The organism is Rufibacter aurantiacus (assembly GCF_017916345.1).
GTDB lineage: Bacteria > Bacteroidota > Bacteroidia > Cytophagales > Hymenobacteraceae > Nibribacter > Nibribacter roseolus.
On record NZ_JAFMSV010000001.1, the window covers coordinates 634,385 to 749,727 of the forward strand.

A 115,343-nucleotide genomic window follows, 5' to 3' on the forward strand; every position below is an offset into this window, starting at 1 on the left:
GCCCAAAAAAATAAAATCCAATTTTTTCCTTAAAATTGCGGATGGGACAATAGATAAGGGCCGAAAAATAAAAACTATTGAAAAGACTACCGTCGGTATGATCAATTCCATATTCCCATAAAACAATGCTAAAGGATATGCTAGAATCAGCATGATAAAGAATATAGAAACACCTATCATGAAGCTTAAATTCCTTAATGCTTTATAATAAGTTTCACCATAATCTCCGCGTATTATAGCTGCTCCAAAACCTGCATTCGCAAAAATTGAAACAAAACCTGTAAACACAGTAATTAATGCAAAAAAACCATAATCTTTAGGCAATAAAAGACGTGAAATAATTGTAGAGGATAAGAAATTAATCACCTGTACTGAATAACTGTACCCTCCTACAGTTAGCAAATTTTTAAAAAAACCTTTTTTAAAACTCAATTTCAATCAGTTATAATAAATATCGGCCGTATTAGAATTTAGACAAAAGTAATCAATACTCTAAGTACTAACTGTCAATTTGTTAAATTTTTAAATACATCTTTAACAACTTTTTCACCAAACAAGAAAATGATTAAAAGAATAAATATCCTCCATTTGGCACCATCATATTTTCTAAACTACTAACCGCGCTAAGTAAAAGAGAATCAAGTATATCCTCATAATAATATACTTGATTCTCTAAAAAGCATGCAGTTTATTTTAGATACCTTTATAATTGTTGGTTTTCTTCCCAATTATAGATAACTTTTTCATCCACTTTGCTAGCGAAGCGGCCACGATAATAATCACGGTTAAGAAGTTCTGCCTGAGATAGAGGCCGAGTAGCTTTTCCCAAGGTCATTTCCCAATTAGGCAGTTCTCTTTTGATAATTTCCATCATCTCAAAACGGCTTAAGTCAGCAAATTCTCGCAATTCTTTTACCATGGAAGGAGTGATCGAGACTACTCCATCTCTTGTCTGATCTGGAGGCAATACAGTATAGTGACGCTCAATGCAGCTTGCGCCAAGAGCCAAGGCAATTTTTGTTGCCCACAAGCCGGTGGTAGATGGTTTTGAATGGTCTGAATAACCTACTTGGTGCGTCAGTTTACGCAAGAAACTCATTCTTCTTAAGTGTACATCTTCCAATGGAGTTGGATAAATAGTTACGCAGTGCAATAAATGGAAATTTGTACCTCTTAAAACCTCCGCTGCCTTAATAATTTCATCATCATACGTAGCTCCGGTAGAGACAAATATGGTGGAGAAGTATTTCTTCAGGTCTTCTAGTAAAGGATATGAAGCACAATCATAAGAGGCTACCTTTATTGCCTCATAGCCTAAATCTTTGATATCCTTTACTACTGATCTGGTAAAAGCAGTTGTCATTGGTGCAACACCAGCTCTCCAGCATTCCTCTACAAACCATGATTCCTGCTCTAGCGTCAAGTCTAGCTTCTGCAAGCGCTCGTACTCTGCCTGATAAGGTCGTTTAATGGTCTTTTGAGTACCATCAGCATTTACTTCACCTTCATCAAATCTTTCACGATGCGTAAGATCACTTGATCTGATAGATTGAATTTTTACATAATCAGCGCCATTAGCCGCTGCCTCATGTATCATTTCTTTTAATATCTCTTTGTCACCATTGTGGTTTTGGCAACATTCAGCAATAATGATAGGCTTCATTTCCAATTATATTGTAATTCAAAAATTATTCTTGTTCTGTTCTTTTTGGGGCAATATACTCTTGGTACAGCCATTCAGCGTACCGAAAATCATGGATACTGTCAATGTTAGCAGACAACTCTTGCGGCATCTCTAATGCTCTACAATCATTACCTTTAAACGAATTTTTCAACATGGTTTCTCTACGAGTTAAGTAGATTGCGCCATTTTTAATGTAAATCTTTCGTAATTCCTGTCTGGGCTGATTTTCATAATCTTCGCAGAAAGGTGGATCCACAATTTTTCCCTCCTCAATATACTTCATACGGGCAGGATGGTGTCCTTCCACATCTACTACACTGATCACACTATCAGAGGCAGTTTCCTCCAGAATCTGAATAGCTTTATTTATATCTTCTGTCCTCCTGAAAGGAGTAGTAGGTTGCAACATCATGATGGCATCATACTGTTGCCCTTCTAATTCCTCCACAGTTTTGAGAGCATGCTGCATTACTCCTACTGCATTAGCCAAATCTGTGGCGTGTTCTGAAGGACGTATAAATGGAACATCTCCTCCCCATTGACGGGCTATTTCTGCAATCTCCTCATCATCTGTACTTACTACAGTTCTGGTAAGGTTTGAACCTGCTGCAGCTTCAATAGTCCAAGCTAAAAGGGGTTTATCTCCAATTGGCTTGATGTTCTTTCTAGGAACACCTTTTGAACCTCCTCTGGCTGGTATAATCCCTAAAATTCTCATCTATTAATTATTTTCAATGGAAGAATGAGTGAAGCTAATACCCATGTAGGTACTTGGTGCCGCATGCAGTATTTCCTGATAGCGAAACAAATGCCAACCATCATAGATGATAGGCTTCTCATTCATAGAACGCACCATCTCATAAATATCTAATCTTGCATAAGAGCGATGATTGTTCAGGAATAAGATAGCATCTTTGCCTGCAAACCCTTCCGGAATTGTTACTGGTTCTATATTGAACTCTTTGATTTCTTCTGCAGATGCTACAGGATCATGTCCTGCTATAGACTTTACTTTGTCTCTCAACAACTCAAGAATCTCAATAGAAGTTGAGTTTCTGATGTCACCAGTCTCTGGATACCCTTTGAAAGCTAGACCACATACCAAGATGTTAGCCTCTTTTGGATTTTTGCCATTCAATCTTAATTGCTCTAGCACAGAGTTAGCTACAAAGTCATGCATGGACTCGTTAATCTTTCTACCCTGCTCAAATAATGTGGTGTCAAAATCCAGCTTATCAGCTACTGTGGCAAAAATGTATGGATCTTTGGTTAAGCATGGTCCACCTACGCCTGGGCTTGGCAGAGGCACTCTGTCTCTTGGATATCCTTTATTGGCAGCATTGATGGTACTAACCACGTCAATATTGAAATGCGAGGCGATTTGAGCAATATGGTTAGCATAGGAAAACACCACATCTCTGAAGGTATTATTCACTAACTTGGCCATCTCAGCAGCTTCTAAAGAATCTACTCTAACTATAGTTGGCGTTAGCTCCCTGAAAAGAGCCACCGTTGCTTCTACAGATTCAGGATTGATACCACCTACCATCTGAGGTAGTTCACGTAACTCTTGTATAGCTTTTCCCTCAGCAGTTCTCTCTGGGGCGAAAGACAGGTGAAAATCACGGCCCGCTACTAATCCAGATTCGCTTTCAATTATAGGAGCTACAAACTCACGGCTAGTCCCAATAGGAACAGTAGAACGCAAAATCACCAAATTACCAGGCTTTATATGCCGACCAATCAACTCAGATGCATCTTTCAAATAATCATTAATGAGTATTGTTTTACCAAATGCATCTTTCTTAACGGGTGTACCAACGGAGATGATGTACACATCACCATCTTCAGGCATCTGAGTTGAAGCTCTAAAATTCTTTTGGCTCTGCTCCCGCAACATTTCCGGCAAACCTACTTCATGTACATAAGATTCACCTCTATTCAGAGCTTCAACTCGCTTCTGGTCAATATCAACTCCTGTTACTAAGAATCCCTCATCAGCTAATACTAGGGCAAGAGTTAACCCCACATAACCTAAACCAATTACCACCACATGACGGTGCGTTGCTACCCGCTGTTCCCATAGTTGATGGTAATTCAATACTTTAACAGGTGTTTTGTTCTCATCTACCAAAATAATCTTGCTCAAGAATTTATTACCTCCGCGTTTTCTCTGAGAAAGTGCTTGGGGTAACTTGTCTAAAATATCTTGGTAAGAAGAGTTTTCCTGAAAAGCAATTGGATTTTCGCGCATGACTTCACGCGCTTTTAAATCAAATGATTTATGCTCTATATAGGCTCTACGAATGTCGCCGTCTGTGATAGTACCTACCAAAACCCCATTATTGTCCAGCACAAGACAAATACCGCCAGGGATACTACCCTGTGCAGGAATATTCAGTTTGTCCAGTACCTCAGTGAGAGGACTTTCAAGATTAGCGCAAATAGGCTTTAGTCTATTATCCATTATTAAACGAGTTGTTTCAAATGATTTACAAGCCAGTTAACGGAGGCATTCACCCCGTCCTTAGGTCTTGTCAGTATCTTTTCTTTTGATTGTTTGTATGCAGCGGAGGCCAAAAAGTTTACAATTTTATCTTTACTTTCACCTAGGGCACTTGGTGTGCCTAAATTGATTCCAATTTGCAATTGTTCCACCATTTGTCCGTTATGAGTCATCTCGATGTTTCCAGCTTCATGTATAGAGGCAATAGGTACGCCATAACAAACTCCATCTGTAAGAGTTCCCACCCCTGGTCTGCAGACAATCAGATCCAAAGAAGCAAAACTTGAAGCAGCATGATCAAATATCTTTATGTTTTCTCCTCCAAATTTAGCCCAAAGCTCCTTAGGTAGAAATATTTCAATATCTTTTGAGTGCGATAGTTCAACAGCCAAATGTTCTAATTCATTTGTAATAGAGTCTGTTGCACCACCAAGTAATGCTATTTTGTATCTTTCCTCACTTTCTCCTCTTTTTCTTATATGCGTATTGCCTTCACAAAACCAAGGTAACGGAACTGCCTTAGCCTGCGAAGTTACTCCAGGCATTACTATATCCCTAACACAAAGCATAAAAGGAGTGTGCTTAGTTAACAAAGCACGCTCCTCTTCTACAAATGCTTGGATAAAGGGATTATTGGGATACGCATCTTCAAGAATATCAGACCATAGGAAAGATCCTAAAAGCACAGCATCTCTACGATAATGTAGTACTTGCGTTAAGTTATCACTTAGCACTACATCAGCACTGTATAGTTCTTTAACATTTTCTAAGCGTTTGTGCCATTGCAACAATCTTCTGTCTTGATAGTTCTCTGGATTCTTGTCCCAGTACACACCAGGGAACACAAGTCCAGGTAATACACGAACCTTCTCCTCCTTGAAGAAAGCAACTGCTACATCCCAGTCCTGCATCCTATCAATTTGCCACTGTTCACATGCTACTGTTATTTGTCCGTGAGGAAACTGCTTTTGCAACTCACTTAGGACAGCAATGCTACGCTTATAATGGCCAAGGCCGTTATGGCAAATAACAGAGAATATTTTCATCTTTCTAAGAATGTCTCTCAGCACCTCTGTATCTGCAGAGGCTTATAGTGTAAGGAAAGCGTTTAAAAAGTGCGGTGCTCTGCTTCTGAAGTTTCAATATGTTCTTTAAAGTACTCTAAAGTTCTTCTTAGTCCCTCTGTCCTAGACACCTTTGGCTCCCAACCCAAAATTTCTTTCGCTTTGGTAATATCTGGACGGCGCTTCTGCGGATCATTCAGTGGCAACGGCTGGTATCCTAACTTGAAAGGTGAACCGGTCAACTTACAGATCTCCTCTGCAAATTCTTTAATAGTGATCTCATTAGGATTTCCAACATTCACTGGAAATGGATAATTACTTAGAAGCAATTTATAAATACCCTCAATTAGATCATCTACATAACAGAAAGACCGAGTTTGGGAACCGTCCCCAAAAATGGACAATTCCTCTCCACGCAGCGCTTGGCTTAGAAAAGCTGGAAGCACCCGTCCATCATTTAGGCGCATACGAGGACCATAAGTATTAAAAATACGTACTATCCTAGTCTCTACTCCATGATGTGTATGATAGGCCATGGTTATGGCCTCTTGAAAACGTTTAGCTTCATCATAGCACCCCCGCGGACCTACAGGATTTACATTCCCCCAGTACTCTTCTACCTGTGGGTGTACTTCAGGATCGCCATAAACTTCAGAGGTTGAGGCTATGAGCATTCTTGCCTTTTTGGCTCTGGCAAGACCTAATAAGTTGTGCGTTCCCAATGAGCCAACTTTCAAGGTCTGAATTGGTATTTTGAGATAATCAATAGGTGAAGCTGGAGAAGCAAAATGCAGGATATAATCTAGATGCCCCGGTACATGCACATACTTGGAAACATCATGATGATAGAACTCAAAATTTTCCAGTTGAAACAGATGCTCAATATTCCTAAGATCTCCGGTAATCAGGTTATCCATGGCAATGACATGGTACCCTTCTTTCACAAATCTATCGCAAAGATGGGAGCCTAAGAATCCTGCCCCCCCGGTGATTAAAACTCTTTTTCTAGGTTCAGACATCTTAGTTTGTCATCTCTGTTACGGGTTGTACCTCTTGCACGCCAATACCATAGTAAGCAAAGCCTAGGCTTTGCATTTCTTTTGCCTCGTAGATGTTACGGCCATCAATGATAACTTTGTTTTTCAGCAGCTTACCAATCACTTGGAAGTTGGGAGAACGGAACTCTGGCCACTCTGTCACAACTAATAATGCATCAGCGTCAATCAGAGCCTCATACTCGTCTTTCGCGTAAGTCACTTGCTCATTCTCACCAATCATATGTTGGGCCTCTTTTATGGCTACTGGATCATAGGCTACAACGCTGGCACCTTCTGACAAAAGCTTTTCAATGATTACCAATGAAGGAGCTTCACGCATATCATCTGTCTTAGGTTTGAAAGAAAGTCCCCACAAAGCAAAAGTTTTTCCAGTTAACTGCCCCCTAAAGTGTTTCATTACTTTGTTGAACAGTACTTCTTTCTGGTTCTCATTAACAGACTCTACTGCCTGTAGGATCTGCATTTGGTAGCCGTTCTCGTGGGCCGTCTTGATCAGGGCCTTCACGTCCTTGGGGAAGCAGGAGCCGCCGTAGCCGATGCCCGGGTAGATAAACTTGTTACCAATACGGCTATCACTACCAATACCCCGGCGAACCATGTTTACATCTGCTCCCATGATTTCACAGAGGTTGGCGATGTCATTCATGAAGCTGATCTTGGTGGCCAACATGGAGTTGGCCGCGTACTTGGTCATCTCGGCACTAGGCACGTCCATGAAGATGATCGGGTGCCCGTTCAACAGGAACGGCTTGTATAATTTGCGCATCACCTCCTCAGCCTGGTCAGAGTCTACACCAATCACAATCCGATCTGGTTTTAAGAAGTCATCAATGGCAGCTCCTTCTTTCAGAAATTCTGGATTAGAGGCTACATCAAATTTCAAATCTGATTGGCGTCTCTCCAACTCCTCTGTAACAGCCTGCGTTACTTTTTTAGCAGTTCCTACGGGTACTGTGCTTTTGGTTACCACTACCAAGTAATCATTCATGTGCTGCCCAATTTCACGGGCTACTCCTAGCACATACTTCAAGTCAGCGCTACCATCTTCTCCCGGAGGTGTTCCTACTGCAATGAAAGCAGCGTCACAACCCTGAATGGCTTTAGCCAGATCTGTAGAGAAATGCAGCCGATCTTTTGCCACATTACGTAACACCATTTCTTCCAAGCCAGGCTCATAAATAGGCAGAATTCCTTGTTTTAAATCTTCAATCTTCTTGACGTTTACGTCAATACAAGTCACATCAATACCTACTTCGGCAAAGCAAGTACCAGTTACCAGGCCTACATATCCTGTTCCTACCACAGCAATCTTCATGAACGACGAAAATTTATATTAAAATGAAAAAGTATTGTTAATACACTTTTGAGTAATTAGTTAAAAGCTCTAGAATTATTTATAAGTAGCTTTCTCCAAAGGCTTCGTTTACTTCTTGTGATATTTTTTTAATATCCTGCTCTTTATCTTTAGGATAAATCAGTAATACAGAGCCATCATCTACCACAATGTAGTTATTTAGCCCTCTGATAACAGCCAATTTATCCTCTGGAAGTTGAATGACACAATCATGGGTATCTTGCAGATGCATTTTTTTACCTGAAAGCACATTTTTGGTTTCATCTTTATCCGCCACATCATAAAGAGAAGCCCAAGTTCCTAAATCTGACCACCCCATCTCAGCAGGAATAGTATAAATATTATCAGCTTTCTCCATTACGGCATAATCAATAGAGGTATTAGGTGCTTGTGGGTAAATCCTATTGATAAAAACCTCTTCATGGTTAGTGTTATAGATATCATATCCTTTAGCAAATAAAGTATATAATTCAGGGCAGTGTTTTTCTAATTCATTTAAGAAAGTAGATACTCTCCAAATAAATACACCTGCATTCCATAAGTAACTTCCGCTTGATAGGAACTCTTCAGCTTTTTCTAAGGCCGGTTTTTCTGTAAATCGAACCACTTTATGCAAACCTTGCATACTGTTTTTACTATAGTTAATATATCCATAGCCAGTATCAGGTCTGGTGGGTTTGACACCTAAGGTAATGAGCACCTTATTAGATGCACTGAATATTAAAGCTTGCCTTAATTTATTTATAAATACATCTTCATAAAGGATTAGGTGATCTGAAGGAGCTATCACAATATTTGCCTTTGGATTAAGTTTGCTTACCTTAAAAGAGGCATAAGCAATACAAGGAGCAGTATTGTTACGAGAAGGCTCATTTATGATGTTACTATGCCTTACTTCTGGCAATTGACCTTTGATGATGTCTACATACTGGTTATTTGTAACAATAAAAATGTTATCCGCTGGACATAACTTAAGGAAACGTTGGTAAGTTAACTGAAGAAGAGACTTGCCTATTCCTAGAATATCAATAAATTGTTTAGGAAAATGATTCCGACTTTTGGGCCAGAATCTACTTCCTACACCTCCAGCCATTATCAATACATAATTATCACTAGCCATTTATGTCTCTTTTAAAAAAATTAGCTATGTTTTTAAATTTTAAGAGGTGTAACAAGTACTAAGCCATCCACTTCTTCCACCAGTGCTGGAATACCACCAAGGCCCAAATACGGGCATGAATATCTCCTGGATTCTTGGAGAACAGCTGGGCTTTTAGACGCTGGATTTCTTTCAGGTTGAAGATTCCCTGGGCTTCAATGAAGGCATCTGACAGAAGGTCATCCATGATCATGGGCCGGAGTTCGTTTTGGAACCATTTTAGCAAAGGAACCTCAAAACCGTGTTTGGGGCGTTTGTACAGTTCAGCCGGCAGCATCTCGCGGAAGGCATCCTGCACAATCTTCTTTTTCATGTTGCCGTCAATTTTGGAGGACTGTGGCAAGGAGAAAGCGAAGTTCACCACTTTATAATCCAGGAAGGGCGTACGCACCTCTAAACTATTGGCCATTGACATGAGGTCCACTTTGGTGAGCATGTCATTGGGGAGCACGAGCTGCATATCAGTTAAGAGCACCTCGTTTATATCCCCTTTTTGGGAAAGGTGGCTTAAAATCTTTTGGCGGCGCTTCTTGTAAACATCCTTGGAAAGTATCTTTTTGGATCTACCGCTGAGCAAAGATTTAGCATCTTCTTCGGTGGCGAAGGAGGCCCAGCGCCAGTAACGGTCTTTGGCGGAGAGGTTCATGCCCTCGCCAAACCGCTGGAACTGCCGGATACGGTTACCGAAGGTAGAATTCCTGGACTTGGGCATCATTTCCCATACCGGTAGCAAAGCGGCCACTGCTTCGGCGGCAAATCCGCCTTGGCGCACTTTATACTCGGCCATGTGCTTGTTATAGCCGGCGAAGAGCTCATCGGCACCGTCACCTGACAACGCAACGGTCACTTTCTGGCGGGTATAGTGGCTGAGAATATTCACGGCCAAAGCCGATGAATCTGCAAAAGGCTCATCTATGTAATCGAGCGCCCGGAACAGGTGATCGTATAGGTCATTGTTCGTAAGCGAAAAGACCGTGTGGTTGGTCTTATATTTATCAGCCACCAATTTGGCGTACTTGGTCTCGTCAAAGAATGGTTCGTCTTTGTACCCGATGGAGAAGGTATTCAGGTGCTGTGTATGGCGCGAGGCCAGAGCTACAATCGCGGATGAATCGATCCCACCGCTTAGGAATGCGCCTAAAGGAACATCAGAGATCATGCGGCGCTGCACCGCACCGTCCATTAGGTCCACCAGCTTTTTCTGCTGCGCCTCATAGGAGAGCGTATTGTGCTTTACCTTTTTCTCGTCGTACGGAATCTTGTACCAACGCTTTATCTCCACTTTGCCTTTCTTCCCCACCATAAAGTAATGGCCAGGCATCAGTTTCTTGACACCTTTGAAGATAGAAGCTGGTCCGGGAATGTAGTTCAACTGCAGGTACTCGTACAATGAGGCATAATCCAGCTTGCGCGGGATACCGAACGCCAGCAGAGACTTCATCTCAGACGCAAACACCAGTCTGTCCTCATCCTGGAACATCAGCAGGGGTTTTACGCCAAACCGGTCACGTGCTACAAACAGGGTTTCCTCCTCTTTGTCATAGATGGCGAAGGCAAAGAAACCGTTCAGTTTCTTGAGGAAAGAAGGCCCTTCCTCTATGTAGTATTTCAGCAATACCTCAGTATCAGAATGCGAGAAGAAGGTGTAGCCTTTTTCTACAAGCTGTTTTTTAAGCTCCTGATAGTTGAAGATCTCGCCGTTGAAGACGATAGTGTAGCGCTCATTTTCTGTATGCATGGGCTGACATGCCACATCACTCACATCAATGATGGATAGTCGCCGATGGCCCAACCCTACGTTTCCATGGGTAAAATGACCTCCCGAATCTGGGCCGCGCAGTTGGAGCGCGTCAGTGGAGGCTGGTAAACGATCAACGGCCAAACGGCCTTCCTGAGTAAAAGCGTAGATTCCTGATATACCGCACATATTGCCGCAAAGGTACGACATATCCTTGAGATGGTTTTACTATATCGGATAGATTATACTTCACCATTCAAATGCACTTCCAGATGAAGCCTCCAAACAAAGCTAACTATCTAGTAAGCAAATGCTTATTCAACAAAAAACAAATTGTTAAGAATTTACTCTTACTTTTAACTTTTTAAATCACCATTTGTGTTTTTTGACAATTTTATAAATAATCCAAGCAAAACGGCTTCAGATGATTTCACCCAGGACCCTCTTCTGCTTTGAACTTTGTCACAGCAGGACAGTTAGGATTTGCTTTTAAAGGTCAACAATTAACAAAAGCCCACATAAAACAGCTATCTATAGATACATCCATCCTGAACTATATAGCTGCTGGCTCCCTCTTCTTTCAACATGATATAAATGGTCACTAATAAAAAAGGGATTGCTACCAATCGGCAGCAATCCCTTTTTGACCTGTTTTTATAATAGGAGCTCTAAAACGCCCGATGCTCGACCTCTTCGGCGTGGACGTTCTCGCGGAAGTACTCCAGGGTCCTTCTCAATCCTTCTTCCCTGGACACCTTGGGTTCCCAGCCCAGCAGGGCCTTGGCCTTGGAGATGTCGGGGCGGCGCTTCTGCGGGTCGTTCTCGGGCAGGGGCTGGTAGCCCAGCTTGAGCTCTACCCCGGTCAGCTTGCAGATCTCCTCGGCGAACTCCTTTATCGTCACCTCGCTGGGGTTGCCGATGTTCACGGGCAGGGCGTAGTCGCTCAGCAGCAGCCGGTAGATTCCCTCCACCAGGTCGTCCACGTAGCAGAAGGAGCGCGTCTGGGAGCCGTCCCCGAAGATGGAGAGCTCCTCGCCCCTCAGGGCCTGGCCCATGAAGGCGGGCAGCACGCGGCCGTCGTTGAGGCGCATGCGGGGGCCGTAGGTGTTGAAGATCCTGACGATGCGCGTCTCCAGGCCGTGGTGCATGTGGTAGGCCATGGTGATGGCCTCTTGGAAGCGCTTGGCCTCGTCGTAGCAGCCGCGGGGGCCCACAGGGTTCACGTTCCCCCAGTACTCCTCCACCTGCGGGTGCACCTCCGGGTCGCCGTACACCTCCGAGGTGGAGGCGATCAGCATCCGCGCGCCCTTCGCCCTTGCGAGCCCCAGCAGGTTGTGCGTGCCCAGGGACCCTACCTTCAGGGTCTGGATCGGGATCTTGAGGTAGTCGATGGGCGAGGCGGGGGAGGCGAAGTGCAGGATGTAGTCCAGGTGCCCCGGCACGTGCACGTACTTGGATACGTCGTGGTTGTAGAACTCGAACTGCTCCAGTTTGAACAGGTGCTCTATGTTTTTGAGGTCCCCGGTGATCAGGTTGTCCATCCCGATCACGTGGTAGCCCTCGTCTATGAAGCGGTCGCACAGGTGAGAGCCTAAAAACCCTGCGGCGCCGGTGATCAATACGCGTTTTCTGTCCGTTTTTGCCATTATAGCCCTAAAGTAGCGTCTGTATGGTTTCTTCTCTGTCTTTTAGTTGGTGGTCTCCACGATGGGCAGCACTTCCTTCACCCCGATGCCGTAGTAGCAGAAGCCCAGTTCCTGCAGCTCCTTGGCCTCGTAGATGTTGCGCCCGTCGATGATGACCTTGCTTCTGAGCAGCTTGCCGATGACCTGGAAGTTGGGCGAGCGGAACTCGGGCCACTCGGTCACAATCAGTAAAGCATCAGCGTCAATCAGGGCCTCGTACTCGTCCTTGGCGTAGCTCACCCGCTCGTTCTCCCCGATCATGTGCCTGGCCTCCTTGATGGCCACCGGGTCGTAGGCCACCACAGAGGCGCCCTCGGCCAGGAGCTTGTCTATAATCACAAGGGACGGGGCCTCGCGCATGTCGTCGGTTTTCGGCTTGAAAGACAGGCCCCACAGCGCGAAGGTCTTCCCGCTGATGTCGCCCGAGAAGTGCCTCATCACCTTGTTGAAGAGCACCTCCTTCTGGTTCTCGTTCACGCTCTCCACCGCCTGCAGGATCTGCATCCGGTAGCCGTTCTCCTGGGCCGTCTTGATCAGGGCCTTCACGTCCTTGGGGAAGCAGGAGCCGCCGTAGCCGATTCCCGGGTAGATGAACTTGTTGCCGATGCGGGAGTCCGAGCCGATGCCGCGGCGCACCATGTTCACGTCCGCCCCCATCAGCTCGCACAGGTTGGCGATGTCGTTCATGAAGCTGATCTTGGTGGCCAGCATGGAGTTGGCCGCGTACTTGGTCATCTCCGCGCTAGGCACGTCCATGAAGATGATCGGGTGCCCGTTCAAGAGGAACGGCTTGTAGAGCTTGCGCATCACCTCCTCGGCCTTTTCGCTTTCAACACCAATAACAATTCTGTCAGGTTTGAGGAAATCATCAATAGCTGCTCCTTCTTTCAGGAACTCGGGGTTGGAGGCCACGTCAAAAGAAAGATTAGAACCTCTTTTCTCTAACTCCTCGGCCACGGCCTGCTTTACTTTCTTGGCTGTCCCTACCGGTACGGTGCTTTTGGTCACCACGACAAGGTAGTCGTCCATGTGCTGGCCGATCTCCCTCGCCACGCCCAGCACATATTTAAGATCCGCCGAGCCGTCCTCGCCCGGAGGGGTGCCCACCGCGATGAAGGCCGCATCGCAGCCCTGGATCGCCGAGCCCAGGTCCGTGGAAAACTGCAACCGCCCCTTCTCCACGTTGCGCAGCACCATCTCCTCCAGGCCCGGCTCGTAGATGGGCAGGATGCCCTGCTTGAGGTCCTCGATCTTCTTGACGTTCACGTCTATGCACGTCACATCGATGCCCACCTCGGCGAAACACGTGCCCGTCACCAGGCCCACGTAACCAGTGCCTACTACTGCAATTCTCATAATAGATATATTAGAATTATACTTTATTTGAACAAAAAACAGGTTACCCTTACGATTTCTTCATACAAACATACCCGTATTCTAATCAAAAGCAAAAAAAGTTACAACCCTTCTATAATTCAGACAAATTAACTACTCCATTTATGGTACATTTCTTGAAAATCACATAATAAAAGCTATTAGCGGCTCACAAATTTGTAATTATATACTTCTTTCCAACGTTTGCATTATATATTTTAATAAATTAAATATTTTTTTGCATATTACCTACACAACTGTAACTTTGTTTCACTTCATAAAGCGTCAGTAGCTCAATATTTTCACTCAAGTTTAAGGTTATGAAAGGTTTATCTGAGAACACATTTGTAGTTGTGATGGCTGGCGGAGTTGGCAGCAGGTTCTGGCCTTTCAGCAGAAATAACTACCCAAAACAGTTCCACGATGTTCTAGGCATAGGGGAAAGCATGATTCAAACCACTGTAAAACGCTTTTCCTCGGTTTGCCCTAAAGAAAACATCTACATAGTAACAAACAGAGAGTACAGGGACTTAGTAAAGAGTCATTTCCCAGACCTAAGTGACGCCCAGATTTTACAGGAACCGATTGGCAGGAACACTGCTCCCTGCATTGCCTATGCCTGTTACAAGATAGCTCAGAAGAATCCGCTGGCCAATATCATAGTAGCCCCTGCAGACCATGTTATTTTACGGGAGCAAGCCTTTTTAGACTGTATACAGCAAGCTTTGGAAGTAGCCTCTAAAGAGGACATCCTGGTGACCTTAGGCATAAAACCCACTCGGCCAGACACGGGCTATGGATACATCCAATATATAAAGGATACCTCCCAATGTTCCATGAAAGTGAAAACCTTTGCGGAGAAGCCCACCTTAGAAAATGCTTTGAAATTTATTGAAAGCGGGGATTTTGTCTGGAATGCAGGTATTTTCATCTGGAATGTTCAGTCTATTCTTAAGGCATTCAGAACCCATCTGACAGATGTAGCGGATCTTTTTGAGGCAGGCACAGCCAGCTACTACACGCCAGAAGAAGAGACATTCATTGACGACACCTACACCAACTGCCGCAACGTCTCTATTGACTATGGAATTATGGAGAAGGCAGATAATGTGCATGTGATTTTAGGTGATCTGGGCTGGTCTGATGTGGGCACCTGGAATTCACTGTACAGCATTGCAGACAAAACCCCTGAGGGGAACGTGGTAGACGGCGATACCATGCTTTACGATACCCAAAACTGCATCATCAAAACCCCTCAGGATAAACTTGTAGTCATTCAGGGTCTGCAGGATTACATTGTAGCGGAACACAACAATGTTCTAATGATCTGCCAACGCAAAAATGAGCAGCAGGTCAAGGACTTTGTCTCCCATGTGAAGGAAAGTAAGGGAATGGAATACGTCTAACCTAATCAAAAGAACTTACCAATACTACTTCTTAAATTTCCAATCTCTACAACCATCCTTTTACAATTCTATTAGGTGTTGAGGGGTTTAAGGAAAACGCATTGCCATTCTGGAGCATGTTTCAACCGCAACTCTAGGCAAGCTGCTTTGCTTCTGGATTATACATAGCTTTAAAGCCTACGAGACATTGCATACACCTGCTTTAATTAGCCGCTTTCCTTGCTGAATTTGGCTCGGAATTCTGAGTGCGACTGTTATAGCCTTTTTCTGATTGCTTCACCCATAGCAAACTATCTCTTTTCTGAATTATCCTAAGCCTTATTCCAATATGAGAGGAATGGAGGCACAAATGCAAACTGCCAAATCTATCAATTAGATTTCTCCAATGTTTACAGTTAGCGCAAACTTGGGCCCTTAGTTTATTCCATTGGGTACAAAGGCTTGATTTTAGGTGCATCTCCATTGAAACAGCCAAAATCAAAAAAACTTAAGAAATCCTGCGTCTTTTCAGGCAACTCTCCGTCATCAGGGCAAAACTAAGAAACCCTAAAAAATTAAGCCATGAAAAGATTACATGTAAACATCAGTGTAAAAGACTTGCAGGAATCTGTTGAGTTCTACACCGCGCTTTTCGCTGCCCAGCCTACCGTACTGAAAACCGATTACGCCAAATGGATGCTGGAGGACCCGCGCGTGAATTTTGCCATCTCCAGTCACCAGGGAAGCATTGGCATTGAGCACTTGGGCATCCAGGCGGAAACACCAGAGGAGTTACAGGAAGTATACGGCCGATTAACACAGGCCAAAGGCACTATCCGCAATGAAGGTGCCACCACCTGCTGCTATGCGCAGTCAGAAAAGTCCTGGATACGGGATCCGCAGGGAGTAGAATGGGAAACGTTTTATACCTTTGGAGAGTCCACCACCTACGGCGGTGAGGCCAAGGCAAACGCCTGCTGCGCCCCTACTTGCTGCACACCCACTACCCAGGAAATCGCCACTGTTTAACCCGTAAACCTCTGATGTAATGGAAACGCTCACCCAAATTACCCTACAGCCCCTGCTGGCCGAGCATTACCCGCAGGTTAAAGCCATTTATGAGCAGGGCATCGCCACCGGGAACGCCACCTTCCAGACTTCTGCCCCCACCTGGGAAACCTGGGACGCAGTCCATCTGCCGCATAGCAGGTTGGTGGCGATCACCGACTCCGGGAAAGTAGCTGGTTGGGCTGCCCTTAGCCCAGTCTCGGGACGGTGCGTGTATGGCGGCGTGGCCGAGGTGAGCGTGTACCTGCACGAGGATTTCCGGGGGCAGGGGTTGGGTGCAAGGCTGTTGAGCCAGTTGATACAGGAATCGGAAGCCAACGGCATGTGGACCCTGCAGGCGGGAATCTTCCGGGAGAACGAGGCCAGTATTGGGTTACACCAGAAATGCGGTTTCAGGACGGTGGGAATGCGGGAGCGTATAGGGCAACTGGATGGCCAGTGGCGCGATACCGTATTACTGGAACGCCGCAGTAGCACGGTAGGCCTATAGTTGAAGAATCCTTGCTCTGTTTTGGACTGGTTTTTCAGAAAACAGGCCCAAAACAGAGCAAGTACCATTTAAAAGAATACTAGGTTCCTAATTGAAAACCGCTGTTCATCCTGCTTCTTCTTGCGCTTGCTTTTTTCGTTGCTTATGGAAAATAAAACCAATTGTAGTTCTGCCTCCGTTTGCGTTTCGCAAGACCCATGCGCGGCTGTGGCGCCCGTGTTTCTCACTTACCAGGAAGCCCTGCAGGGTTTCATCCGCAAGCGGGTTCCCAGCCGTGCAGATGCCGAGGACCTCTCCCAACAGGTGCTATTGAAAGTGCATAGGAATTGCGAGAAACTGCCAGAGGTCCGCAACGTACGGGCCTGGCTCTATGAGATCACCCGCCACGTCGTACATGACTTCTACCGTGAACGCCAGCGCGAGACAGCCTTACCGGAAGGCGCCGATGTAGCGGATTCTACTGAACAGAACCCGCTCCGCGACCTGGAGAGTTGCGTACTCCCACTCCTGCAATTACTTCCGCCAGAATACGCTGAGCCTCTACGTCTGAGTGACCTGGAAGGGGTTCCCCAACAGGAAATCGCCAATAGACTAGGGCTTTCCTTATCCGGAGCCAAATCAAGGATCCAGCGCGGGCGCGAGAAACTGAAAGCGGTTTTCCTGGAGTGCTGCCACCTGGAACTGGACAGACAGGGCCACCTTATCAGTGCCGAGATCAAGCCAGGCTGCCAGATTTTACAAGATTGCCGGCCTTAACTTAACCACGCCTTTTTTGCGTTCAGAGCCTATTTTCTAAAAACAGGCTCTGAATGTTTACACTTTAATTAGCTTTCTAAGCGGACAACCACCCTCTGCCCTACTCTTATCGCTTTAAGTTTCCTCAAAGAATCTATCTTAGATTTCTTGCGGCCCCCTCTCTCTGTTTCCCAAACACCAGAATGTTGCTTTTCCTTCTCCCCACTTATATATTCGTTTTAGGTAGCCTCCAAAAGGTATAGGCAAAAAAACAGCTTGTTGTGTACTTCGGCAAGCGAGCAGCTGCCAGTGTATAACTTTGGCAGAACCCTTTTTGCCTGTTATCTTTGGAAAGCTTATCCTGCTTTTATGTCGACTCCCTCTACAGCTCTTATTATTGGAGCTGGACCTGCCGGTTTAACGGCTGCCTATGAATTCTTGAAGCATTCCAAGGTGCATCCTTACGTAGTAGAAGCCACGGACCGTATTGGCGGCATCTCGGCTACCATCAATTACAAGGGTAACCGGATGGACATAGGAGGTCACCGGTTTTTTTCCAAATCTGATCGGGTTATGAACTGGTGGTTGTCAATTTTGCCCCTGCAATTAGAGGCCGGACAAACCATTGGCGCACTTAATTACCGGGGTAAAAGTCGGGCAATTCCAATTGTTTCTGCTACTGATACATCGGCCGGCGATAATGTGATGCTGTTGCGCCAACGTAAATCCCGCATTTTCTTTCGCCGTAAGTTCTTTGACTACCCACTTTCTTTCTCGCTGAACACCCTTGCACAGTTAGGGATAGGTTGGTCCACGAAGGCCGTGTTCAGCTACCTGAAGCAGGTGCTAAGCCCTATCAAAGAAGAGAAAAATTTGGAGGAGTTCTTCATCAATCGCTTCGGCAAACACCTGTATGAGACTTTTTTCAAAGCCTACACCGAAAAAGTGTGGGGTGTTCCCTGTCAGCAGATCAGTGCCGAGTGGGGTGCCCAGCGTATCAAAGCGCTTTCTATCACTGAGGCCTTGAAGCACTTTCTCCGGCAGCAATTCTCATCCCCCTCAGAGGACTTCACTCAGAAAGAGACGGAGACGTCCTTGATTGAGCAGTTCTTGTACCCTAAACTGGGACCGGGGCACCTATGGGAAGTTGTCACCCGCCAGGTACAGGAGTTGGGAGGGGAAGTGCACATGCAGCAAAAAGTGGTAGCGTTGCAATTAGAAGGCAACCGAATTGTCTCCGCCACTATCCAGGAAACCGCCACTGGGGCTACCTATCAGATGAATCCCGAGTACGTGATTTCCACCATGCCCATCCGAAGCCTGATTCGCGCCCTTGGCGAAGTAGTACCTGCCGAGGTACGGGAGATTGCGGAAAACCTGCCCTACCGGAATTTCATTTCCGTGGGCCTGCTTTTGCATAGACTGGCCCTTAAACAGGAAAACAGCGACCTCATCCAGGATAACTGGATCTACATCCAGGAACCGGATGTCCAGGCCGGCCGACTGCAATTGTTCAACAACTGGAGCCCCTACCTGGTCACCGATCCAGATAAAGTCTGGCTGGGCGTAGAGTATTTCTGCCAGGAAGAAGACGAGCTTTGGCAAATGTCTGAGAATGATCTGCAACAATTGGCCATTGATGAGCTGCATAAACTGGGCATCATCTCCGCTGACCAGGTCATTGACGGCACGGTGGTGAAAATGCCGAAGGCTTATCCGGCTTATTTTGGTTCTTACAACGAGTTCCCCAAGGTGCAGGCCTATTTAGACGGTATTGAGAACCTGTTTCTGGTGGGCCGCAACGGCATGCACAAGTACAACAACCAGGACCATTCCATGCTTACTGCCATTCTGGCCGTGGAAAACATCACTGCCGGCCGCACCGACAAAGCCAACCTGTGGGCAGTGAACACAGAACAGGAGTACCATGAACAAGCTGATTCGCTCTAAGATCCTATGATTCGCTCCTTTCTCCGGGACAACTACTTTGCCATTGGATTTACATTGCTTTATGCTTTGTTGCTGGCCTGGCTCATGCAATACCATGAAATGTGGTTTGACGAGACGGAACCCTGGCTACTGGCCCTGTACAGTGACACTTATGGTGAACTTCTGGACAACAAGCGCTTTGAGGGCCACCCAAACCTGTGGTATAGCTTATTGTTTGTAATCACAAAATTCACTTCCAATCTAAAGGTTTTACAGGTTACCCAGGCTCTTTTCGCGATCAGTTTCGTATTTGTCTTCCTCCGCTTTTCCCCGTATCCTAAAGTAATCAGGTTAATGGTTTGCTTTGGATACTATGGTCTATTTGAATACGGGATTATCAGTCGGCTTTATGCCATTGAATTGTTTTTTCTGTTTTTGGCTTGCACCTTTTACCCAAAGCGTTTTTCTCATTGGTATTGGTATCTCACGCTACTTGTCCTGCTGGCCCAAACCAACCTCTTTGCCTTTTTCATGGCTGGTGTCTTAGGGTTACTATTGTTTTCAGAAGCTGTAAAGTTTTGGAAAAGTTCACCTCATTGGATGCCCCTTTCCTCCCTAAAGTTAATTGCAGGGGCTATCATTTTGGCAGCAGGCTATCTGCTCTCTCTCTGGAGCATGGTGCGCCCCAATGAGTCGAACGAATCTACCTTCACCCTTTTTCATCCCTACTATCTTTACCAGGCTGCTGCACGGGTTTGGCAGGCCTTTGCACCTGTACCTGAATTTACCACCACCTTTTGGAACACCTCCTATCTTCCAACCAGGTTTGAAATACTTTTATCCGCTATCATCATAGGCATACTGTTCGCGGCATTCTTCCGAACAAAGCGCCTTTTATTCTCTCTCTTCTTACTGTTTTTTGCTTCTTTTTGCCTTTTTGTGCTCAAAATGGAAGGGAGTATGAGGCACCATGCCCACTTCTTCTTTTTCACAATTGCCTTTCTTTGGATTAAGACACACTATACCCAAACCTATTCCTCTCCTTCCCCACCTATTCCTTTTCAACAAAAGTTAGCTCCCGTGCTTCGGACGCTTTTGATAATAGCGGCATTTTTTCAGGTGATTGCCGGAATATATGCTTTGGTAATAGATTGGCAACACCCGTTTTTTGAGGGTAAAAAGGTAGCCGCCTTCCTAAGATCCTTGCCTAGAAACTACAGCATTGCTACCGATGATGGGGTTGTTTCATCAAATATTACTGCCTACTTAGGAAAGCCTATCTATAACTTGCCCACAGGAAATCTCAAAAGCTTCTACACCCTTAACCCAAATGAAGTAAATGACCTAAAACAAAATGTATTATTAGAATGGGCCATGGCTTTGGCACAACAGAAAAGCACCCCGGTAATTCTGGTTTGTCGATATGAATTACCATTTCAATGGGCTTCAATTCCAATAAGACCCATAGCCATCTTCCGGGGGAACTCCATTACTCCCTATGCATTCTTCATTTACAAGATCAATCCACTCGCAATTGCTCCTAAGCAGATGGTAGCTGAATACCCCGCCGTTAAAGCGTATTAATTTGTGTATACCCTCTAGGAGAAAATCATGTAAAGTCACACAAATGCGCCTGCTCTCCCGCAACTGGTCTTTTGCTACTTTCTTCACCCTGCTTTACGCCTTGTTGCTGGCTTGGTTTATGCAGCACCATGAGCTTTGGTTTGACGAGACAGAACCATGGCTCTTGGCCCTTTACAGCAATTCTTATACTGAGCTTTTACAGAACAAAGTGTATGAAGGGCACCCGAATCTGTGGTACAGCCTGCTGTTTATAGTAACCAGGTTCACCCATGATCTACTGGCTTTACAGGCAACGCAGTTCATATTTGCCATGGGGTTTGTGCTCGTTTTCCTGCGGTACGCCCCGTTTCATTGGCTGTTGCGGCTGCTGTTCTGTTTTGGGTACTACGGGTTATTTGAGTACGGCACCATCAGCAGGCTTTACGCACTGGAACTGTTCACCACTTTCCTCATCTGTGCCCTCTACCCCAAACGGTTCTCCCACTGGTATCTCTTTTTGCTTGTGTTGGTGCTTAATTCGCAGACACACCTCTTCGGGTTGTTTTTTAGCTGCGCCTTAGGTCTTTTGCTGTTCTCAGAGGCATTTAGTTTCTGGAAAGAGGCGCCGGACCAACCAATCATTTCTCCTTTGAAAAAATGGCTAGGTTTAGGCATATGGGTTGCGGGTTGTCTTTATTCCCTGTACAGTATGATCAGGCCGTCTGAGGGAGAGTTGGTGATGCTGAACCTCAGATCGGTGACTAGGCCGTGGCAGGCATTCTTTCCCATCCCCCACTTCTTTGTTGATTTCTGGAATTCATACATTTTAACGCCCACCTTGCTGGGATACGCCTGCGAAGCTATTCTTTCGGTGACTATTGTCACTTTCGTGCTTCGGTGCTTTTTGCCGGTGAAACGCCTGTTCCTGCCTCTGATAGGGCTATTTGTTCTTCTTACCCTGTTCTTTGCGTTCAAATACATGGGCAGTATCCGGCACTACGGGCATTATTTTGTCTTTACTTTGACATTTGGCTGGCTACTAAGCTACTATCAAGACACTTCCGCACTAGCCCAGATTTCCTTTAAACGGCTGCAAAAGCTTTTATTGCTGGCTACTTTCATTCAGTTTGGAGTTGGCATTTACGCGGTAGCTACGGACATCAGGCATCCTTTCCACCCGGCTAAGCGAACGGCGGCTTACCTGAAGGCGAAAGTACCGTCAACCGACCTGATTGTTCTGGAAAATGACATCATTCTGTCTTCTATTGTGGCTTACTACGGCAAGCCGATTCTTTACTTGCCGACGTTGACTCCCAGCACTTTCTTCCAACCTGACAGTCCTGAAGAAAATGAGCTAACCCTCTACCAACTGCTGAACTGGGCCAAAGCCCTGGCGCAAAAGGAAAACAAGCGCGTTGTTCTAGTTTCATCGCAGAATATTGACTTGAATTGGTACCCTTACCCAGTCAAGTTGTTGTCCAGGTTTGAAGAGCCTAACATCACCCACCACTTCTTCTACCTGTACCAGGTTGACCCCAATCCTTTTCCAAAGGCGGACTTTGTGGCGGGTACACCACAAAGTGACTTGCGCGCCAACCCTATTAAATAGCAAACCCTTTTTACTCCCGATTTTTAAAATAGCCTAAAAACGGTAGCGGACTTGAAGCCTGACATCGGTGCGTTTAGGTCCTTGGATCTGCTCCAAGCCGGAGCCGATAGTGCTTTGCCCGCGGTAATTCGTGTGGCTGAGCTTGAACCAGGCATCCAGGTGGCGGGTGAGGCGTTGTTGGGCCAGCAAATAGATACGGGTGCCTTGACCAGCAAAAGCTGTAATGGAGAACCCGTACAGCACATCCTGCTCCGGAGCATAGAGACGCGTATCGTAATCATCGGTGTCAAAGAGGGCGTAGCGGGCGCTCAGGCGGGTATTGCTACGCTCCCAACTCACATCCTGCGCCACGAAATAGCCGGTGCGGGCGGGACCATTTTGCCTGAACCTACTGGCTTGCACTCTGGAACGCAGCCGCAAGGAAGGCAGGGGGCTAACATCCAGGAGCAGCAAAAAGCGGTGAGCATACGTATCGGTGACTTGCCGCAAGGGCTCACCTTCCACAGATTCATTACGGGCTTTGCGCTCGTACTGGTATTGCCCGTAGAGTAGGGTGGTTTTGGAAGGCATGAACTGCAGACGCAGGAGGTATTCTTCGCCATCAGAGGGGGCATCTACCCGGAAACGGAGCCACGGAAAAGAAAAGCGGTCATAGTAACCAGTGAGTTGCCACCTATCGCTCAGCTTGACTTTCAGGCCGGTGTACAAACCGCTCTCGTTTTGGTTCCGACTCCCCTCCCCGAAAGCCGAGCCATATAAAGTGTGGAAGCTCCGGGCATAATAGCGGTACAACAAAGACACCTCCACCTTCTCCGAAAGGCTGGCCAAAACTCCGTTTACGGTACCCAGGCCTCCGTTATCGGAGCGGGCCGTCTCTCCGAAGAAGTTGAGATTCTGCCAGAGGTAGCTGTAATGCAACCCAACTGCCGTATTCCGGTTTCCGCGGAAGGTAAACAAATTGTAAGGCTCCGGGCGGGGTTGCAATGCGATGTTAAACCAGGTGTGCACGCCGGTGATTCCCAAGCTGAGCGTCTGCTGTGGATTCCGATAGGTGATGTCTCCGCCCAGGACTTGTTCCCGTGCCCGTTGCCGGTTCGCCAATTCGGTAGGCGTGCGGTGCAGTCCCGAGGTTTGCAATCCGCTCAATGTCACCAAAGTAGAGTCATCCGGCAGGGCGTCACCCACCGAGGCATCTACCCGCCGATTCGAATAGAACAAGGTGGTCTCTAGCCTTTGCCAGCGGTGGGTAGCAGCGGCGCCTCTGAAAAAATTGGCTTCCAGGGTGGAAGTGTGGGGTCTGATGCCCAGCTGGCTGCGCCGGATGGTAGTGATGGTCTCGCCCCCTTTGCCCACGCTGAAACCACTGGAGAGCAACAAACCCTGCCCAAATTGCAGTTGGTAATCGCCTAAGGCGATGGTCTTGAAAGCGCCCCGGTCATACAGTTGGGCGTGCGCCGAAAGGAAATCAAAACCATAGATCCGCTGCCCGGGGTTCCACGTGAACGACTCGCCTGCATCCTTTTCAGCGGTGACGCCAAAGCTGAAATCCCGCGGATGGCTTAGCCGGTAACGCAGCAAAAACTTATCCGGAGACCCGAGATAGCGGATAACTGAACGGCCTTCGGGAGGCGTATAACCACGGCGTTCCTGCAAGGTGCGGTCATACCGAAGTAAGAGGGAATGGTTGTCGGCATTTTTGAGGCGCTCCAGCCAGGATCTTTGGCCTACCTGCCTTAAAGCCTGGACCGTTACAAAGGGCAGCAATCTTTGGATAGAGATCAGGTCGAAGCCGGGCACTGACTGCAGTTCGTACAAACTGAGCAACCGGCCATTGTCCTCAATGTGCTGCAACAGCGCAGAGATCTGCCCTTCAGAAAGCAACCAAAGTCCCCGGAGCTCCTCGCGGGAAGCGCGGTTTAAATCCAGAGGCTGGCGGTAGTACTGGAGCAGCGTTTCATAGAGGTCTTCATAGGCCACGGAGTTTTCATCATCTTGCTGCGCGAAGAGTTCCTGCACCAGCAGTTCCACATCTACGGGCGGGCGCGGCGCCTCCTGCCCTGTAGCTACCTGTTTTAGGCCTATTATCAGGAAAACAAGCCAAAAACCATATTTCATGGCCTCTTCTCCTTTTCCAACTTGTAGCTAATTGAGAGGTAGTTACTCATGCCTAACTGGTGCTGCGCCCCAAAAGCGTACGCCACCTGAAACTGCTTGAACCTGACATCCACGCCAGCGGTGCCTGATCTGGTGCCGGTGTTGAATCCGGTGCGTAACCCCAGCGCCGGCATCACCCGGTACTCAATCCCACCTTTCACCGCCACCGGAAACACCAGCTCTTTCTCAGCCTCCAGCACCAGCAACACCTTGGTGGCGGCCTCGTAGCTCAGCCCGATCTTCATGACCGTAGGCACGCGTTCGTCTTCAAACTGGGCCAGTTTGGCCTGGTTAAGGTTGTAGATGTGCGCCCCAAAGGTGAGTTTCGGTAGCAGGTCTGACTGAATTCCCATGCTCAGGGCCACAGCTTTGCGGCTGCCCCATTCTTTCACCCGTACCTGCAACAGATCGGCCTTCAGGCCCAACCGCACCACGCCTAATTGATATCCCATCCCAATCCCCAGCCGCTGCTCATTGTACAACTCTCCGCCGAACCGCTGCACATCCACCCCAATGGTTCCATACCTGACTGTTGGATAGACCGCCAGCAATCCTACCGTGGTAAGTTCTTTGAGGGAGAAGCGGTTGTGGGCGTAGGCACCCAGTTCAAGGCTTTTCAAGGCGGCGATGCCCGCCGGGTTATTGCTTAGGGCCCAGACATCGGGTAAGGTGACAGCCGCCCCGCCCAGGCTTACTCCTCTGGCTCCCACGGTTGAATTGGCCATTTGCCCCTTCGCGGAGAAGGGATTATAAAGCAAGAAGAGAAACAAGTACAAGCGTAGAAGTCGCGGCATAGACAAAGGCTTGGTGGGCTTCTACTTTACGAATCTCTCCTCAAAATGGTAGTACTTAAATATTTAGTTTTACTATATTTATACGCGTATTTACTTGCCTCTTTATTACACCATCGGAACTATGAAAAGAATCTTTACCACTATCTCTTCAGCGGCCACTTTAGGATTCCTGCTGTCCTTTTCAGCGCCTTCTCAACCCTCTGCAAACGCTGCTTCCGTCTACAACCCGCAATGCACTGCTATTGCCAAATCAACCGGCAAACAGTGCAAGAACAGACAGTGGGGTAAATGCGAGCTGGTTCTTTGCTATGTACACTGCAAATAAGGTTTCTGGTCTAATTGCCATCAACACTCCTCATAGGTTTTCAGCATTATTGACTTGTTGGTAAGCAGCAAGGCTTATTATCCCTCTTTGTCATCCTGAAAGGATCTTGGTGGTGAACGGAAAGGGCGATTTCCCTTTGCTTTTCTAGCTTGCCCAAAAGATCCTTTCAGGATGACAGAGGGATGGTTCAAAGCAGAAAGGGTTGGTTCAATTCAGGAGAGATTGTTGAATACAAAATAGCGGGATAGAGAATACCCCTACTTACCTATCCAGTTAAAAAACAAAACGCCCGGAGAAGCTCTCCGGGCGTTTTGTGTCTATTTTCAGAAAAGAGGCTCTAAACGGCTTAGCTCTTCTGCTTCTTCGTTTCCTTTTTGATTTTGGTCTCGTTCTTTTTCTTCTTGATTTTGATCTGGCCCTCGGGGGTCTCAATCTCCATCTTGCCGTCCATCTTCACGTCGTTGATGGCGGGGTTGAAAGTTGTATTGGGGTTGCCTTTGTCCAACAGCGTCATCTCGTTTACCAGGTGACCGGCGCCGCCCAGTTTATCAATCACGAAGAGAACGTACTTGATGTCAACGTTGATGCAGCGCTTGTACTCAGGGTCAAACACCAGGTCACCAGTCATGGCTTCCCAGTTCCCGTCGAAGGCCAGGCCCATCAGCTCGCCGCGACCGTTGATGACCGGAGAACCGGAGTTACCGCCGGTAATATCATTGTTGGTGATGAAGGCCACGCGCAGTTCACCATTCTCGCCGTAGCGGCCGTAATCCTTCTTGTTGTACAGCTCCATCAATTTGGCTGGCACGATGAACTCGGGGTTGGTGGGGTCTTCTTTCTCGGCAATACCTTGCAGCGTGGTGTAATACTTGTACTGCACGCCATCGCGCGGCTCGTAGTCTTTCACGGTCCCGTAGCTCAGGCGCAAAGTGGAGTTGGCGTCTGGATAGAACACTTTGTCTGGGTGCATTTCACGCAGACCGGCTACGTACAGGCGGTTGGCCCGACCCAGGGCAGCGTTGTACTCATTCAACTTCGGTAGGATGTTGTCCTGGTAGTTCGTCTGTACGGCGCGCATGAACTTGAACACTGGGTCCGTTTCCAGGGCTTTTAGCGTAGGATTAGCTAAAAACGCGTTGGCTTTCGCCTCAGAGGAGAGCAGGGATTTGCTGTACACATCGGCGGCCCACTTCTTGAAATCACCTTTGTAGGTAGCCGTCAGGTCTTTGAAGATATCGGCGTGCTGCGCTTTGGGAACATCGTTGTAGTACATCTGCATCAGTTCGGCGAAGATTTTCTGGTCAGAGGACTTCACGTAGTTGGCGTAGAACTCTTTGTTCATGTCTTGGTAGGCCGATGCCAGCTCCTGCAGTTTGGCTTTGTCTACGTTGCCGGCCTTCAGCATATTGTAGAGCGGCGTATACTGGTAGGCGTGCGCGATCAGCTGCGGGGCCAGAGCGGCCTCGGTGCGGTAGATGGCCGACAGGTTATAACCACGCTGTCCGGCGTAAGAGGCGTTAATGTCAGCTAAGGCAGTGCCGTAAAGGGCTTTGCGGCTGGCATTGCCATTGGCCCACTCCTGGAAGGCTTTCTCCTCGGCGGCTTTCTTGTCCAGCGTTTTCATGCGCTTGATGCCTTCGTTCTGCCCGATGTAGTATTTGTAGTAGTTGCTGATGCTGGCATAATTAGAGGCCAGTTTCAGACGATCAGCGGGCGAGGCATCCATGGCTTCCTTCATCAATGCCAAGCGGCGCTCCCGCAGTTTGATACGGGCGGGGTTGGACTGATCCACGGCCATGCTCAGACCAGAACCGGCCATGAAACGGGTAGTTTTGCCCGGAAATCCGAAAACCATGGCGAAATCGCCTTCTTTCACGTTGCTCATGGACACGGGCAGGTGGTGCTTAGGACGATAAGGCACGTTCTTCTCAGAGTACTCGGCTGGCTTTCCGTCTGGGCTCATGTACACCCGGAACATGGAGAAGTCACCAGTATGGCGCGGCCACATCCAGTTATCGGTATCACCTCCAAATTTTCCGATGCTTTCCGGCGGGGTTCCCACCAGGCGCACATCAGAGAAGCGCTCGTACACGAACATGTAGTATTCGTTGCCATTGAAGAAATCGCGCACGTAGGCCACGTACTGGCCGTTGTTCTTGGCGGCATCAGCGAGGGATTTAGTGCGCTCAGCTACCAGGCGGGTACGCTCCTGCTCAGCGGTCTGCGGCGTTATGCCCTGCAACACCTGGCCGGTCACGTCTTCCATGCGCACCAGGATGTCTACGAACAGGCCTTCGTTTTTCTTTTCCTGCTCGCGGGTCATAGCCCAGAAACCGTTTTTCAGGATGTCATCCTGCGGGGTGGAGTTAGAGGCAATGGCATCGTAACCGCAATGGTGGTTCGTAAGCAAAAGGCCTTCTTTAGACACGAACTCGCCGGTACAAAAGCCCCCGAACTGCACGATGGCGTCTTTGAGGCTGGCGTTGTTCACGTTGTAGATTTCCTCGGCGGTTAGTTGCAGGCCTTGCTTCTGCATGTCCACGTGGTTGAGGCGCTTTACCAGCAGCGGCAACCACATGCCCTCATCGGCGCGGGCGTTCATAGACAAGCCCAGGCAGCCAACAAGAAGTAAACTATAGATCTTTTTTAGCATTACGATTGTTAGTTAGAAAGCACAAAGGTAAGGATTTGTGACTTTTTTTCCCGAAACTAGCAGCATATGCAGGCAATCAACTGGCTTTTCAGGCAACTCTTTCTGGGCATTGTGTGGGTGTACCGCTACATGATTTCGCCGCTAACGCCCGGCAGTTGCCGCTTCACGCCCACCTGCTCAGCCTACGCGCACCAGGCCATTGTGAAGTACGGCCCGTTCAAAGGCGGCTGGCTGGCTTTGAAGCGCATCGGCCGGTGTCAACCCTGGGGCGGGCACGGCTATGACCCGGTGCCGTAGCTAAACCCAATTCTCCCCGAATACTTCTTCAAACTACTTCAAGCTAAAGTACTTGACTCATGAAACGCCTTTCCTTCTGCCGCTCCACAGCGTTAAACAAGTTGCTACATGGCTGAAGTGAAAGAAATAACAAACCTCAGCAGACTTTATCTGCTGTGGCCGTACTTGTGGTTGGCAGTGATCACGCTGGTCATTTTCCCCCACCTGACGGGCTTGGTTGTAACCCTCTTAAACAAACCCTATGCGTTTGCCGGAAAACCAACTTTTGATTTCACCTATTATGAAATAGTACGGGGCACCACGTTGTTTTACGGTACCTGGAGCTTTCTTCTTTTCGTGCTGGTTCCTTACAGTTTCTGTTGTAAAACCCGACCGTTCAAGAGGAAAAGCATCTTGGTGAAGTTCGCGTTGTTTTATGCACTCCTGGTTTTGATGGGCTTACTGGTACCCGATGGTTCCGTCATTGATTTCTTTGTGGACGATAAGTACCTCAAAGCCTGGCTCTTGCACTTTGCCCTTGCAATTGTTCTTTGCCCGCTGGTAAATTTTGCCTTGGCTGGAATAGCAAAGAATTCGGCCCCTTTTCAAAAAGATTAACAGTTCACCAGCCACGTATCAATTTGGGCCACCTACACGTTAAGAAGACTTAAGCTTCACGCGCATGCCCTTCACCTTCTCTCATCCGGCCATTGTCTTACCGTTCATAGGGTTAAAGTACCGGTGGCGATCCGCAACGGGGCTTATTGTGGGCAGCATGGCCCCAGACTTTGAGAAATTCATCCGGATGAGTTTGCATGACCCGCACAGCCACACCTGGCAGGGCATCTTCTACTTCAACCTGCCCATGGGGCTGCTGCTTTGCTTTGTCTTCCATCTTATTGTGCGCGATGCCCTTATTGACCACCTGCCTTATTTCCTGCGGCAGCGCTTTAACCGGTACAAGCGGTTTAACTGGAAAACATATTTCAAAAGCCATTACCTAATTGTGTTGCTGTCATTGCTGGTGGGCATTGTCTCGCACCTGGCCTGGGATTCTTTTACCCACAGCACCGGGTTGGGCGTAAGGCTGTTTCCCTTTCTGTTGAGCGAGGTATTGCCCGAGCCTTTCACCAGGTCCTGGTACGCGTTCCTGCAGCAGACCTTGTCGGTGATAGGGGGCTTTATCATGGTCATCTTCATCTACCTTCTACCCAAAGAGAACCGGCCCCTGGAGAAGAAACCGCTGCTGGGCTTCTGGTTTATGTCTGGGGTGATTGTGTGCGTGGTGGTGGCGCTCTGGATCATGGCCGGCGGAAAACTGAACCGGTACTACATTATGGTGGCGGCGCTCTCGGCGGGTTTGCTAAGCTTGATTATTCTGCCTTTCTTGATCAGAATAAGAGAACACCTACTTTCTAAATCATGAACGAATTTTTGCAGGCTGCCTTAGACGAGGCGAAAAAAGGATACGCGGAGGGTGGCATTCCCATCGGATCAGTACTCGTACACAACGGCAAGATCATCGGGCGGGGCCATAACAAACGGGTGCAGGACGGCAGCGCCATTCTGCACGGCGAGATGGATGCCCTGGAGAACGCCGGCCGTCAGCCCGCCTCAGTGTACAGCAAGTGCACCATCTACACCACTTTGTCGCCGTGTTCCATGTGCTCGGGTACTATTCTGCTGTATGGCATTCCCAAAGTAGTGGTGGGTGAGAACAAAAGCTTTATGGGCGAGGAGGAACTACTGCGCTCGCGCGGCGTGGAGGTAACCGTGGAAGACAACCCCGAGTGCTACGAGCTCATGCAACGGTTCATCCAAGAGAAACCTACGGTCTGGAACGAAGACATAGGGGTATAACCCGCCTGGTTCATTTCAGGCCTGTTTTTCATATTTCCGGCCTAAAACAACTTTTCAACTTATTAATTGGGCAGCCCGTTTCCGGTGGGCTGCCTTTTCTCTAAAAGTTAATTACCCACATGGCTTCCGCCTTTGCCCATGCCTTGATGGCTTTCACCCTGGGAAGACGATCCCAGAAAGAAAACCAGCGCAAACTGCTACTTTTAGGCATCTTCTGCACCATCCTCCCCGATGCCGATGTGGTGATGTTCAAGTTCGGGGTTCCGTATGAGCACTTTCTGGGCCATCGGGGATTTTCTCATTCGCTGGTATTTGCGCTGCTGCTGGGCATGCTGGTGACGCTTGGTTTATACCGCAACGTGCCCCTAACCAGCCGCCGGGGCCTGAAACTGACTGCGTTCTTCTTTCTGTGCACGGCCTCCCATATCTTGCTGGATGCTTTGACCAACGGCGGCCTGGGTGTGGGCGTCTTCTCCCCTTTTGATAACGGGCGCTATTTTCTGCCTTGGCGGCCTATTCAGGTGTCACCCATCGGGGCGGGGCGGTTCTTCAGCGAGAAAGGTTTGGCCGTGATCAAGAGCGAACTGGTGTGGGTGGGTTTGCCGTGCTTGGTTTACTTTTTGGTTTCGGGCCTTTGCAGGAAAATAGGGCGGAAAACGACTTCGGCTTAGTTTACCGATGGTGGAAAAAAGATGCTTTACGCTATTTGAAAAAACCATTTTCAAAGGAATACGGTCCAGAAGAACAGAAGTGAAATTCTTCTGGCTTCACATGCGTTATGGAGAAAACTGCCTTAAAACAGAGAATCCACCGCTTGGGCGTTTGCCGTACATACAGACGCCAGATGAATCAGGCTTAGTTTATCAGAAAGAGTCTCTTCTTCCTATTTTATCCTTATGAAACGCATCGTATTGCTATATTCCGTTTTGCTTCTGGCGCTGCTCAGTTGCCAGCGGGCCGCTCCTAAAGTAAGCCAGGAAAGCCAAGCTCCGCCCATGGTAACCACCCAGCAAAAGGCTGGCGGCCCGCAGCACGCCAAGAACCCCTACTATTCCCGCACCGACACCACCAAACTGCACGTCTCAGACGCCGATTGGAAAAAGGTGCTCCCCAATGAGGTATACCACGTCTCCCGGAAGAAAGGCACGGAGATGGCCTTCAGCGGGAAGCTCTGGAATTTCACGGGCCGCGGCACTTACTACTGCGCGGCCTGCGGAAACAAACTCTTTAAGTCAGATGCCAAGTTTGCGAGCGATTGCGGCTGGCCCAGCTTCTTTGAGACCATAAGAAAGAACGCCGTTATTTACCAGGAAGACCATACCTACGGCATGGAGCGCATTGAGGTGCTCTGCGGCCGCTGCGACGGGCACCTGGGCCACCTTTTCGATGATGGCCCCGCCCCTACCGGCAAGCGCTACTGCATGAACTCCATCGCGCTGGACTTTGAACCGGCCGCCGGTTTGCAGGTAAACTAACCCTTCTAAATCCTTCTGGAAACTCCGCAGTCTGCCCGGCTGCGGAGTTTCTGTTTTCAGCCTGTTTTGGGAAAATCGGCTTGTAAACAGATAGCCTAATTCGGGTTTTCATAAACCCCCTTGGCTTGTGCTCCGTTAAATAAATTTCCGGCCGGTCCGGAAAAACACATGCACCAACCCTACAACACGACCACATGAAACGAAACCCCCATCTTTATCTGTGGCCAATTTTGGCACTACCCATCGCCTTTGTTTTCAGCAGTTACTACCCTGCCAAGGCCCCGGAGAATACGTCTGTGAAGGTCACAGGAACCAGCACCCTCACGCATCTGGCCAAGCTGCCCGGCGCCGTGGTGGAAAGCTCCGGCCTGGAACTCGCCGATAAGCCCAATACCTACTGGACCCACAATGATGCCGGCAACGCGCCCATTCTCTACAAGATCAATGAGCAAGGCAAACTGCTGCAGGAAGTGACCATCCAGGGCGCCACCAACACCGATTGGGAAGACCTGGCCGAGGATAACCAGGGCAACCTCTACATAGGTGACATGGGCAACAACAGCAACAAACGCAAAGACCTGTGCATCTACAAAGTATCGTTGAAAAATGGGTTTAAGGCGCAGCAGATCAAGTTCACCTATGAAGACCTACCGGCCGGGAAAATAGCCAAGGAAAACCGCAACTTTGACTGTGAGGCCTTCTTCTGGCAAAACGGCAAACTGTACCTCATCTCCAAAGACCGCGGCGCGGAGCGCACCGCCAAACTGTATGTCCTCCCAGATGACGCAGGCACCCACACCGCCCGCCTGCTGAGCAAAAAAGAACTGAATGGCCTGGTCACCTCCGCTGACCTCAGCCCCGATGGCCGTCATCTGGCAGTGCTGACTTATGGAAAATTGTACCTGTACCCGGTAGCCAAAGGCTCTACCCAGTTCTTCTCTCAGACACCCAGAATTCTGGATCTGCCCGCCATTGGCCAGGCCGAGGCCGTTCTTTTCAAAGATAACCAGCACCTGGTCATCACCAACGAGGAAGGAAACCTCTACAGATACGCCTTGTAACGGATTGCCCACTCAAGGAAAGCACACCCATAAAAACGCCGGGGCCTCGCAAGTGTACTTGCGAGGCCCCGGCGTTTAAAGGCTATTATAAAGAAAAGAAACTTAAAACCGCTAAACTTTCACCGGTCGGCTGGGTTGACGCGGTTGTTTCATGGCGTAGAACAGCACCACAATGCCCACCAGCACCAGCGGGATACTCAGCCACTGGCCCATGTTCAATGGCAGGGCGTTCTCAAACTCTTCCTGGTTTTCTTTCAGGAACTCCACCAGGAAACGGAATGAGAACAGCAAGGTCACAAACAACCCGAATAAAAGTCCGCGTACCTGGCCCGCTCCTCTTTTCCATAGCGTATATAGCAGTATAAACAGGAAAATACAGAAAAGGCTCTCGTAGAGCTGCGTAGGATGGCGCGGATCTACGTAGGCCGGCACTCCGTTGAACAGCTCATTGTTGCGCACAAACTTGAAGGCCCAGGCCACATCGCTGGGCCGCCCGATGATCTCAGAATTCATGAGGTTCCCCAACCTGATGCAGGCGCCGCCCAGCGCGGTCACAATCACAATGCGGTCCAGAACCCACAGGTAATCGAACTTATATTTGCGGCAGAATAGATACAGTGACAGCAGAATACCAATGGTACCGCCGTGGCTGGCCAGGCCGCCTTCCCAAATTTTAAAAATCTCCAATGGATTAGAAAGGTAGTACACCGGGTCATAGAAAAGGCAATGCCCCAGGCGCGCGCCAATCACGGTCCCAATGATCATGTACATGGTCAGGATGTCCACGTCTTCATCTGAACGGCCGTCTTTGCGGTAAATGTATTTCTCAATGGGCTGCGTGAGCACAAAAGCCATCGCGAAGAGCAAACCATACCAGCGTACCGTCACCGGCCCAAGGGAAAAAATATCGGGGGAAACGTCCCAGGTGATAAAATTCAGCATGTAAAACAGGTTAGAGGGGCTAAAATTACAATTTAATCTAGGAGTGGCAAGAATCACTTCTGCTTCTGAGGAAACACTTTACCCGAAAATGATGTTACTTTGTGGGCGCAAACCATAAAGTGTAACGTTTGCGCACCACCTATATTGGCGGAAAAGCAGAAGCCAGACTGCCTGTGTGAATTACTATACCATTTATGTCAACTGTAACTACTGATATCTGTATTATTGGCGCCGGGCCGGTTGGGCTTTTTGCCGTGTTTGAAGCAGGTCTTCTTAAAATGAAATGCCACGTGGTAGACGCCTTGCCTCAGGTGGGCGGCCAGCTTTCAGAGATCTACCCCAAGAAACCCATCTATGACATCCCGGGCTTCCCGTCTATCCTGGCCGGCGACCTGATCAAGAACCAGATGGAGCAGATCGCTCCTTTCCACCCTACCTTCACCCTGGGCGAGCGCGTAGAGGACCTGGAGAAACTGGAAGATGGTTCTTTCAGACTGGTGACAAACGAAGGAACTGAGATCCATTGCAAGGTGGTGGTGATTGCCGGCGGCCTGGGTTCTTTTGAGCCCCGCAAACCAGCCATTGACAACCTGGCCAACTTTGAAGGCGGCAAAGGCGTGAACTACATGATCCTGGACCCAGAACACTACCGTGACAAGCGCGTGGTACTGGCCGGCGGCGGTGACTCTGCCCTGGACTGGGCCATTTACCTGGCCGATGTTGCCAAAGAACTTACCCTGGTACACCGCGGCACCACCTTCAGAGGCGCCCCGGAATCTGCCGAGAAAGTGGCCAGCCTGGCCGAGGAAGGCCATATGCGCCTGCTCCTGAAATCTAACGTAACCGAGGTACACGGCAACGGCCAACTCAAAGCAGTTACCCTGGCCCCCGATGGATCCGAGCCGTACCAGATTGAAACGGATTACTTTATCCCGCTCTTTGGGTTGGTGCCTAAGTTGGGCCCGCTGGAGAACTGGGGTCTGGAACTGGAGAAATCAGCCATTGTGGTGAACACCGTGGATTACAGCACCAACATCCCTGGCATCTATGCCATCGGGGACATCAACACGTACCCGGGCAAGCTGAAGCTGATTCTGTGCGGTTACCATGAGGCCGCCCTTATGGCCCAGAGCGCTTACTCCCACATTTACCCAGACAAGAAATTCGTTTTGAAATACACTACCGTAAACGGAGTGCCAACCCTGTAACAACATGCAAGAAGACATCACCGTTTACGTTGAAAACCAAGCCGGCGAGCGCGTGGCCGTTCCCGTACCCACAGACATGGGCCTGAGCCTGATGGAAGCTTTGAAAGCGAACGAGTTCGATATACTGGCTACCTGCGGCGGCATGGCTCTATGCGCTACCTGCCACGTGGAACTGCTGGAGGCTCCGGCCCTGCCTGAGCCCTCAGACGATGAACTCTACATGCTGGAGAACCTGCCCAACCTGCGCGACGGCAGCCGCCTCTCCTGCCAGATAAGGGTTACCCCTGAGTTAGACGGAATGGTCCTGCGGGTGATGTCTGATCACTAAAAAGTACACTCCTTTTACAGAAGCCCCGGCCGATGCATCTCTTGCATTTGCCGGGGCTTCTCTGTGTTAGGGCTATTCTGCGAAAACTGGATCAAAACCAAACGATTACTAATAACTTACTTGTCTCTGAATAGGAATTTTCTTTTTCAATGCTTAGCTTTTTATGGCCTCAGCACAAATTTTTAATTATTTCCTCTAACCTACTTTGCATAATATTTCAACCAAAGTTGTACCTTGGGAAAAATTAAGAAAAATAGATATATAAAATATTTTATACTAAAAAACTTCACAATGCCACTTACTGCTTTTGAAGAAGCGCAAAGAATCTGGAAACAAATCTCAAAAGAAGCTACCGTTCCTGAGCTAAGATTTGACCTAAAAGTGCGTAGAAAGCTCCTGAACATCTTCCAAGTAGGAGACTATTATCACTACATTTTCAACTGCCACGAAGCCAAGGTAGACTTTGTGCATGAAAATGTATTGTCTGTTTTGGGCTATGCCCCAGAGGAGGTTACGGTCCCATTCATCCTTGACAAAATTCACCCCGATGACTTGGTCTGGTTCCTGAATTATGAAGAGGCGGCCAAGGATTTCTTACTGAGTTTACCGCCAGACAGAAGCCTCAAGTACAAGATACGCTACGATTACCGGCTCAAGAAGTCCAACGGCGAGTACCTCCGCATTCTTCAGCAGGCCCTTCCTATCCAGGTAGATGCTTCTGGAGGGGTGTTGCGGACCTTGGGGGTGCACACAGACATTTCGCACCTGAAGAAAGAAGGCATGCCCGTACTTTCCTACATCGGGTTGCAGGGGGAGCCCTCTTACATCAACGTCCACGCCAAGAACATTTTCTCCCCAGACCGCGACCTGCTAAGCAAAAGGGAAAAAGAGATTCTGTCTCTGCTCATTGCCGGGTTCCCCAGTTCCCAGATCAGTGAGAAGCTGTACATTAGTCAGCACACCGTAAACACGCACCGCAAGAACATGCTGGCCAAAACTGGGGCTGCCAGTACCTCAGAACTAATTGCAAGGGCAGTGCGGGAAGGTTGGTTATAGGCTGGCACTGGCCTTCAGTTAAATCTTGTTTTTCATCCCTTTTCCAGAAATCAGCCCAGAAACAAGGCCAGATGGTTTACCTTTGGAATTAATCTATTCGCATCCTTTTCTTCTAGCCTACACCTTACACAGCAAACACCTCACTTACTGATACTTACTACTCAAAGGCCATTGTTGCAAATGTTAAGGTTCTGTTAAAAACCTTCTTTTTGTTTTTGGGGCTGTAATAATCACCGGGGCGGGCATACTAATGCTTCAACTGAATAAATACTGATGCGCTGCGAACTGCCTTCAACCTTTATCTCTGGCACCGCAAATCATTAAGTACCTTTGTCAGCCGCAAAAGCAATTACCTTCTCTAAACTCTGTATGAAAAAACTTCTGCTCTTAACCTTGTTAAGCTGCGCCTCGTCTGCCCCGCTCTGGGCGCAGAACCCAGTCAATTCCCCCCGTCCACAGGCAGCGCCCGCTGGGGCTGCTGGAGCCATTACCCAAGTTGCCCAGGGAACCGGTAAAATCACCGGAACCATTGTAGATTCCATCTCCGGCAAGCCCGTAGAGTTTGCCACCATCGCGTTGATCAATGCGGCCAACGGCAAAACAGTAGACGGTACCGTCACCAATGAGAAAGGCCATTTCTCGCTGAACCGGGTAGCCAATGGCACCTATACCCTTAACATCAGCTTCATTGGCTATGAAACCAAAGAACTGAAGAACATCACCATCTCCGCTAATGACCAGGAAGCGAACCTGAACCGCGTACAACTAAGCGGCTCGCAGACCAGGCTGCAGGAGGTGACTGTAGTAGGCGAAAAGCCTTTGATTGAAGACAAAGTTGACCGCATGGTCTACAACGCCGAGAAAGACATCACCAATGCCGGGGGTACCGCCGCCGATGTGATGCAGAAGGTACCTTCCGTGTCTCTGGACCAGGACGGCAATATTCAGATGCGTGGTTCCTCTAACGTGCGGGTGCTTATCAACGGCAAACCTTCTACGGTAATGGCCGGCAGCGTAGCCGATGCCTTGAAGCAGATCCCCGCGGATGTGATCAAGACCGTGGAAATCATCACCAGCCCCTCAGCGAAGTATGACGCCGAAGGAACCGCTGGTATTGTGAACATCGTCACGAAGAAAAACAGCCTGCAGGGCGTAACCGGCTCGGTGACATTGACCGGCGGTACCCGCGCCAGCAACGGCAACGGGAACATAGGCATCAAGCAAGGCAAACTGGGCATCAACGTGAATGCGGGCGTGAACCGGTTCTACAGCAAAGGCGCCATGAACATCAACCAGATGAACCAAAGCCGGGATCAGAATACCGGCCAGGTATTTGAGAACAATGTGGCTCAGGTAGGTACCAGTACCGTAGACGGCATGTTCGGGTTTGGTCAGTTAGGCCTGGAGTACGACCTGGACGAGAAGAACAGTCTGGCAGCGGGCATCAGGGTGAATACAGGTTCCTTCAAGATGCGTTCCCATCAATCGGCTACAAACACCATGGCGGGGCAAAATGATGCCGGCACTGGTTTTGGAGAACCCACGCTGGTGGATGAATACAACCTGTCCATGAAGAACAACAACCAACGGTTGAGCATGGACCTGAACCTGGACTATACGCACCTCTTCAAAAAGCCGCAGCAGGAACTAACCTTATTGGCACTCTACAGCCAAACCGACCAGGACAACAGCGTAAACCAGACCCGGTACGAGGTGGAAGGTCCTTTGCGCTCTACCCTGCTCAATGAAAACGAAGGCCTGAACAAGGAACTTACCTTCCAGGCCGACTACGCCCACCCCATGCCTAAGAATACCCTGCTGGAAGTCGGGGCCAAAGGCATTCTGCGCGATGTTTCCAGTGAGTCTTTGTATAACGGCTCTGGCCAGAACAGCGGCTTCTCCTATGACCAGAACGTGATCGCTTCTTACCTGTCTTACGGCTTCAACCTGAACAAGAAAACCCAGGTGAAGTTTGGCGGACGCTATGAGTATACCGACGTGGCCGGGAATTTTGCGAACCCAGAGCAGGACTTCACCACAAACTACGACAACTTCATCCCGAACATCACCCTGGCCTACGACCTGAAGCCTAACATGAAGCTCCGGACCTCGTTCACCCAGCGAATCCAGCGGCCGCAGTTGTTCTTCCTGAACCCGTACCGCCAGCAACAGGGACCAAACGTGATCGTGTACGGTAACCCAAGACTGGACGCTGAGTTAACCGATTCTTATGAAGTAAACTACAGCACCTTTTTTAAAACCACTTCCATCAACATATCAGCGTACATGCGCGTCACTGACAACGCCATTGAGTCTGTTTCTGATGTAGTGGATGAGATCACCTATGTGACCTTCAACAACATTGCCAAGAACAAGACCTACGGCACCAGTATCTCTGGCTCTACCAAGCCTATCCCGGCCTGGAACATCAACGGAAACCTGAACCTGTATTTTGTTGACTTGAACGCGCCTTTCGCCTCTAACTCCGGCTGGATGTACAACATCAACGTAAGTTCTGGCTATACCTTCGGGAAAGGAATCAGCGCGCAGTTCTCCGGTGGGTTCAACTCAGACAGAGTCCAACTGCAAGGTATCGCTTCCTCTTTCTCTTACCACAACCTGGCTATCCGGAAAGAGCTGTTTGAGAAAAAAGGTGCGCTGAGCTTAGGCATGGACAACCCGTTCAGGGAAGCATTAAGATTTGAGAATGAATTGTCTGGCAGAAGCATCACCTCTGGCCTGCCCTTCAGAACCGAGTCTCTGGTAACCCAGTACAACCGCGGCTTCAGGTTAACCTTTGAATACCGCTTCGGGAAAATGCAGCAGCAAGGACCGCCTAAGCGCAAGAAGTCCATCCGCAACGATGACGCCAAACAAGGCGATGGCGGCGGCGTGCAGAATTAAACTTTAACCTCTGTGATAAAGGTAAAAAGGGCGATGGCTTCAAGGTTATCGCCCTTCTTTTTTGCCGTTCGTTTTAAGCCTGTTTCTGGAAAAACAAACCCTAACCAGAAAAAGCCACTTACTATTTTTTCAATATATACTTCTTGTATATACAATTTGTATTATATACTTCACGTTGAATAATCATACTGCCTTAAAGCTCTAAGAATGCCTAAAATTTTAACCTTTATAAAATATCACAATCAAATATTCAATTCAATATTTAATCAACAATCCTGAATAAGAGGCCTTCTTATTCAGGATTCCCCCGACATGAAACGACCCTCCATAACCTTGTCCTTTTTTAGTGTATTTCTTTTTCTATGCTCTTTTACTTTCCCTGCGTGGGAACCAGACGTTCTGGTAAAAAGAGAGAAAACAATCCTTTCGGGCACTGTCATCACTAGTGGAACAGATCAGCCTATTGCTTATGCCAGCATAGGGGTTTTGAACGGTTCAGAGGGCACAATCTCAGACGAGAAAGGGAATTTCAGTTTCTCCATTCCCACGGAAAAGCTGGGAGAAATGGTCAGGATTTCCGCCATCGGGTATGAGGCCAAAGAGGTGAAAATTGCCAGCCTGTTGCGTGCCCGCACCCCGGATAACAAGCTGACCATTAGCCTAAATGCAAAACCCGTACAGCTTGCGGAGGTAGACGTTCATCTTAAGAAATGGAAGACGAAGAAGCTGGGCGGAGACGCTGGCCCAGTCACCATGGTGCATCACAACTTTGCCATTGCGCAGCGCCCGCTGCATGAAAACCTGGGGCATGAAATGGGCATCCTGATCAAAAACGGGCAGAAAACCGCCTTCCTGAACAAGCTTAACTTCTGCCTCACCATGAACAAATATGACCTGGTCAAATTCAGGGTGAATGTTTATTCCATAAAAGGCAACCTGCCCTTCCAGAACCTGGCCCCCAAAGACATTTACGTGACCGTTGAAAACCAGAAAAGAGGCTGGATGACGGTTGACCTGGAACCTTATGGAATTTATGCAGAAGATGACTTTGTGGTTTCTTTAGAATGGATAGACTGCCTGCCTAAAAAAGAAGCGTTAACCTTGACTATTTCGGGCGCCTTACCCGGTTTTCATACCACTTATCATAAAGATGCCAGCCAGGCGAAATGGGAGAAATTAACCCCTTTAGGAATGGGCATGAATGTGGAAGTGCAGCGTCAAAACTAATAACATTCTTGCGTCTGTTTTAGCCTTCATTTAATAAAATCAGCCCTAAAACAAAGGCGCTGTAAATAGCCAAATGCAACCATGTTTTTATTTGCTTGTCTTTGGAAAGTAATTTAAACCCTTGCCTGTAAAATAAGTCTAACCCACAGTTATCTCTACAGGCAACTTCTTTACCATATCAGATTTTTATTTTACCGTTTTCAAATACCAGATTACCGAATTATCTATTATTTATTTTATCTATTAATCTATCGTTCAACCCTTTATCTATCTTTCCACTCTCCCTTCATGCGTCACCCTTTACTAATTGCCTGCCTTAGTCTGGCAACTGTGGCCTCCTTGCGGGCACAAACTTCCTCCCTTGTTCCCACCCCTTCCACAGCCGCCGCAGCAGGCGGAGGCGTGCAGCGGGTAGCCGGGAAGATAAGCGGCGTAGTCACTGATTCCACCACCACCAAGCCCGTGGAGTTTGCCACGGTATCATTGGTGAGCACCGCCACCGGCAAACCCGTTGACGGCACCGTAACCGATGACCGGGGCCGCTTCACATTGTCCCGCGTGGCGTATGGCACCTACTCGGTTGGCGTGAGTTTTATTGGCTATGAAAGCTTTACCCGCGCCGGGATTATCGTTTCAGACAAAGACCCCGAGGTAGTAATAGGCCGCATTGTTTTGAAACCCATCCAAAACAAGCTGAAGGAAGTAACGGTGGTGGGTGAGAAACCGTTGGTGGAAGACAAAGTGGACCGCATGGTCTACAACGCCGACCAGGACATCACCAACATTGGCGGCAATGCCTCAGACGTGCTCAAGAAAGTGCCTTCGCTCACTGTGGATTTGGACGGCAACGTGCAGCTGCGCGGCTCTTCTAACGTGCGGGTGCTCATCAACAACAAGCCCTCCAGCATCATGGCAAACAGCGTGGCCGATGCCTTGAAGCAAATCCCTTCGGACATGATTAAAACCGTGGAGGTCATTACCAGCCCCTCGGCCAAGTATGATGCGGAAGGTACGGCCGGTATCATCAACATCATCACTAAGAAGAACACGCTGTATGGCGTGAACGGCAGCGTGAGCACCTCGGTAGGCAACCGAAACTCCAGCGGAAACGGCAATGTGAACGTGCGGCGCGGCAAAGTGGGTTTCAATGCCAGTTTGGGCACCCACCAGCAGTACAACAACCAAAACGACAGCGAACTGCACCGTTCCACCAAAAGCAAAGCCAATCTGGAGAAATTTGATACTTTCCTGGACCAGATGGGCGAATCCAAAAGGCGCGGCGGCGGGGTGTTTGGGCAAATTGGTTTTGACGCCGACCTAGACTCTTCCAACAGCATCAACGCAGGCGTTAATATTTACCGGGGTAATTTCCACAATCAAGGCTACCAGAACTCTCTGACCAGAGACCCCGCTGGCCTGCAGCAGATTGAGAATGACCTGAGGGGTGCCAGCAAGAATGCATCAATAGATGCCAATATCGGTTACACCCACATCTTCAAGCCGCAGCAGGAATTATCAGTTTTGGCGCAATGGAACAAGGGGAAGAACAACAGCTCTTCAGACCAGGACATTTTCCTAGACCAGAACTACACCCTGGACACGCTTCTGCGCAACACCAACGACGGTACCAACCGCGAGGTGACTTTCCAGGTAGACTACGTGCATCCGTTTCAGAACAAAACCCAACTGGAAGTTGGTACCAAAGGCATCCTGCGGCACGCCGAGAGCGACGCGATGTACCGCAGACTTAGGCTTTCTACCGGCGCGGAGGAACTGCGGCCCAACGAGTTCTCCTATGACCAGGATGTGTACTCTACCTACGCTTCTTACGGGTTTAAACTGCTTAAAAACTACAACGTGAAATCAGGTGCTCGCTTTGAGTACACGGCCATTGACGGTAAGTACATACAGCCCTATCAGGACCCATTTACCGACAACTACTACAATTTCATCCCCAACATCCTCATTTCCCGCAACTTCAAAAGCCAGACCGTGCGGGTGGGGTATACCCAGCGCATCCAGCGGCCGCAAATCTGGTATTTAAACCCGTACGTGAATATCATAGACGCCAAGAACGTGTCGTTCGGGAACCCTGAGTTGGAGCCGGAATTGTCGCATGCCTATGAGTTGGGTTATAGCAACTACTTCAAGACCAGCTCGGTGAACGTGTCTTTATACCTGCGCCAGACCAATAACGCCATTGAATCTATCCGGAGGATTGTGGGCGACGAAGGTGCTTTGCCCGTGCTGGATGGTACCTGGCAACAGCCCGGTGTCTCTTACAACACCTTCCAGAACATCGGGAAGAACGCTACCTATGGCCTGAGTTTTTCGGGGAACACCAAACCCATGCCTAAGTGGACCATCGGGGGCTCTTTCAACCTGAACTACATTACCCTCAAGAGTACGCTCCAAAGCAACTCGGCCATGCAGTACAGCACCAGCCTCAACTCCAGCTATGATTTCGGGAAAGACCTGGCGGTGCAGTTCTTCGGGAATTACAGCTCGCCAAGGCCTACGATACAGGGCAAATTCTCGGGCTACTACTACTCCAGCTTCAGCATCCGGAAACAGCTTTGGGACAAGAAGGGCAGCCTGAGCCTGGGCGTGGACAATCCGTTTTCCAAGACCATCCGGTTCACTTCTGACTTAAGGAGCACCACCTTTGAGCAGCACAGCCTTAACCAGAATTACAGCCGCAACGTGCGGGTGAGTTTCTCGTACCGTTTCGGGAAAATGGAGATGAATCAGAAGCCGCGCCGCAGCAAGTCCATCCGCAACGATGACGCCAAAGGCGGAGAGGGCAATTAAAGGACCTTTATTCAGCTTAGCAGAAGCATCCTTTAAGGGGTGCTTCTTTTTTTTGCCCGTTTTTAAACTGAAGCCTGCTTGCCAAGCTTCCCTCAGAAACAAAACAGGCGTTTTTAACCTGTTTCCCAAGAAATAGTACGAAATCGAAAAAAGTTTGCAACCTCAGGCAACCGCTTGGGCCGGTCTCACATCTAATAGACAGTTGCGCGCATCAACTGCTTACCCAATTCCACTACAGATGCCATATTCCTCACGGCGCGGCTACCAGGCGGTAGCGGCGGATGGAAGAAGTGCGTCCCTGTGAACCTGATGTAATACACCCTAAACCTGCAAAAGAAATCCCGATGCGTCTCTCTCTCCTTGCTTCTCTGTTCTTCCTTTTTCTAACCATAGCCTCTCCCTTGCGGGCCCAGGTCCAAACCGGTAAAATCTCAGGCCAGGTGCTGGACTCCGTTTCCACCAAGCCCGTAGCGTTTGCCACCGTTACGCTTACCAGCACCTCCACCGGCAAACCCGTAGATGGCACCATCACCGATGAAAAAGGCAGTTTCAGCTTCACCAAAGTGACGTACGGTACCTACGCCCTTTCTGTAAGTTACCTGGGCTACGCTACCAGTTCTTTGCCTTCTTTCACCATTTCAGCCGATAAACAGGAAGTCACCTTTCCCAGCATCAGCCTGCGGTCAAATGCCACCAAACTGCAGGAAGTGACCGTGGTGGGCCAGAAAGCCCTTATTGAAGACAAAGGAGACCGATTGCTGTACAACGCCGAGCAGGATATCAGCAACCAGGGAACCACGGCTTCTGAGGTGCTCCGGAAAGTGCCTTCGGTAACGGTAGACGGAGACGGCAACGTGCAACTGCGCGGCAGCGCCAATTTCAAGGTGCTCATGGACGGCAAACCCTCCAGCATCCTGGCCAACAACCTCGCGGATGCCCTGAAACAAATTCCGGCGGATATCATCAAGAGCATTGAGGTGATTACCAGTCCCTCGGCGAAGTATGACGCGGAGGGTACGGCCGGCATCATCAACATCATCACCAAAAAGAACAGCCTGCAGGGTGTGAACGGCAAGGCCAGCCTTTCTCTGGGCAGCCGGTACCGGAATGTGAATGGCAGCCTCAACATCAGGAAAGGCAAATTCGGGCTGAGCACCAGCCTTAGCGGCTATGACAATAATCAACGGAGAATGAACCTGGTAAACCGCACTAGCGACGGACAGCCTACCCTGCAGCAGGAAAGCCGCAATCTTTCTCTAAACCACGGCTTCTACGCCAAAGCAGAACTTACTTTTGACCCGGACACTTTGAACGCCTTTAACCTGGGCGTCTCTACCCGTCGCAACCACTTCTCGGGCTTTGGCTACCAGACCACCCTTAACCGGGGCGCCGGTTCTGAGCAGCTTCCGGTGGCGTACTCAGACCTGAGAAACCCCTGGAACGGCGGAGGCTACGATATAAACTTCGGGTACACCCGCACCTTTAAGCCCAAGCAGGAACTGACCTTCCTGGCCCAACTGAACCACAACGAGTCTAATGACCTTTACGATAACCTGCTCTATTCGCCCGAGGCGCCCTTGGTTCAACGCCAGGTAAACGACAACACCTCGCCCAGCGAAGAGAAAACCCTGCAGCTGGATTACACCCAGGCCTATAAAAACGGAAGCAAGCTGGAACTGGGCGCCAAAGCCATCTTCCGGGATGCCCATAGCCGCACTACCTACGCCTACACGTTCCCCACCCAAACTGATTCTACCGTCATTAACAACTTTGACTATAACCAGGATGTAAAGGCAGCCTACGCTACCTACGCTTTCCAGGTGAAGAAATTCGAGGTGAACCTGGGTACCCGTTATGAGCACACGGCCACCAAAGGCGTGTTCCTGAACTCCCAATGGAACGATGACGCCAAAGAAACCCACCTGGTGAGAAGCGCCTTCAAAGACGCCTACCAGAATGTGATTCCCAGCCTGAGCATTTCCCGCACCATTGACACCATCCATACCGTGCGGGTAAGCTACACCCAGCGTATCCAGCGGCCGCAGATTTATTCCCTGAACCCTTTCCTGCAACTGGAGGACTTCAACTTCGGGTACCGCGGCAACCCAACCCTGGATGCTGAATTGACCCACGCCTATGAGGTAAGCTACAACACCTATTTCAAGACTACCTCTATCAATGCCTCCCTGTTCCTGCGCCAGACCGACAACTCTATCCAGCAGGTATTGGCGCCAGAGCAACTGGTGGTGAACAACCAACTGCGCGAGGTACTCTTGATTACCCACGATAACATCGGGAAGAACAAAGTGTATGGCCTCAGCCTATCCGGTGCTACCAAGCCAATGCTTACCTGGACCATCAGCCCGAGCCTGAACCTGAATTATGTGAAGATGGAAGACAACAGCCAGAAAAGAGAGGGGCTGCAGTACAACCTGAATCTGAGCACCAGCTATGAGTTTGGCAAAGGCCTGACTGCGCAGGCCAATGCCGGCTACAACTCCAGGAGCAAAATGCTGCAGGTGAATATCGGGGAAAACTATTATACCGGTTTCTCTTTGCGCAAGAAGGTGATGAAAGACAAAGGCTCCATCAGTTTCGGGGTGAACAACCCATTCAGCAGCACCATCAACTTCAAGTACACCGTGGTGACCCCTGGTTACGAGCAGACCGTCCAGAACATCAACTACAACCGCACCTTCAGAATCGGATTTGACTGGACCTTCGGGAAGATGCAGGCCAGCCAGAAGCAGAAGAAAACCATTGAGAATGATGATGCCCTGAGCGGCGGTAAATAAGGAGGTAAGCCCTGCTGGTTTAGCGCCTATTTTATAAAAACAGGCCTTAAACAGCGGGGCTATTCTGCGTCCTGCTCAGGGCTGGATGTGTTTTGCTCAGGGCTGGAATGGAACCTTCTCTCCTCCTCTAGCCGGAGAACTGCTTTCTGCACCTCATAGCAAGCTAGCATGTACAACCGGAACGGCTCACCCCTTTTCAGGACCTCCAGCAACGCCACAATCTCCGGGATATATACCTTCGCGAAACTGAAGTCATGTTGGATGATGTCTCGGGTGTTGTCAATGATACCGGCGAGTTTGATGGTTTGGGCGCGGGAGGAGATTTGGGCCAGGCGCTCCACTTCCATCTGCTTACGGCGTTTGCGGTTATGCCCGGGCGCGTTCTGCTTGGTGAACTGGTCCGTAAGGTCAACCACCATCTGCAGGACCTCAGGGGGTTTCACGATGGTACCCTGGCAGACCTCCTCTAGAAACGATTGCATCTCCCCCTCCGTCACGAGCGTGTCTTCCAACACATCATGAAGGAGTGCGGCCATAACCATGCCGGTGGTGCCACCATAAGCCATCACGGTTTGGGCCACCCGCTCCAGATGCTTCACATAGGGTTGATTGTGGTACTTACGCCGTTGCTCGCCATGGGCTTTCACGGCAAAAGCCCACGCAGCCCTCTCTAACTCATTGAAACTGGCCGGACACTCTAACTCTTCCATAGATTCTAAACCACAATGACAGACACGCAATCCTTGCGCCCCGGAGGTGAAACGTTTAAGGTCTGTTTTACGCAAATCGGGAAAAAAACAGCGCTGGGTTATAGCAGAAGAAGCAAAAGTAGAGACGCAATATATTGCGTCTTTAAAAGAAAGCATTTAGGGCCTGTTTTCAGAAAACAGGCCCTAAATGCTTTTCTAATCCTCACATCTTCACATCCCCAAATCTCCACATCTCCAAATTACCTCAGCTCACTCAGCTCCTCGCGGAAGCCGCCGCTGAGGATAGGGAACCGGAGCCAGCTGCGCGGGTCCACGTTGTAGTCATCCAGGTGGAAGGCCGGGGCGTAGCGTTCGCGTTTCCATTGGTTGCGGCTCCAGAGCGAATAGAACCGTTGGATGAACTGGCGTAATTGCTCGTCGGGGTAAGTGCCTTTGAGTTTCTCAAATACCTGCTGTGGCGCTAAGCGGTCGTAGAAAGCCAGCCGTTCAATCTGGTTCAGGAGCGGATAGGGCATGAGGTCTTCTTCATCGGTCTGGGTGTTCTCCAGGGGACGCAGTTCCGCCGAGGGTTGCAAGTTGTTTACGTACTGCAGGCCTTCGTAGCCGAGTTTCTCCTGCGCCCATACCAGCCATTGCCTGATGAACGATTTGTCTACGCCCGCAATGGGTGAGATACTGCCGGCCGTGTCGCCGTCCATAGTGGCGTACCCAACTGAGGCCTCGGACCGGTTAGAGGTGGCCAGCAGCAGGGAGTTTTTGAGGTTGGCCAGCATCCAGATACCAGGGGCGCGTACGCGGGCCTGAATGTTCTGCAGCGTGAGGTCATCGTGCTCCCAGGTAAGGCTGCGCCCGATGGCGTGCTCAATCTTACCCCGGTAGCTTTTCACTTCTTCGTCAATGGTCCAGTTATAAAAAACCGCCCCAATGGATTTGGCCAGTTCCTCAGCGGAACGGTAGGTGTCGTCTGAGGAATTGACGGTGCCCTGGTAGGCAGTGACCAGCAGTTTATTCACCAGTATGCCTTTCACCTCGTCTACCGGGAGGTCCTTGTAATCGGAAATCTCATTGGGCGTAAGACAATTGGTTTTATGGGCAAACTCCTCCAACCCTATTTCCTCAACGGCCCGGCGCACCATTTCGGCCACAGCCACCGCGCATAAAGAAGAATCGGCGCCGCCGCTCAGGGAGAGCACAAATCCGCGGCTGCGGCTCTTGCGCAGGTAATCAAACAACGCCAGCGTGATCGCCGAGATAAACTCCACGTTCTCATCTACCGGCAGCAAGTCCATTTCTACTGGTGGAAGCGGCGACTCAAAGGAAACCTCGGCACACTCAAAATCCACGCTCTTAAAGGAAAGCAGCTGGTTACGGAGCACCAGGTTTCCATTCTGCGCGATGATGATTTCCCCGTCATAGATCATTTTGCCGGCCTCGTTGCCCAGCAGGTTCACGTACAGGTAGGTGCATTCAAACTGCCTTGAGGCGTCCACCACCAGGTGGTAACGCACATCGGTTTTGCTCATGGCAAAGTGGCTGGCGCTGGGGTTGATGATGAGTTGCACGCCTTTGGGTTTATGCCGATACGCGGGTCGGTTCTCGTTGCGCCAGGCGTCTTCGCAGATCTCAAAGGCAAACTTGATGCCTTGGTGCTCATAGATGATATCACCTATGGGATAGGTCTGGCCAAAGGCTTCAAACTCCGCCACCGTATCAGGAATCCAGGAACTGAACCAGCGCGGCTCATAGTGCACTCCGTCATTGGCCAGGAACTGCTTGGCCGTGAAACCCAGAATTTCTTTGTCCCTGATGACGCAGGCGCAGTTATAAGTGGTGTTATTCAGCCGGATGGGAAGGCCTACACAGACAATCACACCCTCGCACCAATCCTTTATCTCCAGCAGCCGCTCAAAGCACTCCACACTCACCCATTCGCTCAGGAACAGGTCCTCGCAGCCGTAGCCGGGAATACTCATTTCGGGGAGACAAAGGATATCAACGTTCTGTTCTTTGGCCTGCTCAATGGCAGATTTTATGTTGCGGAGGTTGTTATCCCAATCCAGGGGAGTTTGGTTGAGGGCGGCGCCGGCAAGTTTCATAGGATGCTAGTATTTATACTTTTCTAACGCAAGAACAGCCTTGCAAGTTAAAAACCCAGCACCAACAGCGCTAAAGTCTATTGTGCCTGGGCTATACAAAACTAAGAACCATGCCATAAGAACCAAGAATCCGTTCAGAAACTCAGACAAAGGTATCAGCTATAAAGCTATGTTTTAAGGCCGTTTTTCTGTTAATAAGCCAGAAATAAATGGATAAATTACGTTCGCTTTAAGAAGAATTCAGAAAAGGAAATAAAGCTTATTTGTGCTATTAAAATCACTCTTAATGTTAAGCCACAAATCAATGCAACTACAAACAGCTAATCCATTCAAAATGAACGTGTTTCTGCAAACCCGCAAAGTGAAAAGCAGGAATTAGAGCCTGCTGTTTTTAGGCTGGATTGAGGAAAATAAGTGGAAAATAGAAGGGAATTCAGGAAAGGATAATACCCGTGGATTTGAGCACTTCCATGCTTTTCTCAGCGGCGGCTTGCTCCGCCTTCTTTTTGGAGAGACCGCTGCCCGAGGCAATAATATCATTGTCTACCACCACAGCGGCAGTAAACTCAGTGGTACTGCCAGACTGCTTCTGCCCCACAATCTCAAACCTGATGCTGCGGTTCTGGCCCTGTGCCCACTCAATGAGTTTGCTCTTGAAATTGCTGGTAGTAGTGGTAAGCTGGTGCAGGTCAAAGTGCGGCTTCACCAGTTTTTTCAGGATAAACCTTTTGGTGTCTTCGTAGCCTTTGTCCAGGTACACGGCGCCCACCAGGGCCTCTAGCGCGTTGCCGTTGATGAACTTATGGCGGGTTACCCCAGAAACGTTGTCTACCTTGATGAGCGAGTGCAACCCTACCTTTACGGCCAGGTTGTTCAATGACTCGCGGTTCACCATACGGGACCGGATCTCGGTTAAGAAGCCTTCGTCTTTGTAAGGGTATTTTTTGAAAAGGTACTCGGCCACTACGGCACCCAGAATGGCATCGCCCAAAAACTCCAGTCTTTCGTTTGTCTCCTGATTCCCTTTTAGGTTCTGGCGCACAAAAGACGTGTGCGTGAACGCTAACTGGTACAAGTGCAGGTTATCTGGTGCCATACCCGTAATGTGGGTAATGGCGTTCACAAAAGCCTTGTCCTTGTAAAAGAATTTATGGATTGCGCGAAAGACCGGTCTAATCGGGCTCAATGCTATTCGGTGAATTTCTTGAAAATCACAGAGGTGTTATGTCCGCCAAATCCGAAGGTATTGCTGAGGGCAATGTTTACTTCGCGCTCTTGAGCTTTGTTGAAAGTAAAGTTCAGTTTAGGGTTGAACTGCTCATCATCCGTGATGTGGTTGATGGTAGGCGGAACAATACCGTGTTGGATAGCCAGAATAGAAGCCACCGCCTCAATAGCACCGGCAGCACCCAATAAGTGACCGGTCATGGATTTGGTGGAGCTGATATTCAGTTTGTAGGCATGTTCCCCGAACACGTGCTCAATGGCTTTGGCCTCTCCCACATCGCCGAGCGGCGTAGAAGTACCGTGCACGTTGATGTAATCTACCTGCTCAGGAGAGATTCCGGCATCGCGGAGGGCGTTCTGCATTACGTTGCGGGCGCCTAAACCGTCTGGGTGTGGAGCCGTGATGTGGTAGGCATCGGCAGACATACCGCCGCCAATGATCTCGGCGTAGATTTTAGCGCCTCTGGCTTTGGCGTGCTCGTATTCTTCCAGCACAATAGCCGCAGCACCTTCGCCCAACACAAAGCCATCGCGGTCTTTGTCGAACGGACGGGAGGCCGTCTCTGGGGAATCATTGCGCTCAGAAAGGGCTTTCAAAGCGTTGAAACCACCCACACCGGCTTCAGTAACGGCTGCTTCAGAACCACCGCTCAACACAATATCAGCCATACCCAACCGGATATAGTTGAAAGAGTCAATAAGGGCGTTGGTAGCAGAAGCACAAGCCGATACAGTCACAAAGTTAGGACCTCTGAAGCCGTATTTGATGGAGATATGACCGGCACTGATGTCGGCGATCATTTTAGGAATAAAGAAAGGATTGAATCGTGGTGTTCCGTCACCGTTGGCAAAGTTCACACACTCTTCCTGGAAGGTACGCAAACCACCAATGCCGGAGCCCCAGATCACCCCAATACGGTCTTTGTCTAAAGACTCGTCTTGCAGGTTAGCATCCTGTACCGCCTGATCGGCGACAATTACCGCAAATTGGGTAAAGAGGTCCATCTTACGGGCCTCTTTACGCTCAAAATATTGCTCAGGATCGTACCCTTTTACTTCGCAGGCAAATTGGGTTTTAAATTTTGACGCATCAAAGCGGGTGATGGGCGCTGCCCCACTCACCCCATTCACGAGGCCGTTCCAGTATTCAGAGACGGTATTCCCCAGAGGGGTAAGCGCACCAAGGCCAGTTACGACAACTCTCTTAAGCTCCATACGCTGCTAGTAGAGGGAAAGAACCTATATTAATTAGGTAAATTTGGATCGATAAAAGGAAAAAAGAGGAAGGAGATTACTTTGCGTGCTCTTCCAGGTAGCTGATCGCTTGGCCTACCGTTGCAATGTTCTCAGCTTGATCATCTGGAATAGACACATTGAATTCTTTTTCAAATTCCATGATCAATTCTACAGTATCAAGAGAGTCGGCACCCAGGTCGTTTGTAAAGCTAGCCTCAGGCGTTACCTCAGATTCTTCAACGCCTAATTTGTCAATAATGATAGCTCTTACTTTTTCTGCGATTTCTGACATTTTTTTAGAAGTTTTTTAAAACACAGTGCAAAGAAATAGATTTGGAAACACAATGCCAAACAAATTACGAGAGATTGTTTTATTGTGATACTTTTCTGAGAAGTTCACTTGAGTTTCCATTTGACTTCTTTAAATTGCCAACCCAACCTAAAGTACAACCAGCGCACCGCAACTCACATGAAATCTTTCCGTCTAGACGTTGAATACGATTTTGATTTCGACTTATATGGAGTTGTCTCATCCAGCAAGGAGCACACCCTTGCCTGGGCGCTGAACAAGTACTTTAAGATTCGGCTGGTGAAACAGACCGACCTATGCATTGACTTCCTCAACAAGGGTCGGTTAATCATCTCCAACTACCTGCACCGCGCAGAGCACGGCACGCTGCGTTTGTTCCGCAACCGGTCTGTAGGGACCAGCACTTTGGCGGCGCCTTTCCTGGTGCCGGATATCAAAGAATATGATTATGTAATACAGGTGTCTGGCGGACTCAGCCAGCTTCAGCAAGAGATCCTGCAGACCCTTAATGCCGTACCGCTGGTGCAGTACGTGCGTTCCTTTGACCCACATTGTTTACGTTATAAAGAAAACCTGCTTTTTTAGCGCATGGCTATTCCCTTCAACAACACCAAGATTATTGCAACCGTTGGCCCCGCCAGCAACACCCCTGAGCGCCTTCGCGCCCTGATTCAGGAAGGGGTAGATGTTTTCCGTCTTAATTTCTCTCACGGCGCTCACCACGAACACCTGAAGGTGATTGAACACGTACGCGCCATCAACGCTGCCGAAGGCTTCAATATATGCTTACTGCAAGATTTGCAGGGCCCCAAAATCAGGATCAATGATGTGCAGGACGGCGCCATAGAGATTGTGGAAGGCCAGCAACTGACTTTTGTCTATGACAAATCCATGGGTAACTCCCAGAAGTTGTCGCACAGCTACGCCCGCCTGGCCCAGGACGTGCGTCCCGGTGATGCCATCCTGATTGACGACGGTAAACTGGAGGTGCGCGTTCTGAGCACCGATGGTGTGAACGAGGTAATCACCGAAGTAGTGTACGGCGGCGTGGTGAAACCCCGCAAAGGCATGAACCTGCCAGACACTGTGGTAACCGCTCCTTCCCTAACTGAGAAAGACCTTCAGGACCTGCACTTCGGGCTGGACAATGATGTGGAGTGGGTAGCGCTTTCCTTTGTAAGAAAGGTAGAAGACATCCATGAGATCAAAAGCATCATCGCGGAGCGTGGCAAAGACGCCAAGGTGGTAGCCAAGATTGAAAAGCCAGAGGCCATCCGCAACATTGACTCTATCATTGAGGCCACAGACGCCATCATGGTAGCCCGCGGAGACTTAGGGGTGGAAGTAGGTATGGAAGGCGTGCCTATGCTGCAGAAAATGATTGTGGAGAAATGCAACAAGCTGGGCAAACCTGTGATTGTGGCTACCCAGATGATGGAAAGCATGATCACCAACCCACGCCCTACCCGTGCAGAAACCAACGACGTAGCCAATGCGGTAATGGACGGCGCCGATACCTTGATGCTGAGCGCAGAGACTGCCGCCGGTGCGTATCCATTGGAAACCATCCGGAGCATGAACCGCACCATCAAGTCTGTAGAGTCCCAGGCTGCTGTGTATCACCGCAACTTTGTATTCAACAAACAATCGCCTACGTTCTACAATGACACCGTAGTGGCAAGTGCCGTTACCCTGGCCCGTGATACAGACGCCCGTGCGCTTATCTGCCTTACCAAGTCTGGGTACACCGCAATTCAATTGGCCAAGCACCGCCCTAAAGCCAACATCTTCGTCTTCACAGACAACCGCGTGCTCCTGAACACCTTGAACCTGGTTTGGGGCATCAGAGGGTATTACTATGACCGGTTCGTGTCTACCGACGAAACCATTGCTGACCTCAAAGAAATCCTGGTGAAAGAAGGCCATTTAGAGACCGGCGACATCTTCATCAACATCGGTTCTATGCCGGTAATGGAGAAGAAGCGTGCCAACATGATCAAGTTGAGTGTGGTTCACTAAGAGCTCCAGAAGTTGGAGGTAATAGCTACACCCATATAAAAGAAGAAGGCCAGTCTCATTACAGAGACTGGCCTTCTTCTTTTATATGGGTGTAGCTTAGACAAATCAGGAACAGCAGAGTCAATTCAAATCCAATATTCCACTTCTATCGGATCTCAAGAGAAGTTGTTTTAAAGCTATTTTCAAACAAAGGGGCTTAAAACAGAAAGCAACTACAACACAAAAAGCCTTGCGGCTGGCAAGGCTTTTTGGTAATACCCAAGAAAGTAAATACTACCTAATAAACTAGGCAGCTAAGTTATTCACGAAACGAGCCAATTTAGATTTGTTGTTGGCTGCTTTGTTTTTGTGGATCACGTTCTTCTTGGCCAACTTGTCCAGCATACCAGATACCGTCTTGAACAGCTCTTGCGCCTCGGCTTTGTCGGTTGTGGTTCTTAAACGCTTTACAAAGGTACGGGTCGTTTTCGCCTGATAGCGATTCAGCAAGCGTTTCGCGTTGTTAGATCTGATTCTTTTTAATGCTGACTTATGGTTAGCCATGGTTGTGAATATAGATAAATGCTTTTGACTCTGATTCTAAATGAGTTTGCAAAACTACAAGCTTGCCAGATAAATTCCAAGAAACTTGCCCAAATTTAATCGGGTTTCTGCTTTTGCTCTTTCCTGCAAGGGAAGAAGAAGCGAAAGAGTTCCCGGTCGGGGCGTTTTGCAATGCAAAGGTAACATTTCTCTATTCCCAATTCCAGCTTTAAGGCAAAAGTTTTCCCCAGAGCCACATGTCCGCTGCAGTATCTCCTTCTCTGGTTTACATTGCAATAAAGGTGATGTCTCCCCAACAGCCCTACCTCCTACCCTTTCTCTTCCATAGGTGAAGCAGTCGTTAACACATATCGGCAGGCTCTCTTGCTATTTTAGCCAAGGTTTCTGACCAGAGAAATAGTATCCTTTTGGAAACCAGAAAGCTAACCGCGGTGTTTTACGGTTGATTTCGTAATTTTACGCCAGAAACAGATTTCACCTTTTAAATCAACCATATCCATGGCAATGTATCCTGAATATATGGTCGCTCCTATCCGGGAAGACCTTACCTCCGTTGGCTTCGAGCAATTGATGACGCCCGAAGAAGTGGAGTCTGTATTGAGCCAGAAAGAAGGCACCGTGTTGGTAGCCGTTAACTCTGTGTGCGGTTGCGCCGCCGCTAAAGCCCGTCCGGCCCTGAAAATGGCTGTGGCCAGCAGCGAGCAGAAACCAGCTAAACTGGTAACCGTGTTTGCCGGTATGGAGACTGAAGCCGTAGCCAAAGTACGTGAGTACATGCTGCCATATCCTCCTTCTTCCCCGTCTATTGCGCTGTTCAAAGACGGCGAACTGGTGCACGTGATTGAGCGTCACCACATTGAAGGCAATGACCTAACCCGCATTGTAGACAACCTGCAAGGCGCCTTTGAAGAATACTGCTAATTTGCGGTAGTCTTTAAGCAAAAACAGAAGAGCCTGACATTATTAGTCAGGCTCTTCTGTTTTTAGGATGTTTCCAAAAAATCAGGCAGTAAATGCAAAGACCTGTGAGGTTTTCAAAACCTCACAGGTCTTATAGTCCGCCTATTGTGGTGAAATTGTTGTGCGAAGAGTTAGCGTTAGCGCTCTCCGCACCAAGGGACAGCCAATCTCCAGATTGGCGTAACGGAAAGGCCTTGGCAATGACGATCGCAGGTCTCCCAGAAGCAATGAGGTCTTTGGAGTCTACCGGTTTTTGCCTGGTACAGCTTACAGCACCTTGAACCGCTCAAAGGCCAGCCGCTCCAGTTCCTCCTGGTGTGTGGGGTGCGCGATCCTGATGAGTTCTTTGGCGCGCTGCCGCAGGTTCTTGCCGTACAGATCCGCGATGCCATACTCCGTCACGATGTAGCGCACATGGGCACGGGTGGTGGTGACACTGGCTCCGGCTTTCAGCACGTTCACGATCTTGGACTCGCCTTTGTTCGTGATGGACGGGAGCGCGATGATGGGCTTGCCGCCTTCAGACAAAGCCGCGCCGCGCATGAAGTCCATCTGCCCGCCCACGCCCGAGAACTGGTACATGCCAATGCTGTCGGCGCAGACCTGGCCGGTGAGGTCTACCTCAATGGCGCTGTTGATGGCGGTCACCTTGGGGTTCTGCCGGATGATGGCAGTATCATTGGTGAACACGGTCTCCTTCATCACCACCGATGGGTTATCGTGCAGGAAATCGAAGACCTTTTTGGAGCCGTTCACAAAACAAGACACGATCTTGTGCTTCAGGACTCTCTTCCGGGCCCCGGTAATCACGCCCTGCTCCACCAGCGGGATAATACCATCTGAGAACATCTCTGTATGGATGCCCAGGTCCTTGTGGTTGCCCAACTGCTGCAGCACCGCATCTGGTATACCGCCGATGCCCATCTGCAGCGTAGCGCCGTCTTCCACTAGTTCCGCCACCAGTTTGCCTATCTGCGTTTCCACTGTGCCGCAGGCTTTCCCGGTGTGCTCCGGCAGGGCCTCGTCTGACCACACCTTGGCGTGGAACTTACTGATGTGCACAATGCCATCTCCGTGCGACCGCGGTACCCTGGGGTTCACCTCCGCAATCAAGGTTTTAGCCGTTTCCACCGCTGACAGCGCCACGTCTACCGAAGAGCCCAGCGTGCAGTACCCGTGCGCATCCGGCGGGGACACCTGCACCATGGCTACGTCCAGGGGCAGGATGTTGCGGCGGAATAAAAGCGAAATCTCACTCAGGAAAATAGGGATGTAATCGGCGGTGCCTTCATTGAGGGCCTGCCGGATATTGCCGCCCACAAAGCAGGCATTGGTCTTGAAACTTCCCGCGTGCTCAGGGTACGTGTAAGGCGCCGAACCCTCGGTGTGCATGTGGATGAACTCCACGTCGCGGAGCTCAGGCCCGCGGGCAGAGACGGCATTCACCAGCCGCAGCGGCGTCATAGCGGCCCCGTGCACAAAAACACGGTCCCCGGATTTAATCAGTTTAACGGCTTCCTCGGCGGTGGTGTAGTCAGGTTGGAGAGACATGGAATGTTTTCAGGTTGATGCTTCAGGTTCTACGTAAATCTGCCGCAAAGATCAACCCTGTCTATCCTCACAAAAATGACAAAGGCCAGCACAACGGCTGGCCTTTGTCATTTCAAGCCTGATTTCTAGAAATCAGGCTTGAAATGGAATTATTGGTTTTATGGGTGCCCCACCCGCCTTTCGCCCGTGAAACATGTATTTGAAGAGCTCTGTAGCACTTCAACTCTCTAGGGCTATTCACCTCTTTTGAGCCCGATTTCATCAAAACATTCCTAAAACCTGGTGATAATCGGCGGAGCCGAAGTCTTTTAGTTTACAGTTGCTGGGCTAAAAACCGTTTCAGGTCAAACCCGATGTCGCGGCGGTAGTTGCGGCCTTCCCAGGTGATCTGCTCGGCGGCGATGTTGGCTTTCTCCAGCGCTTCTTCCATGTCCTGGCCAAGGGCCGTCACGGCAATCACGCGGCCACCATCGGTGACAATCTGTCCGGAGTGGGTCTGTTTGGTACCGGCGTGGAAACAGAGGGTGTTTTCTGGCAAGGCTGTTTGCAAACCGCTGATCTCTTTTCCTTTTTCATAGTCTCCGGGATAACCGCCGGATACCAGGAAAATGGTGGTAGCCGAGCGTGGGTCCACCTCCAGTTGGAACTGACCAAGTTCATGGTCATGCAGCGCCCGGAAAAGCTCAAACAGATCTGAGTTGATGCGGGGCAGAATGGCCTCGGTCTCTGGGTCGCCCAGGCGCACATTGTACTCAATCACGTACGGGTCGCCGTTGGTGTTCATCAACCCGATGAACAGGAAACCGGTGTACGGGATGCCTTCCTGCTGTAAACCCTGCAAGGTGGGCTCAATAATACGCTGGCGCACTTTGTTCATGAAGGCCTCATCGGCGAACGGTACGGGGGAAACGGCGCCCATTCCGCCAGTATTAAGGCCAGTGTCTCCTTCGCCAATGCGCTTGTAGTCTTTGGCCTCAGGCAGGAGCACGTACTCTTTGCCATCGGTGAGAATGAACGCCGAGAGCTCAATGCCCTGTAGGAATTCCTCAACCACGACTTTGCTGCCGGCCGCTCCAAACTGGTTCTCCTGGAGCATTCCGGTCAGGGCCACCTGAGCTTCCTCAAAGTTCTGCGCGATGACCACGCCTTTGCCGGCTGCCAGACCATCGGCTTTGAGCACTACGGGGTACGGGTGGTTCTGCAGGTAAGAAATGCCCTGGTCAAAGGTCTGGGCGGTGAACGTCTCGTAGCGGGCCGTAGGGATGCCGTACTTGAGTAGGAACTTCTTGGAAAAATCTTTGCTGCCTTCCAGTTGGGCGCCGGCTCTGCGCGGCCCTACCACCAGAATGTGCTGCAGGTAATCCCGCTCCGCGAAATAATCTGCGATACCCTCTACCAGTGCCGCCTCCTGGCCTACCACCAGCATCATGATGTTGAAATCAGTGGCGAACTTGGCCAGTTCCTCAAAGTCAGTGATGGAAATGTCTACGTTGGTGGCAATCTGGGCGGTACCCGCATTACCGGGGGCTACAAAGATTCTTTCAGAGTAAGGGCTTTGGCTAATCTTCCAGGCCAGGGCGTGCTCACGGCCGCCCGCTCCTATTATCAGTACGTTCATACAAGCAGGGTTTAAGCCTGGGCAGGGCACAGGCAAGTACAGAGTTACGGTTCCGCCGTTTCGGGGCAATTTATTATAAAACACCACTAAAATGGTGCCACATAACAGAAACAGAAAAGCAGGTACTGCCACCTGCTTTTCTGTTTTCTACATCTTAGTTCGCGTATTTAGAGAGGAATTTGATCCGCATGAGACGGAGGTCATCCTCGGTATAATCATCGGTGCCCAGCTCTTTGATGGCGGCGGCCATGTTGTCTGTGGTGGCACTCATGAAATAGTCAATCACTTCCTGCTGACGGTCATCGTCCAGCACTCCGTCTATGTAGTAGTCCAGGTTAAGCTTGGTACCGGAGTAGCAGATGTGCTCAATCTCCTCAATGAGTTCAGACATGGTGAGGCCTTTGGACGAGGCGATCTCTTCCAGATCCATCTTCTTGTCTATCTGCTGGATGACGTAGATTTTGAGCTTTGACTTGTTCACCGTGGTCTTCACCACCACATCGGCGGCGGTCACAATGTCATTCTCCTCCACGTATTTGGAGATCAGTTCCAGGAAGGGCTTCCCAAACTTCTGCACCTTGCCCATACCCACCCCGGCAATGTGCGCCAGGTCTTCTTTGGTGGTAGGGTACGTGGTAGCCATCTCTTTGATGGACGGGTCCTGGAATAGCACATAGGGCGGCAGGTTCATGTCCTTGGCCAGCTTCTTGCGCAGTGCCTTGAGCAGGTCAAAGAGAACCGCGTCATGGCCGGCGGCGGCCTGCGTTTCTTCTTTCTCCTCTTCCTGCTGCACTTCCTCGTCAAAGTTATGGTCTTTGGCGAATTTGATGGAGTGCGGGCTTTCTAAGAAATCTTCACCTTTATCTGTGATTTTCAAAGTTCCTACGTTTTCAATGTCTTTCTCCAAAAAGTCAAACAAAAGGGCTTGCCGGATAATTGAATTCCAGAACTGGGGCTCCTGCTCCTTGCCTACGCCAAACACTTCCAGTTGATCGTGGCTGTAGCTTTCTACATATTGGTCTTTGAACCCAATGAGCACATTGACCAGGTGATCTATGCCAAAACGCTGGTTTGTCTGCACCACCGCCTTTAAAGCGTAGGTGAGTTCCTGCTCGGCCTCAAATTTCTCTTTAGGATGTACGCAGTTGTCGCAGAACCCGCAGTCTTTGTCATACTGCTCACCAAAGTAGTGCAGCAGCTGGCGCCGGCGGCAAACCGCTGAGTCGGCGTAAGACGCCATCTCCTGTAATAATAACTTAGAATTGTCGCGTTCGGTTACAGGCTTGTCTTTGCTGAATTTCTCCAGCTTCACAATGTCATCATAACTGTAGAACATGAGGCAGTTACCCTCCAATCCGTCGCGTCCGCCGCGGCCAGTTTCCTGGTAGTAGCCTTCAATAGACTTAGGCGTATCATAGTGGATCACGAACCGGACATCGGGCTTGTCAATCCCCATCCCGAAGGCAATGGTAGCCACAATCACATCCACGTCCTCGTTCAGGAAAGCGTCTTGGTTGGCCATGCGCACGTTGGAGTCCAGTCCGGCGTGGTACGGCAGCGCTTTGATGTCGTTTACCTGCAGCAGCTCGGCAATCTCCTCTACCTTCTTGCGGCTCAGGCAATAGATAATCCCACTTTTGCCTTTGTGCTTTTTGATGTACTGGATAAGCTGCTTTTTGGTATTGTGTTTAGGTCTTACCTCATAGTACAAATTTGTACGATTGAAAGAGGACTTGAACACAGAGGCATCGTCCATCTGCAGGTTTTTCTGGATGTCCAACTGCACTTTGGGCGTGGCGGTGGCAGTCAGGGCAATGATAGGCAGGTTGCCTATGTTGTCAATAATGCCTCTGATCTTGCGGTACTCCGGCCTGAAGTCATGCCCCCACTCAGAGATACAGTGGGCTTCGTCAATGGCTACAAACGCGATTTTGGCTTGTTTCAGGAAATCCAGGGTATCTTCTTTGGTGAGGGACTCGGGTGCTACGTAGAGCAGTTTCACGTCACCGCTCACCGTTTCCTTTTTCACCTTGTTCATCTCCGCCTTGGAGAGCGTGGAGTTCAGGAACTGGGCATTCACCCCAAAAGCGTTCAACTGGTCCACCTGGTTTTTCATGAGCGCAATAAGCGGGGAAATCACAATAGCCGTGCCTTCCATGGCCAGGGCGGGCAACTGGTAGCAAAGTGACTTTCCGGCACCGGTTGGCATGATCACAAAGGTGTTCTTGCCGGCCATGATGTTCTCTATAATCGCCTCCTGGTTGCCCCTGAATTGACTATAGCCGAAAACTTCCTTTAATTTGTTCTTTAATGATTCTTGTTTTACTAACATGTAATATGCTTGTTGTGAGAAACAAGGGTTTGTACTTTCTGTTGTTGTCTTGTCTAATACAAATCTAACTTGAATATCACGAAAAATATCAAAAGCATCGCAAAAAAAGTGTTGGAAGAGGAAGCCACCGCAATCCTTAAACTCGCTGATTATATCAATGAGGATTTTGAGGCATGCGTACAGGCAATTCTGGCCATCAAAGGTCGTGTGGTGGTCACGGGCATTGGCAAAAGCGCCAACATCGCCTCCAAGATAGTGGCCACGCTCAACTCTACCGGCACTCCGGCCCTTTTCATGCACGCCGCCGATGCCATCCATGGGGACCTGGGAATGATCCAGGCCGATGATTTCGTGATCTGCCTTTCAAAAAGCGGCAACACCCCAGAGATTAAAGTTCTGGTTCCGCTGCTCAAGCGCAAAGGCACCCAGTTGGCGGCCCTGGTGTCTAACGTAGATTCCTACCTGGCCCAGCAGTCTGATTTTATCCTGAACGCCACCATTGAGCGCGAAGCCTGCCCTAACAACCTGGCCCCTACCACCAGCACCACCGCGCACTTGGCCTTAGGCGATGCTTTGGCGGTTTGTCTTTTGGAGTCACGCAACTTTAGCAAAGAGGATTTCGGGGCCCTGCACCCCGGCGGGTCCCTGGGCAAGCGGCTTTACCTTAAGGTAGGTGATATCTACGCGCTTAACGCCGCGCCGCAGGTGAACACCGCTGCCACCCTAAAAGAGATCATCATTGAAATCTCCTCAAAACGACTGGGGGCTACTGCGGTTCTGGATAATTCTGGTAACTTAACGGGTATTATCACCGACGGGGACTTACGGCGCATGCTCTCCAACTTTGAGAATCTGACGGGTATTACGGCCGCAGACATCATGACCCCTTCGCCGCTCACCATCGATTGTGATGAATATGCCGTAGAAGCCTTAGCAACGATGCAAAAGAAAAACATTACGCAACTCATTGTCACCAAGAACGGCACTTTCACCGGTTTTGTGCACCTGCATGATTTACTTAAAGAAGGATTAGTATAAAATGAACGACAATACCTATGTGGTAATCATGGCGGGTGGCATTGGGAGCCGCTTCTGGCCGTTTAGTAGGGTAAGTCATCCCAAGCAATTCCATGATGTACTGGGCATTGGCGAAAGCATGATTCAAACCACCGTGAAGCGGTTCCAGGACATTTGCCCCCCTGAGAACGTTTTTGTGGTTACGCACCGTGACTATGACAGCCTGGTACGGGAGCACCTGCCAGAACTCACCGATAACCAGATCCTGCTGGAGCCCATTGGCAGAAACACCGCTGCCTGCATTGCCTACGCCTGCTTTAAGATAGCCAAGCGCAACCCCAACGCCAATATTGTGATTGCCCCGGCAGACCACGTGATCCTGCGCGAAGAGTCTTTCAAGAACTGCGTGCGCGAAGCCCTGGCGGCCACTGCCGAAAACGAGATCCTGGTGACCCTGGGTATCAAACCTACCCGTCCGCATACCGGCTATGGTTACATCCAGTTTATTGACGATGAGCAGAACAGCCTCAAGAAGGTAAAAACGTTCACCGAGAAACCCTCGCTGGAGATTGCCCAAATGTTCCTGGACAGCGGCGAGTTTGTCTGGAACGCCGGTATTTTCATCTGGAACGCCCAAGCCATTGTAAAAGCTTTCCACCAGTACCTGGGCGACATGGCCGAGACCTTTGACGAAGGCATCCCCGTGCTGGACACCGACCAGGAAGAGGCATTCATCAACCGGGCTTACTCCCATTGTCGTAACATCTCCATTGACTACGGCATCATGGAGAAAGCCGATAACGTGTTTGTGATTCTGGGTGATTTTGGCTGGTCTGACCTGGGCAGTTGGGACTCACTCTACAGCCTGTCTGAGAAAACCCCCGAGGGTAACGTCATTGAAGGAAACGTGCTGGCCTACGATGTCAAGAACTGCATCATTAAAACCCCGGCAAACCAACTGGTGGTGCTGCAAGGCTTAGAAGACTATATTGTGGCCGCCCATGACAACGTGTTCATGGTCTGCCGCCGCGAAGACGAGCAAAAAGTAAAAGACTTCGTGGCCGATGCCAAGGCCATGAAAGGCCAGAACTTCATCTAAGATTCCTTTTTCCAATAAAAAGCGTGGGGGCTCCTGCAAACCAGGAGCCCCCACGCTTTTTATGTTATTGTTGAAATTCTTACTCCGGCTGCTGCAACCTCAACCTGTATACATCCGTAATATCGCCGCGCTTGCGGATAAAGGTAACCTCCTGGTTTTGAGTGCTTACAACGTAGGCACCATCCAGAATCAACGTCCAGTCAAACTCCGCGGTCCAGAAGGAATTATCCTTGAACACTATCTCCTGCCCTTCCATTTGGTAGGTGCCCTGCCCAATAGCCGGGTATTTCACGTGGTCACTGCTACCCGAAAATGAACTTCCGTCCAGCACTAAGGTGACATTGGCGACATCATAATCTGCGGTTGGGCTTGACCTCTGGAACTGCCCCACATAGGTTCCACTAGGCAGCACGGCAGGCTCCTGGTCTTTGTCAAAGCAGGAAAACGACAAGAAGGCCAGCAACAGGAGTAGTAAGTTCTTTTTCATAACAGTGGCTTTTTCTTCAAGACCCTGCCTAGAGTCAAAAGGCTGCATGAGGCTTTCCAAAGATCATGAATTTTTGACTGCTTTTCGCGGTCAGCTAAATTCCATCCGGTTGGCCTTTGTGCTTGTTGATGGTAACACCAACAAGGGCGAGGTATTGACAATATGGACCTGACTAGCTGACGAAATGAACCTGATCATCAGATTTACGCCATACAGGAACAAAATACATAAAGCGCTTCGGGCCTGTTTTCTTAAAAACAGGCCCGAAGCGCTTTAGACTATGATCAAATACGGTAAGGCTATTCTGCTTTACGCTGCCTCAGGGCTTCATAGAGTATGATGCCGCTGGCTACCGATACGTTCAGGGATTGCACCTGGCCGATCATCGGGATTTTCACGCGCACATCGGCTCTCTTGAGGTACTCAGGGGAAATACCGTCTTCCTCGCTGCCCATGAGCACGGCAATAGGACCGGTCAAATCCACGGCGGCATCGGTGAGGTTATCATCGGCTTTTTCGGTACAGGCCACCACTCTAATGCCTGATTGCTTCAAGAAATGCAGAGTGTCTTTGAGGTTGGGCTCACGGCAAACCGGAATCAGGTTCAAGGCACCAGCCGAGGTTTTAAGGGCATCGGCGTTGATTTGGGCAGCTCCGCGGCTCGGGATCACGATGGCGTCCACGCCCATACACTCGGCGTTACGGGCAATCGCCCCGAAGTTCCGCACATCGGTGATGCGGTCCAGCACCAGCAGCAACGGATCTTTGCCCTTTTCAAAAAGAGAGGCTACAATCTCATCCAGCGGAGAATAAGAGATCGCGGAGAGATAGGCCACCGCACCCTGGTGGTTCTTGCGGGTTAATTGGTCCAACTTCTCGTTGGGCACCAGGGAAATCGGAATCTGGGCCTCGCGGGCCAGCTCGGTGATTTCCTGGCTGATGCTATGCTTGGTGCCTTTGAGCAGATAGATCTTCTCCATGGTCTTGCCGGCGTGCAAGGCTTCCAGTATCGGCCGCAGGCCGAACACCATCTCCATTTTATCTACCTTGGGTTGGGTAAAGTGTCTTGGCTTGCCGCCGCCTTCTCTATCTCTGTAATTTCTGTTCTCCATGGATGTTATGCGTTGATCTGCAGCCAGGCTGCTTTTCTGATTTGCCTGCAAAGGTAGCCGTATTTCCGCAGAAATGAAGCAGAAGCTTCCGCTCCCGGCTCAGGGCGTTCTAGCGGGCACCCTTTCCTACTTTCTGCTTCTTTGAAGTACGTAAGAACAGACCTCCTGTTTTTAACCCGGTTTTCTGAAAAGAAGCCGCAAACAGAAGTTTGGTAAAAAGCAGAAGGGCCGGATATTTCTACCCGGCCCTTCCGTTTTGATCAATCCAATTTACTTGCCCATCTGGCCGTAGTACTGCATGAACTTCTGCTCAATCTCAGCGGATTTCTGGGTCAGGCCAACCTGGCGCGACACCTGAATCAACTGCTGCATGATAAAGAGGTTGATGCGGATCTCGGTCTCAAACATGGAGCTTTGCGTGAAGTAATACCGCAGGGCGGCGTCTGACCGCGCTGACATGGTGTTCACGATTTCCTGGGCGCGTTTCTGCTCGCCTACCTCGTACAACGGCACTACAAACGGCGGAATATAGTAGTCATACGGGATGGATTTATCCGGCAACTGCGCGAAGCAGTAGTCCATGATCTTCTTGGCGGTGGCTTTGTCGCCGGCTTTCAGGTACTCCAGGGTGAGCTGGTAATACTTGTCGCGGGCATTGGCCGGGAAACGCAGGTAATTCTCATCGTAGAAGATATCCGTACGGTCCAGGTTGCGCCAGGAGAACTTGTTCATCATGTTGTCATACATGATGTCCTTGGCGATGTAACCCATCTGATCCTGGCTTCTGCTCTGCACCGGCACAATCCTGTAAGCCAGGCCTTCCAGTTGCAGGTAGTTGTCCAGACCCATGAAGTCAGAGTTGTCGGCGGTGGTAGAGAAGTACACAGGGCGCTTCCAGTTGTTGTTCGCCAACAGGTCAAGGATTGCCAGGTGCTTTTTCTCCAGGCCGCCTTTGTCAATGGTGAAGCGCATTTGGCTCACGATGGAGTCTCTGTAGGCCGCTGGCACCGCATTGGCGGCGATGACGGCGTTCTTGTCCACGTTCAGGAAGAAGTTCTTGGTTGGGAAAGACAGGTACGTACGCCCGGCGCGGTCCCCAATCTGCAGCGCCTGGTGGTTCTGCTTCACCAACTGGATGTACTGTTTCAGGTCAATGCCGTTGGCTACCTCGGGGCGTTCCACGTACGGCAGGTAGTCGTTGATACCCTGGCGGTAGTTCTCGTTTTCCAGGCTCATCGGGAACGGCTCAGACTTGTAGGCCTGGCGCTTCATTTGGTCCAGGTACCAGTCGGTGTTCATGTAAGAGAGTACGGCTACGCGCACATCCGTCCGGAAGCCTTCCACTTCCTGGGCATACCAAAGCGGGAACGTATCGTTGTCACCGTTGGTGAACAGGATGGCGTTAGGCGCCACAGAGCTCAACAGGTTTTTAGCCGAGTCAACGGAATGGTAACGGTCTGAGCGGTCATGGTCGTCCCAGCCCTGGGCCGCCATGATGCCGGGAATCAGCAACCCGATCACCGTAGCCACCACGCCGCCCAGCACATCAGACTTGAGGGTGCGGCGCAGGAAATCGGCGACAGCCAACACACCCAGGCCAATCCAGATACAGTAGGCGTAGAAAGCACCGGCGAAGGTATAATCGCGCTCGCGCGGCTCAATTGGCGGTTGGTTCAGGTAGATTACAATGGCAATACCGGTAAAGAAGAACAAAAGGCCCACCACAAAGGCATCGCGCTGTTTTCTCCTGATTTGGAAAATTAAGCCCAGAATCCCCAGCGCCAATGGCAGCATGTAGAAGTTGTTGCGGGCTTTGCTCTCGGCTATGCGGGCTGGCAGCCCGTCATTGCCTTCCCAAGGCCACAACACGCCAGACTGCTGAATATCGCCCTCGCGGCCCACGAAGTTCCAGCCGAAGTAACGCCAGAACATGTGGCCCATCTGGTAACGGAACAAGAAGCTCATGTTCTCCCCGAAGCTTGGCTTCTGGCCTTCCTGTATGTCTACCCATTTCTTATACTGGGCAATATGACCAGGTTGGTTGCTGTACAGACGGGGTAACAGGGTCTTGTCTTTTGAATCGTATACCGTCTCCATCTTGCGGCCTACCTCAATGTATTTGTCTTTGCCCTTGATGTACTGGGCAGCGCCTTCTTTCTGGTCTATAGGCTCCGCGTTGAACTGCGGCCCGAACAGTAACGGACGGTCACCGTACTGCTCCCGCTTAAGGTAAGACACAAAGCTCACGATGTTCTCTGGGTCGTTCTCGTCAATGGTGGGGTCGTAGCCCGAGCGGATTGGGATGATGAGGTAAGATGAGTACCCGATGAGCACGAAGATGAAGCTCAGCAAAGCCGTATGCAGCGTGCGGTTTCCGGTTCTGATGGCGTAACGCACCGCCCAAACAATGGCTGCAATGAACAGCACCACAAAGAAGATCACGCCTGAACCAAACGGCAATCCGAAGCTGTTCACGAACATCACTTCAAAGGAACCGGCAATAGAAGGCAAGCCCGGGATAACACCAACCAGCACTACACCTAAAATCACGGCGCTTACCACCAAAGTAATAAGAGCGCCTTTGTTTGAGTACTTTTTAAGACGGAAAAAGAAAATAAAGGCCAAAGCCGGGATGGCTACCAGGTTCAGCAAGTGAACGCCAATGGAAAGACCCACCATATAGGCGATAAGAATGAGCCATTTGTCTGAAACAGCATCATGGGCACGGCTTTCCCAGCGGAGCATGGCCCATACCACAAAAGCGGTAAAGAAGGATGAAAAGGCGTACACCTCGGCCTCTACTGCAGAGAACCAGAAAGAATCAGAGAAAGTGAATGCCAACGCACCAACAGCAGCAGCCCCCATGATGGCAATAGTCTGCCCCAGAGTGGGCTCTACCAGGGTTTCTTCTGGAGCGATAGCCGTAGCCATAGCACCCAGGGTGCTGGGGCGTTGGTTTGGCACCAGCAGTTTACGGGCCAGGATACTGATGGTCCAGAACAGGAACAACACGGTGAAGGAGCTGGAAAGCGCCGAGAGCAGGTTCACCCACCAGGCCACTTGCGCCGGCTCACTCGCAAACAAAGAGAAAATACGCCCCAACAACAGGTAAAAAGGAGCTCCGGGGGGGTGTGGCACTAAGAGTTTATAGGAACAGGCAATAAATTCTCCGCTGTCCCAGAAACTGGCCGTTGGCTCCAGGGTAAGTACATACGCGATGGTTGCCACCGCAAATACCAGCCAACCTACCAGATTGTTGATCCGATTGTATTGCAACATGATGTGTTAAAGATTGAACCCTCGAAATTAGCAATTTTCTGCACGTTTAGCCTCTTGCAGACCCCAATAAATAAAAAAAGAGCCAGCGCAGGCTGGCTCTTCCTATAACTTAGGCAGCTGAAAATTATTGCTGCTGCAGAATGAGTCGTTTGGTTTCCACCATTTTTTCGTTTACCAGCAGGCTGTAGAAATAGATACCAGCCGGCAAAGGCGAAAGATCCACCATGATGGTCTCAGAGGAAGCAGGCTTGCTTACCGGAATCTCTTTGTACACTTTACCAATGGCGTTGGAGATCCTGATCTTGTAGTTGTCATCGCCTAGCGAGCTCAACGAGATCTTGGTCATGCCCCTGGAAGGGTTAGGATACGCGCTGAGGGAAGGAATGACCTTGGGCTCCTTCACCCCCTGGTTCCCTGATAGAATCCTGCTGGTGCTGGCGTACAGGGCTGTGATTTGGCGCAGCCCGGGCTTTGCCGTTTTGGCGCCTGTATTTTTTGTCAGGTACAACAATGGCGAATACTTTTTCACGTTCGGGTTGTAGGAAGCAAGGGTTGAGGCCGCCGGTATCCCAAAATCCGTGATCGCTAGATTGGCAGAAGTACGCCAGTTCAGGAAAACGGTATCGGATTCAGACGTACTGGCCGCACGGGAACCCAGAGGCAAACCGCCCCGAATCTCGCCCAGAGAGGATGCTTTACTGCCTAAAACAATGCCCAGGGTTAGAACGCCCAGGATAACGCGTGTAAAAATTTTCATACCATATATGCCAAGAAGTTGGTGACTAAATGCGGAATCGTTCAAATATAGCAACGGATCTTTAAACTACAAACTAAACTATAGAATATTTCCTATCTATAACTATAAAAAAATCAATAAACCCTTTGTTCTGTACAAGCTACTTTAAGCCTGTATTTCAAAAACTGGGCCAAAAACAACTACTCTTCCATCACAAATTTAATCTCCTGGAACTGGAAGAACTGCAATTTTTGTTCTATGAGTACCGCCAACCGCCCAGTCGCGTCAACCCCGGTGATTTGCCCCGGCAGCACCTGCCCTCCTACCTCGTAAGAGTGCCATTCCTGGTAACGGTACAAATGCTGCAGGTACTCCCTTTTCTGGGCTTCGCCGGCCCCGGTCCGCAGTGCCAGGTACCGCCGCTCCAGATTTTCCAGTAACTTGCTGATGGCCTTGGGCAGGGGAATTTGTTCTCCGGTGAGCAAGGCCAGGGAGGTAGCCCTTGTGTGGACAAAGGAAACCTGGTTCACGTTGAGGCCAATACCAATAACACTGTGCTGCAGGAACCGCCCGCTTACTGCGTTCTCAATCAAGATGCCACCCGCTTTCCGGTCCCTGTAGTACAGATCATTAGGCCATTTAAGGGCTACCCCTTCGGGCAGGTATTCCCGCAGAAGGTCAAGCGCAGCTAGGGAGACGGCGATGTTGAGCGAAAATTGGTGCTGGGCCTCTAAAAAGGTTGGCTTTAATATGACAGATAACGTAATGTTTTTGTCAGGCTCCACGTCCCAGGTATTGCCACGTTGGCCGCGCCCGCCGGTTTGGGCACCCGCCACTATGACACAACCATCAGTGGCGCCATTTTTGTTAAGAAGCAGATGCGCCTCTGTGTTAGTGGAGGCACATTCTGGCATAAAAACCAATTGCTGGCCTATAAAAAGGGTATTTGGCGAAAATTTATGCAAAGACTTTAGTATTTTTGAAGATCAAATTTATATTTCCCAGATGAAACACAACACGATTCAGGACAATTCCGACATATTGGCAGAACTGGTAGTAAAAGGCATGCAAGAAAGAAAAGCAGCTGACATTGTCGTTCTAAACCTGAAATCTTTGAAGAATGCCGTCTCTGACTACTTTATCATAAGCTCCGCTAGCTCAGACACCCAACTAGACGCTATTGCTACGTCTATTGAGGAAGAAGTTTTCAAGCTAACGAAAGAACATCCCTGGCAGAGTGAAGGCCGCACCAACCGCGAATGGGTGGTACTAGACTACGTAGACGTAGTGGCCCACATTTTCCTCAAGGATAAGCGTAATTTCTATGCCCTGGAAGAGCTTTGGGGTGATGCCGAGATTACGCACGTAGAGCCTACCACAGGCACTACATCGGCGGTGGTTTAAACAATGCCCCCGTCCGGAGGTTTACTTTTTATTGAGAGAGAACAACCCATGACAGACAAACCAGAAAAAAAGAGAAAAAGAAAAATAATACCCAATACCCCGCCCCGCCCAACCATGCAGATCTGGGTTCTGGCGGCCTTGGTGATCTTTATTTTCGGCCTTACTTACTATAACAACCTCAACGCCACCATTGAAATCCGGCAGCCCCGGTTTGAGGAGATGCTGTTGGCCCAGGATGTGAAGAAAGTAGCCGTAGTGAACAACAACGTGGCAGAGGTGACCTTGAAAGAGGAAGCCCTGAAGAACGATAAATACCGGGCAGAACTGGAGAGCCGCGGGGGTGGGTTCAGCATGAACACGCAGGGCGCGCAATATCACTTCCCTATTATCACTGCCGAGAGCTTTAAGCAGGATCTGGACCAACTGCAGGCCAATATCCCGCGTGAGCAGCGCGTGCCTTTGGAAATTGAGAAGCGCACCGGTCTATTGGAGCTCCTCATGGGCTGGCCGTTCTTTATCCTGCTCATGGTAGGTTTCTGGTTCCTGATGCGCCGCATGGCGGGCGGAGGAGCCGGCGGACAGATCTTCAACATTGGGAAATCGCGCGCCGCCCTGTTTGACGCCGAGAACCGCGTGAAGATCACCTTCAAAGACGTAGCCGGGCTTGAGGAAGCCAAAGAAGAGATCCAGGAGATTGTAGAGTTCCTGAAGAACCCCACCAAGTTCACCATCCTGGGAGGTAAAATCCCTAAGGGTGCTTTGCTGGTAGGTCCTCCGGGTACCGGTAAAACCTTGCTGGCGAAAGCCGTAGCCGGTGAAGCCGAGGTTCCGTTCTTCTCCCTGTCAGGCTCTGACTTTGTGGAGATGTTTGTGGGGGTAGGTGCCGCCCGCGTGCGTGACTTGTTCAAGCAGGCCAAAGCCAAAGCCCCTTGTATCATCTTCATTGACGAGATTGACGCCATCGGGCGTTCCCGTAGCCGCGGGCAGATGCCAGGCGGTAACGACGAGCGCGAGAACACCTTGAACTCCCTGCTGGTGGAGATGGACGGTTTCGCCACTGATTCAGGCGTGATCATCCTGGCTGCCACCAACCGCCCAGACATCCTTGACTCCGCTTTGCTGCGTCCCGGACGTTTTGACCGCCAGATCAGCATTGACAAGCCAGACATCAACGGCCGTACCCACATCTTCGGGGTACACTTGGGTCCTTTGACCTTAGCCGATGACGTGGACGCGAAAAAACTGGCTGCCCAGACCCCTGGGTTCGCCGGGGCCGAGATCGCGAACGTGTGTAACGAGGCTGCCCTCATCGCCGCGCGTCGCAACAAGAAGGCCATTGAGATGAAAGACTTCAACGATGCCATTGACCGCGTGATTGGTGGTTTGGAGAAGAAAAACAAGATCATCTCTCCGCAGGAAAAGAAAATTGTGGCTTACCACGAGGCTGGTCACGCCATTGCCGGTTGGTTCCTGGAGCACTGCGATCCGTTGGTGAAAGTGAGCATCGTTCCGCGTGGCGTGGCTGCGTTGGGATACGCTCAGTACTTGCCTAAAGAGCAGTTCCTGTACAACACCGAGCAGTTGGTAGACGAGATGTGTATGGCCCTGGGTGGCCGTGCGGCTGAGCAGATCGTGTTCGGGAAAATCTCTACAGGAGCCTTGAGTGACCTGGAGCGGATTACCAAAATGGCTTACAGCATTGTGACCATGTATGGCATGAATGACCGTATAGGCAACCTGTCGTTCTATGACTCCAAGCAGCCGGATAACACGTTTACGAAGCCTTATTCAGAAACTACCGCAGAAACGATTGACTCTGAGGTACGCCTGCTGGTAGGTGACGCGTATAACCGCACCCTGCAGCTGTTGTCTGACAGACGGACCGAACTGGAACTGGTGGCGCAGGAACTGTTAGAGAAGGAGATCCTTTTCCAGCACGACCTGGAGCGTCTGGTAGGCCCAAGGCCTTTCGAGGGATTGACCAACTACCAGGCCCATACCGCCGGCACAGACCGCAGCAAGACGCAGAGCGAATTGGCCGGTGAAAGCCATATCACAACCCCAACCGGTGCCCAGCAAAACCAGGAAGACACGCCCACGGCTGCAGAGCCAACCGGCGCACCGTCTTCCACCGGCGAAGGAACTACGTTCAATTCGTAGCCCTTTTCTGAAAAACAGGCCCTAAACGGAAATTCAAAATGTACGAAGCCAAATCCAAAGAGATTGTGCTCCGCAAGGTAAGAGAGGCGCTGGCTAAGTCAGCGCCTTTTCTGCCTCCTACCCCAGACTTCTCCACCTCGGTTTACGGGCCGCTGCTGGAAGACCTCTCGGTGCTTTTCGCGGAGACCTTTATCCGCAACAGTGGCACCTTTGTGTACTGCGAGAACGAGGAGGATTTCTTTGACCAGCTGTTTGAGTTCAAGAAAGAGCGCGGCATTGACAACCTGTACGTGTGGGAACCGGCCCTGAAGAAGATCCTGCACGCCGGGGGCATCAACTTCAACGGCACCGAGGACGACTTCATCAACAATGCCCAGGCGTCGCTCACCACCTGTGAGGCACTGGTGGCGCGTACCGGCAGCATTCTGGTTTCCTCAGCCAACGCCAGCGGCCGGAGATTGTCCGTTTACCCTGCCATGCACCTGGTGGTGGCCAAACTGTCGCAACTGGTGCCCGATATCAAGCAAGCCCTGCAGTTTGTGCAGGGAAAATACGGCAACCGTTTGCCGTCTATGCTTTCACTGGTAAGCGGCCCCAGCCGTACTGCCGACATTGAGAAAACCTTAGTCATGGGCGCCCACGGCCCCAAAGAACTTATCCTGTTCCTCGTTGATGATCACACCGATTGACCACCTGCCGCCCGGTAAAAAAGTCTACTTCGCTTCAGATTTCCACTTAGGGGTTCCGTCTCCGGAGCAAAGCCTGGCGCGCGAGAAAAAGATTGTGCGGTGGTTAGATCAGATCAAGGCAGATGCGCACGCCATTTTCCTTTTGGGAGACATTTTCGATTTCTGGTTTGAATACAAGCATGCCATCCCGCGGGGGTTCATCCGCTTGCAGGGCAAACTAGCCGAGATTGCCGATAGTGGCATCCCCATTTACCTTTTCACGGGAAACCATGACATGTGGATGTTCGATTACTTCCCCAAGGAACTGAACATCCCCGTGCTCCGGAAGCCTATCTCCACCAAAATAGGGAACCATACCTTCTACATCGGCCACGGCGATGGCCTGGGCCCGAAGGACTACACCTACAAGGTCCTGAAGCGGATTTTCGCCAACAAGATGAGCCAGTGGTTTTTTGCCAGCATCCACCCCAACATGGGCATCGGGTTGGCCACTTTCTGGTCGCGCCGAAGCCGTATCCAAAACACAAAGGTGGACGAGGTCTTCAAGGGCGATGACGAGTGGCTCGTGCATTACTGCCAACGGGTGGAAGGAAGGCAGCACCATGACTTCTACGTCTTCGGGCACCGCCACTTGCCGCTGGATCTGCCCATTGGCGACCGCAGCCGCTACCTGAACCTGGGAGAATGGGTCAATTTTTGCTCCTACGCCGTATATGATGGACAGGAACTCACCCTTACGTATTTTGAAAAGCAGCCTGCCTAAGTTCTGCCTGTGCATCCTGGCCTGGTTCTTCCTGGTGCCTTTGTTTAGTCAGGCGCAAACTCCGACTTGGACACTGGCCTACCAGTTGCCGGCCAAGGGCAATGCCCTGCTGTCTATTGACCGCTTTGACCGCACTTATCTTTCAGATACCCGGCAAAACATCATTCAAATAGACACGGTGGGCAAGGTACTTAACACCTTCTCGCCGCCTACGCAGGGACGAGTGGCCATGGTAGAGGCCTGGAGTCCGGCCAAGATATCAGTGTTCTATGATGACCGGCAGCGGGTGCAACTCCTGGACCGTTTCCTCACGCCTCTAGGCCTAGCCGATCTGCGGGAATACACCGATGGCACCATCAGGGCCGCTACCCTGGCTGCAGATGACCGGCTCTGGCTTTTTGACGAGACCACTTTCCGCCTCCTCAAGGTAGACACCCGAGTGAACAGCGTGGTGTTTGAAAATCCGCTGGAACTGCTGCTGGACCGCAGGCAGCACGATATCACCTTTATGCGCGAGTACCAGGGCAAGCTGTATATGGTAGACCGCTCCTCGGGCATTTACGTGTTTGACAACCTAGGCAACTATCAGAAAAAGCTGCCCCTCCCCAATCTTACCTATCTCGGGTTTCTAGGCGATGAACTGTATTACCTATCTGGAAACCAGCTCCAGTTTCAGCACCTCTACACCTTCCAAACCCGCACCATCTCCTTACCTGAACAGACCCTCTCCTACCGGCAGGTATTGATAGGTGACAAATACGTCTACCTTCTTACGAACGACACCCTGTTTGCTTACCGCCGGAGGCAAGGGTTGTTTTAAGCGTGTTTTTATATAATCAGGCTAAAAAGTGGTTGGCCGAATACGGTTCCTTTTTGTAGTAATGCTTGAAAAACGATGGCATCTAAAAAGTAAGGGCAGTTCTTGTTGGCGCCCTTTTTCTTGTTGATTACGCGGATTGCGTTTTGAACCGCGGGAGACAAGGCGATGCCAGGTCTATACATTGTTTAATTTTTGGAAAGCGTAGATCAGTAGGTGTAAACACTCCTCCTCGCACCTCTCAACGGTGAAGTCTTGGATATAATAAAAAAGGATAGGTGGTACTATTGAATTGGCCTTTAAGCGGTCCTAAATGCGGTCTTAAGGCTAGTGCCTCACAGCAGTTGCAAACTGCCGGCCATTTTGGGTCCAAGTCGCAGACTTGAACCATGGAACTGAAGAGCAAACGCCATGACCAGCAGGTGTAAACACCCCTCTACAGAGCTACGCTCGCTGCCTCAAACTCTCGTTTGGGCAATCCTCAAGGGGAGAATCTCAGAAGAGAAGACCTCACAGGAAAAAAGACGCTCGCAGGACCTTCGGACGCTGCGAGGTCTGAGGCGTTCCCGCTACGCATTCCCTATTCCAGCCTTTCGGTGGAGCGCCTTTGTTTTAGACCTGGTGCCGCAGGCAGGCCAACCGGCCAAGGCTAAAACAGCAGCGCGAGGCCGGAAGGCGGGCCTCGCGGCCTGAGCGCTCGGATCCTAGCTATGGAACAGTTATGCTCATGAACTAACAGAAACAGCGGCACCACGCCAGCTACAGCGGACTACGTGTACCAACCCACATACAGCCAAGCCCACAAAAACTGAAACATCCTTATTCCTTCGCTAAAAACTTCAACCCCAACACGCCGGCAATAATCAACCCGATGCAAACCAGGCGCAAAGCGTCCTTGGGTTCATTGAAAAGAATCATCCCTAAAATGGCAGTGCCTACGGCACCAATTCCAGTCCAGGAGGCATAGGCGGTACCCACGGGCAAAGTGCGCATGGCCTGGGCTAGCAAGACAAAACTCAGGATCATGATGACCACCGTAACAACAGTAGGCACCAGCCTGGAAAACCCTTCTGTATATTTTAAACCAATAGCCCAGCCAATCTCGCAAAGGCCCGCCAACACTAAATACCACCAGGCAGAATTCATAGATGTCTCTCTTTAAAAATTGGAAGAATCAGGAAGCTTAATCTGTAGATACCACAGCTTCAGGGTATTAATTTCCGCCTTGGTCAGGATTATCTTGCCGGCTTGCGGTGAAAAGATCTAATTGCAAACTTAGCGGAGGTAATATCCCACTGGGATTCTTACGCAAACTTATGAAAAAAGCCGACAGGCCCTTTTGCTTCTTTTGCCGGCGCAGACCAGGCCTTGAGGCAAACGGATGCAAAAAAGGGCATTTGGATTCTGATTAAATTTACCACCCGGGCGGACACATTCTTTGCTTTTAGGCAGGAACACCAGACCCGGTCTAAAGATATTTTAAGGCTGTTTTTCAAAAAGTAAGCTTAGAACAGAACGTCAAACTTCAACCATTACCAGAATGAGGAGAGCGCACGAAACGGATTCTTTCACGGCGGCAGAGCGCTTTCATACTTTTTGAACTATGCTTCTCTCCACAGAGTTTTTGGACAGGCTGTTTGTGCAGTCGCCATTTATGAAAAAGAAGTTTCAATTCAAGAACAAGCACCTGTTGCGCTATTTGGGCAACACAGGCATTGCTTTTCTTATTTTCTGGACGTTCTTCTTTATCCACCGGGTAGGCGTGCGTGATTTTGAGGCGTTGGATGTTTTCCGGTTGCTCTACAATGCCTTGATGGTAAACGTGGTACTGGAAGGAACCCGCCGCATTGCCAAACGCCTGAGCCGGAAATATGACTGGCGCGAGTACGGGCTGCGCCGCTTTATCTATGAATGGGTGGCCGTGCAGATCTACATCCTGCTGGTGATGGTGTTGTTTGAGATCATGCCAAGGTTGGTATTCGGGCAGATGGAGTATGACTTCCAAGACCCCAACGCCATGCGCGACCTCAAAGAAGTGTTTGTGTTTGGCAGCATCATTCTGCTGTTTGTGCACTTCATCAGGTCTGGCATCTACTTCTACAACCAGTGGCACCGTTACCTCATGCAGTCTGAGAAGCTGAAGAAGGAAACCATTAAAGTGCAGTTTGAGTCTCTGAAACAGCAGGTGAACCCGCACTTCCTGTTCAATAGTCTTAATGCCCTTTCCTCGCTCATTTACAAAGACCAGGACTTGGCCGCCAAGTTTGTGGAGCAGCTGTCAAAAGTGTACCGCTACGTGCTGGAGAACAAAGATAAAGAGCTGGTGACCCTCAACACCGAGCTGGACTTTATCTATTCTTACCTCTTTTTGCTCAAGATCAGATTCAGGGAGAACCTGCGGGTGAACATGGACGTGCCCGATCATCTGCTCAATCACCAGGTAGCCCCGCTCACCATGCAGCTGCTCATGGAAAACGCCATCAAGCATAACATCGTGAGCCGCGATGAGCCTTTGTTCATTGACGTGTTTGTGGAGGGCGATTATATCATCATCAAGAACAACCTGCAGCTAAGAGAGAGCAGCGAAGAGTCAACCGGCGTGGGTCTGAAAAACATCATTAACCGCTATAAATTCATCACCGATAAAAAAGTGGACGTGGAGGTAACAGCCCACGATTTCATTGCTAAATTACCGCTTCTAAACAAAGCCGCCTGATGAACATTCTCCTGATTGAAGACGAGTACCTGGCTTCAGAAAAACTGGAAGCCCAACTGCTGCGCTACGACCCCAGCATCCAGGTGGTAGGCACTATTGATTCTATCCGCAACGCAGTGAAGTGGTTTGAGTCCAATCCGGCGCCCGATTTGGCTTTCCTGGACATCCACTTGTCTGACGGCAACAGTTTTGAGATTTTCCAGAAGGTGGAGGTGAAGTGCCCCATCATCTTCACCACGGCTTATGACGAGTATGCCGTGAAAGCGTTCAAGGTGAACAGCATTGATTACCTGCTCAAGCCCATCAGCAACGAGGACCTGGGCGCGGCCATGGACAAATTCAAGGCGTTGCGGCAAAGCCAGCCCGCGCCAGCTCCGGCTTTAGACATGCAGCAGATCATGGCGCTCCTGAATCGCAACTCCGTCCCTGCCACCGATACGCCTAATTACAAAACCCGGTTCCTGGTGAAAACCGGCCAGAAAATACGCTCGGTCTCCACTGATGAGATCGCCTATTTCTACGCCGAGGACAAGATCGTTTTCCTCATCACCAACGCCGGCCAGCGCTTCATCACCGACTATACCCTGGATACCCTGCAGGAGCTTTTGGACCCAGAGCATTTCAGCCGACTTAACCGCCAGTTTATTGCCCACATCCACTCCATTGACGAGATTCACCCTTACCTTAAAGGCCGCCTTAAAGTGTACGTGAAACCTGTTACTGATAAGGAAATCATCATCAGCAACGAGCGGGCCGCGGCTTTCAAAGAGTGGCTTGGCAAGTAGTTGTTTAGAGCCTGTTTTCAGGAAAATAAGCCCGAAATAGAATCATCTTTCATCAGTTGGCCAAGTCACCAATGCAGACTTAGCCAACTGATTTTTATTTTATGGGCAGTGGAAAGCTACTATTCCCCGACTGTTGTTTCAGCAGAAACCTCTTCTGTCAGGTCTTTCAACATCCAGATGTTGCAGGCAAAATGGCCGGAATTACCTATTGCGTGGGGCAACGGTTTGAAGCCGGCTTTGTTGTACATGCTCACGGCTTTGGCTAGCTCGGGAAAAGACTCCAGATACAGTTGTTTATAGCCCAGTTCCCGGGCCAGCTCCATGTTTCTCTCCAGCAGTTGCAGGCCAATTCCTCTGCCGCGGGTCTCAGCAGAAAGGTAGAATTTCACCAACTCTGCACAGCCTTCCGGCAGGCCATCGGTGGGGAAAACACCGCAGCCGCCAATGATTTCTCCCTTCTCCACGGCCACCAGGTAAACGCTGCCGGGCGTAAGGAAAAGATGGAACAGGTCATTGGTGGTGGGGTCTGTGTAGACGGTGCCCGGCTTATCTATTTTGAATTCCCTGAACACCTTTCTGATGAGTTCCGCCAGCGGCAGGTTGTCTTTTTCTTCTATGGCTCTTATGGTAATACTCATGTTGCTGGGTTGCTCAAGTTCAGGTAAAACAGGTAGACAGTTCTTGTCTGGCCGCAAAAGTATGGAAGGAAAACTGAACTGCTGAAATTAGCCATCTAAAAGATGCTTTTGGGAAAGGCACTTCGGTCGCAGTTTCAAGCGTATTTTCCTAAAATTAGGGCCAAAATAACTCTGGGCTTGATGCAAGCCCCCTCTCCTTTCAGAATAATTTTTTTCTGTTACTCCCTCTTTTTTCGGCTGTTTTTGTAGCTGTTGCCCTTGAAAGTCTGCTTTTCAAAACCGGATTTTTTAGGAAATACCCAGGTTTTTAGCCCAATAAGCACCCATAAGCCTCAAGTAAGTTGGTGGGTTTAGGTCACTTCCGTAGAAACACCGTATAAATACGTATTTACTCCTGAACAAAGCACATACTGAAACTTTCGGGTCCTCAGGAAGTAAAAAATACCTGTGTTATGAAATCTTATGTGGGATTGGTGCAAACCGCCCTGCCTGGAAACACGGCACAACTACAAAATATGTCTCACTTTAACCCCAAGGAGAATTCTTATGCTAGCCATGAATTACCGGGGACCTTTACGGGTCCGGATAGATCAAAAACCAATGCCTGAAATCCTGCACCCCCAGGATGCAATTGTTAGGGTAACCAGGTCGTGTATTTGCGGATCAGATTTGCACTTATACAACGGTTCAGTGCCGGACACCCGCGTGGGCATGACCTTCGGGCATGAATTCACTGGTATAGTAGAAGAAGTTGGTTCTGAGGTAACCAAAGTGAAGGTAGGCGACCATGTGCTGGTGCCGTTTAACATTGCCTGTGGCCAATGTGTTTTCTGTAAGCAGGAATTGTACGGTAACTGCCACGAATCCAATCCACAAGCAACGGCCGTGGGCGGTATCTTCGGGTACTCACATACGGCGGGTGGCTATAACGGGGGACAGGCCGAGTATGTGCGTGTGCCTTACGCCAATGTGGGCCCTACCGTGATCCCTGAGGGGATGGACCCGGATGATGCCGTTCTCCTGACCGATGTGGTGCCAACAGGCTACCAGGCCGCCGAGATGGGCGGTATCCAGCCCGGCGATACTGTGGTAGTGTTTGGTGCCGGCCCTGTGGGGATTATGGCTGCCAAATGCTCTTGGTTATTCGGGGCAGGGCGCGTGATCATTATTGACGAGGTGGAGTACCGCCTGGAGTTTGCCAAAAACTACGCGCAGTGCGAAGCCTACAATTTCAGGGAGTTTGGTGACCCAGCCGTGTTCATCAAAAAACAAACCGATTGGCTGGGCGCCGATGTCTGCATTGACGCCGTAGGTGCCGAGGCTACCGGTAACGCCCTACAAACCATCACTGGCCGCAAGTTGCTCATCCAGGCAGGTTCTGCCACCGCGCTGCACTGGGCCATCAACTGCGTGAAAAAAGGCGGGATTGTCTCTATTGTTGGGGTGTACGGCCCTACCGATAACCTGGTACCCATTGGGAACGTGCTGAACAAAGGCATTACCATCCGGGCCAATCAGGCATCGGTGAAGCGCCTGCTGCCCAGATTGATTGAGCACGTGCAGAACGGCGTTCTTAACCCCAAAGGACTTATCACGCACCGCATACCATTAGAGGAGGTTTCTGATGCGTACCGCATGTTCTCTGAGAAACTGGATAACTGCATCAAACCTGTTCTTATTCCACCATCAGCAAGAATTTAAAGGAAATTGACTATGGAAACCACACCAAATAAATATGCCCATATCATTGGCTGGGGAATAGACGCAGACCCCAAGAATGACCCCACGTATCCTATGAGAAACCGCGCCGGCGAGGAGGAAAAGGGTTACACCTGGACCCGACCCACGCAGCAGCCGGTGAACATTGAAGTACACCACTCCATAGAACGCCCCAATGTGACAGCAGTCTTCGGGACGGCGGTTCCGCCCAGCGGTCTCAGCGGTATGATCCGTCGGCTGGCTTTCAAGAAAAGCGAGAACGACTACGGCCACTGGCTTCCGCTCATTCTGGCCGACCGCGTAAATGTGGTGGAAGGAATCATTGAGGACATCAAGAACGGAAAGTTCCCCAATATCCCTGCAGAGAAAGGCATGAAGGCAGAATGGCAGCACAACCGCGGCGGCCTCCTTCGCCAACTGGCGGTAACTGCCATCATTGGCTACGGAATAGTCGCTTATTTCAGGGCCAAAAAGAGAAGAGAGCAAGAGGATTATGACTATTAATCCCTCTGCTTGACTTCAGAAACAGAAAACCCCGGCAGATTCTAAAGATCTGCCGGGGTTTTCTGTTTTTTCGCTATTGCATGGTTTTCCTCTGGTTTGAAGAAAACGAGCTAAAAACTGGTACAAGCTTTTATGTACAACTTGAGAAACTAAAAACGGTATTACCCTTCTCCTTTTTAATTTTGATGTCATCGGCGGCATCGGCGCCCACCATCATGCGCTCAATAAACCAGTACGCCTCGTTGTAAGAAATGCTGAACGTATATTCGTAACTTCCACAGCCATCACCCCAAGTAGAATGAAAGACCAATCCCCGGGGGTACGTTTTTTCCTCTATTTCAAAATCTATTTCCCCACCTTGCGCCGTTAAACTCTTTTTAGACGTCTTCAGGGTTGGCTTCCCGAACAAAGAAACCAGCCAAGCGTCTTCTTCATAGCTACCCAAGGCCAATCCTTTGTATTTGGAGAGCATTCCGTCAAACACATACCCCATTGCCTGACCAGTGCTCACTTTTACCCAATGCCCCTGGAGGTTCAGTTTTCCGCCCGCAAAATCAGTTACCGGTATTTGGAGTGACTTCCTGGGTGATGCGTCTTCTGCAATGGTGACCTGGGTGTTATAGTCCAGTTTGGCCAGAACAGCAGATTGGGAATCAGGTGATTTTCTCAGATTCAAACCTTTGGTAGGGGCTACAAACAGTTTGTCCCCTGCTTTGTACTTCTCCGCTCCTTTTGATTGGTGAGGCAGGAAATTGAGGCAAAAAACAAACAGAAAGAGGGATAGAAATCGCATAAATTTGATTTGTATAAGGGGTTTTAGAATATATAATAGAATTAAAATACTGAGTAGAAAGACCTTTTGCGGATACGGTTAAAATATTGAGGTTCTTATTTCATTTCTAATCCGATAATGATACTTATTTCCGACCTATTTTCCCAAAAACACTTCTAAAACACCGCCTTACAAAGGCCACAGCATCTCGTACTGGCCCAGTAGTTCTGCCATTTTCCGTTTCTTGAAAAACCGCAGCAGGCGCTCACCTTTGGCATCCACGTTTATGACGCTGACTACGGGCGATGGCGTGAGGGAGACCAGTTGTTGTAACAGGGCCTGCCCAATGCCCTTCTCGCGCCAGGCGGGGGCTACTGCTAGTTGGGCGATGGCTCCGGTGAGCGGATAGATGATGCCATAGCATACGCAGCTGCCCTGGGCGTGCGCCTCCACTATCTGCACATCGGAGATGGTGCGGTCAATGGCGGCGGTATGCAGGTGCCAGCTGGGCTCCACCTCCCAAAACGATTGGTACAGCGGCCAATCCGGCACATAAACCTTCTGGAAGGTGACATCTGTGGGCGAGTGACCGTGCCAGGCAAGATCTGCTTTATTGTGCCTGAAAACGTGAAAAGACCGGGTCACCTCAAAGCCTAGCCCCTGGTAAATCCCCAGCGCGCGCTTGTTCTCCTGTATCACCTCCAACAGGCACTGCTCTACTCCGTGCTCTTTCAGGTAAGGCAGGCAGAACTCATACATCTTGGGGGTGAGGCCTTGTCCGCGCGCTTTGGTGACCACCCCGGTACCGCTGTTGTACGCCGTCTTTTTGCCCTCCCATTCGCCCAGGTTCTGGAAGATAAAACCCACCGGTTCCTTCTGGTCCAACGCTAGCGGAGATAGAGATAGGTTGGTACCATCGCGCCGCAGTTTCAGGGACATCACCTCCGGGGTAAGCGACAGGGGCATAATGTAGTTAGAGAAAGCCGAATTGAAGAGGGAGGTCAACTGGTCAACCGTCTGGTTCTGGGCAAAAGCAAAGGTCATAGAAACTGTTGATTGGAGATCAAAGCCCAAATAACGGAAACAGAAACCATGATCAAAACCCGGTCTTTTCCAGCATGAAAGAAAGACCTTTAAGAAAATCCTTCACCTGGCAAATTCCCCAGTATAGCCTGTTATCGGCTTCCATTATCCAGGTAAACCAGGGAGTTTCCTGCGCTGATTTTGGTCCGGTACCTGGGTCAAATATGTTCTGGAGGATAAGAAAGGAACGGGCAGCCACTTCTTTTTTGTTCAGGGGTTTTGAGGTTATAAGGCTGTTTTAGGCAAAACAGCCCCAAAATCCCCTGTTGATAACTTAACGAATCGTGCCAAGCTATTCGGATTTAGTTATTATATTTGTTAATTAGGCTCTCAGTATTTGCCGTAGAAAAGCGTAGAATTGCCTTTTACCCCCATTTACCTCCCCATTAATTCACTTACATTCAGGAGGATAAATCTTACTTTTTCCGGGGTTAGGCACCTTGCTTTTGGGGCTGCGTGAGTAATTATTTTTGAAAACAAGAATTATCTATATAAAGGAAATTGACCTGTGGGATGTAGTTCATGTTCTAGTGGCGGCTGCGGCTCCAAAACCACTTCCCTTGCCGATGGCACCGAGGTAGTTGCGGGTTGCAAAAGCAACGGCGGTTGCAGCACGGGAGGCTGTAACCGGTTAAATGTATTTGACTGGCTCTCAGACATGGAGATTCCCGTGTCTTTTAAAGAGTTTGATATAGTAGAAATCCGCTTCAAAGGCGGACGTAAAGAGTTTTTCAGAAACGTAAACCGGCTGCCGCTCATTACCGGCGATGCCGTGGTGGTAGACGTACCCAACGGTCACCACATTGGCCACGTGTCTCTCAAAGGCGAACTGGTTCGCCTGCAGATGAACAAGAAGAAGGTTCAGAACAACGACGAGATCCGGAGCATCTACCGCGTGGCCACCGAGAAAGACATGGAGAAGTTTAACCTCGCCCGCGAGCAGGAACCCACCACCATGTACCGCGCCCGCGCCATTGTGCAGGAACTGAAGCTTAAAATGAAGCTCTCAGACGTAGAGTACCAGGCCGATAAAACCAAGGCCACCTTCTTCTACTCCGCCGATGACCGCGTGGATTTCAGGGAACTGATCAAGAAACTGGCCGAGGAGTTCAAGGTACGCATTGAGATGCGCCAGATAAGCCTGCGCCATGAGGCCGGCCGTCTGGGTGGAATCGGGTCCTGCGGCCGCGAGCTGTGCTGCTCCACCTGGCTCACCGATTTCCGGAGCGTGTCCACCACCGCGGCGCGTTACCAGAACCTGTCTCTGAACCCCAGCAAACTGTCTGGTCAGTGCGGGCGCCTCAAGTGTTGCCTTAACTATGAGCTGGAAACCTACATGGATGCCCTCAAAGACATCCCTAACGTGAACCGTCCGCTCCAGACCAAAGCCGGCGATGCTTTCCTGCAGAAGACCGACATTTTCCGGCGCATCATGTGGTTCGGATACCGTGGCGACAGCAACTGGTTTCCGGTAACCGTGGAGCGCGTGCAGGAGGTATTGAAGATGAACGCCGCCGGCGAAATGCCTGAGAACCTGGCCGAGGAAGTGAAAAAGCAGCTGCCCGAAGTGGTAGACTTCGTGGAAGCCCTGGAAGGCAACCTTGACCGCCTGGACGAGCAATATAAAACCAAGAAGAAGCGCAAGAAAAAGAAAAAAGACGGAGGCAACGCCGCCACTGCTACTGAAGTGTTGGCCCAAGCCACTCCTACCCCGGAGGTACGCAGAGACCGTCCATCGGGCCGCGTGGTGCAGGGTGAACCCAAGCCCCGCCAGGAACGCGGTGAGCGCCCTGCCGGCGGAGAAGGCAGACCACCAAGACCAGAGCGCGAGCAGCAGGCCAAAGGTCAGCAGCAGCAAGGCAAACCCCGCCAGGAGCGTGAGCGTGATCCTAACCGGCAGCCTAAAGAAGGCGGCAATCGGGAAGGCGGAAACCGGCCACCGCGCCAGGAGCGGCCCCAGGGGCAGCGTCCGCCGCAGAATAGGCCTCAGCCGGTAACCCAGGGAACTGCGCCCGCTACGGTAGGCGCCCCAGAAAGGCCAGAAGGTGGCCCAAGGGCAGAAGGGGAACAACGCTCCAGACGCAACCGCAACCGTAATCACCGGAACCGCAAACCGGGCAACCCAGAAGGCGGCACTCCAAAAGCAGAAGGATGATGATAAAAAGTTTTCGTGTAATAGTGTCACTGCTGAGCCTGGGCCTGTTCCTGGCCAGCTGTGACGCCAACCGCGTGTTTGAAGAAAACCAGGATATTGAGAACAACCAATGGCCAGTGGCCCTGGCCCCCAAGTTTGAGTTTGAGATCACAGACACCACGCAGCAGTACAACGTGTTCCTCAATGTGCGCAATGCCATCCAGTACCCGTTTTACAACCTGTACTTGCGGCATTACCTCATAGGGCCAGACGGCAAACAGATCAACTCCATGCTGCATGAGATGTACCTCATGGACCCCAAAACCGGTGAGCCCAAAGGCAATGGCACCGGAGACATCTTTGACCATCGGTTCAGAGCCCTCAAGAACGTGCGTTTCTCCAAATCGGGAAAATACCAGATCAAACTAAATCAGTACATGCGCCAGGATCCTTTGCCAGGCATTATGTCTGTGGGCGTGCGGGTAGAGCAAGCAGCCCCTTAATTAACATAAAATATAAATTTTTGAGCGTCGTTTCTGGCCTGATTTTCGCAAATCATGCTGGAAACGACTTTTTTTTGGCGGCTACTTTCCCCAGCGCCGGGGCTGTATTTTTACTGAGGCAACCCTGCTTCCAGAAATGAGTATGTGAACGAACCGAATCACTGCTAACTATGAAAATTACCCTTGAGCTGCTTGGCTGTATTGCCATTTTGGCCTCTCTACTAACTATGGTAAAGAGTACTTATTGGTGGATCAGAATCCTGGATTTCCCCAGGGTTCAGGTAGCTATTTTATGTACGGTCATCCTGGGGCTGTACGGCTGGCTATACGGGTATGAGTTGCTTACCCAGAAGATATTTGCGGGGCTGCTGGTTCTGGCCATTGTGAATGAATTGGTGCACGTGTACAAGTTCACCCCGTTTGTGCGGGTACAGGCCCTCAGATCCAAGATAAAGGCCCCTAAAAATTCCTTCGGGGTCATGATTTCCAACGTGCGGATGTCCAACACTCGGTATGACCGCTTTTTGAAGGTAGTGCGCGAGAACGACCCAGACCTGCTGCTCATCAACGAGCCTAATCACCGCTGGGCCAATGCCATCTCTGAACTGGACCAACGCTACCCTTATTGCATTAAAGAGCCCCTGGAGAATACCTACGGCATGATGTTCTACAGCAAGTTCAAACTCACGCATACCGAGGTTAGGTACCTGGTGGAGGAAGGTATTCCCTCTTTCTACATGTTAGTGGAATTACCCTCCGGGCTGAAGTTTGATCTGTTCACCGTGCATCCGCAGCCGCCCCACCTGAACAAAGACACAGACACCCGCGAGGCCGAGTTGCTCACCGTAGCCAAAATGGCGAAAGACTCTCCTTATGCCAGCATTGTCATTGGTGACCTGAACGATGTGGCCTGGTCTTACACCACCAACCTATTCCGGAAAATAAGCGGACTCTTGGATCCTCGCATCGGGCGCGGATTCTTCAACACCTACAATGCGTTTGTGCCGTTCTTCCGGTACTCCCTGGACCACATTTTCTATGATCCTGCTTTCCGGTTGATCAGGATAAAACGCCTTCCTTTCTTCGGGTCAGACCACTTCCCCATGTTCATCAGGCTGAATTATGAACCATTAGAGGCAGATGAGCACGAGGTGCCCGAGCCTAACGAGGAAGAGCAGGAAGACGCGGAGGAACTCCTCAATAAACTGGATGTAGATGTACCTACCAACATCAGCACGAACATCAACACCAACACGGTTACCGCGCAGGGCAACAACACGGGGCAAACATAAAAGTCCTTTGCAGAAATTGGTTGTACGTTAGCAGTCTTTGCGCCCGGTCTCTGCTCATTTTGAGGGCATTCTCCTCTTCCCTTATCCAGCCTTTCTGCCAGATTGGTTACTCTCTGCCAGCGGCGCTTTCCTGATTAAGACAGAAAGCGCCGCTGGCATTTCTGTTTCTTTTGTGCATTACTTGAAGCCCTCTGCCACCAAATCTGCAAGCCATATTACCTTTCTCTTCCGATAGAAAAAAGAGGCCTTCCACGAACGAATCGTTTCCGTTAAAGAACGGTTTCATGACAGTTTTCTACTCATGTTTCTACAGCCTCACATTAGGCGTTGAGCCTGGTTGCGGCAATAATTGTTTTGGGTTCGGTTTTAACAAGATAGGCCTGAAACAGATAGCTCCATTTTTGCGGCTTTTCTAAAAACCCGGCATCTAAAACATTCGGCAAAATCATTTTCATAATTTAAGCTTCATTTTAAGCAAAGTTTTTAAGGCTATTCTCCTACAAATTCTTTCTTGATTAAAAAATCGCAATGAATGAGTTAACCATGCAAACACCCGTTCGTATAGTATAAACACTTGCCATAGAATCTGGTATAATTTCAGGGTCTCCGGCAAGGGTATTCAAAACACCATTCACAAACTAAAAACAAGGAGATTTAACCATGAAAGACAATCAAAAAGAGCAGCAAAACGATAACCAGAGCTCCTCTTCTACCGGGTCATCCGGTGGGATGGGCACCAATGCTTCTTCCTCCTCTTCATCAGGTACCGTGGGCCAAAGCTCAACTTCAGGTTCCTCTCCTGGATCTCTAGGTTCTTCCGGCTCACAAGGAACTTCTGGTTTACAAGGTAGCACTGGCTCACCAACCGGCGCTTCTAGTGGAACTGCCTCTGGTGGAACTTCTACTGGCACCGGCACATCAGACAGCTCCAGCTCTCCTACCGCCACTAGTGGTTCTTCCACTACTTCTAAAAAAGGATCTTCTTCTACTACCAATAGCGCTTCGGGAAGCAAAACCTCCGGAAGCAAAACATCCACTTCGGCATCAACTTCTTCTGCTACGCCAAAAGCAGGCGGCAGATCAGGCTCCTCCACTTCTGCCAAAGCGTCTGGAGATAAATCAAGCTCCGGCAGATCATCTAAGTCAGGCGCATCTTCCGGCTCAGATAGTGCTTCAGGATCTTCTGCTTCTATGGGCAGCGGCATGGGCTACGGTGGCTCACAAGGCGGCGACTACGGCAACCAGGGCAGCTCTTCTATGAGCGGCATCAGCGGTGGCGGTAACTTCAACGGCGAGCAAGGTGGTTACGGATCACAAGGCAACCAGGGTGGCTATGGCTCACAAGGCAGCCAGGGCGGATACGGTTCACAGGGAGGCAACAGCGGCAGCTTTGGCGGCGGCAGCTCCTGGAACAACCATGACGACCAGCACAACCGTTACGGCGGACAAGGCGGCGGCAACTACGGAAACCAGGGCGGCTCTAACTATGGTCAGGGCGGTTACGGATCACAGGGCAACCAGGGTGGTTCTAACTACGGCCAGGGCGGCTACGGCGGATCTATGGGCCACTCCGGCGGACAAGGCTTTGGCGGTGGTTCCGGCATGGGCAGCAATCCATACGGAATGAGCTCACAAGGCGGATACGCCGGTAATTCTTCTCGTTCAGAGTCTGACCGCGGCGGCTATTCAAACTACGGCGGCTCCGGCTATTATGGAAACCAGATGGGCTACGGCACTGAGAGCGGCTACGGCATGCACGGTGGCGGAGGCCAGGGCAGCGGCCACGGCGGATACAGCCAGGGTTACAGCAACCAGCAAGGCGGCTCTTACGGCTCTATGGGCTCCCGTGGCGGATCTTACAGCGAAGAGTACGGCTCACGCGGCGGATCTTCCCGCGGTGGCTATGACGGAAACTCAGACTTTGACGGCGGCTACAGCCAAGGCGGAACCAGATACAGCACCCAAAACCAGGGTGGCCAAGGCAGCTCTAACTACGGTTCACATGACATGGGCTCCAGAGGCGGCTACGGCGGATCTATGGGTTCAGACATGGGATCACGCGGTGGCTACGGCTCTTCACAGGGGGGCAACCAGGATTGGCAAGGCAGCGGCGGCTCACGCGGCCAGAACCGCGGTGGCGATAGCAGCGGCTACGGCTCTATGAGCGGCGGCAGCGGCCAGGGCGGTTACAGCACCTATAACTCACAAGGTGGCGATTTCGGCTCCCGTTCTTCACAAGGCGGAAGCGGAAGCCATGGCTCTTCACAAGGTGGCTACGGCTCAATGGGCGGTGGCAACTACGGCAGCTCTAACTACGGTTCCAGCCAGGGATCACAAGGTGGTAACTACGGTGGCTACGGCGGCGGAAGCTTTGGTGGCACCAACTACGGAAACATGGGTAATGACATGGGCTCCCGTGGTGGTTACGGCTCTTCAGGAACCGGATCAAGACAAGGCGGCTATGACCAGGACCGCGGACACGGCGGTGCTTCTACCGGCGGTGGCTACGGCGACCAAAGCCGTGACTACGGCATGGGCGGATACGGCCAGGGCGGTAGCAGCTACGGCGGCTCCAGCGGATACGGTTCTTCCTCTTCCGGCAGCATGGGCTCACGCGGCGGCTACGGCGGCACCCAGGGCGGACAATCCAGCTTTGGGGGCGGTGGTTCCGGCTACGAGAACCGTAACCAGTATCGTCCGGACCAGGATCATGATGACCGTCGCTCCAGCGGTGACAGAGATCGCCAGGACCGTTCATCACGCGGCGGTTCTTCCAGAGATGACCGTTAACAGAATTATCAGATAATTTCATCTATAGAAAAGCCCCGCTGATTTCCAGCGGGGCTTTTTGCTTGCTGCAAAACCTCCCTCTTTACCTGGTTTAAGTTTTCAACTTGGACCCAATATGAGCTGAAGTTTGCAACTCCATTGAGGCTGAAGGCCTCAAAGCGCCCCCGTTTGAAAAACCACAACCTATTGGAAATAACACAGCAACAGCAATACAAGCAACTACCTGTTCTACGGAGGCATGTACATGGGCAACCACAAGGGATTGTCCCTACATGATAAGATAACGCGGAGACAAGGTGGTGCCTGGTCACTACATGATCGGCAGCGCCAGTTAAGTCAAATCCTTAATCAGCTCTCCTCTAAAACCGAAGCGCCCGTTTACAGCTGTTTCCTGAAAAACTGCTGTAAAACGGGCGCTTCTTCTTAGGGCGTTTGCCGCTTGTATTTAGAAACAATCGCGGTAAACCTGCACGAATTCTTCAAAGGTGTAGGGCTTCCGCCCGATGATTTCCTGCACATCGCTGGTGACCCCTGAGGCGTAGCCGGCCCGGGTAATGGCGTTCAGTTCCAGCAGACTTTCAACCATCCAATCGGGCAAACCTTGCTGTTGCATGGCGGTGCGGGCGGCTTCTTCGGGTAAGTCAACGTATTGAATGGTGCGGCCTAATACCCTTGAGAAAATATCGGCGACCTCCTTCCCGCTGAGGGCCTGCGGACCGGTGAGGGTGTACGCCTTGCCGTTATGTTCATCGGGGTTCAGCAGGATTTCCGCGGCCACATCGCCAATGTCCCGCACATCAATGTGGGAGACCCGTCCGTCGCCGGCTGGCTGGTAAAAGGTGTTGCTTTCCTTGATGGTGTGCGCGTATATGTTGACGAAGTTCTGCATGAAAGACCCTGGCCGCAGCATGGTGTAATTCATGCCCGTTCCTTTGAGATATTCCTCGGCCTGGCGGTGCCAGCGGCCCAGCTGGATACCCGGCTCAGACTCTGCCCCGCTCGCTGAAAGCCGGATCACGTGCTTCACACCGGCGGCCTGGGCGGCATCAATCAGCTTCTGGGCCATTTCCACCTGGTTTTGGGCAAAAGGTGTAATAAGGAGCGCAGTAGTGACGCCGGTAAAGGCCACCGCCAGGCTCTCGGGTCGGTCAAAGTTGATTTCCACCAGGTCTACGCCCGGCAGGCGTTTCAGGCTGTCTCCTTTGATCAATGAGTGTACCCCAGCCCGAACATCAGCCCCTGCCGCTGAAAGTGCCCTGACGGTGGCAGAACCTACGGTACCGGTAGCGCCGGTTACTAAGATGATATGAGCCATATGGATGCGGTTGATTGTGTGGTTAGAAGATCTGGTACTTCTTACGGTAGAAGCTCAGGCCCGGTAACAGGCCCATGGGTTTTCAGGCCGATTTGCAGAAAGCGACCCAAAACGACAGCCCATTACTTTTCCTGAAAAACGAGCCTGAAAAGCTACTTTCTAAGGCTGAGCATGAACAGACGGCCGGCCTCGTTGGAGATCATCATGTCAGAATCATTCACGAAAACCAGCCCCTCGGCCTGACCAACTTTGCCCAGCGGAATCTGCTCTTTCTTGCCCTTGAACACGCCTTCAGGGCTACTCTCTTCAAAGAGGTACACCCAGCCTTCACCCAGCAGCGCAATGTGGCGACCATCCGGCGATACGTCTGCGGCGGTGATTTTGGTGCTGATCTGGATGCTGTCCAGCGGTGCTACGGTCTGCGATGCACCGGGTTGGTTGGCTACTTTGTAAAGCTTCACCCAGTCGCCTTTGCCGCGGTTTTTGGTGAAGAGGTAAAAAGCATTGTTGTGCATCAGAAAGCCTTCCACGTCAAAATTCTGGTTCGCTTTTGAAGGCGGAAATTCGGTCTGGTCTGCGTACTTGAACGGAATGGAGGCCACCACCTTCTTGGCTTTCTCGTCTACTTTCAGGATCTGCAGGTCCTTTCGGGTGTTCTCGTTGTTGCCCATGTCCCCGATGTACAGAAAACCATCATCGCCACGGGTCACGTCTTCCCAATCATTGTTTTTGGCGCCCTGCACCGCCATGGTCTCCAACAGTTCGCCGGACTGGTTCACCTTATAAAGCACCGCTTCATTGCCTGCGTCCGGGTGGGTCCAGAAGTTGCCGTCGCCGGATGCCTCCAGCCCCGAGCTCTCGGGCACGGTTTTCTTGCCCATCTTGCTCACCTCCAGCAGGTCATAGTTGTTGTTGACGGCAAAGCCCTCAGAGGCGGGATTTTTGTCTTTCTTTTTCTCTTTCTTCTCTTTTTTGGCAGAGGAGTCCAGGTTGGCGTCCTCATTTTTCGCCGATCCGGTGTCACAGGCCACGGCCACCAGCAGGCACAGGCCCACGCCGATTTCCAGCAATTTATCTTTCATAGTCTTGGTACAGTTCGGTTAGTTTTTGCCAGACCTTCTCGGGCTGGTTCCAGAACTGACGACTGTACACGGCGCCGTATTTCCAGCCCCGGGCCTTGAGGCGCAGCGGCACATCGGCGTGCGATGCTTTTGCTGAAGGCCGGCGGTAGTACAAATCGTCATCGGTAAGTACTACGGCCTGGTACTGGTTGCCGTTGCGGAAAGTAAGATCTGCGAAGGGAAGTTCCAGTGACAACTGCGTTTCTGGCCCGTTTTTCCCAAATGCCTGCAAAAGCTGCGGATACAAAAGCAGCGCCGATGGAATGTTGGCCGGCGGCGCCGGTTGCGGCGTGAACCCGTTCTCGCTCACCTCGCGGGCGAAGGCCAGGTACTCGCGCAGCAGCCTTGGGCCAGGATGTTTTACGTTCTCCGTCGGGAATTGCTCTGGCCAGAGGCTGGTCACCACGTACACCCGCTTGATGGCGCGCGTGATGGCCACGTTGAGCCGGTTCTCGCCTTTGGCCGCGTTCAGGCTCCCGAACATGGCGCGCACCGTGCCGGTGGCATCCGGCGCGTACCCGATGGAGAAGATGATGTACTGCCGCTCATCACCCTGGATATTCTCAATATTCTTGATAATGAGTTCCTCAGGCAGTTTGATGTTTTTGGCCAGAGCTTCTTCCTCCAGAAGATCCTGCACCAACTGCTGCTGCGGAAAGTTGAACGTGATGACCCCGATGTTGGTCTCGCCTTTGGCCATGAATTCAAACACCAGGTCGCGCACGCGCTCCGCCTCTACCCTATTGGTTTGATTTTCCCAGACGCCGTCAACCTTCAGGTACTGCAGCGCGGGCTCTGACGTGTTCATGGCCTCCAGTTTAGGAATTAGCTGCAGCTTGTGGCGGTAGAAATTCTGGTTGGAGAACTGGATGAGCTCTGGGTACTGGCTGCGGTAATGCTCAGAAAGCAAGGTCTGCGGCAAGTGCAGCGCGCTCAGTTGCAAGAGTGATTCTACCAACAGTTCTTCGGTCTCTTCTTCATCCGTCCCGAAGCGCACGCGGTACAGATCCGAGGGTCCCAACTGCTGCTCATCGCCGGCAATCACCGCTTGTTTTGCCCTGATCATGGCCGGAATGCCCACCTCCGCGAAACACTGCGAAGCCTCGTCAAAGATGACCAAATCAAAGATGCGCTCCAGCGGAAACAACGCCGATACCGTCTCGGGCGAGGCCAGCCAGCAAGGCAGCAGCTGCCTAATCTCCTGCCCAAACTCGGCGTTCAGTTTGCGGAGCGGGAACAGCATGCGTTTCTTGCTTACCTGGGTGAGCAGACGACGGTACGTCACGGGGTTGCCCAGCCGGTTGTACTCCATGTTTTGGTAGGTCTGCTCGCGCAGGTTAAGCAGGATGATCTGGCGGCTCAAATCGGCTTTCTGTTTGATTTTGTCCTGCAGTTCAGCTTCCAGACGTTCCAGCTCGCCGGTGCTCACGATGGTCAGCACCGGATGCTGGCCTTCCAGATGCTGCACCCAGGCCAGCAACACGCTGTTCTCCAACGCCTGCAACTGGGCCTCCACACTTTCTGGGATCGCGGAACGGAGTTCATCTAGCCAAGACCGGAGCTCCGGCGAAAGCGTTTGCACCAATTCATCAAAGCTGACCATGCGCTCAAAATCCTCGGCTAGGCTCTGGCTCATGCGCTGGGTAGCGGCGGCATCCGTAGCGATGGTTTCAATCTGGGAGGTAGTCAGCCACTTTCCCCATTCGCGCTGCTCTTCCTGCAGTTGGATTAGTTTTGGCAGCGTTTTGGTAAAAACGGCCATAAAACGATCCGCCGGTAATGGCAGCAGGGCATCGGGCAGAACGTCATAGGCGGCCAGCCGCTGAATTACCTTGCGCTGTTCCCAGGCCTCTTGCAAAGCGACTAATTCCTGCTTTGCTTCTGGCGCGAAGAAATCCGCGGGAAGTTCCAGCGTGGGTTCCAGGGTCTGTAGGTTCTGCCATTGCGTCTGCAGCGCAGTCCACTGTTGGAGGGCGGTGCGCAGGTGCTCTACGGCGGTGTCTGCGTTCGTCAGGTTTTTGCCTTCGGCGAAGGCGGCGAGTTTCTTTTTATCTGAGGAGAAAGCCCACTGGATTTTGCCCAGGAACCCGCTGTGCGCCTGGTCATACGCCGCCAGAAGTTGGGTTACCTGCTGAACCTCTGCGTGGGTGAGTTTGGTCTGGACGGCGGCGGTGTCTTTTTGGAGTTGGGTGAGCTGCGCCTCGCGCTGGCGGTAGTCTTTGGTTTGGGCCAGATTTCCAAAAAACAGCCTCAAAACGGCTTTGTCGCGCAGGGCTTCCTGCACCGCCAGTAGTGCGGGCAATTCCTGCATGAGCGCCTGGAGCCCGTCCCAAACATCGGCCTGAGTAGGCAATAATTCCTGTACCTGTCCTGCTAACGCTTGCACTTCGGCTGGAATCTGGGAAAGAAGTTGCGTGAGTTTCTGGCGCTCGGCCCAAGTATGGAGATGGAAAGAGCGGCGGTCGTTCCACGGGAAATCGGAGCTTTGCAGCAACACGGCGTCTTGGAGGTAATGCAGCAGGCGCGGCCGCCGCTCCTGCCAGGAAGAAGCCGTGAAGTTCAGGTAAATGCCCTGGGCGGGCAGATGCGGCGCACGCGGATTACTGCGCAGATACAGTTCTTTCGGGGACCATCCGCAGGCGCTGGTATCAAACAGGGCTTCCTTGAGGTCGTTCAGCCGATCCGAGATCTGGTTGATGCGGCGGCTGGTTTCCAGGAACTGCCGCTCGGCCTGGATGTTGCCCAGGGCCACGTTCTGCCGCTGGTACTCCTCTACCTGCTCAATCTGGTACCTGATCTTGGAGAACACCGCCGGGCGGTCCAGATTGAGGTCATGCACCAGCGCCGAGAACTGGTCCAGGCCCGTGGTAGACAGGCGTTGGTACACCACATCCAGGGCGGCGCGTTTCTGGCAGACCACCAGCACGCTTTTACCGCGGGCCAAATAATCAGAGACCAGGTTGCAGATGAGCTGTGACTTACCTGTGCCCGGAGGTCCCTGCACCACCACGCTTTGGCCGGCTTTCACCTGGCGCAACGCTGCTTCCTGCGAGGAATCGGCGTCAAAGGCGGTGAAGAGTTGCTGTTCCAGTTGGGCGTGCGTAGCGTTCACCTCGGTTTGGGGCAAAAGCAATTCCTCTAAAGACTCAGCAGGCGGATTCTCCAGCAGGTCATCGTAGTCGGCTAATTGGTAAGAACCGGCCTGGGGAAAAATGCCCAGCACAGCCTCGGGTTGGAGCTTGAGTTGGCCCGGTTTCCAGGTTTTCTCCAGGTCTTCGCGTTTGTAGGCTTTGAAGGGTTGCAGTCCATCTTTTAGGAGTTCCTGGTTGAAGTTGATCTCCAGGTTGCTCGCCTTCAGGAGCTCGTAAAGTTTGGTTTTGAACTGCAGGTCATCGGAGGGAAATTCATCGAAATCCTCCTCCATGAGCGCTTCATCAGGTACTACATTCAGGTAATGGGCGTAGGCCAGCAAGAAGCTTTTGTTGAAGAAAGCAGGCGCATCCTCGGGCCGGGTCAGTTGCCACTGTCGTTTCTCGTTCACGCGCAGCTCCACCGGAAAAAAAATCAAAGGGCAGCGCACCAAAGTCCCATCGGGGAAAGCGCCTTCCACGAAGGGCCAACCCACAAACAGTTCCTTCGCGCCGCGCTCTTCCCAGATCATGTGGGCCCTCCGCTGAATGGTTTTCAGGCTTTTGGTAAGCGGCGCCAAAGTAGCATCGCGGGCATCGGCTACTTCGCACAGCGTGATGTTCTGCCTTCCGGCCAGGAGGTCTTTTACGTAGTCGTATGCCGGGCTTTTATGGGCAAAATCCAGCGCCTGAACGTCCAGGTGCAGGCTAGCCGAGGGTTTGAGCAAGACCAACGAACGGTTAGAACCGCTCAGGTTCAGGAGCCGGCGCTGGTATTGTTTAAGCAAGTGCGGAAGGGACGTGGCGGGGTTGGTCATCTGGTAATTAAAGGAACTGAGATCAATATAAGCGAATGCCCGGGGCAATCTGTAAGAAGATAAACTGCTTTGGATGGGAAACGGTTACTTCTCTTTCTTTGGTACACCTGTACGTGCCCGCACCCGCCACGGTAAATTAAAGAATGTAGGTTGCATTACAAATCTGGCTGGATTGGTGGTTCTTCTTTGCAGATGCTGAATTCAGGAATGGTTTACAAATGCTGAAGTAGGGGCAATCCCTTGTGGTTACCCTATTCGGTGCAGAGCGTAGGTTCGGTTGTTAGTGATAACACCAACAACGTCGGCAAATTGATTTTAGGGAATGCCATTGATCAGCACGAGTAAATCATCCCCCTACCCCTTCAAAGGAGGACATCTGAATAGCGTTTCTATGTCTTGGATGGCCTTCGCCGTTGTTGGTGTTATCACCAACAACCTGTATTGCGGTGGCCGGCGCAAAGGCAACCACAAGGGATTGCCCCTACAGACTGAATACCTAAAAACCCGTTTAGCAGCCGTTTTATGAAAATCCGCCGCTAAACGGGTTTGTGTAAAATAGTCGTTTACACCGCCCCAACCGCCGGGTTTGACAAGGGGAAAGAGATGCTGATGGTGGTGCCTTGGCCCGGGGCCGAGTCTATTTCAATGGTACCGTTGAGCAGCTTTACCCGGTCATGGATGGCTTTGAGGCCCATGCCTTTGTGGCCCACTTGGTTTGGCACAAAGCCCTGGCCGTTGTCTTCGGCCTCTAGCACCAAGGCGCCCCGTTGCTCACGTAGCAGAAGCCCGCCCTGAGTAGCGTTGGCGTGTTTCACAATGTTGTTGGCCAGTTCCTGGGCAATGCGGTAAATGGCCAGCTCCATGTGTTTCTCCAGGGGCGTATGCAGGTTGAAGACCCAGCATTTCAGCTTTAGCTGCTTGCTGCTTAAGGTAGAACAGATGTCTTTGATGGCCGCCTGCAGCCCCAGGTCAGACAAGGGGGTGGGAATCAGCTCATGCGACAGGGAGCGCGTTTGTTGGATGGCCTTTTCAAGAATGGCGTCTGCTTTGGCGGTTTTTTCCAGCAGGTGCTTGTTCTTCAAAATTTCCTCTTCCCCAATAACCTGGCTCAGGTTCAGTTTGGCTGCGTACAGGAGCTGCGCGATGCCATTGTGCAGGCCTTCGGCAATGCGGCGGCGTTCCTCGTCCTGTGTATTCAGGATAGCCACCAGTAAATCCTTTTGCTGGTTCAGCCTGATGGTGAGGTTCTCCTCTTCCAGCCGGTGCATCTCGGTGATGTCCCAGTTCACGCCTAGCACTTTGGAGGGGGTACCGTCTGCCCCTACCACCACGGTGCCTTTCACTTTCTGCCTTCTCAGTCCCTTGTAGGTGTTCAGGCGCAAGGTTTCCTCAAAGGGTTGCGGGTCTTGCCGGAGGGCGTTCAGGATGCGGTCGCCAATGGGTTTGTCTTCCTCTACCACGGCCTCCAGGAAATTCTGGGCCCAGGAGCCTTTGGTTCTGTCTACCTCCAGCAGCCGTCCCAACCCCTCTGACCAGGTGATGGTGCCCGAGGCGATGTCATACTCCCAACTACCCATGCCCGCCAGTTCCTCGGCCTGCTGCAGAATGTTGAGGTGCTTTCTGATCTGCTCTTCGGCTTGTTTTACAAAAGAGATATCATGGGCAATACTCAGCACGGTGTCTACAGTGCCATCTGGGCTAAATTCTGGCACCAGGCGCGCCAATAAGTTTATCCGGCCTTCCGGTGTATCTATATCACAATCATGGTCCTTAGCCTTTCCGGTTGAGAATACTTCTTCCAGACTCTGGTTGAACGGCAAAGCCACTTCCGGGGGAATACCCATCTCCTGGTTGGTTTTACCTAACCAGGAGCCTGTTTCGAAGCCCAGTTTATTTTCAAAATTATGATTGCAATACACCAACCGGGCGGTCCTTTCCCAGCGCGAGATAAGGCTGGGCATGTTCTCTACCAGCAGCCCGAATTGATCTTGTTGCTTTTTAATCTCCAAACGGGCCTTCACGCGGTCTGTAATATCAATATACAACACTATGAGGCCAGTAGGCGACGGAGTGATATTGTAGAAAAACCATTTATCTTCCTTCGGGCTGTGTACCCGCTTCAGGACCTGCTCACGGCTTTGGTTGGCTTCAAAAATCACCTCGGCCATTTCTGAGTTCTGGTGTTGGGGGAGCACCTCAAAGTAGTTTTTGCCCAGCACCTCTCCCTCTTTTTTAGACCAGGCCTCTAATGCCTTACGGTTGGCGTACTTGAACCGGAGTTGCTCATCCAGCTCAAAGCACACTTCATTGATGGTGTTCAGGATAAGATCGGTGCGGGTCTGGTCTGTGATGTCATAGATAGTACCCAGGTATTTGAGGGGCTTCCCATCCGTATCGCAGACAATGCGCCCTTTGCCTTTAATGTAGCGCATCTGCCCATTGGGCCAGTAAATACGCCGCACGTACTGGTAGGGCTCTTTGGTTTCCAGGGCCTGCGCCAGTTTTTCCCTGATCAAAGGGGCGTCTTCTGGGTGCGTAAAAGTGTCTACCCAGTCCAGCGAGGGCTGCACAGATTGCGGTTCATACCCCAGTATCCGGAACATCTCATCAGAGAACCTGAAAGTCATGGTGTCTATCTCAGCCTCGTAGCTGCCGGTATGGCCCACGGCCTCGGCCTGCCGGAGCAGGGCTTCATTGGCTTCCAGCTTTTCCTGGGCCAGTTTCTGCTCGGTGATGTCCTGCATGGTGCCGTGCACCCTCTGTTGGAGGTCCTCGGCACCTATCTGGATGGTGGTAGCCCGAGTGTGCACCACTCTGGTCTGCCCATCCGCCCGGATGATGCGGTAGGTAAGGTCAAAATTCTCTTTGGTTTGGTAAAACCGCTGCATGGCCTCCTCAAACCGGGCTTTGTCACTGGGGTGAATAAAAGAGGCGAACTTTTCAAAGGTGGCTGGCTCCTGCTGCGGCTCCAACCCGAAGATCCGGTACATTTCATCTGACCAGATTAAGTCTTCCTGTGGCAAATCGGCCTCAAAACTCCCGATGTGGCCCATTGCTTGGGCTTCTTTCAGACGGCGCTCCCCTTCCCTGGACTGTTGTTGTAAATCCTGGGCTAAGTTCAGGCCTTGCTGCAATGCCTGCCGCTCCAGGGCCAGCAGGTGCACTTCCTTCTGTTCTTTGACCAATGGGGTGACATCGGTTACTTTATGGATGATGCAGAGCACTTCCCCAGCCTCGTTGAGCACGGGTACGTTTATGGGTATCCAGTGCTTTTCTTCAAAACCATTCCCTTTGGGCACGTCATAGTGCTGCACGGGCATCTGGTGAGGTGTTTTGGTTTCAAGCACGGTCTGCAAGGAAGCATGCAGGTTTTTCACGGCCATGGCCTCTGGGGTAGCCGGGTTGTCTGGGAAGGCATCAAACAAATATTTCCCCAGAAGGTCTTCCTGCTTGCTTAAGGTAGCGCTGAGATAAGCCTGGGTCACGAACAGAATGCGCAGCTCCGGCGACAGGATCAGGTATGGGTCAGGAGCCGCCCGCAGGATCCGTTCCAGAACTGATTCCTCTAATTGGTGCTCTCCTATGATTTCTTCCTGTCTCATACTCCTGTGCTTCAGCGGCTCCGTTCTTTTCCCTAACCTCCCTGGTTCAGGAATACCGTTGGTCCTGGGTCTAAAAACCAGGCACGCCCGTTGCTCAAAGAGATTACGGTTGGTTTACTAAAATATTGGTATTCTTCTGATTTGTACGTGGAAAGTGCCGGATTAACCTCCAAAATCAGTGTTTATACTAGATATTTTACTTTACCACGTTTTAGGGCTGCTTTTTAGAAATGGCCGCGTAAACAGGCGGGGTAATCAAAAGGCTTACGGAAAGATATCCCGGCTTCTTCTCCTTACTAATTGGAATATCCTCCTTTCTGGCGCACCTGTTGCTATGGGGCACTCAGGTAAGCCTGCATCTTCTGGAACTTCTCCTCGTCCAGGAGCTTTATTTTGCGCAGTTCCGCCACGCTGGGGTACGGCCCGTGCTGGGTGCGGTAGTTGACAATGGCTTTGGCCAGAGCGTAGCCGATGTAAGGATGTTGCCGCAGCTCGTCAAAAGAGGCGGTGTTGAGGTTGATGCGCTTAGGCTCATAAGCCTTGGAGATGAAGCCGTACTTCCGTACACTGTCCACCACCTCGGGCGCCAGACCATACACCTCTGCCACCTGCTCCACCGAGTGAAAACCGCCTACCTTGTCCCTGAACTTCACAATGCGGGCCGACAGCTTGCTTCCGATGCCTCTGATTCGCATCAAATCAATGGTATCAGCGGTGTTCAAGTCAAAAGGCTGCAACTCCCAGCGCTTTCGGGGGTATTCTGTTTTGGGCCTGTTTTCCGGATAAGGGCCTGAAAAGGGTCGGTCTTTGGCATAGACCCGGGCGTAGCCTGGACTTTCATCCGGCAGGTTTATGTACGGATACCACATCTGGAAAAGCGAATCTGGCAGGCCGTAGATTTTCTGCAATTGGGCTTTACTTTTGAAGTCGCCGGCCTTGGCGCGGTAGTTGAGAATGCGCTGTGCGATGTACTTGTTCAGGCCCAGTTCCTGCCACTGCGCTACCGTGAGTTCATTGGGATTGAAGCGGTACAATTTGATGGGCTTGCGTTTGTACTTCTCCGCCCGTTCCGCATCGGCGGCCTCCTTCTGGTTGTCCAGTTGTACTACCAGGCTGTCCAGGATTTTCTGGTCGGCGGTGGGGTCATAGGGAACATCGTCCTGGAAAAAGAAAAATGGCGCCGCTATGAGCACCACCATGAGAAAGATGAGAATGAAAAACTGCGTCAGCTCCCGCTGGGAGAACGAGAAGTAATCCTTTATGGAGCGCAGCAGACGTTTCAGCATAGAGTCATTCTACGGCGGAACATTAAGAATGTTAAATATTTAGATTTACCTAAGGGGTTGTATTGGGTTATTGTTTATTTCCTGGTTCAAGTTTTCAACTTGGACCTATAATGGCCTGCAGTTTGCAACTGCAGTGAGGCGTTAGCCTCAGAGGCACCCTATGGGTCTTGACTTCCGGGGCTCTCTTTTTCAGCTTTTGCTTCCTAATTCCTTCCTTGCCAAGCCCCATTGCTGCAGCCGCGCTCTGCGGGCGTTTGTCACTTTTCTCCTTGATGAGAAAAGTAACCAAAAGCATCAAGAAGCCTCAAACTCGCTGACGCTCGGACAGTAAGGCTTCAATCAAGGTACCACCGGGCTGCCGTCCTCTGTTTCATAGCCAATGCAGGACATTACTGCTTGGCACGACCCTACTTGCGGCAGGCCAGTGCTCGGCCTCACTGTAGGCCTTCGCCCCGGCCTGCCGCAGGAGACAGCTTCCTTAGGTGCTGTTGCAAGCCATGCCACCTACAATTGGGGATTAAAGGTCTTGAACGAGAACGGCCCTCCTGCATAATGCAAAAGGGCTGTTCCGGTTAACTTGTTTTTTATATCTGCTCTGCAACAATAGCAATGCTTTCTTTGAACGTGCGGGGCTGGTAGCCTAGCTGCGTTTTGGCTTTGGTGATGTCAAAGCCGGTGCGTGGGGGGCGCTTGGCGGGTTGGGTGAAGATAGAACCGTCTACTTCCTCAATCAGGCTTTTGTCCAGGTTGAAGTACTCTGCTACCTGGATGGCCATTTGGTAGGGGGTGAGCAGTTCTTCGCCGGAGATGTTGAAGATTCCCTGGGCATCATGCTTGGCGGCGAGCCAGCAGCCCTGAGCCAGGTCCTCGGCGAGGGTTGGCGTGCGGAGCTGGTCGTTCACCACTTTGATCTGCTTGCCTTGCTCCAGGGAGCCTTTCACCCACAGCACAATGTTGGAACGGCCGTAATCATGCACAATCCCGAAGACCAGCACCGTGCGCAGGATTGCCCATTTGCAGGCGGCGTTTTTCACCAGTTCTTCGGCGGCCAGTTTGCTCTCGCCATAGAAGTTCACCGGGGCACCTTCGGCGTCTTCTGAATAAGGGCCGTTTTCACCATCGAAGATAAAATCTGTGGAGACGTGGATGAGGTGCACGCCGTGCCGCTCCGAGGCCTTTACCAGGTTTTCTACGGCGTCTACGTTCTGCTTCCAGCATTCTTCGCGCTGGCTCTCGCAGTCGTCCACGTTGGTCATGGCGGCGGTATGGATGATGTGCGTAGGCTGCGTCTCCGCGATCACGCTTTCCACCTGCCCGGCATCGGTCACGTCCATGGCGGCGAAGGCCACGTGCGGGTACAGCTCGGCTAGTTTGTTCTGGCCCCTAGAGGAGGCGATGAGTTTGATGTGGGGCTCGGCGTGGAGCAGGCCAATCAGTTTCTGCCCCAGCAGACCGTTGGAGCCGGTAATGAGGATCGTCTTCATAGTGGAGAGGTCTATTCGTAACGGTAGCCGTACAATTTAGTGATTTTCTTTTTAGGCATCTTCTTGGCGGTTACCGTCATTTTGATGTCCTGGGTAGGCCGGTCACGGTAATCTTTGGGCGCCTCCGCGATTTTGTCAATCACACTCAAGCCGTCAATCACCTGACCGTACACCGTATATTGTTTGTCCAGGAACGGAACGCCCTCATGGTTCTCCACCAGGTAAAACTGCGATCCGCTGGATTCTCTTTTGGGATTCATCTGGTCTCCCATCCGCGCAGCGGCAAGCGCGCCGTAAATGTGTTTGTGGTGCGGCAGAATCTCGGCGGGAATAGGAGCTTGTGGACCTCCGGCGCCGTCGTTGTTCGGGTCCTCGTCTTTGGAGTTGGGGTCGCCGCCCTGGATCATGAAATCATTGATGACCCTGTGGAAGGTGGTGCCGTCATAGAATTTCTGTTTCACCAACTTCAGGAAATTCTCGCGGTGCTTTGGCGTGTCCTCAAACAACACCAACCGAATGGTACCCTGGTTTGTGCTGATGGTGACCAGGTAATCTTTCTTGCTTTTCTTCTGGGCGAATGCGGTAACTCCTAACAGCACCAGCAAAGCCAACAAGTACAAACTCTTTTTCATGGGTGTTTTTAGATAAACAGGGCTAAAACAGAAGTTTCCTCAGCCGCTCCGCCCTGCTCCTTTATTAAATCTTTTATGCTTTTTCTTCTCTGATGGCTTTTAAAATGCGGTCGCCGCCTTTGCTGAGTACGGTATGCGCCAGTCTCTCTCCCATGGCCTCGGCCTGGTCTGCGGGAGCGGTCAGCTCTTCCACAATGAGTTCCTTGCCGTCCAGGCTGATGATGCCAGCTTTAAGCGTGAGGGTCTCCCCATCAATGGTCGCCAGGGCGAAGGACGGGATGCTGCAGCCGCCTTCCATGGTACGCAGGTAAGCCCGCTCAGCCAGGAGACACAGGTGCGTGGGTTTGTGGTCCAGGGCCAGTTTCAGGTTCAATTTGCGTTCCAGCGATAGGTTCTTGGAACACTCTATGGCCACGCTGCCCTGTCCGGCGGCGGGAATGAATTTGTCCAGCGGAAGGTGCTGCGCCACCATGTGGTCATATTGCATGCGGGACACGCCGGCATAGGCCAGCAGAATGGCATCGTACTGACCGTCTTTCAGCTTCTGGATGCGGGTCTGCAGGTTGCCGCGGCACTCAGATGTGATCACATTGGGATAGAAGCGCTTCAGCATAGACCGGCGGCGGGTAGAAGACGTGCCGATGACCTGCTGCCCCTCACCCAGCTTGAACAAAGGATCGAAGGAGATCACCACATCATGCACTTTCTCGCGCTCCATAAAGGCCAGCAGTTCCAAATCATCGGGGATGGTGGACTGCACGTCTTTGGCGCTGTGCACGGCAATATCAGTAGCGCCGGTACGCAGGCTTTCCTCCAGTTCCTCGGTGAACACGCCTTTCGCGCCTATTTTATCCAAAGACCGGTCTAACACGATGTCTCCTTTGGTGGTGATGGTCACGATCTCCACTTCCATGCCGTTGGCGCGCAGCGTATCTGCTACATGGTGGGCCTGCCACAAAGCGAGCCGGCTGCCTCGGGTAGCGATGCGGATGGGAGACGTTGGTTCAGTTGTTTCCATGTTCTCTGTTTATGCCACTGGCCTGATGAGCTGGGCAATCTGTATAGAGGTATTTAAAAACGTGATTTTAGGGTGGGCGTTCCGCTCAATGTGGTAATGCGCCTCGTTCAATTCATGCGACAATTGTGCCCCGTTGCCCTGATGGATCAGTTTGGAGAACTTCTGCACAAAGTCCAGCTCCGGCGGCGGCAAAAACGCAATCAGCTTACTGTTTACGCCAAACAAAAGCACTTTCCTAAGCAAGCCCAGAGCAAACTGCAGGAAGTTCTTCTGGTTCTCGCGGCCCAGCTTCTGGAAATCCTCGCTCTGCTCCAGCACGCCATCGAACTTGTGGTTGTAGCACAGGCGCATCCAACTCAGGAAGAACGTAAAGTAATCCGAGGTCATCTCCTGGCTCAAAACGCGGGCGGCCTGCAGGTTTCCCTCGGCCAGAGAGACCACCTGGTAGGCGCGTTCCCGCTCGGTGCCCCGCTGCTCCATCAGGTACTGGATCACCTCTTCATCGGTGAAGGCGCGCACCTTTACCAATTGGGTCCGGGACAGGATGGTAGGCATGATCTTGTCTGAGGCGTTGCTCACGAGCAAAAACACCGTAGCGGCCGGCGGCTCTTCCAGGAGCTTCAACAAGGCGTTGGCGGCGCTGGCGTTCATGAGCTCGGGGAGCCAGATCACAATGACTTTGTATTTCGCCTCGAAAGCTTTCAAAGATGTCATGCGCACCAGCTCGCGGCTCTCGCCTACCGGAATGGTGCCTTGCTTGTTCTCGGCCCCGATGAACTGCATCCAGTCATTGAGGGTCTGGTAGGGGCTGTCACTGAGGAAGGCGCGCCACTGGGTCACAAAGTTCTTGCTCAGGGCATCCTGGTCTTTCACCTTGGTCACCGGCATCACAAAATTCAGATCGGGGTGGATGCGCTTGCTGATCTTGTTGCAGCTGGGGCACACGCCGCAGGAATCCTGGAGCTGCGGGTCCTCGCAGTTGAGGTATTGGGCATAGGCCAGCGCCAGCGCCAGGTTGGCACTCCCTTCAGATCCTAAGAAAAGCTGGGCGTGGGCCACGTGCTGTGACTTCACGGAGTTCAGCAGCAGTTGCTTGGTTTCCTGGTGGCCGTAAATCTGGGAAAACTGCACGTATGAAGGTTAATTTTGAATCTAAGGCGCGGAAACTCTGCTCCCGCGCCAATTGGTCTGTAAAGATAACGGCGCCGGATCGTTTTTGCCCTACTTTTCAGAAAATAGAGTGAAAACCATCCGGCGCCGGGGTTCTATGTTTTTGCGCGGCTTAGGCAGTGGTGCCCGCCGGCTCCGTTTCCCAGGTGCGGAAGGTTTTGGTCTCCTCAAACACCTGGTCAAAGATCTTACGGTCTTCCTCAGAAACCGAAAGGCCGCGACGGCCTACTACCGCCTGGGCCACTTCATAAAACTTGTTCAGTTTAAACGTTTGGGACTCTGCCCCACCACCCCAGCTGAACGACGGCACAAAGTTAGGCGGATACCCGGCCCCGAACACGTTGGCGCCCACGCCCACCACCGTTCCGGTGTTGAACATGGTGTTGATGCCGCATTTGGCGTGATCGGCCATGATGGTGCCGCAGAACTGCAGGCCGGTGTCTTCCATTTTCTCCTGGGCGTGGCTGTAGAGCCGTACGTTGGAGTAGTTGTTCTTGAGGTTGGAGGTATTGGAATCGGCCCCGAAGTTGCACCACTCCCCTACCACCGAGTTACCCAGGAACCCATCATGCCCTTTGTTGGAGTATCCGAAGAACACGCAGTTACTGATCTCGCCGCCCACTTTGCAGTACGGGCCCACGGTCACGTCGCCGCGCATCTTGCCGCCCATGTTGATCACAGATTCCTCGCAGATGGCAAACGGTCCTCTGATCACGGTTCCCTCCTGCACCTGCACGTTCTTCCCGATGTAGATAGGACCGGCCTCGGCGTTCAGGATGGCCGCTTTGAAAATCACGCCTTCCTCAATGAAGATATCCTCCGGCTTATAGGCCACCGTATGCGGATCTGAGATTTTCTGGCTAACGCGGCCCTGGGTCACCAGTTTGAAATCCTCCCGAATTTGGGGTCCGTTGAACTTGAAGATGTCCCACAGATGCCGAACCACCGTATGCGCCGGAAGCTCCACCTGCACTCTCTCTGAGGTGTTGTGTTGATAGACCTCTTTAATGCTTCTCAGGTCCAGATGGTCTGCGTTGAGGGCCACCAAGAGCCCGTCCTGATACAGGGTGCCACCCACGGGCAATTGCTTTATCTGGGCCAGCAGTTCCGGAGTAGGGCAGATGGCACCGTTAATATAAAGGTTATTGCCATCGGCTAGATGCTGCGGGAATTTGCCCTGCAGGTATCCCTGCGTGAGGTGAGAAACCAATTCCCTGGAAAGGGTTTGCCACTTCTCAGCAATGGTCAGGATCCCGATCCGGATCTGGGCCACGGGCCGGGTGTAGGTGAGCGGCAGCAGGTTGGCCCGCAGAACCGGGTCGTCAAAGAGAATGATGTTCATAAGGCAAAAATAAAAAAGTCTTCCTGAGGTTCAGGAAGACTTCTGTACGGAGAACCGCAATACGCTTATTTTTTGTAACGCTGCTTGAACTTGTCAATACGGCCGGCAGTATCCACGTAGATGTTTTTACCGGTGTAGAACGGGTGCGAAGCAGAAGAAACCTCCACTTTAACCACTGGGTAAGTCTTGCCGTCTTCCATGGTGATGGTCTCGTTAGAGTTCATGGTAGAACGAGTGATGAATTTGAAGTCTGAGGAAGTGTCCTGGAAAACGACTTCTCTGTATTCAGGATGGATGTCCTTTTTCATTATGCTATATTTTTAACTACGGATTTCTAGAATAGGACTGCAAAAATAGGGCATTCGCCTCACAATTAAAACCTTTTCCCGGAAATATTTTCAAAGATACAACTCTGCCATGTACCATGCGGCTGTTTTGGCGATTATTTTGGTAATTTGGCCCCTAAACAGCAACTCGCCATGGTCTTTACACAAGAGAACCGCATCCTGGACCACCACCAGATCCTGCAGAAAATCAAGCGCATGGCGTTTGAGATCTACGAACAGAACTTTGAGGAAAAGCAGCTGGTGCTGGCCGGCATCCATGAGAACGGCTACTTTCTGGCCCAAGCCCTGGCCCAGGAACTGAGAGAGATCTCGCCGCTGGAGGTACAACTGGTAGGCGTCTCCCTGCACAAAACCGAACCCCTCACCCATGACATCCAGGTGGAGCCTTCCCTTTCCTCTTTGACCCACACCCCTGTGGTACTGGTAGACGATGTACTGAATACCGGCAGAACGCTGGCCTACACACTGCGGGAGTTTCTGGAAAAAGACTGCAAGAAACTGGAGATTGCCACACTTATCAACCGTCACCACCCGCTTTACCCTATTTCCGCCACTTACACCGGTTATTCTTTAGCTACGACCCTGCGGGAGCATATTAGGGTAGTGTGGACGGAGGATGAATGGAATGCTTATTTGTTGTAGGGTTTTAAGGCTGGTTTTGGGAAATTGGGTTTGAAACACCTTTTATTCTTCCATTAATATTCTAGCCGCACGTTAGCCTTTTGCCTTAGTGAAGCGTTCCTAAACAATTTATAAAATCGTAGTCCGCTTTTGCTGGCGTAGCAGCGCTGTTTGCGTGGGTGCATAAGCTTGATTGTTGCATCGCTGGGCTCCGAGCGCTCACGGCCGCGAGGCCCCGCCTTCCGGCCTCGCGCTGCTGTTTTAGCCTTGGTCGGTTGGCCTGCCTGCGGCACCAGGTCTAAAACAAAGGCGCTCCACCGAAAGGCTGGGATTGGGAATATGGTAGGAACGTCTCAGACCTCGCAGGTTATGAAAACCTGTGAGGTCTTCATAATACTATGACATGGTTCAAGTCTGTGACTTGCACCCATGATGCGGGCAGTTTGTAACTGCCTGAGGCGAGAGCCTCAAATTACTCTTGTAACATTTTCCGCTGGCGCGAGCTTGCAGCTCGTGTCCGCACGCATTCCAGAGATTCTCCTCGGGAAGATTGCCCAAAGAGTATTGTTTACACCTGCCGAGTCACTCAATTCCATTAGTTGCAGATTGTAGAGACCAGGCACCGCCTTGTCTCCAACGGTTCCACCGCAATAGACAGTGGCAACAAAAAGGGCACCCACAAGAGGTGCCCTACTATTTGCTGATCTGCCCGCCGTTGTTGGTGTTATCACCAACAACCCTTAAGGCGTTACTATCATTATTTTCCCCCTTGCTGCTTTAGGCCTATTTCCCTGAAAACAACTTCTAAACACTAGCCACAACCTTATACAATCAATACGCCGGTCCCGGAGTAGCAGCGGGTGTTTCGGCGGGCTCGTTGCTCGTGGTAGCGGGGACAGGTTGCTTTTTCTTGTCTTGCTTCTCTTCCAGTTTCTGGAGGCGTTCCTGGCGCTGCTGCTCGCGTTCCTTTTGTTTGGCGTCGCGTTTGGCTTTGCGGCGGAAGAAGCCGTTGAGCAGGATGCTGTGTTGCAGGCTTTCCATGTTGGCGTCCAGTTTATCGGTGCCGGCTTCCAGGTTCTGCATGGTCAGTTGCAAGTCCAGGGCAAACTGCTCGTCGTTGAGGAGCACGCCTAGGGCGTTGTTGTTGCTGTTAAGTTTGTCTGAAGTACGGTTGAGTTTGCTCGTGAGTTGATTCGTGGTGGCCATCACCTGCTCCAGTTGCGCCACAGTGGCCTGCAGTTTGTTAAAAGTGACCGTATCGGTGAGCAGATCATCGGCGAGGCCGCCTTCGGTGTTCAGTTTATTGGAGAACTGCGCCAGAGCCTGCGAGGCCCGCACGCTGGTGGCCGAAGTTCTCTGCAGGTTGGCCAGGATGGCCTGGAAATTCTGGGCAAGCTGGTCATCGGTGAGCAGCGCGCCCGCCAAGCCTTCGCCGTTGGCCAGGCCGGAACTGAGTTTTTTGAAATCGGTGGTGATAGCTACTAGGTTCTTGTTGTTTTCCTGGAAAGTGGCCATCATTTCCTCGGTGCTGAGCTGGGCCTCGGTTCCTAGACGGTCGCCTTCCTGGATAGAGGGCATCTGCGGACTGCCGCCGTAGAGCACGATGGCCTTGTTCCCGATGAAACTTTCAGAGCCTATGCGGGCTTTCACGTCCTTGCGGATGTATTTCTGCGATTCCTCGGTGATGTCCATGGTGATGGCTACCTGCGAGGGTCCCTCGAAGGCGATGCGCTTCACCACGCCTACCCGTACCCCGGAGAAAAGCACCTGGTTTCCTATCTTAAGGCCGGTGACATCGTCAAAGATAGCCGATACCTGGATGGTTTTGGTGAAACGCTTTTGCTGGCCGCCTAGCACAAAGATGCCTACCACCAGTATCACCAGCGCTAAAAACACAAAGATGCCTACTACAACGGCTCGCCTATTTTCTACTGCACTCATTTAGTCTATAAAGTTGTAATCATGGAATAATTTCACCCGCTCATCTGGGGTGTCAAACACCTCATCAAAGGTGCCCTGGCGCTGGAACTGCCCGTCCAGGAGCATCACCACGCGGTCGCCCACGTCTTTGGCGCAGGTAAGGTCATGGGTGATGATGATGGAAGAGGTATTGAAACGGCTCTGCACCTCATTGATGAGGTTGTTGATGTCGATACAGGTAATGGGGTCAAGACCCGCGGTGGGCTCATCGTAGAGCATGATCTCGGGCTGCAGGATAAGCGTACGGGCAATGCCGATGCGCTTGCGCTGACCGCCGGAGAGCTCAGACGGCATCTGGTTGATGGTCTGCGAGAGGCCCACCGCATCCAGCACCACGGCTACCATGCGGTCTACCTCGGCCCGGGTCATGTCGCGGCGGTTACGTACCAGCGGAAACTCCAGGTTCTTCCGAATTGTCATGCTGTCATACAGGGCGCTGTTCTGGAACGAGAACCCAATCTTCAGGCGCAGCTCGTCCAGTTCACGGCCCCTCAGTTTGGGCACTTCCTTACCCAGCACGTTCACGGTACCGGTATCGGGCTTGAGCAGACCGGCGATGATCTTGATCAGCACAGATTTACCGGTTCCTGATTTACCCAGCACCACCAGGTTCTCGCCTTTATATAAATCCAAATCCACGCCGCGCAACACGTCCAGGTCCCCGAATGATTTCTCCAAGCCTCTAATGTTGATGACGCAGTTGCTTCTATCTATAACGGGTTGTGTCTCCTTCATCGCTTCTATTCATTAAAGGTACCGGAGCGCCGTGATCACCTGCAAAGACAGCAACTCCTCAATAAATACCAGGAACATAGCCGTTACTACGGAAGAATTGGCCGCCTTGCCCACGCCTTCGGTGCCTTTTGAGGAATGGTAGCCTTTATAGCAGCCCACCACGCCAATGGTAAAGCCAAAGAGCGCCGATTTGATCACTGAGGAAAAGATATCCAGGAACACGATGGCATCGAACACTTGGGTGAAATAAGTGGTGAAACTGGTGCCCTCGTTCGCGTTCACGTTCAAAAAAGCGCCCAATAAAGCCACCAGCATGGTATACATCATGAGGGCCGGAATCATGAACGTAGTGGCCAGCACCCGACTCACCACCAAAAACTTGAACGGATTGGTGGCCGACACCTCCATGGCCTCAATCTGCTCGGTCACTTTCATGGAACCCAGCTCGGCCCCAATCATGGAGCCAATGCGGCCCGCCCCGATCAAAGCGGTTACCAATGGGGCCAGCGCCCGCACAATGGCCAATGACACCAGCGAGGGCAGCCACGAGGTAGCCCCAAACTCGGCCAGCGAGGGCCGGGACTGGTTCATGAACACGATGCCTATGATAAAGCCGGTGAGCGAAATGAGCGGCAAGGACTTCACCCCTATCTCAAAACATTGCCGGATAATCTCTTTGAACTCATAAGGCGGCAGAAATACCTCCTTGAAAAAGCGGCCGATAAACGAAGCGATATTGGCCAGCTCCATGAAAATGCGGTCAAATCTGCGGGAGATTACCTGCGCACGGGGCCGTCTTACCGGTCTTTCGTCATCATTATGAAATTTCATCTACTGTCTTTGTTTTTCATCTTCGGCCTCCCTTTACTCTGGGGTGCCTGTCCAGCACTGGCTATTATGCGCCATGCAGCAATTCAAGGTCAGGGGTAACGAGCCTGTTTCTGATATCAGACATTTCTCACATGTACCCGTTTCAGGCTTGATTTCCTGGAAACAAGGCTAAAACTGCGAACCGATCCGCAAAAGCGGGAACGTCCTTGCGGCGTATACGGCTATCGCTTTCCTTAACTCAAAAAGTTCGGGCAAAATTACATCAAAAAGCCTGATGACCTATTAAAAAGGTTGAGAGTTCTGGGCAAGAGCCAGATGCGTGTGAAATCTGGAAGTTATTTCTGGGCCACGGCCTAGAAAACTCTGCGTTCTGGCTATTCTGGGGCGGTTACCACATCCTGCCTCCCCATTCTAACGTTCTTTGAACTACCAGCTGCACCTAGTATCATTGCCGCACTTACTAACTTACGTTATACCAAAACGCAGTATGAAAATCTGTTTTGCCTCAAACAATGCCCATAAACTAAAGGAAATCCAGCAGTTGCTGGGACCTCCCTTTGAACTCGTGAGCCTGGAAGACCTAGGCTGCACCCAGGAACTGGCCGAGGACCAGGACACACTGGAAGGCAATGCCCTGCAAAAGGCTTCTTACGTGTGGGAGCAGTACCACGTGATCTGTTTCGCGGATGATACCGGGCTGGAGGTAGAAGCACTGAACAACGAACCGGGGGTATACTCGGCGCGGTACGCGGGCCCGGAGCGCGACAACCAGGCCAACATGCGGAAAGTGCTGGAGAACCTAAAAGGCCAGAGCAACCGCAAGGCCCGGTTCAGGACGTCCATCGCCCTTTTCCTGGAAGAAGGCGAGCAACACCTGTTCAACGGCATTGTGGAAGGACATATCATTGAAGAGCCCCGCGGCGAGCAGGGCTTTGGCTACGACCCCATCTTCGTGCCCGAGGGGCATGACCGCACCTTCGCCCAGATGAATAGTCAGGAGAAAAACCAGATCAGCCACCGGGGCCGGGCTGTGCAGCAATTGGTGTCCTTTCTGCAGCACCGCTATGTACAAACCGGCACCTGAAGAAATTCTTTTGAACATGCGTTAGGCTGCATGCACACAAATGGTTAATTTTGCACCCCGTAAACCCATACTTATTTATGCATCAAAAGCCGTTCATTGTAGGAATTACGGGAGGAAGCGCGTCAGGAAAAACCACATTCCTGAGCAGACTACTGGCTTCGTATGCACCTGAGGACATTTGCCTGGTGTCTCAGGACAATTATTACCACGACCGCGACAAACAGTTCATTGACGAGAACGGCTTTCATAACTTTGATTTGCCCAGCTCCATTGACAGCGCCGCGTACGCCCATGACATCCTCCAACTAAGTAAAGGAGAGACCGTCTACCGCAAGGAGTACACTTTCAATAATCCAAACGTGGTACCCCGCCAGCTGGAGTTCAAGCCGGCACCCATTGTGGTGGTGGAAGGCATCTTTGTGTTCTACTTTGAGGAGGTAGCCAAACTTCTGGACATGAAGGTGTACATAGACGCCAAGGAGTACATTAAACTACAGCGCCGCATCATCCGTGACAAAGTGGAACGCGGTTATGACCTGGACGATGTGCTCTACCGTTACACGAACCACGTGGCCCCTACCTATGAGAAATACATCAAGCCGTTTAAGAACGATGCTGATGTGATCATCCCTAACAACCGCCATTTTGATGTAGGGCTGGATGTTCTGGTAACCTACCTGAACTCCAAGATCAAAAAATAACCTTTTTCAAGCCAAAGGGCACTTATCAAAAGCCTCTGCTGTTTCACCACCAGCAGAGGCTTTTGTTTTATTTCAAGAATCCTCTACCTTTGCTTATAGAGATGAAACCTGGGCACTACATACAACGTAATTGGCGGCTGCTTTGCACAAGCATGGCCTTGCTGTTGGTGCTTACTGTGAACAACAGGACTCTCCCAGCCTACGCCCATACTCCGGCCTCCCCGGCCGAGCAAACGGCGGTGAACAACCAGGGCCGAGACCAGCAATCATCGGTGGTGAAACAGAAAGTTTCCTTTGAGGCCACCACTTCCTTTATTGCCTTACAGATTGCCGAGCCGGCCACCTTCCTGCGCCTCACCTTCACGGCGCCGGTGCAGACTCTGGTGAAAACCGCTCTGGGAACACCCTACTGGACATTCCTTTTGCAGCAACTGACCACGTTGCCTATCTCACCCAACGCACCATAACTTCCTGTTTTCCGGAACTTTACCACTTACAAGGGCATTTACCGAGTAAACTCCGCATTCTCTTTTTGGGTTATGCCTTGCGTTTTCTGATTCCTTTCTGGTTTTCAGGCCCTAAACGGCATTCCCGGCTGCTTATACTATTATCATTCATTTTTATTTATCCATCTATTCACCAATGCGTAACAAAGGTTTTATCCTGGTTTTGACGGTTATCGTATCGGCGTTGTGCCTGTACTATCTGTCGTTCTCTTTGGTCTCCAAAGGCGTTGAAGAAGACGCTACGCGGTTTGCCACCACTAAAACTGGCACCGTAGACCACTACAAAAAACAATCTTACCTTGACTCTGTCTGGAAAGCCCCGGTTTTCAACTTCCTGGGAGCTGAGTACACTTACCAGCAGGTAAAAGAAAGCGAACTTGGCCTTGGTCTTGACCTGAAAGGCGGTATGCACGTAACGCTGGAGGTTTCTCCGGTGGAAATCATCAGAGCTATGGCCGGAGGTCGCAGAGATGCCGCTTTTGAGCAAGCCATTGCCCGCGCCCAGAAACTGCAGGCCACCAGCCAGAAGAACTTCGTAGACCTGTTCTACCAGTCTTACCGTGAGCTGCAGCCAAACGGCAAACTGGCTTCTATCTTCGCTAACAGCACCACCCGTTCTCTTAGCTACAACTCTACAGACAAGGAAGTACTGAACGTAATCAACAAAGAGGTTGATGATGCGGTAGCCCGTTCTTTCAACATCCTGCGTACCCGTATTGATAAATTCGGGGTAAACCAGCCTAACATCCAGCACCTGAAAGGCACCAACCGTATCCAGATTGAGTTGCCAGGCGTTGACAACCCAGAGCGTGTTCGTAAACTGTTGCAAGGAACCGCTAACCTGGAGTTCTGGGAAGTTTGGAGCGTGCAGGAGTTTGGTCCTTATTTCACTCAGTTGAATGACTACCTGGTAAAAGAAGAAGCCGCGAACAAACTGAAAGGCGCTGCTGCCCCTTCTTCTACCCTGGCTTCTGCTGCTGACACCACTAAATCTTTGACTGCCGCCGCCGGTGCTGATACTTCTGCCTTGGCTGCCCAGTTAAGCAAACCCGCTGACAGCGCTGCTGCCAAGAAAGACTCTATCAACCCTAACCAAAGCTCTCTGCTGGCGCGTCTTTTCACTACCCTGCCAGGTGGCTTAGGTACCAATGTGCGTGACACCGCCAAAGTAAACGCGCTGTTCGCGAAGCAGGAAGTGAAAGCTCTGTTCCCGCAGAACATGAAGTTCCTGTGGGGCGTGAAGCCAATCGTTTCTAATGACGGTGCTGAGTTCCTGGAAATTTACGCAGTGAAGAAAGGCCGCGAAGGCAAAGCTCCTTTGACTGGTGAGTACATCTCAGATGCCCGCCAGGACTATGACCAGCAAGGTCGCCCAGAAATCAACATGAGCATGAACGCCGCCGGTTCTAAGAAATGGCAGCGTCTGACTGGTGACAACATCGGTCGTCAGGTAGCTATTGTGTTGGATGACTATGTGTACTCTGCCCCAGTGGTACAGAGCGAGATTGCCGGTGGTAACTCTTCTATCTCTGGTTCTTTCACCATTGAAGAGGCGCAAGACTTAGCCAACATCCTGAAAGCCGGTAAAATGCCAGCTCCTACCCGTATTGTGGAAGAAGCCATTGTAGGTCCTTCTTTGGGTCAGGAAGCCATCAACCAGGGATTGCTTTCTTCTTTGGCCGGTATGGGTCTGGTGGTTCTGTTCATGTTTGCCTACTACAGCAAAGGTGGTCTGATCGCTAACATCGCCCTGTTCTTCAACATCTTCTTCATCATTGGCATCCTGGCGCAGTTTGGTACTGCCCTTACCCTGCCTGGTATTGCCGGTATGGTATTGACCATGGGTATGTCTGTGGATGCGAACGTACTGATCTTTGAGCGTATCAAAGAGGAATTGCACGGCGGCATGAGCATGGGCGAAGCCATCAGAAGAGGTTACAGCAAAGCGTTCAGCTCTATCTTTGACTCCAACGTGACCACGTTATTGGCGGGTATCATCCTGTACTTCTTCGGTTCCGGTCCAGTAAAAGGGTTCGCCATCACGTTGATGATTGGTATTGCTACCTCTTTCTTCACCGCGGTATACATTTCCCGCCTGCTGATTGAGTGGATGACCAAAGGCAAAGACACAAACGCAATCTCCCTGGAGACGCCGCTTTCCAGAAACTGGTTTAAAAACATCAAGTTCGATATCCTGGGCAATCGTAAGAAAGCGTACATCTTGTCTGCTATCTTTATCCTGTTCGGTATT

93 protein-coding genes (2 of these 93 running past the window's edge) are annotated in these 115,343 nt (G+C 50.9%); 44 read left to right on the forward strand and 49 right to left on the reverse strand.

Translation table 11 applies throughout. The annotated features are described in order from the left end of the window. The 11 genes from J3P34_RS02575 to J3P34_RS02625 form a co-directional block, all read right to left on the reverse strand. Positions 1-432, reverse strand: the 5' portion of a protein-coding gene (locus J3P34_RS02575) for an oligosaccharide flippase family protein (RefSeq protein ID WP_210486298.1). 984 nt of this gene lie to the left of the window's left edge; the window shows 432 of its 1,416 coding nt (coding positions 1-432); its start codon is at positions 430-432; the stop codon falls past the left edge of the window. 271 nt (positions 433-703) lie between these two features. Further along, positions 704-1,663: an N-acetylneuraminate synthase family protein gene (locus J3P34_RS02580; protein ID WP_210486299.1), complete on the reverse strand. Its 960-nt coding sequence runs from the start codon at positions 1,661-1,663 to the stop codon at positions 704-706. Positions 1,664-1,688: 25 nt separating this feature from the next. After that, a complete protein-coding gene (locus tag J3P34_RS02585) occupies positions 1,689-2,402 on the reverse strand; it encodes an acylneuraminate cytidylyltransferase family protein (protein ID WP_210486300.1) in 714 nt (237 codons plus the stop codon). Positions 2,403-2,405: 3 nt separating this feature from the next. Next, complete coding sequence (locus J3P34_RS02590) at positions 2,406-4,151, reverse strand: nucleotide sugar dehydrogenase (RefSeq protein WP_210486301.1); 1,746 nt, start codon at positions 4,149-4,151, stop codon at positions 2,406-2,408. A 2-nt stretch (positions 4,152-4,153) separates the two neighbouring features. Continuing rightward, positions 4,154-5,236, reverse strand: a complete 1,083-nt coding sequence (locus J3P34_RS02595) for a hypothetical protein (RefSeq protein WP_210486302.1) — start codon at positions 5,234-5,236, stop codon at positions 4,154-4,156. Positions 5,237-5,298: 62 nt separating this feature from the next. Then, positions 5,299-6,273 (reverse strand): UDP-glucuronic acid decarboxylase family protein, encoded by a 975-nt coding sequence (locus J3P34_RS02600; protein WP_210486303.1) that lies wholly within the window; start codon positions 6,271-6,273, stop codon positions 5,299-5,301. Position 6,274: 1 nt separating this feature from the next. Next, positions 6,275-7,627, reverse strand: a complete 1,353-nt coding sequence (locus tag J3P34_RS02605; protein WP_210486304.1) for a UDP-glucose dehydrogenase family protein — start codon at positions 7,625-7,627, stop codon at positions 6,275-6,277. Positions 7,628-7,706: 79 nt separating this feature from the next. Further along, the gene (locus J3P34_RS02610) at positions 7,707-8,786 is read right to left on the reverse strand and encodes a mannose-1-phosphate guanylyltransferase (protein WP_210486305.1); all 1,080 of its coding nucleotides are present in this window, start codon (positions 8,784-8,786) and stop codon (positions 7,707-7,709) included. A gap of 58 nt (positions 8,787-8,844) precedes the next feature. Then, a complete protein-coding gene (asnB, locus tag J3P34_RS02615; protein ID WP_210486886.1) occupies positions 8,845-10,752 on the reverse strand; it encodes an asparagine synthase (glutamine-hydrolyzing) in 1,908 nt (635 codons plus the stop codon). Between the two features lie 479 nt (positions 10,753-11,231). Then, on the reverse strand, positions 11,232-12,209 hold the full coding sequence (locus J3P34_RS02620) for a UDP-glucuronic acid decarboxylase family protein (protein WP_210486306.1): 978 nt from the start codon (positions 12,207-12,209) through the stop codon (positions 11,232-11,234). A 42-nt stretch (positions 12,210-12,251) separates the two neighbouring features. Beyond that, a complete protein-coding gene (locus J3P34_RS02625) occupies positions 12,252-13,604 on the reverse strand; it encodes a UDP-glucose dehydrogenase family protein (protein ID WP_210486307.1) in 1,353 nt (450 codons plus the stop codon). Between the two features lie 338 nt (positions 13,605-13,942). Between J3P34_RS02625 and J3P34_RS02630 the strand changes: the two genes are divergently transcribed. The 7 genes from J3P34_RS02630 (at position 13,943) to J3P34_RS02660 (ending at position 22,401) form a co-directional block, all read left to right on the forward strand. Beyond that, the gene (locus J3P34_RS02630) at positions 13,943-15,028 is read left to right on the forward strand and encodes a mannose-1-phosphate guanylyltransferase (RefSeq protein WP_246853504.1); all 1,086 of its coding nucleotides are present in this window, start codon (positions 13,943-13,945) and stop codon (positions 15,026-15,028) included. Between the two features lie 561 nt (positions 15,029-15,589). After that, positions 15,590-16,036: an ArsI/CadI family heavy metal resistance metalloenzyme gene (locus J3P34_RS02635; RefSeq protein ID WP_210466251.1), complete on the forward strand. Its 447-nt coding sequence runs from the start codon at positions 15,590-15,592 to the stop codon at positions 16,034-16,036. A 19-nt stretch (positions 16,037-16,055) separates the two neighbouring features. Next, positions 16,056-16,565 (forward strand): GNAT family N-acetyltransferase, encoded by a 510-nt coding sequence (locus tag J3P34_RS02640; RefSeq protein ID WP_210486308.1) that lies wholly within the window; start codon positions 16,056-16,058, stop codon positions 16,563-16,565. Between the two features lie 207 nt (positions 16,566-16,772). Then, entirely contained in the window at positions 16,773-17,321 is a 549-nt protein-coding gene (gene sigZ / locus J3P34_RS02645) for an RNA polymerase sigma factor SigZ (protein ID WP_345890328.1), read from the forward strand. A 348-nt stretch (positions 17,322-17,669) separates the two neighbouring features. Then, the gene (locus J3P34_RS02650) at positions 17,670-19,250 is read left to right on the forward strand and encodes an NAD(P)/FAD-dependent oxidoreductase (protein ID WP_210486311.1); all 1,581 of its coding nucleotides are present in this window, start codon (positions 17,670-17,672) and stop codon (positions 19,248-19,250) included. 6 nt (positions 19,251-19,256) lie between these two features. Next, positions 19,257-20,813 carry a hypothetical protein gene (locus J3P34_RS02655; protein WP_210486312.1) on the forward strand — a complete coding sequence of 519 codons (1,557 nt, stop codon included), beginning with the start codon at positions 19,257-19,259 and terminating at the stop codon, positions 20,811-20,813. A 43-nt stretch (positions 20,814-20,856) separates the two neighbouring features. Next, positions 20,857-22,401 carry a hypothetical protein gene (locus J3P34_RS02660; protein WP_210486313.1) on the forward strand — a complete coding sequence of 515 codons (1,545 nt, stop codon included), beginning with the start codon at positions 20,857-20,859 and terminating at the stop codon, positions 22,399-22,401. Positions 22,402-22,434: 33 nt separating this feature from the next. Here the strand turns inward: J3P34_RS02660 and J3P34_RS02665 are convergent, their stop codons facing one another. The 3 genes from J3P34_RS02665 to J3P34_RS02675 form a co-directional block, all read right to left on the reverse strand. Next, positions 22,435-24,516, reverse strand: coding sequence for a ComEA family DNA-binding protein (locus J3P34_RS02665; RefSeq protein ID WP_210486314.1), 2,082 nt, complete (start codon positions 24,514-24,516; stop codon positions 22,435-22,437). Further along, the gene (locus J3P34_RS02670; RefSeq protein ID WP_210486315.1) at positions 24,513-25,349 is read right to left on the reverse strand and encodes a PorV/PorQ family protein; all 837 of its coding nucleotides are present in this window, start codon (positions 25,347-25,349) and stop codon (positions 24,513-24,515) included. Before J3P34_RS02670 ends, J3P34_RS02665 begins: the two co-directional genes overlap by 4 nt. A gap of 671 nt (positions 25,350-26,020) precedes the next feature. Further along, complete coding sequence (locus tag J3P34_RS02675; protein WP_210486316.1) at positions 26,021-28,327, reverse strand: S46 family peptidase; 2,307 nt, start codon at positions 28,325-28,327, stop codon at positions 26,021-26,023. 66 nt (positions 28,328-28,393) lie between these two features. On the opposite strand from J3P34_RS02675, the gene yidD reads away from it, so the two are divergent. From yidD to J3P34_RS02710, 7 genes are all read left to right on the forward strand, one after another. Beyond that, the gene (yidD, locus tag J3P34_RS02680) at positions 28,394-28,624 is read left to right on the forward strand and encodes a membrane protein insertion efficiency factor YidD (protein ID WP_210486317.1); all 231 of its coding nucleotides are present in this window, start codon (positions 28,394-28,396) and stop codon (positions 28,622-28,624) included. 108 nt (positions 28,625-28,732) lie between these two features. Next, on the forward strand, positions 28,733-29,221 hold the full coding sequence (locus J3P34_RS02685) for a hypothetical protein (protein ID WP_210486318.1): 489 nt from the start codon (positions 28,733-28,735) through the stop codon (positions 29,219-29,221). Between the two features lie 64 nt (positions 29,222-29,285). After that, a complete protein-coding gene (locus tag J3P34_RS02690; protein WP_210486319.1) occupies positions 29,286-30,029 on the forward strand; it encodes a DUF4184 family protein in 744 nt (247 codons plus the stop codon). Next, positions 30,026-30,463 carry a nucleoside deaminase gene (locus J3P34_RS02695; RefSeq protein ID WP_210486320.1) on the forward strand — a complete coding sequence of 146 codons (438 nt, stop codon included), beginning with the start codon at positions 30,026-30,028 and terminating at the stop codon, positions 30,461-30,463. Before J3P34_RS02690 ends, J3P34_RS02695 begins: the two co-directional genes overlap by 4 nt. A 119-nt stretch (positions 30,464-30,582) precedes the next feature. Next, on the forward strand, positions 30,583-31,134 hold the full coding sequence (locus J3P34_RS02700) for a metal-dependent hydrolase (protein ID WP_210486321.1): 552 nt from the start codon (positions 30,583-30,585) through the stop codon (positions 31,132-31,134). 225 nt (positions 31,135-31,359) lie between these two features. Continuing rightward, complete coding sequence (gene msrB, locus J3P34_RS02705; protein WP_246853508.1) at positions 31,360-31,938, forward strand: peptide-methionine (R)-S-oxide reductase MsrB; 579 nt, start codon at positions 31,360-31,362, stop codon at positions 31,936-31,938. Between the two features lie 194 nt (positions 31,939-32,132). Further along, on the forward strand, positions 32,133-32,999 hold the full coding sequence (locus tag J3P34_RS02710; RefSeq protein ID WP_210486322.1) for a hypothetical protein: 867 nt from the start codon (positions 32,133-32,135) through the stop codon (positions 32,997-32,999). Positions 33,000-33,110: 111 nt separating this feature from the next. Here J3P34_RS02710 and lgt read toward each other — a convergent pair whose 3' ends face one another. Beyond that, positions 33,111-33,941: a prolipoprotein diacylglyceryl transferase gene (gene lgt / locus J3P34_RS02715; RefSeq protein WP_210486323.1), complete on the reverse strand. Its 831-nt coding sequence runs from the start codon at positions 33,939-33,941 to the stop codon at positions 33,111-33,113. Between the two features lie 194 nt (positions 33,942-34,135). On the opposite strand from lgt, the gene J3P34_RS02720 reads away from it, so the two are divergent. The 7 genes from J3P34_RS02720 (at position 34,136) to J3P34_RS02750 (ending at position 46,270) form a co-directional block, all read left to right on the forward strand. After that, complete coding sequence (locus J3P34_RS02720; protein WP_210486324.1) at positions 34,136-35,149, forward strand: NAD(P)/FAD-dependent oxidoreductase; 1,014 nt, start codon at positions 34,136-34,138, stop codon at positions 35,147-35,149. Between the two features lie 4 nt (positions 35,150-35,153). Next, on the forward strand, positions 35,154-35,477 hold the full coding sequence (locus J3P34_RS02725) for a 2Fe-2S iron-sulfur cluster-binding protein (RefSeq protein WP_210466268.1): 324 nt from the start codon (positions 35,154-35,156) through the stop codon (positions 35,475-35,477). A gap of 291 nt (positions 35,478-35,768) precedes the next feature. After that, a complete protein-coding gene (locus J3P34_RS02730; protein WP_210486325.1) occupies positions 35,769-36,533 on the forward strand; it encodes a LuxR C-terminal-related transcriptional regulator in 765 nt (254 codons plus the stop codon). Positions 36,534-36,902: 369 nt separating this feature from the next. Beyond that, positions 36,903-39,437 carry a TonB-dependent receptor gene (locus J3P34_RS02735; protein WP_210486326.1) on the forward strand — a complete coding sequence of 845 codons (2,535 nt, stop codon included), beginning with the start codon at positions 36,903-36,905 and terminating at the stop codon, positions 39,435-39,437. Between the two features lie 312 nt (positions 39,438-39,749). Further along, on the forward strand, positions 39,750-40,664 hold the full coding sequence (locus J3P34_RS02740; protein WP_210486328.1) for a carboxypeptidase-like regulatory domain-containing protein: 915 nt from the start codon (positions 39,750-39,752) through the stop codon (positions 40,662-40,664). Positions 40,665-40,952: 288 nt separating this feature from the next. Next, positions 40,953-43,475 carry a TonB-dependent receptor gene (locus tag J3P34_RS02745; RefSeq protein WP_210486329.1) on the forward strand — a complete coding sequence of 841 codons (2,523 nt, stop codon included), beginning with the start codon at positions 40,953-40,955 and terminating at the stop codon, positions 43,473-43,475. 344 nt (positions 43,476-43,819) lie between these two features. Beyond that, positions 43,820-46,270, forward strand: coding sequence for a TonB-dependent receptor (locus J3P34_RS02750; RefSeq protein ID WP_210486330.1), 2,451 nt, complete (start codon positions 43,820-43,822; stop codon positions 46,268-46,270). 59 nt (positions 46,271-46,329) lie between these two features. Here the strand turns inward: J3P34_RS02750 and J3P34_RS02755 are convergent, their stop codons facing one another. The 5 genes from J3P34_RS02755 to J3P34_RS02775 form a co-directional block, all read right to left on the reverse strand. Beyond that, positions 46,330-46,980: an HD domain-containing protein gene (locus J3P34_RS02755; protein WP_210486331.1), complete on the reverse strand. Its 651-nt coding sequence runs from the start codon at positions 46,978-46,980 to the stop codon at positions 46,330-46,332. 239 nt (positions 46,981-47,219) lie between these two features. Further along, on the reverse strand, positions 47,220-49,076 hold the full coding sequence (gene nadE / locus J3P34_RS02760; RefSeq protein ID WP_210486332.1) for an NAD(+) synthase: 1,857 nt from the start codon (positions 49,074-49,076) through the stop codon (positions 47,220-47,222). A 433-nt stretch (positions 49,077-49,509) separates the two neighbouring features. Continuing rightward, entirely contained in the window at positions 49,510-50,172 is a 663-nt protein-coding gene (gene rnc, locus J3P34_RS02765; RefSeq protein ID WP_210466788.1) for a ribonuclease III, read from the reverse strand. Between the two features lie 92 nt (positions 50,173-50,264). Next, the gene (fabF, locus tag J3P34_RS02770; RefSeq protein ID WP_210486333.1) at positions 50,265-51,518 is read right to left on the reverse strand and encodes a beta-ketoacyl-ACP synthase II; all 1,254 of its coding nucleotides are present in this window, start codon (positions 51,516-51,518) and stop codon (positions 50,265-50,267) included. A 76-nt stretch (positions 51,519-51,594) separates the two neighbouring features. Further along, positions 51,595-51,831, reverse strand: coding sequence for an acyl carrier protein (locus tag J3P34_RS02775; protein ID WP_048919546.1), 237 nt, complete (start codon positions 51,829-51,831; stop codon positions 51,595-51,597). A gap of 177 nt (positions 51,832-52,008) precedes the next feature. Here J3P34_RS02775 and J3P34_RS02780 point away from each other — a divergent pair, with 177 nt between their 5' ends. Continuing rightward, on the forward strand, positions 52,009-52,434 hold the full coding sequence (locus tag J3P34_RS02780; RefSeq protein ID WP_210466277.1) for an IPExxxVDY family protein: 426 nt from the start codon (positions 52,009-52,011) through the stop codon (positions 52,432-52,434). A 3-nt stretch (positions 52,435-52,437) separates the two neighbouring features. After that, positions 52,438-53,868 (forward strand): pyruvate kinase, encoded by a 1,431-nt coding sequence (pyk, locus tag J3P34_RS02785; RefSeq protein ID WP_210466278.1) that lies wholly within the window; start codon positions 52,438-52,440, stop codon positions 53,866-53,868. A gap of 285 nt (positions 53,869-54,153) precedes the next feature. Here pyk and rpsT read toward each other — a convergent pair whose 3' ends face one another. After that, positions 54,154-54,411, reverse strand: coding sequence for a 30S ribosomal protein S20 (gene rpsT, locus J3P34_RS02790; protein WP_210466279.1), 258 nt, complete (start codon positions 54,409-54,411; stop codon positions 54,154-54,156). A 504-nt stretch (positions 54,412-54,915) separates the two neighbouring features. Here rpsT and J3P34_RS02795 point away from each other — a divergent pair. Then, positions 54,916-55,332 carry a BrxA/BrxB family bacilliredoxin gene (locus J3P34_RS02795; RefSeq protein WP_246850429.1) on the forward strand — a complete coding sequence of 139 codons (417 nt, stop codon included), beginning with the start codon at positions 54,916-54,918 and terminating at the stop codon, positions 55,330-55,332. A gap of 306 nt (positions 55,333-55,638) precedes the next feature. Here J3P34_RS02795 and J3P34_RS02800 read toward each other — a convergent pair whose 3' ends face one another. The 3 genes from J3P34_RS02800 to recQ form a co-directional block, all read right to left on the reverse strand. Continuing rightward, a complete protein-coding gene (locus J3P34_RS02800) occupies positions 55,639-56,922 on the reverse strand; it encodes an acetyl-CoA hydrolase/transferase family protein (protein ID WP_210486334.1) in 1,284 nt (427 codons plus the stop codon). Between the two features lie 313 nt (positions 56,923-57,235). Continuing rightward, entirely contained in the window at positions 57,236-58,540 is a 1,305-nt protein-coding gene (gene purD, locus J3P34_RS02805; RefSeq protein ID WP_210486335.1) for a phosphoribosylamine--glycine ligase, read from the reverse strand. 154 nt (positions 58,541-58,694) lie between these two features. Continuing rightward, positions 58,695-60,872: a DNA helicase RecQ gene (gene recQ / locus J3P34_RS02810; RefSeq protein ID WP_210466282.1), complete on the reverse strand. Its 2,178-nt coding sequence runs from the start codon at positions 60,870-60,872 to the stop codon at positions 58,695-58,697. Positions 60,873-60,941: 69 nt separating this feature from the next. Between recQ and J3P34_RS02815 the strand changes: the two genes are divergently transcribed. After that, positions 60,942-61,910 carry a KpsF/GutQ family sugar-phosphate isomerase gene (locus tag J3P34_RS02815; RefSeq protein WP_210486336.1) on the forward strand — a complete coding sequence of 323 codons (969 nt, stop codon included), beginning with the start codon at positions 60,942-60,944 and terminating at the stop codon, positions 61,908-61,910. Position 61,911: 1 nt separating this feature from the next. Next, a complete protein-coding gene (locus J3P34_RS02820; protein ID WP_210486337.1) occupies positions 61,912-62,988 on the forward strand; it encodes a mannose-1-phosphate guanylyltransferase in 1,077 nt (358 codons plus the stop codon). Positions 62,989-63,067: 79 nt separating this feature from the next. On the opposite strand, the gene J3P34_RS02825 is transcribed toward J3P34_RS02820, so the two are convergent. The 5 genes from J3P34_RS02825 to J3P34_RS02845 form a co-directional block, all read right to left on the reverse strand. After that, a complete protein-coding gene (locus tag J3P34_RS02825; protein ID WP_210486338.1) occupies positions 63,068-63,475 on the reverse strand; it encodes a hypothetical protein in 408 nt (135 codons plus the stop codon). A gap of 299 nt (positions 63,476-63,774) precedes the next feature. Further along, complete coding sequence (gene rlmB, locus J3P34_RS02830; protein ID WP_210466286.1) at positions 63,775-64,587, reverse strand: 23S rRNA (guanosine(2251)-2'-O)-methyltransferase RlmB; 813 nt, start codon at positions 64,585-64,587, stop codon at positions 63,775-63,777. Positions 64,588-64,857: 270 nt separating this feature from the next. After that, positions 64,858-67,866: a glycosyltransferase family 117 protein gene (locus J3P34_RS02835; RefSeq protein WP_210486339.1), complete on the reverse strand. Its 3,009-nt coding sequence runs from the start codon at positions 67,864-67,866 to the stop codon at positions 64,858-64,860. 124 nt (positions 67,867-67,990) lie between these two features. After that, positions 67,991-68,623 (reverse strand): T9SS type A sorting domain-containing protein, encoded by a 633-nt coding sequence (locus J3P34_RS02840; protein WP_210486340.1) that lies wholly within the window; start codon positions 68,621-68,623, stop codon positions 67,991-67,993. Between the two features lie 179 nt (positions 68,624-68,802). Beyond that, on the reverse strand, positions 68,803-69,516 hold the full coding sequence (locus J3P34_RS02845; protein WP_210486341.1) for a biotin--[acetyl-CoA-carboxylase] ligase: 714 nt from the start codon (positions 69,514-69,516) through the stop codon (positions 68,803-68,805). A 91-nt stretch (positions 69,517-69,607) separates the two neighbouring features. Between J3P34_RS02845 and rsfS the strand changes: the two genes are divergently transcribed. The 5 genes from rsfS to J3P34_RS02870 all read left to right on the forward strand — a co-directional run bounded on the left by rsfS (position 69,608) and on the right by J3P34_RS02870 (position 74,438). Further along, entirely contained in the window at positions 69,608-70,006 is a 399-nt protein-coding gene (gene rsfS, locus J3P34_RS02850) for a ribosome silencing factor (protein WP_210466289.1), read from the forward strand. A 114-nt stretch (positions 70,007-70,120) separates the two neighbouring features. Beyond that, a complete protein-coding gene (ftsH, locus tag J3P34_RS02855; RefSeq protein ID WP_394371300.1) occupies positions 70,121-72,166 on the forward strand; it encodes an ATP-dependent zinc metalloprotease FtsH in 2,046 nt (681 codons plus the stop codon). 38 nt (positions 72,167-72,204) lie between these two features. Beyond that, positions 72,205-72,855, forward strand: a complete 651-nt coding sequence (locus tag J3P34_RS02860) for a LutC/YkgG family protein (protein ID WP_210466291.1) — start codon at positions 72,205-72,207, stop codon at positions 72,853-72,855. Beyond that, positions 72,839-73,618, forward strand: a complete 780-nt coding sequence (locus tag J3P34_RS02865; RefSeq protein ID WP_210486342.1) for a UDP-2,3-diacylglucosamine diphosphatase — start codon at positions 72,839-72,841, stop codon at positions 73,616-73,618. The genes J3P34_RS02860 and J3P34_RS02865 overlap by 17 nt, the downstream gene beginning before the upstream one ends. Further along, positions 73,599-74,438, forward strand: coding sequence for a hypothetical protein (locus J3P34_RS02870; protein WP_210486343.1), 840 nt, complete (start codon positions 73,599-73,601; stop codon positions 74,436-74,438). Before J3P34_RS02865 ends, J3P34_RS02870 begins: the two co-directional genes overlap by 20 nt. Before the next feature lie 816 nt (positions 74,439-75,254). Here J3P34_RS02870 and sugE read toward each other — a convergent pair. After that, positions 75,255-75,581, reverse strand: a complete 327-nt coding sequence (sugE, locus tag J3P34_RS02875; RefSeq protein WP_210466294.1) for a quaternary ammonium compound efflux SMR transporter SugE — start codon at positions 75,579-75,581, stop codon at positions 75,255-75,257. A gap of 508 nt (positions 75,582-76,089) precedes the next feature. Here sugE and J3P34_RS02880 point away from each other — a divergent pair. Then, a complete protein-coding gene (locus J3P34_RS02880; RefSeq protein ID WP_210486344.1) occupies positions 76,090-77,151 on the forward strand; it encodes a sensor histidine kinase in 1,062 nt (353 codons plus the stop codon). Beyond that, positions 77,151-77,936: a LytR/AlgR family response regulator transcription factor gene (locus J3P34_RS02885; RefSeq protein WP_210486345.1), complete on the forward strand. Its 786-nt coding sequence runs from the start codon at positions 77,151-77,153 to the stop codon at positions 77,934-77,936. Before J3P34_RS02880 ends, J3P34_RS02885 begins: the two co-directional genes overlap by 1 nt. Before the next feature lie 119 nt (positions 77,937-78,055). On the opposite strand, the gene J3P34_RS02890 is transcribed toward J3P34_RS02885, so the two are convergent. Continuing rightward, the gene (locus tag J3P34_RS02890; RefSeq protein WP_210486346.1) at positions 78,056-78,574 is read right to left on the reverse strand and encodes a GNAT family N-acetyltransferase; all 519 of its coding nucleotides are present in this window, start codon (positions 78,572-78,574) and stop codon (positions 78,056-78,058) included. 546 nt (positions 78,575-79,120) lie between these two features. Between J3P34_RS02890 and J3P34_RS02895 the strand changes: the two genes are divergently transcribed. Further along, positions 79,121-80,275 carry a zinc-dependent alcohol dehydrogenase gene (locus tag J3P34_RS02895; protein ID WP_210486347.1) on the forward strand — a complete coding sequence of 385 codons (1,155 nt, stop codon included), beginning with the start codon at positions 79,121-79,123 and terminating at the stop codon, positions 80,273-80,275. A 12-nt stretch (positions 80,276-80,287) separates the two neighbouring features. Then, on the forward strand, positions 80,288-80,797 hold the full coding sequence (locus J3P34_RS02900; protein ID WP_210466299.1) for a hypothetical protein: 510 nt from the start codon (positions 80,288-80,290) through the stop codon (positions 80,795-80,797). 130 nt (positions 80,798-80,927) lie between these two features. Here J3P34_RS02900 and J3P34_RS02905 read toward each other — a convergent pair whose 3' ends face one another. Both J3P34_RS02905 and J3P34_RS02910 read right to left on the reverse strand, forming a co-directional pair. Further along, positions 80,928-81,590 carry an SH3 domain-containing protein gene (locus J3P34_RS02905; protein WP_210486348.1) on the reverse strand — a complete coding sequence of 221 codons (663 nt, stop codon included), beginning with the start codon at positions 81,588-81,590 and terminating at the stop codon, positions 80,928-80,930. Between the two features lie 168 nt (positions 81,591-81,758). Then, the gene (locus J3P34_RS02910) at positions 81,759-82,613 is read right to left on the reverse strand and encodes a GNAT family N-acetyltransferase (RefSeq protein WP_210486349.1); all 855 of its coding nucleotides are present in this window, start codon (positions 82,611-82,613) and stop codon (positions 81,759-81,761) included. Positions 82,614-83,160: 547 nt separating this feature from the next. On the opposite strand from J3P34_RS02910, the gene J3P34_RS02915 reads away from it, so the two are divergent. The 3 genes from J3P34_RS02915 (at position 83,161) to J3P34_RS02925 (ending at position 86,581) form a co-directional block, all read left to right on the forward strand. Continuing rightward, positions 83,161-84,807: a PSP1 domain-containing protein gene (locus J3P34_RS02915; protein ID WP_345890329.1), complete on the forward strand. Its 1,647-nt coding sequence runs from the start codon at positions 83,161-83,163 to the stop codon at positions 84,805-84,807. After that, positions 84,807-85,289: a gliding motility lipoprotein GldH gene (locus tag J3P34_RS02920; RefSeq protein ID WP_210486350.1), complete on the forward strand. Its 483-nt coding sequence runs from the start codon at positions 84,807-84,809 to the stop codon at positions 85,287-85,289. Before J3P34_RS02915 ends, J3P34_RS02920 begins: the two co-directional genes overlap by 1 nt. A gap of 227 nt (positions 85,290-85,516) precedes the next feature. Next, positions 85,517-86,581 carry an endonuclease/exonuclease/phosphatase family protein gene (locus J3P34_RS02925; RefSeq protein WP_246853510.1) on the forward strand — a complete coding sequence of 355 codons (1,065 nt, stop codon included), beginning with the start codon at positions 85,517-85,519 and terminating at the stop codon, positions 86,579-86,581. A gap of 320 nt (positions 86,582-86,901) precedes the next feature. On the opposite strand, the gene J3P34_RS22205 is transcribed toward J3P34_RS02925, so the two are convergent. Further along, positions 86,902-87,036, reverse strand: coding sequence for a hypothetical protein (locus tag J3P34_RS22205; RefSeq protein WP_282597065.1), 135 nt, complete (start codon positions 87,034-87,036; stop codon positions 86,902-86,904). A 216-nt stretch (positions 87,037-87,252) separates the two neighbouring features. Next, a complete protein-coding gene (locus J3P34_RS02930) occupies positions 87,253-87,786 on the reverse strand; it encodes a hypothetical protein (protein ID WP_210486352.1) in 534 nt (177 codons plus the stop codon). Between J3P34_RS02930 and J3P34_RS02935 the strand changes: the two genes are divergently transcribed. Then, entirely contained in the window at positions 87,773-89,371 is a 1,599-nt protein-coding gene (locus J3P34_RS02935; RefSeq protein ID WP_210486353.1) for a hypothetical protein, read from the forward strand. The genes J3P34_RS02930 and J3P34_RS02935 overlap by 14 nt on opposite strands. Before the next feature lie 445 nt (positions 89,372-89,816). On the opposite strand, the gene J3P34_RS02940 is transcribed toward J3P34_RS02935, so the two are convergent. The 11 genes from J3P34_RS02940 to J3P34_RS02990 form a co-directional block, all read right to left on the reverse strand. Continuing rightward, positions 89,817-90,686 (reverse strand): SDR family oxidoreductase, encoded by an 870-nt coding sequence (locus tag J3P34_RS02940; protein WP_210486354.1) that lies wholly within the window; start codon positions 90,684-90,686, stop codon positions 89,817-89,819. 152 nt (positions 90,687-90,838) lie between these two features. Then, a complete protein-coding gene (locus J3P34_RS02945; protein WP_210486355.1) occupies positions 90,839-91,768 on the reverse strand; it encodes a hypothetical protein in 930 nt (309 codons plus the stop codon). Then, positions 91,758-95,753, reverse strand: coding sequence for an AAA domain-containing protein (locus J3P34_RS02950; protein WP_210486356.1), 3,996 nt, complete (start codon positions 95,751-95,753; stop codon positions 91,758-91,760). The genes J3P34_RS02945 and J3P34_RS02950 overlap by 11 nt, the downstream gene beginning before the upstream one ends. A gap of 563 nt (positions 95,754-96,316) precedes the next feature. Next, complete coding sequence (locus J3P34_RS02955) at positions 96,317-99,355, reverse strand: sensor histidine kinase (RefSeq protein ID WP_210486357.1); 3,039 nt, start codon at positions 99,353-99,355, stop codon at positions 96,317-96,319. A gap of 332 nt (positions 99,356-99,687) precedes the next feature. Then, positions 99,688-100,641 (reverse strand): ComEA family DNA-binding protein, encoded by a 954-nt coding sequence (locus tag J3P34_RS02960; protein ID WP_246853512.1) that lies wholly within the window; start codon positions 100,639-100,641, stop codon positions 99,688-99,690. A gap of 584 nt (positions 100,642-101,225) precedes the next feature. Next, positions 101,226-102,125 (reverse strand): SDR family oxidoreductase, encoded by a 900-nt coding sequence (locus J3P34_RS02965; protein ID WP_210486358.1) that lies wholly within the window; start codon positions 102,123-102,125, stop codon positions 101,226-101,228. A gap of 11 nt (positions 102,126-102,136) precedes the next feature. Further along, positions 102,137-102,757 (reverse strand): peptidylprolyl isomerase, encoded by a 621-nt coding sequence (locus tag J3P34_RS02970; protein WP_210486359.1) that lies wholly within the window; start codon positions 102,755-102,757, stop codon positions 102,137-102,139. Positions 102,758-102,830: 73 nt separating this feature from the next. Beyond that, on the reverse strand, positions 102,831-103,775 hold the full coding sequence (gene hemC, locus J3P34_RS02975; RefSeq protein WP_210486360.1) for a hydroxymethylbilane synthase: 945 nt from the start codon (positions 103,773-103,775) through the stop codon (positions 102,831-102,833). A gap of 9 nt (positions 103,776-103,784) precedes the next feature. After that, positions 103,785-104,906: a DNA polymerase III subunit gene (locus tag J3P34_RS02980; RefSeq protein ID WP_210486361.1), complete on the reverse strand. Its 1,122-nt coding sequence runs from the start codon at positions 104,904-104,906 to the stop codon at positions 103,785-103,787. Positions 104,907-105,057: 151 nt separating this feature from the next. Then, a complete protein-coding gene (locus J3P34_RS02985) occupies positions 105,058-106,287 on the reverse strand; it encodes a GlmU family protein (protein WP_210486362.1) in 1,230 nt (409 codons plus the stop codon). A gap of 65 nt (positions 106,288-106,352) precedes the next feature. After that, complete coding sequence (locus J3P34_RS02990; protein ID WP_149097165.1) at positions 106,353-106,595, reverse strand: type B 50S ribosomal protein L31; 243 nt, start codon at positions 106,593-106,595, stop codon at positions 106,353-106,355. Positions 106,596-106,766: 171 nt separating this feature from the next. Here J3P34_RS02990 and J3P34_RS02995 point away from each other — a divergent pair, with 171 nt between their 5' ends. Then, positions 106,767-107,276 (forward strand): phosphoribosyltransferase family protein, encoded by a 510-nt coding sequence (locus J3P34_RS02995; protein ID WP_210486363.1) that lies wholly within the window; start codon positions 106,767-106,769, stop codon positions 107,274-107,276. Between the two features lie 810 nt (positions 107,277-108,086). Here the strand turns inward: J3P34_RS02995 and J3P34_RS03000 are convergent. The 3 genes from J3P34_RS03000 to J3P34_RS03010 are packed head-to-tail and all read right to left on the reverse strand — an operon-like array spanning position 108,087 to position 110,801. Further along, positions 108,087-109,196, reverse strand: a complete 1,110-nt coding sequence (locus tag J3P34_RS03000) for an MlaD family protein (RefSeq protein WP_210486364.1) — start codon at positions 109,194-109,196, stop codon at positions 108,087-108,089. Beyond that, entirely contained in the window at positions 109,197-109,970 is a 774-nt protein-coding gene (locus J3P34_RS03005; protein WP_210466319.1) for an ABC transporter ATP-binding protein, read from the reverse strand. Between the two features lie 12 nt (positions 109,971-109,982). Further along, positions 109,983-110,801: an MlaE family ABC transporter permease gene (locus J3P34_RS03010; RefSeq protein WP_210486365.1), complete on the reverse strand. Its 819-nt coding sequence runs from the start codon at positions 110,799-110,801 to the stop codon at positions 109,983-109,985. A gap of 487 nt (positions 110,802-111,288) precedes the next feature. On the opposite strand from J3P34_RS03010, the gene J3P34_RS03015 reads away from it, so the two are divergent. The 4 genes from J3P34_RS03015 to secDF all read left to right on the forward strand — a co-directional run. Further along, a complete protein-coding gene (locus J3P34_RS03015) occupies positions 111,289-111,885 on the forward strand; it encodes a non-canonical purine NTP diphosphatase (RefSeq protein ID WP_210486366.1) in 597 nt (198 codons plus the stop codon). Positions 111,886-111,962: 77 nt separating this feature from the next. Continuing rightward, complete coding sequence (locus tag J3P34_RS03020) at positions 111,963-112,586, forward strand: uridine kinase family protein (protein WP_210466322.1); 624 nt, start codon at positions 111,963-111,965, stop codon at positions 112,584-112,586. A 152-nt stretch (positions 112,587-112,738) separates the two neighbouring features. Continuing rightward, entirely contained in the window at positions 112,739-113,053 is a 315-nt protein-coding gene (locus J3P34_RS03025; RefSeq protein ID WP_210486367.1) for a hypothetical protein, read from the forward strand. Between the two features lie 175 nt (positions 113,054-113,228). Beyond that, a protein-coding gene (secDF, locus tag J3P34_RS03030; RefSeq protein ID WP_210486368.1) for a protein translocase subunit SecDF crosses the window boundary here: on the forward strand, positions 113,229-115,343 show its 5' portion. Its footprint extends 876 nt past the window's final position; the window shows 2,115 of its 2,991 coding nt (coding positions 1-2,115); the start codon lies at positions 113,229-113,231; its stop codon lies beyond the right edge, outside the window.

Bases quoted from the DNA above. Each gene is read 5' to 3' on its own strand.
- J3P34_RS02930 (WP_210486352.1), bottom strand. From the start codon at position 87,786: ATGCCGCTGCCCATAGAAGCAGAAGATCCTGAAGCACTATCTGAGCCG.
- rlmB (WP_210466286.1), bottom strand. From the start codon at position 64,587: ATGGAGAACAGAAATTACAGAGATAGAGAAGGCGGCGGCAAGCCAAGA.
- purD (WP_210486335.1), bottom strand. From the start codon at position 58,540: ATGAACGTACTGATAATAGGAGCGGGCGGCCGTGAGCACGCCCTGGCC.
- ftsH (WP_394371300.1), top strand. From the start codon at position 70,121: ATGCAGATCTGGGTTCTGGCGGCCTTGGTGATCTTTATTTTCGGCCTT.
- J3P34_RS02600 (WP_210486303.1), bottom strand. From the start codon at position 6,273: ATGTCTGAACCTAGAAAAAGAGTTTTAATCACCGGGGGGGCAGGATTC.
- J3P34_RS02625 (WP_210486307.1), bottom strand. From the start codon at position 13,604: ATGAGAATTGCAGTAGTAGGCACTGGTTACGTGGGCCTGGTGACGGGC.
- J3P34_RS02900 (WP_210466299.1), top strand. From the start codon at position 80,288: ATGGAAACCACACCAAATAAATATGCCCATATCATTGGCTGGGGAATA.
- J3P34_RS02865 (WP_210486342.1), top strand. From the start codon at position 72,839: ATGATCACACCGATTGACCACCTGCCGCCCGGTAAAAAAGTCTACTTC.
- hemC (WP_210486360.1), bottom strand. From the start codon at position 103,775: ATGGAAACAACTGAACCAACGTCTCCCATCCGCATCGCTACCCGAGGC.
- rpsT (WP_210466279.1), bottom strand. From the start codon at position 54,411: ATGGCTAACCATAAGTCAGCATTAAAAAGAATCAGATCTAACAACGCG.
- J3P34_RS02620 (WP_210486306.1), bottom strand. From the start codon at position 12,209: ATGGCAAAAACGGACAGAAAACGCGTATTGATCACCGGCGCCGCAGGG.
- J3P34_RS02595 (WP_210486302.1), bottom strand. From the start codon at position 5,236: ATGAAAATATTCTCTGTTATTTGCCATAACGGCCTTGGCCATTATAAG.
- J3P34_RS02910 (WP_210486349.1), bottom strand. From the start codon at position 82,613: ATGACCTTTGCTTTTGCCCAGAACCAGACGGTTGACCAGTTGACCTCC.
- J3P34_RS02985 (WP_210486362.1), bottom strand. From the start codon at position 106,287: ATGAACATCATTCTCTTTGACGACCCGGTTCTGCGGGCCAACCTGCTG.
- J3P34_RS02640 (WP_210486308.1), top strand. From the start codon at position 16,056: ATGGAAACGCTCACCCAAATTACCCTACAGCCCCTGCTGGCCGAGCAT.
- J3P34_RS02920 (WP_210486350.1), top strand. From the start codon at position 84,807: ATGATAAAAAGTTTTCGTGTAATAGTGTCACTGCTGAGCCTGGGCCTG.
- yidD (WP_210486317.1), top strand. From the start codon at position 28,394: ATGCAGGCAATCAACTGGCTTTTCAGGCAACTCTTTCTGGGCATTGTG.
- J3P34_RS02895 (WP_210486347.1), top strand. From the start codon at position 79,121: ATGCTAGCCATGAATTACCGGGGACCTTTACGGGTCCGGATAGATCAA.
- J3P34_RS02925 (WP_246853510.1), top strand. From the start codon at position 85,517: ATGGTAAAGAGTACTTATTGGTGGATCAGAATCCTGGATTTCCCCAGG.
- rnc (WP_210466788.1), bottom strand. From the start codon at position 50,172: ATGGCACCAGATAACCTGCACTTGTACCAGTTAGCGTTCACGCACACG.
- J3P34_RS02990 (WP_149097165.1), bottom strand. From the start codon at position 106,595: ATGAAAAAGGACATCCATCCTGAATACAGAGAAGTCGTTTTCCAGGAC.
- J3P34_RS02775 (WP_048919546.1), bottom strand. From the start codon at position 51,831: ATGTCAGAAATCGCAGAAAAAGTAAGAGCTATCATTATTGACAAATTA.
- J3P34_RS02820 (WP_210486337.1), top strand. From the start codon at position 61,912: ATGAACGACAATACCTATGTGGTAATCATGGCGGGTGGCATTGGGAGC.
- J3P34_RS02825 (WP_210486338.1), bottom strand. From the start codon at position 63,475: ATGAAAAAGAACTTACTACTCCTGTTGCTGGCCTTCTTGTCGTTTTCC.
- J3P34_RS02700 (WP_210486321.1), top strand. From the start codon at position 30,583: ATGGCTTCCGCCTTTGCCCATGCCTTGATGGCTTTCACCCTGGGAAGA.
- J3P34_RS02670 (WP_210486315.1), bottom strand. From the start codon at position 25,349: ATGCCGCGACTTCTACGCTTGTACTTGTTTCTCTTCTTGCTTTATAAT.
- J3P34_RS02635 (WP_210466251.1), top strand. From the start codon at position 15,590: ATGAAAAGATTACATGTAAACATCAGTGTAAAAGACTTGCAGGAATCT.
- J3P34_RS02840 (WP_210486340.1), bottom strand. From the start codon at position 68,623: ATGAAAATTTTTACACGCGTTATCCTGGGCGTTCTAACCCTGGGCATT.
- J3P34_RS02720 (WP_210486324.1), top strand. From the start codon at position 34,136: ATGTCAACTGTAACTACTGATATCTGTATTATTGGCGCCGGGCCGGTT.
- rsfS (WP_210466289.1), top strand. From the start codon at position 69,608: ATGAAACACAACACGATTCAGGACAATTCCGACATATTGGCAGAACTG.
- J3P34_RS02675 (WP_210486316.1), bottom strand. From the start codon at position 28,327: ATGCTAAAAAAGATCTATAGTTTACTTCTTGTTGGCTGCCTGGGCTTG.
- J3P34_RS03015 (WP_210486366.1), top strand. From the start codon at position 111,289: ATGAAAATCTGTTTTGCCTCAAACAATGCCCATAAACTAAAGGAAATC.
- fabF (WP_210486333.1), bottom strand. From the start codon at position 51,518: ATGGAGCTTAAGAGAGTTGTCGTAACTGGCCTTGGTGCGCTTACCCCT.
- pyk (WP_210466278.1), top strand. From the start codon at position 52,438: ATGGCTATTCCCTTCAACAACACCAAGATTATTGCAACCGTTGGCCCC.
- J3P34_RS02755 (WP_210486331.1), bottom strand. From the start codon at position 46,980: ATGGAAGAGTTAGAGTGTCCGGCCAGTTTCAATGAGTTAGAGAGGGCT.
- J3P34_RS02860 (WP_210466291.1), top strand. From the start codon at position 72,205: ATGTACGAAGCCAAATCCAAAGAGATTGTGCTCCGCAAGGTAAGAGAG.
- J3P34_RS02580 (WP_210486299.1), bottom strand. From the start codon at position 1,663: ATGAAGCCTATCATTATTGCTGAATGTTGCCAAAACCACAATGGTGAC.
- J3P34_RS02950 (WP_210486356.1), bottom strand. From the start codon at position 95,753: ATGACCAACCCCGCCACGTCCCTTCCGCACTTGCTTAAACAATACCAG.
- J3P34_RS02890 (WP_210486346.1), bottom strand. From the start codon at position 78,574: ATGAGTATTACCATAAGAGCCATAGAAGAAAAAGACAACCTGCCGCTG.
- J3P34_RS02750 (WP_210486330.1), top strand. From the start codon at position 43,820: ATGCGTCTCTCTCTCCTTGCTTCTCTGTTCTTCCTTTTTCTAACCATA.
- J3P34_RS02995 (WP_210486363.1), top strand. From the start codon at position 106,767: ATGGTCTTTACACAAGAGAACCGCATCCTGGACCACCACCAGATCCTG.
- J3P34_RS03000 (WP_210486364.1), bottom strand. From the start codon at position 109,196: ATGAGTGCAGTAGAAAATAGGCGAGCCGTTGTAGTAGGCATCTTTGTG.
- J3P34_RS02940 (WP_210486354.1), bottom strand. From the start codon at position 90,686: ATGGCTCATATCATCTTAGTAACCGGCGCTACCGGTACCGTAGGTTCT.
- lgt (WP_210486323.1), bottom strand. From the start codon at position 33,941: ATGCTGAATTTTATCACCTGGGACGTTTCCCCCGATATTTTTTCCCTT.
- J3P34_RS02655 (WP_210486312.1), top strand. From the start codon at position 19,257: ATGATTCGCTCCTTTCTCCGGGACAACTACTTTGCCATTGGATTTACA.
- J3P34_RS02780 (WP_210466277.1), top strand. From the start codon at position 52,009: ATGAAATCTTTCCGTCTAGACGTTGAATACGATTTTGATTTCGACTTA.
- J3P34_RS02630 (WP_246853504.1), top strand. From the start codon at position 13,943: ATGAAAGGTTTATCTGAGAACACATTTGTAGTTGTGATGGCTGGCGGA.
- J3P34_RS02665 (WP_210486314.1), bottom strand. From the start codon at position 24,516: ATGAAATATGGTTTTTGGCTTGTTTTCCTGATAATAGGCCTAAAACAG.
- J3P34_RS02795 (WP_246850429.1), top strand. From the start codon at position 54,916: ATGTATCCTGAATATATGGTCGCTCCTATCCGGGAAGACCTTACCTCC.
- J3P34_RS02935 (WP_210486353.1), top strand. From the start codon at position 87,773: ATGGGCAGCGGCATGGGCTACGGTGGCTCACAAGGCGGCGACTACGGC.
- msrB (WP_246853508.1), top strand. From the start codon at position 31,360: ATGAAACGCATCGTATTGCTATATTCCGTTTTGCTTCTGGCGCTGCTC.
- J3P34_RS02960 (WP_246853512.1), bottom strand. From the start codon at position 100,641: ATGCTGAAACGTCTGCTGCGCTCCATAAAGGATTACTTCTCGTTCTCC.
- J3P34_RS02590 (WP_210486301.1), bottom strand. From the start codon at position 4,151: ATGGATAATAGACTAAAGCCTATTTGCGCTAATCTTGAAAGTCCTCTC.
- J3P34_RS02650 (WP_210486311.1), top strand. From the start codon at position 17,670: ATGTCGACTCCCTCTACAGCTCTTATTATTGGAGCTGGACCTGCCGGT.
- recQ (WP_210466282.1), bottom strand. From the start codon at position 60,872: ATGTTAGTAAAACAAGAATCATTAAAGAACAAATTAAAGGAAGTTTTC.
- nadE (WP_210486332.1), bottom strand. From the start codon at position 49,076: ATGAAACTTGCCGGCGCCGCCCTCAACCAAACTCCCCTGGATTGGGAT.
- J3P34_RS02610 (WP_210486305.1), bottom strand. From the start codon at position 8,786: ATGGCTAGTGATAATTATGTATTGATAATGGCTGGAGGTGTAGGAAGT.
- J3P34_RS02690 (WP_210486319.1), top strand. From the start codon at position 29,286: ATGCCCTTCACCTTCTCTCATCCGGCCATTGTCTTACCGTTCATAGGG.
- J3P34_RS03020 (WP_210466322.1), top strand. From the start codon at position 111,963: ATGCATCAAAAGCCGTTCATTGTAGGAATTACGGGAGGAAGCGCGTCA.
- J3P34_RS02660 (WP_210486313.1), top strand. From the start codon at position 20,857: ATGCGCCTGCTCTCCCGCAACTGGTCTTTTGCTACTTTCTTCACCCTG.
- J3P34_RS02685 (WP_210486318.1), top strand. From the start codon at position 28,733: ATGGCTGAAGTGAAAGAAATAACAAACCTCAGCAGACTTTATCTGCTG.
- J3P34_RS02880 (WP_210486344.1), top strand. From the start codon at position 76,090: ATGAAAAAGAAGTTTCAATTCAAGAACAAGCACCTGTTGCGCTATTTG.
- J3P34_RS02730 (WP_210486325.1), top strand. From the start codon at position 35,769: ATGCCACTTACTGCTTTTGAAGAAGCGCAAAGAATCTGGAAACAAATC.
- J3P34_RS03025 (WP_210486367.1), top strand. From the start codon at position 112,739: ATGGCCTTGCTGTTGGTGCTTACTGTGAACAACAGGACTCTCCCAGCC.
- J3P34_RS02725 (WP_210466268.1), top strand. From the start codon at position 35,154: ATGCAAGAAGACATCACCGTTTACGTTGAAAACCAAGCCGGCGAGCGC.
- J3P34_RS02970 (WP_210486359.1), bottom strand. From the start codon at position 102,757: ATGAAAAAGAGTTTGTACTTGTTGGCTTTGCTGGTGCTGTTAGGAGTT.
- J3P34_RS02885 (WP_210486345.1), top strand. From the start codon at position 77,151: ATGAACATTCTCCTGATTGAAGACGAGTACCTGGCTTCAGAAAAACTG.
- J3P34_RS02945 (WP_210486355.1), bottom strand. From the start codon at position 91,768: ATGAAAGATAAATTGCTGGAAATCGGCGTGGGCCTGTGCCTGCTGGTG.
- J3P34_RS22205 (WP_282597065.1), bottom strand. From the start codon at position 87,036: ATGAAAATGATTTTGCCGAATGTTTTAGATGCCGGGTTTTTAGAAAAG.
- J3P34_RS02965 (WP_210486358.1), bottom strand. From the start codon at position 102,125: ATGAAGACGATCCTCATTACCGGCTCCAACGGTCTGCTGGGGCAGAAA.
- J3P34_RS02695 (WP_210486320.1), top strand. From the start codon at position 30,026: ATGAACGAATTTTTGCAGGCTGCCTTAGACGAGGCGAAAAAAGGATAC.
- J3P34_RS02710 (WP_210486322.1), top strand. From the start codon at position 32,133: ATGAAACGAAACCCCCATCTTTATCTGTGGCCAATTTTGGCACTACCC.
- J3P34_RS02745 (WP_210486329.1), top strand. From the start codon at position 40,953: ATGCGTCACCCTTTACTAATTGCCTGCCTTAGTCTGGCAACTGTGGCC.
- J3P34_RS02835 (WP_210486339.1), bottom strand. From the start codon at position 67,866: ATGTTGCAATACAATCGGATCAACAATCTGGTAGGTTGGCTGGTATTT.
- sugE (WP_210466294.1), bottom strand. From the start codon at position 75,581: ATGAATTCTGCCTGGTGGTATTTAGTGTTGGCGGGCCTTTGCGAGATT.
- J3P34_RS02735 (WP_210486326.1), top strand. From the start codon at position 36,903: ATGAAAAAACTTCTGCTCTTAACCTTGTTAAGCTGCGCCTCGTCTGCC.
- J3P34_RS03010 (WP_210486365.1), bottom strand. From the start codon at position 110,801: ATGAAATTTCATAATGATGACGAAAGACCGGTAAGACGGCCCCGTGCG.
- J3P34_RS02605 (WP_210486304.1), bottom strand. From the start codon at position 7,627: ATGAAGATTGCTGTGGTAGGAACAGGATATGTAGGCCTGGTAACTGGT.
- J3P34_RS02905 (WP_210486348.1), bottom strand. From the start codon at position 81,590: ATGCGATTTCTATCCCTCTTTCTGTTTGTTTTTTGCCTCAATTTCCTG.
- J3P34_RS03005 (WP_210466319.1), bottom strand. From the start codon at position 109,970: ATGAAGGAGACACAACCCGTTATAGATAGAAGCAACTGCGTCATCAAC.
- asnB (WP_210486886.1), bottom strand. From the start codon at position 10,752: ATGTGCGGTATATCAGGAATCTACGCTTTTACTCAGGAAGGCCGTTTG.
- J3P34_RS02955 (WP_210486357.1), bottom strand. From the start codon at position 99,355: ATGAGACAGGAAGAAATCATAGGAGAGCACCAATTAGAGGAATCAGTT.
- J3P34_RS02800 (WP_210486334.1), bottom strand. From the start codon at position 56,922: ATGTCTCTCCAACCTGACTACACCACCGCCGAGGAAGCCGTTAAACTG.
- J3P34_RS02585 (WP_210486300.1), bottom strand. From the start codon at position 2,402: ATGAGAATTTTAGGGATTATACCAGCCAGAGGAGGTTCAAAAGGTGTT.
- J3P34_RS02740 (WP_210486328.1), top strand. From the start codon at position 39,750: ATGAAACGACCCTCCATAACCTTGTCCTTTTTTAGTGTATTTCTTTTT.
- J3P34_RS02845 (WP_210486341.1), bottom strand. From the start codon at position 69,516: ATGCCAGAATGTGCCTCCACTAACACAGAGGCGCATCTGCTTCTTAAC.